The organism is Kitasatospora sp. NPDC001309 (assembly GCF_042896295.1).
GTDB lineage: Bacteria > Actinomycetota > Actinomycetes > Streptomycetales > Streptomycetaceae > Kitasatospora.
The window spans coordinates 165,394-267,445 of sequence record NZ_JBIAXC010000007.1 but is presented as its reverse complement, the minus strand read 5'-3'; the positions used below and the strand labels follow the sequence as shown (position 1 = coordinate 267,445).

General features: G+C 73.0%; 100 protein-coding genes, 1 pseudogene and 1 riboswitch (1 of these 102 cut by a window edge). Of the genes and pseudogenes, 52 read left to right on the top strand and 49 right to left on the bottom strand.

Annotation, left to right across the window (positions count from 1 at the left end; all coding sequences use genetic code 11):
* Nucleotides 1-196 precede the first annotated feature (196 nt).
* The 4 genes from ACFY2K_RS10520 to ACFY2K_RS10505 all read right to left on the bottom strand — a co-directional run bounded on the left by ACFY2K_RS10520 (nucleotide 197) and on the right by ACFY2K_RS10505 (nucleotide 2,789).
* A complete protein-coding gene (locus ACFY2K_RS10520) occupies nucleotides 197-604 on the bottom strand; it encodes a hypothetical protein (protein ID WP_387710686.1) in 408 nt (135 codons plus the stop codon).
* A 103-nt stretch (nucleotides 605-707) separates the two neighbouring features.
* Nucleotides 708-2,036: a hypothetical protein gene (locus ACFY2K_RS10515; RefSeq protein ID WP_387710684.1), complete on the bottom strand. Its 1,329-nt coding sequence runs from the start codon at nucleotides 2,034-2,036 to the stop codon at nucleotides 708-710.
* Nucleotides 2,036-2,353: a type VII secretion target gene (locus ACFY2K_RS10510; RefSeq protein ID WP_380521605.1), complete on the bottom strand. Its 318-nt coding sequence runs from the start codon at nucleotides 2,351-2,353 to the stop codon at nucleotides 2,036-2,038. Before ACFY2K_RS10510 ends, ACFY2K_RS10515 begins: the two co-directional genes overlap by 1 nt.
* Before the next feature lie 100 nt (nucleotides 2,354-2,453).
* Complete coding sequence (locus ACFY2K_RS10505; protein WP_387710682.1) at nucleotides 2,454-2,789, bottom strand: hypothetical protein; 336 nt, start codon at nucleotides 2,787-2,789, stop codon at nucleotides 2,454-2,456.
* A gap of 161 nt (nucleotides 2,790-2,950) precedes the next feature.
* Here ACFY2K_RS10505 and ACFY2K_RS10500 point away from each other — a divergent pair, with 161 nt between their 5' ends.
* From ACFY2K_RS10500 to ACFY2K_RS10485, 4 genes are all read left to right on the top strand, one after another.
* Entirely contained in the window at nucleotides 2,951-3,802 is an 852-nt protein-coding gene (locus tag ACFY2K_RS10500; RefSeq protein WP_380590131.1) for a helix-turn-helix domain-containing protein, read from the top strand.
* A 13-nt stretch (nucleotides 3,803-3,815) separates the two neighbouring features.
* Nucleotides 3,816-4,013 (top strand): DUF397 domain-containing protein, encoded by a 198-nt coding sequence (locus tag ACFY2K_RS10495; RefSeq protein ID WP_380590128.1) that lies wholly within the window; start codon nucleotides 3,816-3,818, stop codon nucleotides 4,011-4,013.
* A gap of 97 nt (nucleotides 4,014-4,110) precedes the next feature.
* Nucleotides 4,111-4,749 (top strand): ClpP family protease, encoded by a 639-nt coding sequence (locus ACFY2K_RS10490; RefSeq protein ID WP_387710679.1) that lies wholly within the window; start codon nucleotides 4,111-4,113, stop codon nucleotides 4,747-4,749.
* A gap of 1 nt (nucleotide 4,750) precedes the next feature.
* Nucleotides 4,751-5,341, top strand: coding sequence for a ClpP family protease (locus ACFY2K_RS10485; protein ID WP_375883634.1), 591 nt, complete (start codon nucleotides 4,751-4,753; stop codon nucleotides 5,339-5,341).
* Nucleotides 5,342-5,389: 48 nt separating this feature from the next.
* Here the strand turns inward: ACFY2K_RS10485 and ACFY2K_RS10480 are convergent, their stop codons facing one another.
* Together ACFY2K_RS10480 and ACFY2K_RS10475 are read right to left on the bottom strand one after the other, a co-directional pair.
* Nucleotides 5,390-5,767 carry a helix-turn-helix domain-containing protein gene (locus tag ACFY2K_RS10480; RefSeq protein WP_380406314.1) on the bottom strand — a complete coding sequence of 126 codons (378 nt, stop codon included), beginning with the start codon at nucleotides 5,765-5,767 and terminating at the stop codon, nucleotides 5,390-5,392.
* A gap of 66 nt (nucleotides 5,768-5,833) precedes the next feature.
* Entirely contained in the window at nucleotides 5,834-6,415 is a 582-nt protein-coding gene (locus tag ACFY2K_RS10475) for a TetR/AcrR family transcriptional regulator (RefSeq protein WP_387710677.1), read from the bottom strand.
* A gap of 57 nt (nucleotides 6,416-6,472) precedes the next feature.
* Here ACFY2K_RS10475 and ACFY2K_RS10470 point away from each other — a divergent pair, with 57 nt between their 5' ends.
* Complete coding sequence (locus ACFY2K_RS10470; protein WP_387710675.1) at nucleotides 6,473-7,375, top strand: alpha/beta fold hydrolase; 903 nt, start codon at nucleotides 6,473-6,475, stop codon at nucleotides 7,373-7,375.
* A gap of 18 nt (nucleotides 7,376-7,393) precedes the next feature.
* Here the strand turns inward: ACFY2K_RS10470 and ACFY2K_RS10465 are convergent, their stop codons facing one another.
* Both ACFY2K_RS10465 and ACFY2K_RS10460 read right to left on the bottom strand, forming a co-directional pair.
* Nucleotides 7,394-7,999: a hypothetical protein gene (locus tag ACFY2K_RS10465; protein WP_387710673.1), complete on the bottom strand. Its 606-nt coding sequence runs from the start codon at nucleotides 7,997-7,999 to the stop codon at nucleotides 7,394-7,396.
* On the bottom strand, nucleotides 7,977-9,335 hold the full coding sequence (locus ACFY2K_RS10460) for a hypothetical protein (RefSeq protein WP_387710671.1): 1,359 nt from the start codon (nucleotides 9,333-9,335) through the stop codon (nucleotides 7,977-7,979). Before ACFY2K_RS10460 ends, ACFY2K_RS10465 begins: the two co-directional genes overlap by 23 nt.
* 260 nt (nucleotides 9,336-9,595) lie before the next feature.
* On the opposite strand from ACFY2K_RS10460, the gene ACFY2K_RS10455 reads away from it, so the two are divergent.
* Nucleotides 9,596-11,683: a phosphocholine-specific phospholipase C gene (locus ACFY2K_RS10455; protein WP_387710669.1), complete on the top strand. Its 2,088-nt coding sequence runs from the start codon at nucleotides 9,596-9,598 to the stop codon at nucleotides 11,681-11,683.
* A gap of 55 nt (nucleotides 11,684-11,738) precedes the next feature.
* Here the strand turns inward: ACFY2K_RS10455 and ACFY2K_RS10450 are convergent, their stop codons facing one another.
* A complete protein-coding gene (locus ACFY2K_RS10450) occupies nucleotides 11,739-12,194 on the bottom strand; it encodes an SLATT domain-containing protein (RefSeq protein WP_380521582.1) in 456 nt (151 codons plus the stop codon).
* A gap of 367 nt (nucleotides 12,195-12,561) precedes the next feature.
* Between ACFY2K_RS10450 and ACFY2K_RS10445 the strand changes: the two are divergent.
* The 6 genes and pseudogenes from ACFY2K_RS10445 to ACFY2K_RS10420 all read left to right on the top strand — a co-directional run.
* Nucleotides 12,562-14,055 (top strand): annotated as a pseudogene (locus ACFY2K_RS10445) ((2Fe-2S)-binding protein); the annotation flags it as partial.
* The gene (locus tag ACFY2K_RS10440) at nucleotides 14,052-14,303 is read left to right on the top strand and encodes a nitrite reductase (NAD(P)H) small subunit (protein ID WP_380521580.1); all 252 of its coding nucleotides are present in this window, start codon (nucleotides 14,052-14,054) and stop codon (nucleotides 14,301-14,303) included. The pseudogene ACFY2K_RS10445 and the gene ACFY2K_RS10440, both read left to right, overlap by 4 nt.
* Nucleotides 14,300-15,634, top strand: coding sequence for a nitrate/nitrite transporter (locus ACFY2K_RS10435; RefSeq protein WP_380590107.1), 1,335 nt, complete (start codon nucleotides 14,300-14,302; stop codon nucleotides 15,632-15,634). Before ACFY2K_RS10440 ends, ACFY2K_RS10435 begins: the two co-directional genes overlap by 4 nt.
* A gap of 122 nt (nucleotides 15,635-15,756) precedes the next feature.
* Nucleotides 15,757-16,212, top strand: coding sequence for a hypothetical protein (locus tag ACFY2K_RS10430; RefSeq protein WP_387710666.1), 456 nt, complete (start codon nucleotides 15,757-15,759; stop codon nucleotides 16,210-16,212).
* 170 nt (nucleotides 16,213-16,382) lie between these two features.
* A complete protein-coding gene (locus ACFY2K_RS10425; RefSeq protein WP_375883673.1) occupies nucleotides 16,383-16,988 on the top strand; it encodes a hypothetical protein in 606 nt (201 codons plus the stop codon).
* 298 nt (nucleotides 16,989-17,286) lie between these two features.
* Nucleotides 17,287-19,284 carry an Ig domain-containing protein gene (locus ACFY2K_RS10420; RefSeq protein WP_387710664.1) on the top strand — a complete coding sequence of 666 codons (1,998 nt, stop codon included), beginning with the start codon at nucleotides 17,287-17,289 and terminating at the stop codon, nucleotides 19,282-19,284.
* Nucleotides 19,285-19,393: 109 nt separating this feature from the next.
* Here the strand turns inward: ACFY2K_RS10420 and ACFY2K_RS10415 are convergent, their stop codons facing one another.
* Entirely contained in the window at nucleotides 19,394-19,867 is a 474-nt protein-coding gene (locus ACFY2K_RS10415; RefSeq protein WP_380521572.1) for a hypothetical protein, read from the bottom strand.
* Nucleotides 19,868-20,426: 559 nt separating this feature from the next.
* On the opposite strand from ACFY2K_RS10415, the gene ACFY2K_RS10410 reads away from it, so the two are divergent.
* Together ACFY2K_RS10410 and ACFY2K_RS10405 are read left to right on the top strand one after the other, a co-directional pair.
* A complete protein-coding gene (locus tag ACFY2K_RS10410) occupies nucleotides 20,427-21,269 on the top strand; it encodes an FAD binding domain-containing protein (RefSeq protein ID WP_387710662.1) in 843 nt (280 codons plus the stop codon).
* Complete coding sequence (locus ACFY2K_RS10405) at nucleotides 21,266-24,055, top strand: molybdopterin-dependent oxidoreductase (protein ID WP_387710660.1); 2,790 nt, start codon at nucleotides 21,266-21,268, stop codon at nucleotides 24,053-24,055. Before ACFY2K_RS10410 ends, ACFY2K_RS10405 begins: the two co-directional genes overlap by 4 nt.
* A 57-nt stretch (nucleotides 24,056-24,112) precedes the next feature.
* On the opposite strand, the gene ACFY2K_RS10400 is transcribed toward ACFY2K_RS10405, so the two are convergent.
* Complete coding sequence (locus ACFY2K_RS10400; protein ID WP_375883684.1) at nucleotides 24,113-24,622, bottom strand: universal stress protein; 510 nt, start codon at nucleotides 24,620-24,622, stop codon at nucleotides 24,113-24,115.
* Between the two features lie 187 nt (nucleotides 24,623-24,809).
* Nucleotides 24,810-27,050: a potassium-transporting ATPase subunit KdpB gene (gene kdpB / locus ACFY2K_RS10395; protein WP_387710658.1), complete on the bottom strand. Its 2,241-nt coding sequence runs from the start codon at nucleotides 27,048-27,050 to the stop codon at nucleotides 24,810-24,812.
* Between the two features lie 351 nt (nucleotides 27,051-27,401).
* On the opposite strand from kdpB, the gene ACFY2K_RS10390 reads away from it, so the two are divergent.
* The 3 genes from ACFY2K_RS10390 (at nucleotide 27,402) to ACFY2K_RS10380 (ending at nucleotide 29,594) form a co-directional block, all read left to right on the top strand.
* On the top strand, nucleotides 27,402-27,578 hold the full coding sequence (locus ACFY2K_RS10390; protein ID WP_375883689.1) for a hypothetical protein: 177 nt from the start codon (nucleotides 27,402-27,404) through the stop codon (nucleotides 27,576-27,578).
* 39 nt (nucleotides 27,579-27,617) lie between these two features.
* On the top strand, nucleotides 27,618-28,964 hold the full coding sequence (lysA, locus tag ACFY2K_RS10385) for a diaminopimelate decarboxylase (protein ID WP_380406259.1): 1,347 nt from the start codon (nucleotides 27,618-27,620) through the stop codon (nucleotides 28,962-28,964).
* A gap of 90 nt (nucleotides 28,965-29,054) precedes the next feature.
* A complete protein-coding gene (locus ACFY2K_RS10380) occupies nucleotides 29,055-29,594 on the top strand; it encodes a hypothetical protein (protein WP_387710655.1) in 540 nt (179 codons plus the stop codon).
* Nucleotides 29,595-29,644: 50 nt separating this feature from the next.
* On the opposite strand, the gene ACFY2K_RS10375 is transcribed toward ACFY2K_RS10380, so the two are convergent.
* Nucleotides 29,645-30,601: an ArsR/SmtB family transcription factor gene (locus ACFY2K_RS10375; protein ID WP_387710653.1), complete on the bottom strand. Its 957-nt coding sequence runs from the start codon at nucleotides 30,599-30,601 to the stop codon at nucleotides 29,645-29,647.
* Nucleotides 30,602-30,740: 139 nt separating this feature from the next.
* Between ACFY2K_RS10375 and ACFY2K_RS10370 the strand changes: the two genes are divergently transcribed.
* Complete coding sequence (locus ACFY2K_RS10370; protein WP_380521561.1) at nucleotides 30,741-31,208, top strand: hypothetical protein; 468 nt, start codon at nucleotides 30,741-30,743, stop codon at nucleotides 31,206-31,208.
* 81 nt (nucleotides 31,209-31,289) lie between these two features.
* On the opposite strand, the gene ACFY2K_RS10365 is transcribed toward ACFY2K_RS10370, so the two are convergent.
* A complete protein-coding gene (locus ACFY2K_RS10365) occupies nucleotides 31,290-31,661 on the bottom strand; it encodes a winged helix-turn-helix transcriptional regulator (RefSeq protein WP_387710651.1) in 372 nt (123 codons plus the stop codon).
* Nucleotides 31,662-31,745: 84 nt separating this feature from the next.
* On the opposite strand from ACFY2K_RS10365, the gene ACFY2K_RS10360 reads away from it, so the two are divergent.
* Nucleotides 31,746-32,654 carry an NAD(P)-dependent oxidoreductase gene (locus ACFY2K_RS10360; RefSeq protein ID WP_380639159.1) on the top strand — a complete coding sequence of 303 codons (909 nt, stop codon included), beginning with the start codon at nucleotides 31,746-31,748 and terminating at the stop codon, nucleotides 32,652-32,654.
* A gap of 117 nt (nucleotides 32,655-32,771) precedes the next feature.
* Nucleotides 32,772-33,395, top strand: a complete 624-nt coding sequence (locus ACFY2K_RS10355; RefSeq protein WP_380639161.1) for a hypothetical protein — start codon at nucleotides 32,772-32,774, stop codon at nucleotides 33,393-33,395.
* Nucleotides 33,396-33,608: 213 nt separating this feature from the next.
* On the opposite strand, the gene ACFY2K_RS10350 is transcribed toward ACFY2K_RS10355, so the two are convergent.
* Nucleotides 33,609-35,111 carry a protease gene (locus tag ACFY2K_RS10350; RefSeq protein WP_380590085.1) on the bottom strand — a complete coding sequence of 501 codons (1,503 nt, stop codon included), beginning with the start codon at nucleotides 35,109-35,111 and terminating at the stop codon, nucleotides 33,609-33,611.
* 373 nt (nucleotides 35,112-35,484) lie between these two features.
* Here ACFY2K_RS10350 and ACFY2K_RS10345 point away from each other — a divergent pair, with 373 nt between their 5' ends.
* The 6 genes from ACFY2K_RS10345 to ACFY2K_RS10320 all read left to right on the top strand — a co-directional run bounded on the left by ACFY2K_RS10345 (nucleotide 35,485) and on the right by ACFY2K_RS10320 (nucleotide 42,231).
* The gene (locus ACFY2K_RS10345; protein ID WP_375883710.1) at nucleotides 35,485-36,078 is read left to right on the top strand and encodes an isochorismatase family protein; all 594 of its coding nucleotides are present in this window, start codon (nucleotides 35,485-35,487) and stop codon (nucleotides 36,076-36,078) included.
* A 214-nt stretch (nucleotides 36,079-36,292) separates the two neighbouring features.
* Nucleotides 36,293-37,636, top strand: a complete 1,344-nt coding sequence (locus ACFY2K_RS10340) for an ABC transporter substrate-binding protein (protein ID WP_387710648.1) — start codon at nucleotides 36,293-36,295, stop codon at nucleotides 37,634-37,636.
* Complete coding sequence (locus tag ACFY2K_RS10335) at nucleotides 37,633-38,580, top strand: carbohydrate ABC transporter permease (protein ID WP_387710646.1); 948 nt, start codon at nucleotides 37,633-37,635, stop codon at nucleotides 38,578-38,580. The genes ACFY2K_RS10340 and ACFY2K_RS10335 overlap by 4 nt, the downstream gene beginning before the upstream one ends.
* Nucleotides 38,577-39,404, top strand: a complete 828-nt coding sequence (locus ACFY2K_RS10330; protein WP_375883718.1) for a carbohydrate ABC transporter permease — start codon at nucleotides 38,577-38,579, stop codon at nucleotides 39,402-39,404. Before ACFY2K_RS10335 ends, ACFY2K_RS10330 begins: the two co-directional genes overlap by 4 nt.
* 5 nt (nucleotides 39,405-39,409) lie before the next feature.
* Complete coding sequence (locus ACFY2K_RS10325; protein ID WP_387710644.1) at nucleotides 39,410-41,176, top strand: glycoside hydrolase family 36 protein; 1,767 nt, start codon at nucleotides 39,410-39,412, stop codon at nucleotides 41,174-41,176.
* A gap of 20 nt (nucleotides 41,177-41,196) precedes the next feature.
* Nucleotides 41,197-42,231 (top strand): LacI family DNA-binding transcriptional regulator, encoded by a 1,035-nt coding sequence (locus ACFY2K_RS10320; RefSeq protein WP_375883722.1) that lies wholly within the window; start codon nucleotides 41,197-41,199, stop codon nucleotides 42,229-42,231.
* An 83-nt stretch (nucleotides 42,232-42,314) separates the two neighbouring features.
* Here the strand turns inward: ACFY2K_RS10320 and ACFY2K_RS10315 are convergent, their stop codons facing one another.
* Nucleotides 42,315-42,977, bottom strand: a complete 663-nt coding sequence (locus tag ACFY2K_RS10315; protein WP_380521543.1) for an NADPH-dependent F420 reductase — start codon at nucleotides 42,975-42,977, stop codon at nucleotides 42,315-42,317.
* Nucleotides 42,978-43,154: 177 nt separating this feature from the next.
* On the opposite strand from ACFY2K_RS10315, the gene ACFY2K_RS10310 reads away from it, so the two are divergent.
* From ACFY2K_RS10310 to ACFY2K_RS10300, 3 genes are read left to right on the top strand one after another with little or no spacing between them, the layout of a single operon-like run.
* Nucleotides 43,155-43,691, top strand: coding sequence for a hypothetical protein (locus ACFY2K_RS10310; RefSeq protein WP_380639173.1), 537 nt, complete (start codon nucleotides 43,155-43,157; stop codon nucleotides 43,689-43,691).
* Nucleotides 43,657-43,863: a hypothetical protein gene (locus ACFY2K_RS10305; protein ID WP_375883731.1), complete on the top strand. Its 207-nt coding sequence runs from the start codon at nucleotides 43,657-43,659 to the stop codon at nucleotides 43,861-43,863. The genes ACFY2K_RS10310 and ACFY2K_RS10305 overlap by 35 nt, the downstream gene beginning before the upstream one ends.
* Nucleotides 43,860-44,117, top strand: a complete 258-nt coding sequence (locus ACFY2K_RS10300; RefSeq protein WP_375883734.1) for a hypothetical protein — start codon at nucleotides 43,860-43,862, stop codon at nucleotides 44,115-44,117. The genes ACFY2K_RS10305 and ACFY2K_RS10300 overlap by 4 nt, the downstream gene beginning before the upstream one ends.
* A gap of 49 nt (nucleotides 44,118-44,166) precedes the next feature.
* Here the strand turns inward: ACFY2K_RS10300 and ACFY2K_RS10295 are convergent, their stop codons facing one another.
* Nucleotides 44,167-44,787 carry an L-threonylcarbamoyladenylate synthase gene (locus ACFY2K_RS10295; protein ID WP_375883736.1) on the bottom strand — a complete coding sequence of 207 codons (621 nt, stop codon included), beginning with the start codon at nucleotides 44,785-44,787 and terminating at the stop codon, nucleotides 44,167-44,169.
* A gap of 64 nt (nucleotides 44,788-44,851) precedes the next feature.
* On the opposite strand from ACFY2K_RS10295, the gene ACFY2K_RS10290 reads away from it, so the two are divergent.
* Nucleotides 44,852-46,162 carry a cytochrome P450 gene (locus tag ACFY2K_RS10290; RefSeq protein WP_387710640.1) on the top strand — a complete coding sequence of 437 codons (1,311 nt, stop codon included), beginning with the start codon at nucleotides 44,852-44,854 and terminating at the stop codon, nucleotides 46,160-46,162.
* A 25-nt stretch (nucleotides 46,163-46,187) separates the two neighbouring features.
* On the opposite strand, the gene ACFY2K_RS10285 is transcribed toward ACFY2K_RS10290, so the two are convergent.
* Entirely contained in the window at nucleotides 46,188-46,601 is a 414-nt protein-coding gene (locus ACFY2K_RS10285; RefSeq protein ID WP_360238584.1) for a Fur family transcriptional regulator, read from the bottom strand.
* A gap of 227 nt (nucleotides 46,602-46,828) precedes the next feature.
* On the opposite strand from ACFY2K_RS10285, the gene katG reads away from it, so the two are divergent.
* Complete coding sequence (gene katG / locus ACFY2K_RS10280) at nucleotides 46,829-49,045, top strand: catalase/peroxidase HPI (protein WP_387710638.1); 2,217 nt, start codon at nucleotides 46,829-46,831, stop codon at nucleotides 49,043-49,045.
* 125 nt (nucleotides 49,046-49,170) lie between these two features.
* Here the strand turns inward: katG and ACFY2K_RS10275 are convergent, their stop codons facing one another.
* The 3 genes from ACFY2K_RS10275 to ACFY2K_RS10265 form a co-directional block, all read right to left on the bottom strand.
* Complete coding sequence (locus ACFY2K_RS10275; protein WP_375883744.1) at nucleotides 49,171-49,872, bottom strand: response regulator; 702 nt, start codon at nucleotides 49,870-49,872, stop codon at nucleotides 49,171-49,173.
* Between the two features lie 3 nt (nucleotides 49,873-49,875).
* Nucleotides 49,876-51,126, bottom strand: a complete 1,251-nt coding sequence (locus ACFY2K_RS10270) for a sensor histidine kinase (RefSeq protein WP_380521531.1) — start codon at nucleotides 51,124-51,126, stop codon at nucleotides 49,876-49,878.
* Nucleotides 51,127-51,305: 179 nt separating this feature from the next.
* Complete coding sequence (locus tag ACFY2K_RS10265) at nucleotides 51,306-51,833, bottom strand: histidine kinase (RefSeq protein ID WP_380521530.1); 528 nt, start codon at nucleotides 51,831-51,833, stop codon at nucleotides 51,306-51,308.
* 415 nt (nucleotides 51,834-52,248) lie between these two features.
* Between ACFY2K_RS10265 and ACFY2K_RS10260 the strand changes: the two genes are divergently transcribed.
* Entirely contained in the window at nucleotides 52,249-54,231 is a 1,983-nt protein-coding gene (locus ACFY2K_RS10260) for an ATP-binding cassette domain-containing protein (protein WP_375883750.1), read from the top strand.
* A gap of 100 nt (nucleotides 54,232-54,331) precedes the next feature.
* A complete protein-coding gene (locus ACFY2K_RS10255; RefSeq protein ID WP_387710635.1) occupies nucleotides 54,332-54,838 on the top strand; it encodes a hypothetical protein in 507 nt (168 codons plus the stop codon).
* Nucleotides 54,839-54,918: 80 nt separating this feature from the next.
* On the opposite strand, the gene ACFY2K_RS10250 is transcribed toward ACFY2K_RS10255, so the two are convergent.
* From ACFY2K_RS10250 to tsaD, 5 genes are all read right to left on the bottom strand, one after another.
* The gene (locus ACFY2K_RS10250) at nucleotides 54,919-55,908 is read right to left on the bottom strand and encodes a JmjC domain-containing protein (RefSeq protein WP_380595090.1); all 990 of its coding nucleotides are present in this window, start codon (nucleotides 55,906-55,908) and stop codon (nucleotides 54,919-54,921) included.
* Between the two features lie 34 nt (nucleotides 55,909-55,942).
* Complete coding sequence (locus ACFY2K_RS10245; protein WP_387710633.1) at nucleotides 55,943-57,013, bottom strand: cytochrome P450; 1,071 nt, start codon at nucleotides 57,011-57,013, stop codon at nucleotides 55,943-55,945.
* Between the two features lie 94 nt (nucleotides 57,014-57,107).
* Nucleotides 57,108-57,287, bottom strand: coding sequence for a hypothetical protein (locus tag ACFY2K_RS10240; RefSeq protein WP_375883760.1), 180 nt, complete (start codon nucleotides 57,285-57,287; stop codon nucleotides 57,108-57,110).
* A gap of 147 nt (nucleotides 57,288-57,434) precedes the next feature.
* Complete coding sequence (locus ACFY2K_RS10235; RefSeq protein ID WP_380639187.1) at nucleotides 57,435-59,726, bottom strand: M9 family metallopeptidase; 2,292 nt, start codon at nucleotides 59,724-59,726, stop codon at nucleotides 57,435-57,437.
* A 179-nt stretch (nucleotides 59,727-59,905) separates the two neighbouring features.
* Nucleotides 59,906-60,979 carry a tRNA (adenosine(37)-N6)-threonylcarbamoyltransferase complex transferase subunit TsaD gene (gene tsaD, locus ACFY2K_RS10230; RefSeq protein ID WP_387710630.1) on the bottom strand — a complete coding sequence of 358 codons (1,074 nt, stop codon included), beginning with the start codon at nucleotides 60,977-60,979 and terminating at the stop codon, nucleotides 59,906-59,908.
* A gap of 157 nt (nucleotides 60,980-61,136) precedes the next feature.
* Between tsaD and ACFY2K_RS10225 the strand changes: the two genes are divergently transcribed.
* Both ACFY2K_RS10225 and ACFY2K_RS10220 read left to right on the top strand, forming a co-directional pair.
* Nucleotides 61,137-61,739 carry a superoxide dismutase gene (locus tag ACFY2K_RS10225; RefSeq protein ID WP_375883767.1) on the top strand — a complete coding sequence of 201 codons (603 nt, stop codon included), beginning with the start codon at nucleotides 61,137-61,139 and terminating at the stop codon, nucleotides 61,737-61,739.
* A gap of 269 nt (nucleotides 61,740-62,008) precedes the next feature.
* On the top strand, nucleotides 62,009-63,052 hold the full coding sequence (locus ACFY2K_RS10220; RefSeq protein WP_375883770.1) for a glycosyltransferase family 2 protein: 1,044 nt from the start codon (nucleotides 62,009-62,011) through the stop codon (nucleotides 63,050-63,052).
* Nucleotides 63,053-63,078: 26 nt separating this feature from the next.
* On the opposite strand, the gene ACFY2K_RS10215 is transcribed toward ACFY2K_RS10220, so the two are convergent.
* On the bottom strand, nucleotides 63,079-63,675 hold the full coding sequence (locus ACFY2K_RS10215; RefSeq protein WP_375883773.1) for a TetR family transcriptional regulator: 597 nt from the start codon (nucleotides 63,673-63,675) through the stop codon (nucleotides 63,079-63,081).
* 122 nt (nucleotides 63,676-63,797) lie between these two features.
* Between ACFY2K_RS10215 and ACFY2K_RS10210 the strand changes: the two genes are divergently transcribed.
* A complete protein-coding gene (locus tag ACFY2K_RS10210; protein ID WP_387710627.1) occupies nucleotides 63,798-64,100 on the top strand; it encodes a hypothetical protein in 303 nt (100 codons plus the stop codon).
* A gap of 137 nt (nucleotides 64,101-64,237) precedes the next feature.
* A complete protein-coding gene (locus tag ACFY2K_RS10205) occupies nucleotides 64,238-64,684 on the top strand; it encodes an RICIN domain-containing protein (protein WP_380521507.1) in 447 nt (148 codons plus the stop codon).
* Between the two features lie 90 nt (nucleotides 64,685-64,774).
* On the opposite strand, the gene ACFY2K_RS10200 is transcribed toward ACFY2K_RS10205, so the two are convergent.
* The 4 genes from ACFY2K_RS10200 to ACFY2K_RS10185 form a co-directional block, all read right to left on the bottom strand.
* Nucleotides 64,775-65,635, bottom strand: coding sequence for a biotin-dependent carboxyltransferase family protein (locus ACFY2K_RS10200; protein ID WP_387710625.1), 861 nt, complete (start codon nucleotides 65,633-65,635; stop codon nucleotides 64,775-64,777).
* Between the two features lie 65 nt (nucleotides 65,636-65,700).
* Nucleotides 65,701-66,324 carry an allophanate hydrolase subunit 1 gene (locus ACFY2K_RS10195; RefSeq protein ID WP_380639300.1) on the bottom strand — a complete coding sequence of 208 codons (624 nt, stop codon included), beginning with the start codon at nucleotides 66,322-66,324 and terminating at the stop codon, nucleotides 65,701-65,703.
* A gap of 5 nt (nucleotides 66,325-66,329) precedes the next feature.
* Nucleotides 66,330-67,223: a LamB/YcsF family protein gene (locus ACFY2K_RS10190; RefSeq protein WP_387710623.1), complete on the bottom strand. Its 894-nt coding sequence runs from the start codon at nucleotides 67,221-67,223 to the stop codon at nucleotides 66,330-66,332.
* Nucleotides 67,220-67,909, bottom strand: coding sequence for a GntR family transcriptional regulator (locus ACFY2K_RS10185; protein ID WP_380594294.1), 690 nt, complete (start codon nucleotides 67,907-67,909; stop codon nucleotides 67,220-67,222). Before ACFY2K_RS10185 ends, ACFY2K_RS10190 begins: the two co-directional genes overlap by 4 nt.
* A gap of 157 nt (nucleotides 67,910-68,066) precedes the next feature.
* On the opposite strand from ACFY2K_RS10185, the gene ACFY2K_RS10180 reads away from it, so the two are divergent.
* Genes ACFY2K_RS10180 through pcp form a run of 3 tightly spaced genes read left to right on the top strand, consistent with a single transcriptional unit; the run spans nucleotide 68,067 to nucleotide 70,482 of the window.
* Nucleotides 68,067-68,849: a DUF969 domain-containing protein gene (locus ACFY2K_RS10180; RefSeq protein WP_387710621.1), complete on the top strand. Its 783-nt coding sequence runs from the start codon at nucleotides 68,067-68,069 to the stop codon at nucleotides 68,847-68,849.
* Nucleotides 68,846-69,814, top strand: coding sequence for a DUF979 domain-containing protein (locus tag ACFY2K_RS10175; protein WP_387710619.1), 969 nt, complete (start codon nucleotides 68,846-68,848; stop codon nucleotides 69,812-69,814). The genes ACFY2K_RS10180 and ACFY2K_RS10175 overlap by 4 nt, the downstream gene beginning before the upstream one ends.
* Before the next feature lie 23 nt (nucleotides 69,815-69,837).
* Nucleotides 69,838-70,482: a pyroglutamyl-peptidase I gene (gene pcp, locus ACFY2K_RS10170; protein WP_375883792.1), complete on the top strand. Its 645-nt coding sequence runs from the start codon at nucleotides 69,838-69,840 to the stop codon at nucleotides 70,480-70,482.
* A gap of 70 nt (nucleotides 70,483-70,552) precedes the next feature.
* Here pcp and ACFY2K_RS10165 read toward each other — a convergent pair whose 3' ends face one another.
* The 4 genes from ACFY2K_RS10165 to ACFY2K_RS10150 form a co-directional block, all read right to left on the bottom strand.
* Nucleotides 70,553-71,050: a phosphoribosyltransferase gene (locus tag ACFY2K_RS10165; protein ID WP_360238628.1), complete on the bottom strand. Its 498-nt coding sequence runs from the start codon at nucleotides 71,048-71,050 to the stop codon at nucleotides 70,553-70,555.
* Nucleotides 71,051-71,147: 97 nt separating this feature from the next.
* Nucleotides 71,148-72,275 (bottom strand): hypothetical protein, encoded by a 1,128-nt coding sequence (locus ACFY2K_RS10160; RefSeq protein WP_387710617.1) that lies wholly within the window; start codon nucleotides 72,273-72,275, stop codon nucleotides 71,148-71,150.
* Between the two features lie 29 nt (nucleotides 72,276-72,304).
* A complete protein-coding gene (locus ACFY2K_RS10155) occupies nucleotides 72,305-73,495 on the bottom strand; it encodes a methyltransferase domain-containing protein (protein WP_387710615.1) in 1,191 nt (396 codons plus the stop codon).
* Nucleotides 73,492-73,665: a hypothetical protein gene (locus ACFY2K_RS10150; RefSeq protein WP_380639197.1), complete on the bottom strand. Its 174-nt coding sequence runs from the start codon at nucleotides 73,663-73,665 to the stop codon at nucleotides 73,492-73,494. Before ACFY2K_RS10150 ends, ACFY2K_RS10155 begins: the two co-directional genes overlap by 4 nt.
* Nucleotides 73,666-73,880: 215 nt before the next feature.
* Here ACFY2K_RS10150 and ACFY2K_RS10145 point away from each other — a divergent pair, with 215 nt between their 5' ends.
* Together ACFY2K_RS10145 and cyaB are read left to right on the top strand one after the other, a co-directional pair.
* Complete coding sequence (locus tag ACFY2K_RS10145; RefSeq protein WP_387710613.1) at nucleotides 73,881-74,729, top strand: helix-turn-helix domain-containing protein; 849 nt, start codon at nucleotides 73,881-73,883, stop codon at nucleotides 74,727-74,729.
* Between the two features lie 13 nt (nucleotides 74,730-74,742).
* On the top strand, nucleotides 74,743-75,312 hold the full coding sequence (gene cyaB, locus ACFY2K_RS10140; RefSeq protein ID WP_387710611.1) for a class IV adenylate cyclase: 570 nt from the start codon (nucleotides 74,743-74,745) through the stop codon (nucleotides 75,310-75,312).
* Between the two features lie 274 nt (nucleotides 75,313-75,586).
* Here cyaB and ACFY2K_RS10135 read toward each other — a convergent pair whose 3' ends face one another.
* The 4 genes from ACFY2K_RS10135 to ACFY2K_RS10120 all read right to left on the bottom strand — a co-directional run bounded on the left by ACFY2K_RS10135 (nucleotide 75,587) and on the right by ACFY2K_RS10120 (nucleotide 78,449).
* The gene (locus ACFY2K_RS10135) at nucleotides 75,587-76,459 is read right to left on the bottom strand and encodes a hypothetical protein (protein WP_387710609.1); all 873 of its coding nucleotides are present in this window, start codon (nucleotides 76,457-76,459) and stop codon (nucleotides 75,587-75,589) included.
* On the bottom strand, nucleotides 76,440-76,646 hold the full coding sequence (locus ACFY2K_RS10130) for a hypothetical protein (RefSeq protein WP_380521477.1): 207 nt from the start codon (nucleotides 76,644-76,646) through the stop codon (nucleotides 76,440-76,442). The genes ACFY2K_RS10135 and ACFY2K_RS10130 overlap by 20 nt, the downstream gene beginning before the upstream one ends.
* Nucleotides 76,647-76,887: 241 nt before the next feature.
* Complete coding sequence (locus tag ACFY2K_RS10125) at nucleotides 76,888-78,126, bottom strand: helix-turn-helix domain-containing protein (RefSeq protein ID WP_380639207.1); 1,239 nt, start codon at nucleotides 78,124-78,126, stop codon at nucleotides 76,888-76,890.
* Nucleotides 78,123-78,449 (bottom strand): putative quinol monooxygenase, encoded by a 327-nt coding sequence (locus ACFY2K_RS10120; protein WP_387710606.1) that lies wholly within the window; start codon nucleotides 78,447-78,449, stop codon nucleotides 78,123-78,125. Before ACFY2K_RS10120 ends, ACFY2K_RS10125 begins: the two co-directional genes overlap by 4 nt.
* Nucleotides 78,450-78,677: 228 nt before the next feature.
* On the opposite strand from ACFY2K_RS10120, the gene ACFY2K_RS10115 reads away from it, so the two are divergent.
* Together ACFY2K_RS10115 and ACFY2K_RS10110 are read left to right on the top strand one after the other, a co-directional pair.
* Nucleotides 78,678-79,169, top strand: a complete 492-nt coding sequence (locus tag ACFY2K_RS10115; RefSeq protein ID WP_387710604.1) for an ATP-binding protein — start codon at nucleotides 78,678-78,680, stop codon at nucleotides 79,167-79,169.
* A gap of 187 nt (nucleotides 79,170-79,356) precedes the next feature.
* Nucleotides 79,357-80,448 carry a methyltransferase domain-containing protein gene (locus tag ACFY2K_RS10110; protein WP_380639209.1) on the top strand — a complete coding sequence of 364 codons (1,092 nt, stop codon included), beginning with the start codon at nucleotides 79,357-79,359 and terminating at the stop codon, nucleotides 80,446-80,448.
* A 13-nt stretch (nucleotides 80,449-80,461) separates the two neighbouring features.
* On the opposite strand, the gene ACFY2K_RS10105 is transcribed toward ACFY2K_RS10110, so the two are convergent.
* Genes ACFY2K_RS10105 through ACFY2K_RS10090 form a run of 4 tightly spaced genes read right to left on the bottom strand, consistent with a single transcriptional unit; the run spans nucleotide 80,462 to nucleotide 85,980 of the window.
* Nucleotides 80,462-80,875, bottom strand: coding sequence for an SRPBCC family protein (locus ACFY2K_RS10105; protein ID WP_387710602.1), 414 nt, complete (start codon nucleotides 80,873-80,875; stop codon nucleotides 80,462-80,464).
* A gap of 5 nt (nucleotides 80,876-80,880) precedes the next feature.
* Complete coding sequence (meaB, locus tag ACFY2K_RS10100) at nucleotides 80,881-81,873, bottom strand: methylmalonyl Co-A mutase-associated GTPase MeaB (RefSeq protein ID WP_387710600.1); 993 nt, start codon at nucleotides 81,871-81,873, stop codon at nucleotides 80,881-80,883.
* A gap of 13 nt (nucleotides 81,874-81,886) precedes the next feature.
* Nucleotides 81,887-84,115, bottom strand: coding sequence for a methylmalonyl-CoA mutase (gene scpA, locus ACFY2K_RS10095; protein ID WP_380587958.1), 2,229 nt, complete (start codon nucleotides 84,113-84,115; stop codon nucleotides 81,887-81,889).
* Nucleotides 84,112-85,980 (bottom strand): methylmalonyl-CoA mutase family protein, encoded by a 1,869-nt coding sequence (locus ACFY2K_RS10090; RefSeq protein ID WP_387710597.1) that lies wholly within the window; start codon nucleotides 85,978-85,980, stop codon nucleotides 84,112-84,114. Before ACFY2K_RS10090 ends, scpA begins: the two co-directional genes overlap by 4 nt.
* A gap of 425 nt (nucleotides 85,981-86,405) precedes the next feature.
* On the opposite strand from ACFY2K_RS10090, the gene ACFY2K_RS10085 reads away from it, so the two are divergent.
* Nucleotides 86,406-87,485, top strand: coding sequence for an NlpC/P60 family protein (locus tag ACFY2K_RS10085; protein WP_380587952.1), 1,080 nt, complete (start codon nucleotides 86,406-86,408; stop codon nucleotides 87,483-87,485).
* A gap of 107 nt (nucleotides 87,486-87,592) precedes the next feature.
* Here ACFY2K_RS10085 and ACFY2K_RS10080 read toward each other — a convergent pair whose 3' ends face one another.
* Nucleotides 87,593-88,684, bottom strand: a complete 1,092-nt coding sequence (locus ACFY2K_RS10080; RefSeq protein ID WP_380587949.1) for a hypothetical protein — start codon at nucleotides 88,682-88,684, stop codon at nucleotides 87,593-87,595.
* A gap of 209 nt (nucleotides 88,685-88,893) precedes the next feature.
* On the opposite strand from ACFY2K_RS10080, the gene ACFY2K_RS10075 reads away from it, so the two are divergent.
* Nucleotides 88,894-89,916, top strand: coding sequence for an acetamidase/formamidase family protein (locus ACFY2K_RS10075; protein WP_387710595.1), 1,023 nt, complete (start codon nucleotides 88,894-88,896; stop codon nucleotides 89,914-89,916).
* A gap of 21 nt (nucleotides 89,917-89,937) precedes the next feature.
* Here ACFY2K_RS10075 and ACFY2K_RS10070 read toward each other — a convergent pair whose 3' ends face one another.
* The 4 genes from ACFY2K_RS10070 to ACFY2K_RS10055 all read right to left on the bottom strand — a co-directional run bounded on the left by ACFY2K_RS10070 (nucleotide 89,938) and on the right by ACFY2K_RS10055 (nucleotide 94,989).
* Nucleotides 89,938-90,843 (bottom strand): M56 family metallopeptidase, encoded by a 906-nt coding sequence (locus tag ACFY2K_RS10070; RefSeq protein ID WP_387710593.1) that lies wholly within the window; start codon nucleotides 90,841-90,843, stop codon nucleotides 89,938-89,940.
* Nucleotides 90,840-91,175, bottom strand: a complete 336-nt coding sequence (locus tag ACFY2K_RS10065) for a BlaI/MecI/CopY family transcriptional regulator (protein WP_375884025.1) — start codon at nucleotides 91,173-91,175, stop codon at nucleotides 90,840-90,842. Before ACFY2K_RS10065 ends, ACFY2K_RS10070 begins: the two co-directional genes overlap by 4 nt.
* A 281-nt stretch (nucleotides 91,176-91,456) precedes the next feature.
* Nucleotides 91,457-94,198, bottom strand: a complete 2,742-nt coding sequence (locus ACFY2K_RS10060; protein WP_387710591.1) for an FtsX-like permease family protein — start codon at nucleotides 94,196-94,198, stop codon at nucleotides 91,457-91,459.
* A complete protein-coding gene (locus ACFY2K_RS10055) occupies nucleotides 94,195-94,989 on the bottom strand; it encodes an ABC transporter ATP-binding protein (protein ID WP_387710589.1) in 795 nt (264 codons plus the stop codon). Before ACFY2K_RS10055 ends, ACFY2K_RS10060 begins: the two co-directional genes overlap by 4 nt.
* A gap of 168 nt (nucleotides 94,990-95,157) precedes the next feature.
* Nucleotides 95,158-95,334: riboswitch (M-box (ykoK) riboswitch) on the top strand.
* A gap of 365 nt (nucleotides 95,335-95,699) precedes the next feature.
* Between ACFY2K_RS10055 and ACFY2K_RS10050 the strand changes: the two genes are divergently transcribed.
* The 3 genes from ACFY2K_RS10050 to ACFY2K_RS10040 all read left to right on the top strand — a co-directional run bounded on the left by ACFY2K_RS10050 (nucleotide 95,700) and on the right by ACFY2K_RS10040 (nucleotide 99,054).
* On the top strand, nucleotides 95,700-97,385 hold the full coding sequence (locus tag ACFY2K_RS10050) for an NRAMP family divalent metal transporter (RefSeq protein WP_387710587.1): 1,686 nt from the start codon (nucleotides 95,700-95,702) through the stop codon (nucleotides 97,383-97,385).
* Between the two features lie 180 nt (nucleotides 97,386-97,565).
* A complete protein-coding gene (locus ACFY2K_RS10045; protein WP_375883840.1) occupies nucleotides 97,566-98,300 on the top strand; it encodes an MgtC/SapB family protein in 735 nt (244 codons plus the stop codon).
* A 76-nt stretch (nucleotides 98,301-98,376) separates the two neighbouring features.
* Nucleotides 98,377-99,054 (top strand): YoaK family protein, encoded by a 678-nt coding sequence (locus tag ACFY2K_RS10040; protein ID WP_380639227.1) that lies wholly within the window; start codon nucleotides 98,377-98,379, stop codon nucleotides 99,052-99,054.
* Between the two features lie 148 nt (nucleotides 99,055-99,202).
* Here ACFY2K_RS10040 and ACFY2K_RS10035 read toward each other — a convergent pair whose 3' ends face one another.
* Nucleotides 99,203-99,859, bottom strand: coding sequence for a hypothetical protein (locus tag ACFY2K_RS10035; RefSeq protein WP_387710585.1), 657 nt, complete (start codon nucleotides 99,857-99,859; stop codon nucleotides 99,203-99,205).
* A gap of 390 nt (nucleotides 99,860-100,249) precedes the next feature.
* On the opposite strand from ACFY2K_RS10035, the gene ACFY2K_RS10030 reads away from it, so the two are divergent.
* The 3 genes in view from ACFY2K_RS10030 to ACFY2K_RS10020 are tightly spaced (each overlapping or abutting the next) and all read left to right on the top strand, a layout consistent with a single transcriptional unit that may run on beyond the window.
* On the top strand, nucleotides 100,250-100,774 hold the full coding sequence (locus ACFY2K_RS10030) for a helix-turn-helix transcriptional regulator (RefSeq protein ID WP_375883847.1): 525 nt from the start codon (nucleotides 100,250-100,252) through the stop codon (nucleotides 100,772-100,774).
* The gene (locus tag ACFY2K_RS10025; RefSeq protein ID WP_387710582.1) at nucleotides 100,771-101,457 is read left to right on the top strand and encodes an ABC transporter ATP-binding protein; all 687 of its coding nucleotides are present in this window, start codon (nucleotides 100,771-100,773) and stop codon (nucleotides 101,455-101,457) included. Before ACFY2K_RS10030 ends, ACFY2K_RS10025 begins: the two co-directional genes overlap by 4 nt.
* A protein-coding gene (locus ACFY2K_RS10020; RefSeq protein ID WP_387710580.1) for an FtsX-like permease family protein crosses the window boundary here: on the top strand, nucleotides 101,454-102,052 show its start. It continues 1,636 nt past the right edge of the window; only the first 599 of its 2,235 coding nucleotides appear in the window; the start codon lies at nucleotides 101,454-101,456; its stop codon lies beyond the right edge, outside the window. The genes ACFY2K_RS10025 and ACFY2K_RS10020 overlap by 4 nt, the downstream gene beginning before the upstream one ends.

The following is a 102,052-nucleotide window of genomic DNA, read 5'->3' as shown; positions in this document are numbered from 1 at the left end:
GTCTTCTCTGTTAGTGTACCCGGGTGGGGGGCGCCCCCCCCCCGCGGGGGCGGGGGGGGGCGGGGGGGCGGGGGGGGGGGGGGCCGCCGGGGGGGGGGCCCCCCGCCCCCCCCCGCCCCCCCGGCACGGTTGCCATCGGCAGTTCCTGACTGACCGTCAACTACCTGAGTCTGCAGGTGAAGAGCCGGGTAGCCCTTCACGACCCGGCGGCCCGGATGTACACGTCGGCCGCACCGGGACGCCCGCCCGGCTGCTCCACCACGAACACCTGCCGCCCGGGCTGCCCTTCCGGCAGCAGCACCCCCTCGGCCGGCTCCTCGCCGGGCAGCGCCGCCTTGAGGTCCTCCGGCAGTGGAGCGGGGGAGCTGGGTCGTGGCAGGTTGTAGGTGCGGCAGAAGTCGTCCAGGCCGGCGTCGTCACCGCCCCGGAGCACGTAGTGCAGGTAGGCGACCGGCTTGCCGTCGGCGGTGCGGGACAACACGGCCTGCGCTGGGATGTAGTACCGCCCGATCCCGGGGTGCTGATCGTGGTGCAGACCCGCCAGCCGCTCCGCGCGGTCACTGTCGGTCTCCGGCGGATGGCCGAGGCGGAGTGCTGCGGCCACCCCCCACCAGACACATCCCACGGTGACCAGCGCGCACAGTACGAGGAAGGCGCCAAGAGGCCATCGCGTCCAAAGCCTGCGATCACGGCTACCGGTTGGCATGTCAGAGCTTCCTGGTCCTTGCCTTGCTTGTTCCTCCCATGTCGAACTCCTGGGCCAGGCCGGTCCGGTGGAGTCGCTGGATGTCGTCGTCCCTTACTTTCCCCACGACAGGAACGTCGGTGCTCTTCCCGTCGTCCCAGTTGTACCGGTCGCGGACGCTCGTCTGGTAGGTGACGGTCACCTCAGGGGGAGCGCCGGGTGAGGTCGGCTTTACCTCGATCTTCGCCTCGGTGTTGTAGTGGAAGGACCCGACCGCGTAGAACCAGTCCTTGCTGCTCGTCGGTGTGGCGGACATGGGTTGCCAACCAGTCTGCTGGACCAGGGCAACGGGCTGTCCCGTCCGGCGGTACTCCGCCAGGGCTTCGGCCTCCCATCCGTTGAGGTTGCCGTCCAGCGTCGTGTTCACGCTCTGCTGGAAATCAGGTATGTCTTTCAGCATGTCGTCGACGTTCAGGTTCAGCGGCTCGCCGGTGCCGGACAGGTAGTGCGCCATGTTGGCGCTGGCGTTGGTGTCCCCGGTGCCGAACGGCATGCCGGCGATCCCGGCCCCGAGGGTGGCGGCCAGCTTGCGGTCTTCGTCGGTGGGGCTCTCGGTGTTGTAGGCGCCTGACCCCCGGTCGTACGCATCCGGTGGCAGCAGGACTCCACCCCCGCCGCCGAAGACCTTTGAGAGGTCCCGCGCGCCCGCCAGGTCCTCGCCCACCACCCGCTTGGTCCAGTCGTCGAGGTGGCGGTACTTCGCTGCGTTGTTGATGCGGTCGAGCTCGTGCCCCGCCGTGTTGCTGACATCGGATGCGCACTTCGTGGCAGCCGTCAGCAGATTGCGGATGTCTCCGGCCACCGTGCCCAGGCGCCGGGACTCGCCCCCGCTCTCCGGGTCGTTGCTCCTGGTCAGCCAGGCCGGATAGCCGATGTCGCCGTCGTCCTTGATCGTGAGGTCGTTGGCACGGGCCAGATCGTCCGCTTCGGCGACCCATCGGCGGGCGAGGGCCAGGCCGGTCGCGGTGTTCGTCAGCGTGAGCTTCGCCGCCTCCATCTCCTGTTCGGCGATGGACATTTCGTCGACCAGGTCGGTGAGTGCCCGGCGTCCGAGGGTCGCGGCGTCGCCACTCCAGCCTTCCTGGAGAGTGGAGAGCACATCGACGGCGATGAACTTGGCAGAACTCATGGCCGACCCGACCTTGTCCCACTCCTCCGCGGCCCGGTGGAACGCTTCTGGGTCGCAGGAGCGGATCTGCTGGAGGGTGACGGGTTTCGCGAAACGGCGGTCATGAAGGGGTTCGGAGGCCTTGCGGCGGCCGTCGGGATCCTCGGCGTAGATGGACGGCATCAGCTCTTGTCCTCCAACAGATCGGCAGCACGCTGCAGTTGTTCCGCGACGGCGGCTTCCTGCCGGTAGTAGTTGGCGGCAGTGACGCGGAGTCCCTCGGCGATCTTCTTCACCGCATCGGTGACCTTGCCGGCTTCCGTGGACCAGTGGCCGGTGGCCGCGCCGAGGGACGAACCGACGGTCCACTCGTTGTGACGGGTCGCGGCAGCGGTCGACTCGCCGAAACCGGTGTTCGCCTGCGTGAGTTTGTCCGCTCCCTCGTCCAGCTTGGCCGCCGCCACCGGAAGCCGTTCCGGCTCCGAGATGTATCCACCCATCGGGTTCCCCCCCAACTGTGCTCTGTGGTTCTGGTCTTCACACTAACGAGCGGCTGGGGCGGGCGCAGGAAGTCGGCCAGGTCGACTTCCTGTGCGGGGGTCAGGCGGCTTTGGGCTGGTCCAGGGCGGCGGTGTTCGGGTGGGCGAGCCAGACGAGGCGGGCGGTGATTCCCGGGTGCCCGGCGAAGTGGCGGAGGGCTCGTTCGGGGGAGGCGAGGGTCAGGCGGGCCCGGCCGTCGAGGCTGATCACGTGGGTCGGCCCGTCGGGTTCGGCGAGGCCCCAGGCCGCCACCCAGCCGTCGGCGTCCGCGCTGCTGTCGCCGCACACCTGGACGACGGCGAAGAGCCGGGGTGCGGTGTCGAGCACGAGTTCGCACAGCTCCCGGTCGAACGTGATGTCGACGGGGCGGGGTTTTGGCGAGGGCGCAGCAGTCATGGAAGTCTCCTGTGAAACGGGAGTTGGATGCGGAGCTGCCACCATCAGAGGGAGTGGAGCCGTTCTGATACAACGTCAAAAATAGCCAGCCAGTAGGATGCAGTCCACCCTCTTTGAGGGATCCATGGCACATCCATCCCAAAGAGTGAAGGGAGAGGCGGATGCCGCCCAGCAAGTTTCCGCCGAGCGCCCGGCAGCGACGTCTTGGTACCGAGCTGCGTCGGTTGCGTGAGCGGGCGGGCCTGTCGGCCACGAGGGCCGGGGAACTGCACGGCGCGACGCAGTCCCGGATCAGCAGCATCGAAGCCGGCGGATACCCGGTGAGCGCAGACCGGGTGCGAACCCTTGCTCGCCTCTACGGCTGTGTGGATGAGATGTTGATCGATGCGCTAACCCGCATGACAGGAGGGCGGACGCGCGGTTGGTGGGAGGAGTACCGCGAGATCCTTCCCGCCGGTGCGCTCGATCTGGCGGAAGTCGAGCACCATGCGCGATCGATGCGGATTGTCTCAGTCGTTCACGTCCCCGGACTTCTCCAGACCCCTGAACATGCCCGCGCGCTCTTCCGGGATGTGGTCCCACCGCTGTCACCGCCCGAAGTGGAGCACCTTGTCTCTCATCGGATCAAGCGGCAGGCGGTGCTCTTCGGGGACCAGCCGACGCCTCTTTCGGCGGTTGTCCATGAGACTGCCTTGCGAATGGCCTTCGGGGGACCGGAGGTCGCGCGCGGCCAACTGGAGTACCTGCTGACGGCGAGCGAGCTTCCCCATGTCGACCTGCGAGTGATCCCGTTCGGCACCGGGAGCTATCCCAGTTCCGGTGCTGGGATCGTCTACTTCGCCGCCGAGGTGGCACAGTTGGACAGCGTCCAGGTCGATGGAGACCGATTCGAGTTCATTGACACCGAGCCGCAGTTGATCAAGTATCGAGCCGTGTTGGATCGGTTGGAGGCGACCGCACTCGGGCCCGAGGCGTCTCGTGACCTTATTCGCCGGAATGCCCTGAGCATTTGAGATGGGAACAATCATGGCCGTTCTGAGCTGGCAGAAGTCCTCATTCAGTGGTGACACCGCCAACTGCATCTACGTTGCAGCAGCTGTCAGTGACACCATCAAACTCCGTGAGAGCGACGAGCCTGAGGTCGTCATCACGACCACGGCCGACGGGCTGCTCGCCCTCCTCCGTGGTGTCAAGGCCGGGGAGTTCGACCACCTGGCCCCGTAGCGCTCTGCCCTTGGCGAATCTGCGGCGGGCAGAGGAACGGCATCCGGGGGGCAGCGCGGGGTGAGAGTGGAGTCAACGGCTCGACAAGGAGGAGCAGATGACTTCGCTCAGTACGCCGCTGCCCCGGGCGGGGCAGGGGGAGACGGTGCCCGGTGCCTTCGACGACCACCTCGCCGCCCAACTGCTGGCCCAGCGCATCGTGTTGCTCGGCACCCAGGTGGACGACGTGTCGGCGAACCGGGTGTGTGCGCAGCTGATGCTGCTCTCGGCGGAGGACCCGCGCAGTGACATCGGGCTGTACATCAACAGCCCCGGGGGTTCGGTGAGCGCCGGGCTGGCGATCTTCGACACCATGCGGCTGGTTCCCAACGACGTCTCCACCCTGGCGATGGGGTTCGCGGCCAGCATGGGGCAGTTCCTGCTCACCACGGGGACGCCCGGCAAGCGCTTCGCGTTGCCCAATGCGCGGATCATGATGCACCAGCCGTCGGCGGGCATCGGCGGGACGACCGCGGACATCGAGATCCAAGCCGAGAACCTGGAGTACACCAAGCGCACCATCGAGCGGATCACCGCCGAGCACACCGGGCAGAGCGAGGAGACGATCGCCCGGGACAGCGACCGGGACCGCTGGTTCACGGCGGAGCAGGCCAAGGAGTACGGGCTCGTGGACCGGGTGGTGGAGTCGGTCGACGACATCCGCCCGGCCTCCTCGCGGCGACGGATGGGGCTCTGACATGGGGTCGTACACGGTTCCGTACGTGATCGAGCGGACGGCGAAGGGCGAGCGGACGTACGACGTGTTCAGCCGGCTGCTGAACGAGCGGATCATCTTCCTCGGCACCGAGATCGACGACGGGGTCGCGAACGTGGTCATCGCGCAGCTCCTGCACCTGGAGTCGGAGAACCCGGAGCGGGAGATCTCGATCTACCTCAACTCGCCCGGAGGGTCGTTCACTTCGCTGATGGCGATCTACGACACGATGACCTTCGTGCAGGCGCCGATCTCGACGTTCTGCGTCGGACAGGCGGCGTCGACGGCGGCGGTGCTGCTGGCGGGTGGGGATGCGGGGCGGCGGTTCGTGCTGCGGCACGCGCGGGTGCTGCTCGGGCAGCCGGCCAGTGGTGGGCGGCAGGGGACGGTCTCGGACCTGAGCCTCGCGGCGAAGGAGATGGTCCGGATCCGGTCGCAGGTGGAGGAGGTCCTTGCCCGGCACACCCACCACGACGTGGCGACGCTGCGCGCGGACATGGATCGGGACAAGGTGCTCAGTGCCGAGGAGGCCGTCGCGTACGGGCTCGCGGACCAGGTGCTGAGCCGGCGGTGAGCGTCGGCGGTGGCCGGTACGACGGGGGTGTACCGGCCACCGCTGCGGTCAAGCCGCCATGCAGAGCCCGTCGTACTGCGCCCGGGGCCCGCTCGTCCGGTTCGGCCGGGTGTGCCGGACCAGCTCGTCCTGGGCGAGCGAGAGGAGGTCGCCGAGGCGGAGTCCGAGGGCCTTGGCGGCGGCCGCGAGCACCTCGGAGGAGGCCTCCTTGCGGCCGCGCTCCAGCTCGGACAGGTACGGGACCGAGATCCGGGCGGTCTCCGCGACGTCCTTCAACGTCCGCTCCTGGGCGAGCCGTTCGCGCCGCAGCACGTCGCCGACGAGGTCGCGCCAGAGCGGTTCCTTCGGCGCGGGAGGTGCGGGCGGCGTGGCCTGCGGGCGGCGCAGCGGGATGACGCGGGCTTCGTTCGGCGCATGAGTGCTCACCCCTCCAGCCTAGGGATCCGGGGCGCGGGGGGAAGGGCGCCGCGTTCTGCCCTGGGTGAAGCGGTGCTACGCAGGGAGGACCCGGCCGAGGTGGTAGCGGAGGACGGCCGTGGCGTCCTCCGCCGTCCGCTGGTCGAGCAGCACGCTGAGGCCCAGGCCCGCCGAGACCGCCAGCAGGACGACGGCCTCCTGGCGCGGGTCGGCGGCGCCGGCGGCGGCGAGCTGGGCGGCGAGGAAGGCCTCCATCTCGTCGGGTGCGGCGAGGAAGGGCTGTCCGCCGAGGGCCGGGTCGGTGACGGAGAGGACGGCGTACTCGGTGTAGATGAGGTGGAAGGCGCGGCTCTCCTCGTCGGTGGGGACGGCTTCGAGCAGCACCGCCTCGACGACGGCGCGCGGGTCGCTGCCCGCGCCGGTGGCGCGGACGCGGCGCTGGACGCGCTCGCCCATCCGGGTGGCGAGGCGGGTCATGGCGGCGAGGAGCAGTTGCTCCTTGGTGTCGAAGTAGTACTGGACGAGCCGCACGGAGACGCCGGCCTCGACCGCCACGGAGCGCATGGTGACGGAGTGGAGGCCGCTGCTCGCCGCCGAGCGGAGCAGGGCGTCGATGATGTGGGCCCGTCGCTCCTCGTGGTCCACCAGCTTGGGCATCGGGTTCCTTCCGGATGTTTTTGTGGTACAACCATACCACCAAAACCGGGAGGGATCATGACCAGGACCAGCGTCGGGCACTTCACCAGCGAGACGGCGAAGGCGAAGTTCCTTGAGGCGTACGACCGGGCGATGGAGCTGTGGCCCGGCCCGCGGCAGGAGTTCGACGTCGAGACCGGGTACGGGAGCGTGCACGTCCACCGCTACGGCACGGGGACCGGCGAGCCGATCGTGCTGCTGCACGGCCACGCCGGGCACCCGTCCAACTGGTACCCGCAGATCGCGGCCCTGGGCGCGCACCACCCGGTCTACGCCGTCGACACCCTGGACGACCCCGGCCGCAGTGAGCAGCGCGCCGTCGCGGCCGGATCGGCGGAGAACGCGGAGTGGCTGGGGGAGGTGCTGACGGGGCTCGGACTGGACCGGGTGCACCTGGTCGGGGTCTCGTACGGCGGCTGGCTGGCCCTCAACCAGGCGATCCACGCGCCCGAACGGCTCGCCTCCGTCACCTCGCTGGACCCGGGCGGCATCGAGAAGGTCCCCGCGCGGTTCTACGCCCACATGATCGGCGGACTGTTCGGCATGCTCGCGCCGCGGCCGCTGCGCCCCGCGCTCGGGCGGCTGCTGGCGAACCCGGCGCTCAGTGCGCCGCGCGAGATGATCGCCCCGCTGATGCTCGCCATGCGCAGCTACAAGCCGGGCGGCCGGCCACCGGCCCGGCCGTTCACGGACGGGGAGTTGGGGTCGATCGGGCTGCCCGTCCTGGTGCTGGTGGGCCGGCGCAGCGCGCTGCTGCGGCCGCGGCAGGTGGTGGAGCGGGTGACGGCGCTGGTTCCGGAGGTGCGGGCCGAGATCCTCGAACGGGCGGGCCACGGGCTGAACCTGGAGCAGCCCGAGGCGGTCAACGAGCGGCTGCTGGCCTTCGTCGCCTCGGCCGGACGGGGGAAGGAAGCGGCGTAGCGGGCAGCCCCCGGCCGATCAACCCGGCGGGGTCGGCGGAGGGGGCGGGGGAGGGGTCGGCGTGCAGTGCCGCAGCACCATGCCCCTGCGCCACTGGACGCCGCCGGGCAGGTCGAACTGTCCCCGTCGGCTCGCCACCGTGATCTGCTCGACGGCGACCGTCGCGGTGGCCGTGCAGTAGCCCGCCCGCACCGCCACCAGCGTGCCCCCGCGTACGACGGCCACGAGCCCGTCGATCTCGAAGACCACCTCGATGTCCACCACGAGGGTGCCGACCGACACCCCGTCGACCAGCACCTTCACCGAAGGGTGGTGGACCGACGTGACCCGATGGTCCACCAGGGCGACGACCTCCTCGCTGCCCGGGGCCGCGCACGTGCTCCGCGCGGCCTCCATGAGCCGCGCTTGGGTACGCCAGCCGCCGGCGACCAGATCGATCATGTCCAGCCCCAGGAAGCCGTGCACGACGCTCGCCACCTCCTGTTCGGCGGCCCGGGAGAGAGCCCGGTCCAGGCCGCCCAGGGCGGTGACCGCGTCGTGCCGGCGGAGGGCGTCAACGAGCGGTTCCAGGGACCCCAGGAACGTCGCCAGGCTGTACGGGTCATCCGTCGCGACCATCGTCATGGCGCACCTCCTCGAAGCTCGGCCGGCCCGGATCCATCCGCGGGTCCAGCCGGACGCTGTGCCCGGCCCCGGTGGGGCCGGCCCGGTCGGTCGGCTCGGTCAGCTCGGTCCGGGCGTCTCCCCACGCGCCCGCCTCGGCCGTCACCGTGCCCGCCCGGCCTGCCCGACCCGCCCGGCCCGCCGTGCCGCCCGGCCGCAGGACGCGGCGCAGCCCGAACGCCGCCAGGGCCACACCCGCGAGAGCGCCGAGGACGATCCAGAGCAGGTGGGGCTTCGGCGGGGGCGGCGGGACGTGCTGGGCGACGACGACCGGGACGATCTCGGTCACCGTGTGGGTGCCCGCGCACTCCACGGTGATCCGGTGGGGGCCGGTGGGCGCGGTGGCCGGGACGGTGGCGATCGACCGGAACCGGCCCGACTCGTCGGCCGTGACCGGGTGGGACCGGGGCCCGCCGTCCCAGGAGAGCACCACCTGGCGCGGGTCGGCGCCCCCGGTGCAGGCGTTCGTCCGGCCGGAGACGTGCAGGGGGGCGCCCGGCGACGCGGTCATCGTCCGGACGGGCGACGGCTGCGGAGGCGTGGGCGTAGTCGGCGAGGACGTGGTCGGACCCGGGGCCGGGACGAGGACGTGGACGTCCGCCGTGATCCGGGGCTCCGCCGCACAGGACGCCCGGACGTCGTGGTCACCGGCGGCCGCGTCCGCGGGCACGGTGACGCCGGTGCGGAAGCCCCCGTCGGCGTCGGGCTTTCCGGGGCCGGGAAGCGCGGTGGTGCCCCAGACCAGGGCGACGGTGTCGTCCGCGGGGCAGGCGAAGCCGGTGCCGACGAGGGTCGTGGTGGACCCGGGCGCCGAGCGGGCCGGATCCGCCGTCAGTGTCGGCGGCGCGACGGTGAAGTGCGCCGTCGCCACGGTCGGGGGGAAGCCCGGGCACGTCGCCGTGACCGTGTGCACGCCGTCGCCGGCGCCTTCGGGCACCGTGAACGTGCCGGAGGACGGCGGCTTCGTCCCGGTCCGGACGGTCGTGAGGCGGGTGGCCGGGGTGTCGTCCCAGGTCACCAGGGCATCGACCGGGTTGGGGCGCGTCGAGAGACCGCTCTCGCAGACCGGGAAGCCGGAGAGCGTCACCTGAACGGTCCCGAACCGGGGTCCGTGCGTCGGCGCCAGGGTGACGGCCGCTGCCGACGAGGTGGCCCCCGAGGTGGCCCCCGAGGTCGACGGCGAGGGCGAGGACGACGAGGTCGTGTCCGTCGGCGAGGGGCTCGCGCCCGTGGTCAGGACGGCGAGGCAGGCGAGGACCGCGACGAGCGCGGTGCGGCCACCCGGTAACGCCTTCACCAGCGACTCCGTCCACTGCCCGGCCCCGCCGCCCATCCTCACCGGCGGCCGGTTCGTGTGCATCCGGTGGCCGCGGGCTCCCGGCGGGTTCCCGGCGGGCCGAGGCGCGCGGCGGCAGGGCGGATCCCGTGACGGTGTGAGACCTTCCGTCAACTGTCGGCCAGGTGTAACTTCTCGGCCACCCGGCTACCGGTCGGTAGCCATCCGGCTGCCCGACAGTCGCCGACGTCGGAGTTGTCCAGACTTCTCGGAGGCCACCCGTGTCACTCGTCACCCGCCGTACCTTCCTCGGCTCGGCCGCCGCCCTCGGCGCCGCCATCGGGCTGGACACGGCCCTGCCCGGCGCGGCGCCGGGCGCGCAGGCCGCCACGACCGGCAGCACCGGCAGCACGGGGACGATCCGGGACGTCAAGCACGTCGTGGTGCTCATGCAGGAGAACCGCAGCTTCGACCACTACTTCGGCACCCTGAAGGGCGTGCGCGGTTTCGGCGACCGCACCGCCCTGCAGATCGCGGGCGGCACCAGCGTGTTCAACCAGCCGAACGGCAGTGGACGGCAGTACCCCTGGCAGCTCAGCAAGACGAACACCTGGTGGTGGGGCGTCAGCCCCGAGCAGCTCGCGCAGTGCGACGGCTCGCTCGACCACTCCTGGTCCACCCAGCACCAGGCCTGGAACAACGGGAGGATGGACTCCTGGATCGCCGCCAAGGGCTCGGACAGAACCATGGGCTTCATGGCCCGCGAGGACATACCGTTCCACTACGCGCTGGCCGACGCCTACACCGTCTGCGACGCCTACCACTGCTCCATCCTCTCGGCCACCGGCCCCAACCGCACCTACCTGTGGTCCGGCACGATCGACCCGGCCGCCACCGCGGGCGGACCGGCCTACGACGGCGGCTCCGAGTCGGGCCTGCGCTGGCAGACCTACGCCGAGGCCCTCCAGGACGCGGGCGTCAGCTGGAAGGTCTACCAGAACGCCAACGACAACTTCGGCGACAACGGCCTCGCCTACTTCAACCAGTTCACCGGCGCGCCGAGTTCGAGCCCGCTCGCCCAGCGCGGCATGGGCTCGGTGCCCGCCCGCACCGGCTCGACCCCGGACGACATCGCCGCCGCGATCAGGGCCGACGCGCTCGCCGGCACCCTGCCCCAGGTCTCCTGGGTGGTGGCCGACCAGCTGTTCTCCGAGCACCCGGACGGCCCGCCGGAGAACGGCGCGCACTTCGTCAACCTGGTGCTGCAGGCCCTGGCGGCCTCCCCGGAGGTCTTCGACTCCACCGCCCTGTTCCTCAACTACGACGAGAACGACGGCTTCTTCGACCACGTGCCCCCGCCCGCGGCCCCGGCCGGCACCGCCGGCGAGTTCTGCAAGGGTGCGGGCATCGGCCTCGGCTTCCGCGTCCCGATGATCGTGGTCTCGCCGTGGACCCGCGGCGGCTGGGTCGACTCCCGGGTCTACGACCACACCAGCGTCATCCGCTTCCTGGAGACCTGGACCGCCGCGCTGGGCACCCCCGCCGTCTGCCCCAACATCAGCACCTGGCGGCGCCAGGTCTGCGGCGACCTCACCGGTGCCTTCGACTTCGCCAACCCCGTCCACGGGGTGCCCGCGCTGCCCGACACCAGCGCCACCATCAGCCAGGCCACCGCGAACCTCCAGATCAACCCGAGCCCCGGCACCAACTCCATGCCCGTCCAGGAGCCCGGCACCAAGCCCGCCCGCGCGCTGCCCTACCAGCCCAACGCCTGGGTGGACCGGATCGAGTCCACGGCCGACGGCCGGACCCTGCTCTGGATCGACCTGGCCAACCAGGGCCCGCAGGCCACCGCCTGGGCGCACTACTCGATCCACACCAACGCCTACCGCACCGAAGGCCCCCGGCAGTACACCGTCGCCCCGTACGACGCCGGCAGCGGCACCGACGGCAGCGCCCGCGACTCCTTCGACATCGGCGCCGGCTCCGGCAACGGGCAGTACGACCTCACCGTGCTCGGCCCCAACCGCACCCTGCGCCGGTTCGCCGGAAACGCGACCACCGCGGGCCGCACCGCCGAGGCCACCACCTCGTACGCGCCGGCGCCGGACACCGGCCGGCCGGCGCTCTGGTTCGCCATGACCAACACCGGCACCAGTACGGTGACCTTCACCGTCACGGCCACCAACTACCGGACCGGCAGCTGGACCTACCAGGTCGCCCCGGGGGCCACGGTCAGGGACTACTTCAACGCCGTCACCATCGCGCAGGGCTGGTACGACTTCACCGTGACCGTCGGCAGCGACCCCGCCTGGAGCCGCCGCGCCACCGGCCACCTGGAGACCGGCGCCGCCAGCGTCACGGGCTGACCACCGGAGCCGGGCACCCGGCGGGGGTCGGCCGGACGGTCGGCCCGGTGATCGATCAGGCGGTCGACGGCGGCGCGGGTTCGCGCCGCCGTTCCAGCCAGGTGCGGCTCAGGTCGTCCCAGACCGCCTGGTACCTGCCGAAGACGCCGTCGAGCTGGTGCCGGGTCGGGCCGTCGGCCGTCGTCGACGCCAGCAGGTACTCCAGGTCGTCGGAGAGCCGCCGGAAGCGGTACTGCGCCTCCTCCATCAGCACCCACCGGGAGCGCCAGTTGAAGAACGGCTCGGCGGCCGCCAGCGCCGTCACCAGGGCCACCAGCGCGAACGCCAGGTCCGTCCACCGGTGCAGGCCCAGCAGGATGGTGGAGGCGGCGGACAGCGCCAGCGTCAGGAGCTTCACCGCGGAAGCGCGCCGACGGAACCGTTCCTTCCTCCGGCGGGCGTAGTCGTGCCCCCGGCGGATCTTGTCCAGCAGGAGTGCGGACGTCTCCGTCGGGGTGAGCCCCACACCCACGACCGGTCCACTGTTCGGATCCACCCTGCCCCCACCCGTGCCTCTCGCCCGCTCCCGCCCGCCCCCGCCTCCGCGGGGCTTCCGGTCGACGGTAGCGGAGGCCTGCTCCGGGCATCCGGCAGGGCGGTGCACCGCCGCTCCGAACGCCCGGAGCCGGGGCCCGCGGGGCCGGTCAGGCGGCCGTGGGCAGGGCGGTGGCCGCCAGGGCCTGGTCGTAGCGGTGCAGGACGAGGCGGGTGACGGCCGGGTGGGCGCCCAACGGGGCGGTGGTCCAGGTGGCCGCGGTGGTGGCCGCGCGGCGGGCGAAGAAGCCGGGGGAGAGGAGGTAGCCGGCCAGCGCGACGTCGGGGTGTCCGGCGGCGAGGAGGGCGGCGACGGCCTGCTGCGGGGTGGGGGCGGCGGCGTCCTGGTCGGCGACACCGAGGGCTACGGCGCGCTGCGCCCGCTCGCCGTCGCCGGGAAGCCGCTCACCGTCGCCCCCGAACAGCTGGTGCTGCCGGCCGGGTCCGCCCCCGCCGGACCGCTCGCCCTGCCCGACGACGCGGTGCTCTGCTCCTGCCACAACGTCACCCAGGGCGCCGTCCGGGCCGCCGTCCGCGACCAGGGCGCCGACGGCGTCGCCGCCGTCAAGAAGTGCACCCGGGCCGGGACCGGCTGCGGCAGCTGCCTCAAGCAGCTCGGCACCGTCGTCACCGAGGAACTGGCCGCCGCCGGGGTCGCCACCGTCCAGGGCCTGTGCGAGCACTTCGCCCACAGCCGTGCCGAGTTGTACGAGATCGTCCGGGTCACCGGACTGACCGGCTTCTCCGACCTGCTCGCCGGGTACGGCAGCGGCGGCGAGGGCTGCGACGTCTGCAAGCCGACCGTCGCCTCCATCCTGGCCAGCCTCGGCAACGGCCACATCCTGGACGGCGAACAGGGCGCCCTCCAGGACTCCAACGACCACTTCCTCGCCAACCTCCAGCGCAACGGCTCCTACTCGGTGGTCCCCCGGGTGCCCGGCGGCGAGATCACCCCCGAGGGCCTGATCGCGATCGGCGAGATCGCCCGCGACCACGGCCTCTACACCAAGATCACCGGCGGCCAGCGGATCGACATGTTCGGCGCCACCGTCGACGAACTCCCCGTCATCTGGCGCAAGCTGGTCGACGCGGGCTTCGAGTCCGGGCACGCCTACGGCAAGTCGCTGCGCACCGTGAAGTCCTGCGTCGGCGAGACCTGGTGCCGCTTCGGCGTCCAGGACTCCACCACCCTCGCCATCGAACTGGAGCTCCGCTACCGGGGGTTGCGCTCCCCGCACAAGCTCAAGGCCGCCGTCTCCGGCTGCGCCCGCGAGTGCGCGGAGGCGCAGAGCAAGGACTTCGGCGTCATCGCCACCTCGGCCGGCTGGAACCTCTACGTCGGCGGCAACGGCGGCACCACCCCCCGGCACGCCGACCTGCTCGCCGCCGACCTCGACCGCGAGACCCTCATCCGCACCATCGACCGCTTCCTGATGTTCTACATCCGCACCGCCGACCGCCTGGAACGCACCTCGGTCTGGCTGGAGCGCCTGGAGGGCGGACTCGACCACCTGCGGGCCGTCGTCCTGGACGACTCGCTCGGCATCGCCGCCGAGCTCGACGAACTGACGATGTGCCACATCAGCGGCTATCGGGACGAATGGGCCGAAACCCTGGCCGACCCCGAGCGGCTGCGGCGGTTCTCCTCCTTTGTCAATGCTCCCGGCACCCCCGACCCCGCCGTTACCTTCGTTCCCGAACGCGGCCAGATCCGCCCCGCCCGCCCCGGCGAGGCCGGCCGCACCCTCAACTCCCCGGTGCTCGTCGCCGGGGCCCGACTGGAGGTGCTCACCCCGTGACCGTACAGATCCACGACGGCAACCACTGGCAGACCGTCTGCGCCCTCGCCGACCTCCAACCCGGCCGCGGCTCCCGCGGCCTGCTCGGCAGCCGCGGCGACCGGCCCACCCTCACCTCGCCGATGTACAAGCAGGTGTACGACCTCACCGACGGCCGCTGCCTGGACGAGGACACCGCGCCCGACGGCGCACCCGCGGTGCTGCGCCGCTGGCCGGTCCGGGTGCTCCCCGTGGAGGCCGCGGCATGACCACCGTCGTGGAGTCCAGAACCCCCGCCCCGCTGGCCGGTTGGGACCCGGAGGACGAGGAGATGTGGGCCCGCGGCGGCGCCCGGATCGCCCGGCGCAACCTGGTCTTCTCCGTCCTCTCCGAGCACATCGGCTTCTCGGTGTGGAGCCTGTGGTCCGTGCTGGTGCTCTTCCTCGGGCCCGAGTACCACATCGACACCGCAGGCAAGTTCACCCTCACCGCGCTGCCCACCGCACTCGGCGCCCTGCTCCGGCTGCCGTACACCTTCGCCGTCGCCCGCTTCGGCGGCCGCACCTGGACGGTGGTCAGCGCCCTGCTGCTGCTGGTCCCGACGGCCCTCGCCGCCCTGGTGCTGGAACCCGGCGTCTCCTACGGCACCCTGCTCGCCGTCGCCTGCGTGGCCGGCGTCGGCGGCGGCAACTTCGCCTCCTCGATGGCCAACATCAACGCCTTCTACCCGCACCGGCTCAAGGGCTGGGCCCTCGGGATCAACGCGGGCGGCGGCAACCTCGGCGTCCCCGCCGTCCAGTTGCTCGGGCTGCTCGTGCTGGCCACCGCCGGCGCCGCCCACCCCCGGCTGCTGCCGCTGCTCTACCTGCCGCTGATCGTGCTCGCGGCGGCCGGGGCCCAGTGGCGGATGGACAACCTGCCGAAGGCGCCCAGGGGAGAAGGGCGGGCGCTGCGGGAGGTCGCTCGCGACCCCTACGGCTGGGCGGTCTCCACCCTCTACATCGGCACCTTCGGCTCCTTCATCGGCTTCGGCTTCGCCTTCGGGCAGGTGCTCCAGGTCCAGTTCCACGACCGCTTCGACACCCCGGTCAAGGCCGCCGCCCTCACCTTCCTCGGACCGCTGCTCGGCTCCCTGCTGCGGCCCGTCGGCGGACGCCTCGCCGACCGGTACGGCGGGGCCAGGGTCACGCTGGCGACCTTCGCCGCCATGGGCGCCGGCACGGCGGTCGTGCTGCTCGCCTCCCGGGCCGGCTCGCTGCCGCTGTTCCTCGGCGGGTTCATCGCGCTCTTCGTGCTCAGCGGGATCGGCAACGGGTCCACCTACAAGATGATCCCGGCGCACTACCAGGGCCTCGCCCGGACGGCGGTCGCGGCCGGCGCCGACCCGGCCGCCGCCGAGGCCGACTCCCGGCGGCGGACGGCGGCGCTGATCGGCCTGGCGGGCGCGGTGGGGGCCTTCGGCGGGGTGCTGGTGAACCTGGCCTTCCGGCAGTCCTTCCTGGCCAGCCACAACGGGGACGCCGCGTACCTCGGGTTCCTGGTGGCGTACCTGCTGTGCTCGGCGCTGACCTGGGCGGTGTGGCTGCGGCCGCGACGGTGACGCCGTGCTGCTGCCGGGTCGTCACGAGGTCGTTCGTACGACGATCGGACGACCCGGCGCGCGGGCGGGCGGAGCGGCGGTTAGCGTCGGCCGCACCACGCCCCACATCCTCGGAGGTTGCAGTGCAGCGGTGGATCGTCCTGACGGTACTGACCTCGGCCCTCACCGGCCTCGCCGCCCCGGCCCACGCCGCCGCCCCGACGGCGGCCCCGGCCGACGATGCGTCCGCCATCGCCGTCACCCTCGGTGACGTCGTGATCGACCCGAAGATCCCCAGCAAGGCCCGGGTGAACGTCAGCTACCTGTGCTCGGTCGCCGACGGGGCCCGCTCGCTCACCGTCTCGGTCGAACAGCAGGACCCGGAGGACTCCTCCTCCAAGGCCTTCGGCTCCAGCCGGACCCCGGACACCGACATCGTCTGCGACGGCACCGTCCAGCAGCGGCAGCTGCTCGTCCAGTCCAAGACCGTCAACTGGATCCCCGGCGCGGACGCCGTCGCCATCGCCACCGTCTCCAACATCGGCACCACCCCGTCCGCTGCCGCCGACTCCCGCCAGGTGAAGCTCGCCGTCGGCTGAGCACGGAATCACCGTTCGCGGTGGCCCCCGGGCCTGGCGCCGTGTCAGGGCGCCGGGCCCGGCGGCCGATGGCCGAGTCGTCGTAGCGGCCGAATCCGGCCCTGAACAGGACTGCTGCTGCGCGCCCCCGTGTTCTACAGTTCTGTAGAACTACGTGAGAGGGGCACGGCATGGACAGGCCGCTTCGGCTGCCGCAGCAGGATCGGGCCGACTTCGAGACGGAGTTGGGCAGGGCGTTGGCGGCGCCTCAGGTGCGGGCGGCGTTGCAGGGGGTGGGGGGTGAGGTGGACCGGTTGCGGCGGGTGGCGCGGGAGAACGCGGAGTACGTGCTGGCCGCCGCCGCGCCGGAGTACGAGCGGTACGCGGCGTTGCGGGCGGATGCCGACGCCGTGGCGCGGCTGCCGGTGGACGTGCCGGGGCGGGGGCGGGCTTCCGGGTGGTGGGGGGTGCTGGGGGTGATCGTGCCGATCATCGCCGTCGTCGCCGCCGGGGTGTTGCTGGTGCTCGGCTACGTGCTGGGGCTGTCGGACGACGCCGAGGCGTTGGGGCGGGCGCTGGTGGGGGCCGGCTGGGTGGCCGGGGGGATCGGGGCGGTGTGTCTGCTGGTGGGCGGTCTGGGGTTGTTGGGGGCGGCGTCGCGGTCGGCGGGGAGCGGGGAGGCCGTGGGCGGGGCCGGGGAGCTGGTGGTGGCGCGGGACGCGTGGCGGGCGGCGCTGACGGAGCGTGGGTTGGTGCCGTTCCTGGTGACCCAGGCGCACGCGGGGCGTCCGGTCTGAGGAATGCCAAGGCCCTGGTGGGGCCTGGTAAGGGGGAGTTAAAATCCGGGCCCGCCGGGGGAGTTGTCCGCGCCGCCGTGGCGGGGTGATCGGCCCTGGTGGGGTGCGGTGCGGGCGCGTCGGGCCCCGGGGGTGCCGCTGTCGGGCGCCGGGTGGGAGGCCTTGTGCGCGACCATCAGTGAAATATCATATGGCGCATTGCACAGCGCTCGGCCCGGAGTGAGGCCCCTTCCCCGTCCGCCCGGACCGCGTGTGCGTCCCGCCCTCCCCCCACGTCACGAGAGACGGAACCCGACCCGTGTTCAGATTCCGATCCCGCACGCCCAGTGGCGCCCGCCGCCCGGTGCGCGCCCCGCGGACCGCCCTGGTGGCACTCGCCGCCGCCCTGGCCGGTGCCGCGCTCAGCAGTCCGCTGTCCGCGATGGCCGACTCCCACGCGCCGCGGGCCGCCACCGTCGAGGCCCGGCCCGGCACCCCGAAGGCGGAGCAGGCCGCCGCCCCGAAGAAGTCCGGCCCGCGCCGGGTCGGGGCCGCGAAGGCCGGCCCGGTGGGCACCACGACCAAGGCGCCGCAGCTGGTGGACGGCGCCGACCCGGGCACCGGCGGCAAGGACGGCGACGGCAACGTCGCCAACGAGTACGACCTCCAGGTCACCTACAAGGGCGGCCAGGAGTCGACCGGTGTGGTGATCGGCGCGCCCAAGGTGTACCTGGTCCTGTGGGGTTCCCAGTGGGGCACCCCGTCGACGAACGCGGCCGGTGACACCGTGGCGACCGGCGACCCGGACCAGGCCGCGCCGTACCAGCAGGACTTCTTCAAGGGCCTGGGCAGCCAGGGCGACGGCTGGAGCGCCGTGCTGACCCAGTACTGCGAGGGCGTCGCCGCGGGCTCCGTGCAGTGCCCGGCCGGCTCCGCCCACATCCCGTACCCGCAGCAGGGCAGCGTGCTGGCGGGCGTCTGGGTGGACAACGCCGCGCCCGCGCCGCAGGCGGCGACCGAGCCGCAACTCGGGGCGGAGGCGCTGGCCGCGGCCAAGCACTTCGGCAACCTGACCGAGGCGCAGAACCGCAACGTGCAGTACGTCATCGACTCGCCGCAGGGCACCGACCCGGACAAGTGGAAGGAGCTGGGCTACTGCGCCTGGCACGACTTCCAGCGTTCCCCGTACGGCCAGCTCGCCTACACCAACATGCCGTACCTGACGGACGTGGCCGGCTGCGGCACCAACTGGTTCGGCGAGAACACCCCGCGGGGGCGGCTGGACGGCTACGGGATCATCGGCGGCCACGAGTACGCGGAGACGGTGAGCGACCCGAACACCCCGGGCGGCTGGACGGACGCCACCGGTCAGGAGATCGGTGACAAGTGCGCCTGGATCCCGAAGGGCGCCAACGGCGGGCTGTTCTTCGAGGACCTGGCGACGGGCAGCTTCCCGCTGCAGACGCTGTGGTCCAACGCCGACCACCTGTGCGCGGCCTCGGACCCGATCGTGGCCTCCCCGCCGGTCTCGGTGAGCACCATGTGCGACCGTACGGACCCGGCCGGCCGCCCGCTGTCCATCCCGGCGGTGGGCGTCTCCGGCACCGGCTCGGCCCTCACCTACAGCGCCACCGGGCTCCCCCAGGGGCTGGCCATTGACCCGCACAGCGGGGTGATCTCCGGCACCGCCGCCGCGACCAGCGGCTACCAGCGGATCAACGTGACGGCGACGGACGCGGCGGGCAAGGCGGCGTCCACCGGGTTCTGGGAGAACGTCAGCGCCGCCGGCGGGTCCGGCTGCGGATCGATCGAGCAGCTCACCGACGCTGGGTTCGAGAACGGCTCGGCGGACGTCGACCACACCGTGATGACGGACGCCTGGAGCCCGTCGGGGTACAACATCGTCACCCCGTCCAGCCTGCACGCGCCGCACTCCGGCTCCTGGTACGCCTGGCTGGGCCAGAACACCGGGACGGACGACTCGATCACCACCTACCTGAACACCTACCCGGGCTACGGGCAGGCGAGCTTCTCCTTCTGGCTGGACGTGGAGACGAGCAACACCTCCGCCACGGCGCCCGACACCCTGTCGCTGGTGGCGGTCGACCAGTACACCGGCCAGCCGCTCGGCACGGTGAAGACCTGGAGCAGCCGGAACCCGACCAACGGCTACCAGTACCAGTCGGTGGACCTCTCCTCGGTGATCGGCCAGGTCGGCTGGGGGACCACCATCGGCCTCAAGCTGGTCTCCCACGAGTCCGGGACGAGCCCGACCACCGCGTTCCTGATCGACGACGCCTCGGGCCGGGAGAGCTGATCCCGCGCCCGAACTGATCCCGCGCCCGAACGTCCGCCCCGGTACCGCGTGTTGCGGTGCCGGGGCTTCGTTCGCTGTTTCAGGCACCCGCCGCCGCTGCCGCCGGCCCTCACGCCCCCGGCAGCGGCGGCGAAGCGGTGTGGCTGCGGGCGGCGTCGACCAGCAACTGGACGGCCTCGACCGGCAGTCCCAGTCGGCGGGCGATCCAGGGGGCGGTGCGGCCGGCCCGGGCGAGCATCCAGGCGGAGTACAACTGGCCGAGCTGCGGGGCGTGTTCGGCGAGCAGCAGCGGGCGCACGGCCTCCATCGGGAAGCCTTCGAGCGCCCAGGCGCTGTACTCGCGCCCGTTCGGGCCGGGCGGGGGGAGCGGGAGCGGGCGGCGGGCTTCGAGCCAGCGGCTGAACAGGACCGCGCCGACGACCAGCAGGCCGGAACAGGAGGCGCCGATCAGGACGGCGCCGATGACGGGGCGGTCCTCCTCCTCGGCGAGGCCGAGGGCGATCTCCTCCAGGACGAGCAGCCCGAGGACGGCGGCCAGGACGGCCGCCTCGCGGGGGTGCGGGAGGAGCCTGGACGTCGTCATGGGGTACCTCTTCCTCGGCGGGGGGTGCGGAGGGCGGGGGCGGGCGCGGCGGATCACCTTCCGTACAACGGCGGCGGGCGGTCCGGGGTACGCCCGGACGGCGAGGTGGTGAAGGGCCGCGCACGGAGTTGACGGTGCGTCAGCGTCTCATCCTCGGAAGGGAGTTCTGCCGGGAGCGGACCCGCGGGTACGGGGCTGGGAGTGGGCCCGGGCGCGGGTGCCGCGCGGGTGGGGGCCCGTCGGGGTGCGGTCCGTGTGTCTCGCCTCCTTCCGGTCGGGCGCACCGGGGCGGTGCGGACGTCGACGGGTACAGGAGTCCACCTTCGGACCTGTCGACAGCATAGCCCGGCCATGCCAACTTCGACAGGCTTGTCGAAGTTGGCATGCGGAGCGGCCGACTCCCCTCCGGGCCCCGGCCGGACGGGCCGCGCCCGGCCTGGAGGATCGACCAGCGGCGGACCGGTCCGAATGGTGTCCGGGACCACTCGTGACGCCCGCCCGCCGACCGCTTCAATCGCCCTACCGAACGAACGGAACAGGCCGGGGACGGAGGGGCGACATGGATCTGAACACGGTGGCCGAACTGCGGGACGCCCGCCTCGGCGGCCCCTGGCGGTCCGGCGACGCCTGGCTCGGCGGCGGGACGTACCTGTTCTCCGAGCCGCAGCCGCACATCCGCCGCCTGATCGACCTCGGCCGGATGGGCTGGCGGCCGCTCACCCGGACCCCGGACGGCGGCCTGGAGATCGCCGCGACCTGCACCGTCGCCCAGCTCTCCCGGTACGGCCGCCAGGAGGCCGACTGGACGGCCGCACCGCTGGTCGAGCAGTGCTGCCGGGCCTTCCTGGCCTCCTGGAAGATCTGGAACATGGCCACCGTCGGCGGCAACCTCTGCAACGGCCTGCCCGCCGGCCCGATGATCTCGCTCACCGCCGCGCTGGACGGCGTCTGCCTGCTGCGCGCCCCCTCCGGCGAGTACCGGAAGGTCCCGGTGGCGGAGTTCGTCACCGGCGCCGGCCGCAAGGACCTGCGGCCCGGCGAACTGCTGCGCTCCATCACCCTGCCGGCCCGCGCGCTGGCGAGCCGCACGGCCTTCCGCCAGGCCTCGCTGTACGGGCTGGGCCGCTCCGCCGCGCTGCTGGTCGGCGCCCTGGACCCGGTGGACGGCTCGCTGACCCTCACCGTCACCGCCTCCACCGTCCGCCCGTTCCGCTTCTGGTTCCCGCCCGCCCCCAACGCGGCGGCCGTCGAGGAGGCGATCCGGGACGGCATCGGGCCGGAGGACTACTTCGACGACATCCACGGGCTGCCCGCCTGGCGCCGGCACCTGACCTTCCGCTTCGCCGAGCAGATCCGCCGGGAGCTGAGCCCTCACACCCCCACCGAGGAGGCAGCGCGATGAGCTTCGCGATGCACGTCAACGGCCGCCCCACCGGGGTCGAGCCGCGCCCCGGCCAGTGCCTGCGCACCTACCTGCGCGAGCGCGGCTGGTTCGGGGTGAAGAAGGGCTGCGACGCGGGCGACTGCGGCGCCTGCACCGTGCAGGTCGACGGCAACCCGGTGCACAGCTGCCTCTACCCGGCGGCCCGGGCCGCCGGCCGGTCCGTCACCACCGTGGAGGGCCTGGCCGGCCCGGACGGCGAGCTGCACCCGATGCAGCAGCGCTTCCTGGACGCCCAGGGCTTCCAGTGCGGCTTCTGCACGGCCGGCTTCCTGATGACCACCAGCGCCCTGGACGAGGAACAACTCACCGACCTGCCGCGCTCGTTGAAGGGCAACCTGTGCCGCTGCACGGGCTACCGGGCGATCGAGGACGCGATCAACGGCGTCCGCCACACCGAGGAGCCCGACCCCGGCCACGCCGTCGGCCGCAACCTCGGCGCCCCGGCCGGGCCGCAGGTGGTCACCGGCACCGCCCGCTACACCTTCGACGTCGACGTGCCCGGCCTGCTGCACATGAAGCTGCTGCGCTCGCCGCACCCGCACGCCCGGATCCTCTCCATCGACACGGCGGCCGCCCTGCGCGTCCCCGGCGTGCACCTCGTCCTCACCCACCACGACGCGCCCGAGCGGCTCTACTCCTCGGCCCGGCACGAGCACCCCACCGAGGACCCGGACGACACCCGGCTGCTGGACGACGTGGTGCGCTTCGTCGGTCAGCGGGTCGCCGCCGTGGTCGCGGACAGCGAGGCGGCCGCCGAGGAGGGCTGCCGCCGGATCGTCGTCGAGTACCGGCAACTCCCGTACGTGCTCGACCCGGAGGAGGCGATGGCGCCCGGCGCGCCGGTGCTGCACCCCAAGGGGCCGGAGTCCCGGATCGCCCGCCCGAAGGACAACGTCTGCGGCGAGGCGCACGGTGAACTCGGCAGTGTGGAGCAGGGGTTCGCCGAGGCGGACGCGGTGTACGAGGAGACCTTCCGGACCCAGCGGGTCCAGCACGCCAGCCTGGAGACCCACGGCTGCGTCGTGACCTTCGAGCCGGTCGGGGAGGCCGCGGAGGCAAGGGAGGCCGGGGAGGCCGGGGAGACGGGGGAGGAGCGGATCGTGGTCCGTTCCTCCACCCAGGTGCCCTTCCTCACCCGGCGCGCCCTGTGCGCCCTGTTCGACCTGCCGACGGAGAAGGTCCGGGTGGTGGCCGGCCGGGTCGGCGGGGGCTTCGGCGGCAAGCAGGAGATGCTCACCGAGGACATCGCGGTGCTCGCGGCGATGCGGCTGCACCGGCCGGTGAAGCTGGAGTTCACCCGCGCCGAGCAGTTCCACGGCGCCACCACCCGGCACCCCTTCCTGGTCACCGTCAAGCTCGGCGCCAAGCGGGACGGCACCCTGACGGCGATCCGCTTCCGGGTGGTGTCCAACACCGGCGCGTACGGCAACCACGGGCCGGCGGTGATGTTCCACAGCGTCGGTGAGTCGATGGGCGTCTACCGGGCGCCGAACAAGAAGGTGGAGGCGTACTCCGTCTACACCAACGGCGTGCCGGCCGGGGCCTTCCGCGGCTACGGCCTCGGGCAGGTCACCTTCGCCGTGGAGTCCGCGATGGACGAGCTCGCCCGGCAGCTCGGCGTCGACCCGCTCGTCCTGCGGGAGAAGAACATCATCGGCCCGGGCGAGCACATGGAGGGCCCGCTCGGCGAGGAGGAGGACCTCCACATCGCCAGCTACGGCCTCGACCAGTGCCTCGGCGTCGTCCGGGAGGCCCTCGCGAACGACACCAGCGCCGAACTCGCCCCCGAGGGCTGGCTGGTGGGCCAGGGCTTCGCGATGGCGGCCATCGCCTGCGGCCCGCCCGGCGGGCACATCGCCGACGCCACCGTGCGGCTGCTGGAGGACGGCGGGTACGACATCGCGGTGGGCACCGCCGAGTTCGGCAACGGCACCACCACCGTCCACCGGCAGATCGCCGCCGGGGCCCTGGGCACCACCGTGGACCGGATCACCGTGCGGCAGTCCGACACCGACGTCGTCCGGCACGACACCGGCGCCTTCGGCTCGGCCGGTACGGTCGTCGCGGGCAAGGCGGTGATGAAGGCCGCCAACGCGCTCGCCGAGCTCCTCCTGACCTTCACCGCCGAGTACGCCCGCACCCCGCGCAGCCTGCTGCGGCTCGGTGCCGACGCGGTCGAGTGCGACGGGCGGACGATCACCCTCAAGGAGGTCTTCGAGGCCGCCCGCGGCAAGGGCGTCGAGCTCGCCGCCGACGGCCACTTCGGCGGCTCGCCGCGCTCGATCGCCTTCAACTCGCAGTGGTTCCGGATCGCCGTCGACCCGGACACCGGGGAGATCCGGATCCTGCGCAGCGTGCACGGGGCCGACGCCGGGCGGGTGATGAACCCGATGCAGTGCCGCGGCCAGGTCGAGGGCGGGGTCGCCCAGGCGCTCGGCGCGACCCTGTTCGAACGGGTGCTGCTGGACGAGCACGGCGAGGTCACCACCGCGGCCTTCCGCCGCTACCGGCTCCCGGCGTACGCCGACGTGCCGCGCACCGAGGTGCACTTCAGCACCACCTCGGACGCGATCGGCCCGCTCGGCGCCAAGTCGATGAGCGAGAGCCCGTTCAACCCCGTGGCCCCGGCCTTCGCCAACGCGCTGCGCGACGCCACCGGCATCCGCTTCACCGACCCGCCGTTCCTGCGCGACCAGGTCTGGCAGGCCCTGGCCGAGCGGCGGGGGAGCCACGACGCCGAGTGACGGGGGCCCGGCCGGGGTCTTCGGCCCCGGCCGGGCCCGCTGCCGCTGCTGCTGCCGCTACCGTGCCAGCAGCGGCAGCGGTGCCCCGGTGCGGGCGGTCAGCTCCAGCCGGGTCAGCAGCGCCGACGGCGAGACCTCGATCACCCGGCAGCCCGCCCGGTGCCGGCAGTACCGGGCGACGGAGGTGCCGCGCAGCAGGTCGAAGCGGCGCCGGGTGGCGGCGCCGAGGACGAGCAGGTCGTCCGGTCCGGTGACGGCGGCGGCCAGGGCGGGCCCCGGTTCGGCGTTCACCACCACCGGGTGGATCACCAGGCCGGACGGGTAGCCGCCGTAGGCCTGTTCGAAGGCGACGTCCAGTCGGCGGCGGGCGGCGTGCTCCAGTTCGGACAGCGGTCGCAGCCCGTCCCGGTCGCCGACCGTCCAGGCGGCGACCGGCACCAGCACGGCCTCCTGCCGGGCCGCCTCGCCGACGGCGTGGTAGAGGGCGGCCAGACTGCTCAGCGACCCGCTCAGGCCGACGATCACTCGGGTGGTGCCGGTCGTGGTGTCGGTCGTGGTCCCGGTCATGGCCGTTCGTCTCCGTCTCTCCGGTCGCGCACTCCGGTCGGGTTCTGCCGGTGAGGTGCTCCTTGCTTCGGATACCTCCAGTGAACCCCGGAACCGTGCCCTCCGTACCGGCGCTGACACCGTCATGACGCCGGTCGCACGCATCTTGACGGCCTCCTGACAGGCGGCCTCCTGGCGGCCGCGGGGCTCAGCCCAGGCCCGGGACGAACTCGATCAGCAGGTCGATCGCCTTGATGCCGAGGAACGGCAGCACCAGCCCGCCCAGCCCGTACACCCGCAGGTTGCGCCGGAGCAGGTCGGTCGCGGAGGCGGGCTGGTAGCGCACGCCGCGCAGGGCGAGCGGGATCAGGGCGACGATGATCAGTGCGTTGAAGATGATCGCGGAGGCGATCGCGGACTGCGGGCTGTGCAGGCCCATGATGTTGAGGTGGTGCAGCCCGGGGTAGGCGTGGGCGAACATCGCGGGGATGATCGCGAAGAACTTGGCCACGTCGTTGGTGATCGAGAAGGTGGTCAACGCGCCCCGGGTGATGAGGAGTTGCTTGCCGACCCGGACGATGTCGATGAGCTTCGCCGGGTTGGAGTCGAGGTCGACCATGTTGCCGGCCTCCTTGGCGGCCGGGGTGCCGGAGTTCATCGCGACGCCGACGTCGGCCTGGGCGAGGGCGGGGGCGTCGTTGGTGCCGTCGCCGGTCATCGCGACCATGTTCCCGGCGGCCTGTTCGCGCCGGAGGTGGGCGAGCTTGTCCTCGGGGGTGGCCTCGGCGAGGAAGTCGTCCACCCCGGCCTCCTCGGCGATCGCCCGGGCGGTCAGCGGGTTGTCGCCGGTGACCATGACGGTGCGGATGCCCATCCGGCGCAGTTCGGCGAAGCGTTCGGCGATGCCCTCCTTGATCACGTCCTTGAGCTCGACCACACCGAGCGCCCGGGCGCCGTGCCGGTCGTGCACGGCGACCAGCAGCGGGGTGCCGCCGGCCGCGGCGATCCGGTCGACCAGGGGCTTCGCCTCCATCGGCATCCGTCCGCCGGAGTCCACCACCCAGCGGGCGACGGCCGCGGCCGCGCCCTTGCGGATCAGGCAGCCGGTGCCGTCCGGCCAGCTGAGGTCGACGCCGCTCATCCGGCTGTGCGCGGTGAACGGGACGGGTCGCTGCTCGCCCAGTTCACCGGGGGTCCGCGGCGGCACCCAGTACTGACGGTTCGTCAGTTCGACCAGGGAGCGGCCCTCCGGGGTCTCGTCCGCGACGGACGCCAACTGGGCCGCCTCGGCGAGCTGTTCGGTGGTCGCGCCGGGCAGCGGGTGCAGGGCGACGGCCCGGCGGTTGCCGTGGGTGATGGTGCCGGTCTTGTCGAGCAGCAGCACGTCCACGTCGCCCGCGGCCTCGACGGCCCGTCCGGACAGGGCGATCACGTTGCGCTGGACGAGCCGGTCCATCCCGGCGATGCCGATCGCGGACAGCAGGGCGCCGATGGTGGTCGGGATCAGCGCGACCATCAGCGCCACCAGGACGACGGTGGTCTGCGGGGCGTGGGCGTAGATGGCCATCGGCTGGAGCGAGACCACGGACAGCACGAAGACGATGGTGAGCGAGGCCAGCAGGATGTTGAGGGCGATCTCGTTCGGCGTCTTCTGCCGGTTCGCGCCCTCGACCAGGGCGATCATCCGGTCCACGAAGCTCTGCCCGGGGCGCGAGGTGACCCGGACCACCAGGTGGTCGGAGAGCACCTTCGTCCCGCCGGTGACGGCCGTGCGGTCGCCGCCGGACTCGCGGATGACGGGCGCGGACTCGCCGGTGATGGCGGACTCGTCCACCGTCGCGACGCCCTCGACCACCTCGCCGTCCTGCGGGATCACCTCCCCGGCCGGCACCAGCACGATGTCGTGCAGCGTCAACTCCTCGGCGGGGACGACCTCGTGTCGGTAGTCGCGGGTGCCGACCCGCCAGTGCAGCAGCCGCCGGGCGGTGGTGGCCGCCTGGGCGCGGCGCAGGTAGGCGGCCTGCGCCTTGCCCCGGCTCTCGGCCACGGCCTCGGCGAGGTTGGCGAACAGCACGGTCAGCCAGAGCCAGAAGGAGATCGCCCAGGCGAAGACGCTCGGGTGGACGACGGCGCTGATGGTGGTGAGCGCCGAGCCGGTCTCGACCACGAGCATCACCGGGTTGCGCAGCATCGTGCGCGGGTGGAGCTTGCGTACGGCGGCGGGCAGTGCCTCGGCCAGCTGGTGCCGGGTGATCAGCTGCCGTCGGCCCTTGGCGGTCGACGGGCGGTGGCTCGGGTGCGGGTGCGGGTGCGGGGGCTCCGGCGCGGCGGGCTCCGGGCGGCGGAACCAGTTCTGCGGGCCGGGGCCGGTGCCGGGGGTGGTGCCGGGCGTGGTGCCCGGGCCTGTGCCGGGGGTGGTGTCCGGTGGGGTGAGGGCCGAACGGCGCATCGTCTCGGGGGACCTTCCGGGGCGCCCCGAAGCTGCGGGGCGGCGTGCTCGGGGCGACGGGGACGGGCCACAGCCCACCATCGGAGTCCGCCGGGCCATGCCGGCCTTGACGCGGGCTTGGCGAGGAAACGGCCATCCTTGACGCTTCCCTGACATTGCCGGCGCCCGGCCCCTGACCTGCACGAACAGTCGTTCGGAACGCTGGAATCCCGGGCATGTCAGGAAGTCGTCAAGGTACGCCCCCGATGCGTAGGCCGTGCGTCAAGGCCGGGTGCGAACGGTGCCCGGAGGGTCTCCACTGGATGCGGGCCGCCGGACGACGGCCCCTGCCGCAGATCCCAGGAGCCCGCCGTGACCACCGCCACCGCCCTCATCGACGTCGACCGGCCGCTGGGGCGCACCATCCGCCTGGTGCCCGCCGCCGACCGCCAGGACCGGCCCGAGCCGCCCTCACCCGCGCCGAGCACCGTCGACCAGGCGCGCACCCGCCCGGCGCACTGCCGCTTCGCCATGCACTACGAGGACTGACCGAGCCGCCCTTCCCCACCACCCGTAGGAGTAGCCGCCATGACCCAGCTGATCGCCCCGCCCGTTCCGACCCCCGCCCCCGCCGACACCCTCGGCGGCCCGTGGCCCGCCTCCGCGCGGCCCGGCCCGGGCGGTGAGGTCCTGGTCGGCGGCGTCGGACTGGCGGAGGCGGCCGAACGGTTCGGCACCCCGCTGTACGTCCTGGACGAGGGCGAGGTGCGCAGCCGCGCCCGGGCCTACCGGCGGGCACTTCCGCACGCCGAGGTGCTGTACGCGGCCAAGGCCTTCCTGTGCAGCGCCATGGCCGACTGGGCCGCCGAGGAGGGCCTCGGCCTGGACGTCTGCTCCTCCGGCGAACTGTGGCTGGCCGTCTCGGCCGGCTTCCCGGCCCAGCGCATCCTGCTGCACGGCAACGCCAAGTCCCCGGAGGAACTGCGGCTGGCCCGGCGGCTGCGGGTCGGGCGGATCGTCATCGACGGCCCGGCGGAGATCGCCCGGCTGGCCGCGCTGGTCGCCGCCGACACCCCGCAGAAGGTGCTGGTCCGGGTCGTCCCCGGGATCGCGGCCGGCCACCACGCGGCCGTACGCACCGGCGTCGGCGGCCAGAAGTTCGGCTTCCCGATCGAGGGCGGCGACGCGGCCGACGCCATCGCCCGGGTGCTCGACCAGCCCGGACTCGAACTGGCCGGACTGCACTGCCACCTGGGCTCGCAGATCACCGAGCTCGAACCCTTCCTCCAGGCCGTCGACGCCCTGGTGCGGCTGCTCGCCGCGGTGCGGGACCGGCACGGCGTCGAACTGGCCGAACTGGACCTCGGCGGCGGCCACGGCATCAAGTACCTGCCGGGGGACGCCGAGTTCGACCTCGCCGAGTTCGCCGTCCGGGTCACCGACCGGCTCGCGGTCCGCTGCGCCGAGGCCCGGCTGGAGGTGCCCCGACTGATCGTCGAGCCGGGCCGCGCCATCGCCGGACCGGCGGCGGTGGCCGTCTACCGGGTGCTCTCCGTCAAGCACACGGCGGACGGCCGCACCTTCGTCGCCGTCGACGGCGGCATGAGCGACAACCCGCGCCCGGCCCTGTACGGATCCCCGTACAGCGTCCGGCTGGTGGGCCGCCGCTCCGACGCCGGCGCGGCCCGGGTGGACGTCGTCGGCCGCCACTGCGAGGCGGGGGACGTCCTGGTCCACGACGCCGTCCTGCCCGCCGACCTGCGCCCCGGCGACCTGCTCGCCGTCCCCGCGGCCGGCGCCTACCAGCTGTCGATGGCCTCCGGCTACAACCTGGTCGGCCGGCCCGCCGTGGCCGCCGTCAAGGACGGCCGCGCCCGGCTGCTCATCCGCCGTGAGACGGTCGAGGACTTCCGCCTGCGCGAGGTCGGCCGCTGACCCGGTGCCCGGTGCCGCTGACTGCGGACCGCAGCGAACCTGTTGGGCATCCGATGACGCATCGTCATCCGAGGGCGTTACCTTCTGACCATGATTCGAACGACTCGTGTGCATCCCGTGGTGGTCGCCGGCGTCTCCGCGCTCCTGCTCGCGGCCTGCGGGCCCGCGGACCCGGCGCCGTCCACGCAGCCGTCCGCGAAGGCCGCCGCGCCGGACGGCACCGCCCCGAGCACTACAGTCCCGAGCACCGCCGGCCCGGGGCCGACCAACACCGTCGTCATCAGCGGCAGCAGCGGTGGTACGTACGAGTTCACGGGGGGTGCCTGCCTCGGCAAGGAGTCCCCGTCCGGGAACCTCCTGCTGATGGCGACGGGCGGGCCCGACGGGAAGGCCATGCTGACGGCCGTCTTCGACGGCAAGGGGGAGATGATCCTGACGGTGGCCATGGACAAGGTCCTCGCCCCGTCCACGGTCACCTGGGGAGGAAAGGCCGAGGTCGGTGAGAAGGCAGGCCGGACCAGGGACGTTGTGACCTTCACCGACCTGCCGGTCTCCAGGACGCCGGACGCTGCCGAGGCGAAGGCCAGCGGCAGCCTCAAGTGCGACACCCTGGGCCCCGCGATGCTCTGAACGCCGTGCCGGCTCCGGCCGCCGCGAAGCCGTGCACCGACGGCCGGTACTCAGCCGAGGAGGAGGTCGCGGCCGAGGGCGGTGAGGCTGTGCCGGACTTCGCGGCCCCGGCGCTCGGTGGTGATCACCCCGGCGTCGCGCAGCACGGTGGCGTGGGCGGAGGCGGTCGGTGCGGACACGCCGAGGTCCTCGGCCAACTGGCCGGTGGTGCAGGCGCCCTGGGCGATCGCCCGGAGGGCCCGGGTGCGGGCGGTGCCGAGGAGGCGGGCCAGTCCGTCCGCGTGGCGGGCCGGGTGGTCGCGGCCGGGGTACAGCAGGGCCGGCGACCGGTGGGCGCCCAGGGGCGCGGTGAGGCCGGAGAGGAACAGGTTGGGCCGCAACTCCAGCCCGCGCCCGCCGAGGTCGTACGCGAGCCGCCACTCCGGACTGGCGTACCGGAGGGTGCCCTCGTCGTGCCAGGACAGGTCCGGGTGGAGCTGCGCCAGCATCGGGCCGAGCCCGGTCTCGGCGACGGCGCGTGAGCGCTGTTCGACGTCCGCCCGCAGGGCGCGCTGGATGTCGGGCCAGTCCGGGGCGAGGCAGGTGCGGAACAGCGCCCAGGCGGCGTCGGTGATCCGGCGCAGCCGGCGGGTGCCGCCGTCCCGCAACTCGGCGATGACGCGGGGGAGGTCCGGCCCGGTGCCGTAGTCCTGCATCTCCCGGTGGACCTCGGCCTCGGGGAGGGCGAGCAGGGCGTCGAGTTCGTCGCCGATGGTCGCCCGCGCGGCCGTGCTGTCGGGGGTCAGGAACATCGGCACGCCGAGCGGGCTCGCGTTGACCAGATCGATGAACGCCGCGGCCTGCTGCGGGACGTGGCCCTTCACCCGGCGCCACCACCGGTCCCGGTTCACCGAGTCGCGGGCGCAGTGGTGCTGCGGGCCGGCGACGCCGCCCAGCACGTGATCCAGCGGAGAGACCGCGAACCGGACGCGGGCCAGATCGGCCGGCCGGAAGCCGATTTCGAGCACAGCCGATGGTGCCACGCGGCCGGGCCGCCGTGGGTGAGTTCTCAACTATGAGGCCCAGCGGCGAAGAGCTGTCGCCGGAGGAGCCCCGACGGCGAAGGTGGCGGTGCACGGCCAATCCGACACCGGAGGAAAGAAACCCATGCGCAAGCTCGCCAGCCTCGCCCTCGCGGCGGCGGCCACCCTCGGCCTGGTCATCGGCTCCACCAGCAGCGCCTCGGCACAGCAGATCGGGGGCGGTGGCTGCCGCGGGGGCCTCGACATCAAACCGAACTCGGTGTACGTGGGCCACGGCGTCTCGCTGCTGCCGTGTGCGCGGCCCAACAACCTCCAGAGCAGCGTGGCCTCGTCGGTGACCGCCTACGGGACGCCGGACACCCAGGTGCGCATCTGGCAGGCGGTCGCCCGCGTCAACGCGGACGGCTCCATCAGCGACTTCAACCCGAGCGTCCTCTACACCGTCGACAGCGACCTGTCCAACAACGTCTCGCAGCAGTGGAACGGGCACGACCTCTACTGCGCACTCGGCGGGACCTTGGTGATCGACACCTGGATCACCAACAACGACGTCCGCCAGGGCTCGGTGCAGTCGCCGAGGTTCACCTGCTGACGCAGGATCCCGACGGCCCCGAGCCGTGACGCGCCCGCGCGGGCCGGGTGGGTCCCCCCCACGACCAACCCGGCCCGCGCCCTACCCGAGGGAGGCCTCGGCCACGGCGACGAGGTCGAGCCCCTCGCGCCGGACCCGGCCGGCTCCCCAGACGCCGAGCGGCCGGAGCGCCTCGTTGAGCGTGCGCCCGTCCTCGGTCAGGGAGTACTCCACCCGCGGCGGCACCTCGGCGAAGACCTCCCGGTGGACCAGGCCGTCCTGCTCCATCTCCCGCAGGTGCTGCGTCAGCATCTTCTCGCTCACGCCCGGCAGGGCGCGCCGGAGTTCGGCGAAGCGGCGCACGCCGTGGGTGGTGAGCTCCCACAGGATCAGCCCTTTCCACTTGCCGCTCACCACGTCGAGCGCGGCGTCGATCCCGCAGATGTAGGGCCCGTTCCTCGGTGCCTTGGCCATCACCGATCCCCCTTACGAAAAGGTAAGTACCGCAGAAAATAGTGGGTACTTCCGAGGATAGTTGCCCTCTCCGAGGATGGAGGGGTGAACGAACGACAGAACCACACCAACGGTCAGCACAGCGCCGTCACCGTGATCGGGCTCGGCCCGATGGGGCAGGCGATGACCCGCTCCCTCCTCGCCGCCGGCCACCCGGTCACCGTCTGGAACCGCACCGCCGCTCGGGCCGACGGCGTCGTCGCGGCCGGGGCGACGCTCGCGGCGACGCCCGGCGAGGCGGTCGGGGCGAGCGACCTCGTGATCCTCAGCCTCACCGACTACCGGGCCATGTACGACATCCTCGACGGTGCCACCACGGCGCTCGCCGGGCGGACCCTGGTCAACCTGAGCTCCGACACCCCCGACCGCACCCGCGAGGCGGCCGCCTGGGCGGCGGGCCACGGCGCCGAGTTCCTCACCGGGGGCGTCATGGTCCCCGCGCCGATGGTCGGTACGGCGGCGTCCCACGTCTACTACAGCGGTCCCGGGCAGGTGATGGAGCGCCACCGGGCCGCGCTGGCCCTGCTCGGCACGCCGAGGTACCTGGGCGAGGACGCGGGCCTCGCCCAGATGATGTACCAGGCCCAACTCGCCGTCTTCCTCACCACCCTGTCCGCCCTGATGCAGGCCACCGCGATGCTGGGCACCGCGGGGATGAAGGCCGCGGAGGCCCTGCCGGACCTGCTCTCCTCCGCCGACACGATCGGCGCCATCCTGCGGGCCGGCGAGGCCGCCCCCGGCACCGCGCTCGACGCGGGGGAGCACCCGGGCCACCTCAGCACGGTCACCATGATGGGCGCGACCGCCGACCACATCGTCGAGACCAGCACCTCGCTCGGCCTCGACCCCGCCCTCCCATTGGCTGTTCAGGCTCACTACCGCCGCGCGATCGAGGACGGCCACGGCGCGGACAACTGGACCCGCATCATCGACGGCATCCGGTCCCCCCGCTGACCAACTGCGGTGCGGGTGGGGCGCACGGGGGCCGCGCGGGGGAAGCCGGACCGCTCTGGTACGGATCCGTCGAGGATTCGCTGATGTTCTGTCACACAGGAGCTCTACGTTGTGCCCATGATGCGAATGACTCGTGTGGTCCCCGCCGTGGTCCTCGGCGCCTCCGTCCTCCTGCTCTCGGCCTGCGGTTCCTCGGGCTCGTCGTCCTCCTCGAACACCGCCGCGCCAAGTTCCGCCGCACCGACCGCCGCCGTGCCGACCGCCGTCACGTCGAGCGCCGCCACCTCCGCACCGGCCGACGCGCCGACCCCGGCCGTTCCCTCGAAGACGGCCGATGCGGCGGGCGGTTCGGCAGGTGGTGCGGCGGGCTCCGGGGGCGCGAACACCGTCACCATCACCGGCAGCGAGGGCGGCACGTTCACCTTCGACACGGCGGGCTGCGTCGGCAAGAAGTCCCCGTCCGGCCCGCTGACCCTGAGCGCGACGGGCAAGTCCACCAAGAAGGCCGCCCTGGTCATGGGCTTCGACGGCCAGGGCCAGATGAGCCTGTTGCTGACCGTCGGCGAGCCCGAGGACCCGAAGGTGGCGGCGTGGGCCGGAAAGGTCCCGGTCGGTGCGGGGGCCGGCCGCACCGAGGACGCCATCACGTTCTCCGGCATGGCGGTGCACCAGATGCCGGGCGGCATCGACGCCACGGCCAGCGGCACCCTCAAGTGCGGGTCCGCCGACGCGCTGTTCTGATCGCTTCGCACGGGAAGTCGGCCCGGCCGACTTCCCGTGCGGGAGTTTGAAGACGGGCCCTCCGACCGCGCTCAGGCGGGCTGCCAGAGCTCGATGCGGTTCCCCTCCGGATCCGTGACCCAGCCGAACTGGCCGAGCCGGCCGGGCCGGTGCCGCACACGGCTCCGCCCCGTCGAGCCGCACAGCTCGACGGGGCGGAGCGCCGGGCCGCGGTCAGCCCGCCCGGACGGCGCTGACCAGGTCCGGCAGCAGGTTCGCCGCGTCGGGCGTGCCGAGGCCGGTGACCGGGTCCCAGCCCGTACCGGCCGGGTAGCCCGGGACGGTCGGGTCGGTGGTGTTGTTCCCGAGCGTCACGTCGTTGAAGTCGGCCGCGTACTTCGCCGGGTCGGCGCCCAGCTTGTACAGGGCCGGGTTGATCTGGCCCAGGCCGCCGCCGTTGATCTGGTCCGCGATCGAGACCAGGCCGGCCCACTGGGGGCAGGACAGCGAGGTGCCGCCGATGTCGTACCAGCCCGTGCTGCACGGTGTGGCACCGCACTTGAGGCCGGAGGAGCCGTCCGGCGGCAGCGACAGGTAGACCAGCGCGCCGGTGCTGGAGGCGGCCTGGAGGGAGACGTCCGGCACGCCGCGCTTGGCGCCGATCGCGGTGGAGCCGGCCGGCAGCGCCGACTGGTAGTCGGGCCGGTCGAAGACCCGGCTGAACCCGCCGCCGGAGTTGGTCCAACCCACCTCGGCGGAGCCGGAGTTGCTCTGGCAGGCGGCCGGGTTGTCGGTGCTGTCCACGGTCCGGGCGCCGGTCGCGCCGGGGTCGGTGCACAGGTAGGTGCCGCCCACGCCGGTCACCAGCGGGTCCGAGGCGGGCCACTCCACGGACGGGTACGGCAGGGTCGAGCCGCCCGACTTCACCGGGGTCTTCTCCGAGCCGGCCGTGCCGCTGTCGCCGGAGGAGCCGAGCACCGTGACCCCGTTCAGGGCCGCGGACTTGAAGGCGTGCCGCAGCGGTTCGATGGACTGGGCGCTGCCGAAGGCGCCCTCGGCGGAGGCGAAGGACTGCGAGATGACGTTCGCCAGGTGGTGGTCGACCACGTACTGCTCGGCGTTCATCAGCGTCGGCAGGCCCTGGACGCCGAGCGTCTCCGCGGTCGGCGTGCTGACCAGCAGGATGTTCGCACCGGGCGCCATCGCGTGCGCGGTCTCCACGTCGAGCGCGACCTCCAGCGCCCACGCGGCCTTGCTCTCCTGGCCGGTGCCGTGGCTGGTGGGCGGCGGGGCGTTGGTGCCCGGATCGCCCTGGACGTGCAGCTCGCCGAAGGACGGCATCCCGGGCCGGCAGGTCACCGCCTCCTCGCCGCACATCGCGGTGACGCCGAAGGCCTGGTCGAAGACGTGCAGGTCGTGCGCCATGGTGTCGCTGCCGTACGAGTCGAGGATCGCGATCGTCTGGCCGCGGCCGTCGAAGCCGCCCGCGTACAGCGGGCCCAGGTGGTAGGCGGCCCTGATCGCCTGGGGGTCGAAGCAGCGGCGGCCCGCACTCGCGCACTGCGTCGGGGTGGGGGGAGTGGTGCCCGCCGACACCTGGGCGTAGTCGGCCACCGTGGGGTGCACCGTCGGGTAGCCGGCGGCCGCGGCGCCGCCGGGCACGGCGCTGCCGACCACCGGGGCGGCGAGCGCGCCGGAGGCCGCGAGGGCCAGGCTGCTCACCCCGGCCAGGAGCATGCGGCGTATCGTTCGAGCCTTCAAGTAGTCCTCCACGAGGGTGGGTTGGGGGACATCGGCGATCGACCCGGGGTGGATCGAGCACCCCGGGCACGGAGCGGAACACGGAGCGGAACACGGAGCGGAATCCGGGACGCGGGGTCACGGACGGCCGCGAGTGTAGGTGCGGCGCCGACCGGCTCTCAATGGCCTGTTCGACGCGGGTTCGACGCCCTTTCGACGGCGGCGGCCGCCCGCCGCGCCCCGCCGTATCCCTGCCGGGAACCGGTGGAACCCGTTCGAGTGAACGGCCGCCCGGTTGCTTCGTCCACGGCCGTCGACCCGCCAAGCTGGGCCGCGGATGCGTAAGAACCTGGTGAGGAAAGGCCGTTCGATGACGCGCGCGCTGATCGTGGTGGATGTGCAGAAGGACTTCTGCGAGGGCGGAAGCGTCCCGGTCGGCGGCGGCGCCGACCGGGCCCGGGCGATCGCCGCGCTGATCCAGGGCCCGGAGCGGGAGGGGTGGTCCCGGGTGGTTGCGACCCGGGACCACCACGTCGACCCGGGCGGCCACTTCTCCGAGCATCCCGACTACCGGGACTCCTTCCCGGTGCACTGCGTGGCCGGCACCGAGGGCGGCGAGTTCCACCCCGACTTCCTGCCCGCCGTCGAGGCCGGCGCGGTCGACGAGGTCTTCTACAAGGGCGCCCGCTCCGCCTCCAAGAGCGGCTTCGAGGGCTTCACCGCCGACGGCACCCCGCTCGCCGACTGGCTGCACGACTGCGGCGTGGACGCCGTCGACGTCGTCGGCATCGCCACCGACCACTGCGTCAAGGCCACCGCGCTGGACGCCCGCCGGGCCGGCTTCGACGCCCGCGTCCTGCTCGACTACACGGCCGGCGTCGCCCCCGACACCACCGATGCCGCGCTCACCGAACTCCGCGACGCCGGGGTCGACCTCACCGGCGCCCCGGTGGTCCGCTCCTGACCCGCCGGCGCTCATAACGGAACGGTTGCGGAGCCCGCCCTTCGCTGCGCCAGGGGTTGACGGCGCGGGGAGGGCGGGCGTTTGCTGTGTTCCGCTCGTGCGAATCTGTTGAGTTGTGGTCTGTTTTGTTGTTTTGAACGTTCAAACTTGGCCGCCGAGCTCCACCACCCCCATGCCCCGCCTCCGTCCAGAGCCACCCATCGGGAGGAATGCAATGTCACACCTTTCCCGCCGCGACCTGCTCCGCGCCTCCGGCGCCGGCCTGCTGGCCCTCACGGCCGGCGGAGCCCTCGCGGCCTGCGGCGACCCGGGCTCGGGGAGCGCCTCCGGCGGGGACGCCGACACCGGCAAGGTCACCGTCTGGTCGTGGGCCACCGCGGCCGTCGCGCTGCGCGCCGTCGTCCCGGCCTTCGAGAAGGACAACCCGGGCATCACGGTGGACGTCCAGGACATCGGCAACCCCGCCATCTGGGACAAGATCACCGTCGGCCTGGCGGCCGGCGGCCAGGGCCTCGGCGACGTCCTGCACATCGGCTGCGACTACCTGCCCGGCTACCTGGAGAAGTTCCCCGGCGGCCTCGCCGACCTCTCGGCCTTCGGCGCCGACGCGCACAAGGAGAAGTTCGCCAAGGGCCTGTGGCCGGTCGTCACCGGCAAGGACGGCCACGCCTACGCCCTGCCCTGGGAGGCCAACCCGCTCGGCTTCTTCTACCGCAAGGACTACTTCGACAGGGCCGGCCTCGACCCCGCCTCCTTCGCCACCTGGGACGACCTCACGGCGGTCGCCGACCGCTTCAAGGCCGCCAACCCCGGCATCTCGCTGATCGGCATCAACAAGGCCGCCAACCCCAGCCCCGACCTGGACTTCGTGCAGTCCCTGATGCAGCTCCAGGGCGCCTTCTACTTCGACCTCGGGGGCCGGATCACCCTCGGCTCCGAGCCGGACGTCCGCGCCCTGGCCACCCTCAAGCACCTGGACGACGCCGGGCTGGTCGCCGACGCCCCCGGCGACCAGGGCTGGGCCACCCTGATGAAGGCCGGCAAGCTCGCCGTCGCCCCGATGCCCGCCTGGGCCGCGCACTACCTGGAGGCCAAGTTCGGCGACCAGCACGGCAACTGGCGCCTCGCCAAGCCCCCGGCCGTCACCCCCGGCGGCAAGCGCACCGCCCTGGTGAACTCCACCCACCTCACCGTCGCCGCCTCCAGCCCGCGCCGCCGCGCCGCCTGGAAGTTCGTCGAGTACGCGCTCACCCGCCCCGCCTCGGTGAACGCCATGTTCGACGCCGGCGGGGTCTTCCCCGCACTCCTCGACGCCTACGGCGACCCGCTGTACGCCAGGCCCAGCGACTACTACGGCGGCCAGTCCCCGCTGCGGACCTTCGCCGACCTGGCCACCGACGGCGGCGACCCCACCAACTACTCCGGCGACTACGCCCGCGCCCTCAAGCTCGCGAGCGACGCCCAGACCAAGGTCCTCCTCAAGGGCGGCGACCCGGCCGGCGTCCTCCGGGCCGCCGCCCAGCAGCTCGCCCAGCAGACCGGACGCACCGTCGCATGACCGCCGCCACCGCACCCCCCGCCACCGGACGGACCCGCCCCGCCCGCCCCGCCGGCCCGGCCGCGCGCGCCCACCGCCGGGCCCGGCTGCGCCGCACCGCCCTGCCGTACCTGCTGCTCGCCCCCGCCCTGATCACCTTCGGCGTGTTCAAGGCCTACCCGATCGTCGACTCGCTGCTGCTCTCCTTCACCACCGGCTCCGGCCCCGCCGCCCGCCCCGCCGGCCTCGCCAACTACCGGCGCCTGATGGACGATCCGCTGTTCTGGACGGCCCTGCGCAACACCGGCGAGATCCTCGTCGTACAGGTCCCGCTGATGCTCGGGCTGGCCCTGCTGCTGGCCGTCGGCATCAACTCCACCCTGGTGCGCTGGCGGGCCGTCTGGCGGCTCGGCGTCTTCATGCCCGCCGTCACCGGCCTGGTCGCCACCGGCGTGATGTTCGCCTTCCTGCTCAAGCGCGACGACGGCGCGGTCAACTGGCTGCTGCACGCCGTCGGCCTGCCCGCCGTCGACTGGCTGGGGCAGCCGTTCTGGGCCCGGATGTCCGTCGTCCTGGTGCTGACCTGGCACTACACCGGCTACAACGCCGTCATCTACCTGGCCGGCCTGCAGTCCGTCCCGGAGGAGCTGTACGAGGCCGCGATGGTCGACGGCGCCGGTGCGGTCCGCCGCTTCACCGCGATCACCGTCCCGGCCCTGCGCCCGCTGCTGCTGTTCACCGTCGTGCTCTCCACCATCGGCACCCTCCAGCTCTTCGACGAGCCGTACGTGCTGACCGGCGGCGGCCCGGACAACGCGAGCCTGACCGTCTCCATGTACCTGTACCAGAACGGCTTCCGCTACTTCGACTTCGGCTACGCCTCCGCCATCGCCTACGCGCTCACCCTGCTGGTGGCCGTGCTGGGCGCGGTCCAGATGCGCCTGATGGGGGAGAGGGACGGATGAACCCCAGGAACCTCCGCGGCTGGCCGCTGACCTTCCTCCTGGCGGGCCTCACCGGCTTCTCGGTCGCCCCCTTCTACTGGCTGCTGGTCTCCGTCACCCGCAAGGACACCGAGATCTTCGACTGGCCGCCGCACCTGCTGCCCGGCGGGGGCCTCGGCGACAACCTCCACCGGCTGGACCAGCGGATCGGCCTGCTCCGGGTGCTCGGCAACTCCCTGCTGGTGGCCGGGATCCAGACCCTCGGCGCCCTGGTCGTCGCCCTGCTGGCCGGCTACGCCTTCGCCAAGTTCCGCTTCCGCGGCCGCACCCTGCTGTTCGCGCTCCTGCTCTCCACCCTGGTGGTGCCCGAACAGGTCATGCTGGTACCGCTGTTCACGATGATGACGGACTTCGGCCTGCTCGACTCCTACCAGGCGATCATCCTGCCCGGGCTGTGCGTGCCCTTCGCGGTCTTCCTGATGCGCCAGTCGCTGAGCAGCCTGCCGGACGAACTCCTGGACGCCGCCAGGGTCGACGGCGCGGGCGAGTTCCGGGTGCTGTGGAACGTCGTCGTCCCGGTGATGCGGCCGGTGCTCGCCGCGCTCTCGATCTTCCTCTTCCTGGGCTCCTGGAACCAGTTCGTCTGGCCGCTGATCGCCCTGCGCAGCCCCGGCATGCACACCCTGCCGGTCGCCCTGGCGACCCTGTACGGCAACCAGAGCACCACCGACTACGGCGCGATCCTCTCCGGGACCGCGCTCTCCACCCTGCCGATGATGGTCCTCTTCCTGGTCCTCCAACGGCAGTTCATCTCCGGCCTGCTGGCCGGCGCGACGAAGGGCTGAGCGGCATGACCGAGACCGACACCGCAGCGGGGACTACGGCCGGGAGCACGGCCGAGGTCTGGGAGCCGCACGCCCCCGCCCCCGGAGCGCTCCACCCGCTGCCCCACGCCCGGGGCCTGGACCTGCGGGCGAGCGGCACCGCCACCGTCCGGGAGGTCGCCGACGGCGTGGTCGAGGTGAGCGCCGAGGGCCCGGCCGAGGTCCGGATCGAGTGGCGGGTGCCCTGCGTGGACGTCACCTCCTTCTGGACCCCGGAACCGCGCGGCACCGGCTGGCTGCCCGCCGCCTGGAGCGCCCCGCGCCGCACCGGCCCCGCCGCCGGCGCCCCGATCGCCGCGCTGGTCGGCACCGGGGACACCGCGGTCTGCGCCTTCGCGGCCGAGCAGACCGAGGTGCTGGTCGGGGCCGGAGTGGTCGAGGAGACCGGTGACTTCCGCTGCTGGGCCCAGGCCGCCGGCCGGATCACCGTCCGGATCGACACCTCGGGCCGGCACTTCGCCCGCTGCCTGGCCGACCTGACCGCCTGGTGGGGCGAGGGCTGTTCCGTCGTCGTCCCGGAGGACGCCCGCCGCCCCGCCTACTCCACCTGGTACGCGATGCACCAGGACGTCTCGCCCGAGCGGATCGAGGCCCAGGCCGCGCTCGGCAAGGCCCTCGGGCTGGACGTGATCATCGTCGACGACGGCTGGATGACCGCCGACCGCACCCGCGGCTACGCCCACTGCGGCGACTGGGAGCCCGTCTCGCTGCCCGACACCGCCGAGCACGTCCGGCGCGTCCACGACCTCGGCGTCCGCTACCTGCTCTGGTACGCGCTGCCGTTCATCGGCAAGGACAGCGCCGCCTACCGGAAGATCGGCCGGCACGCCCTCGCCGACGTCCCCCACCTGGGCGCGGTGGTCGCCGACCCGCGCTACCCCGAGGTCCGCGAGTTCCTCACCGACCGGCTGGCCCGGGCCGTCGAGGAGTGGGGCATGGACGGGCTCAAGGTCGACTTCGTCGACTCCTTCGCCCGCGCCGCCGAGCGCCCCGACGCCCCCGGGCCCGGCCCCGAGGCGGACTGCGCCGAGGTGGCCGAGGGCGTGGAGCGACTGCTCGCCGCGATCCGGGCCCGGACCACCGCCGCCCACCCGGACGCGATGATCGAGCACCGGCAGCCGTACGTCAGCCCCGCCCTGTGGCCGTACGCCACCATGATCCGGGCCACCGACTGCCCGCTCAGCCCGCAGGAGAACCGGCAGCGCACCGTCGACGTGCGGCTGGCCGCCGGGCCGGTGCCGGTGCACGCTGACATGCTGATGTGGCACCCGGCCGAGCCGCCCGAGCAGATCGCCTGCCACCTGGTCAACGTGCTCTTCTCGGTGCCCCAGATCTCCGTCGACCTCGCCGCGCAGGACCCCGGGCAGCGCGAGGCGATCGCCTTCTGGCTGGGGGTGTTCCGCGAGCACCTCGACACCCTGCAGCGCGGCGAACTGCTCCCCAGCCGGCCCGACCTCGGATACCCGCTGGTCACCGCCCGCGGGGAGGGGACGGTCGTGGTCGCCCGGTACGCGGCCCTGCCGGTGGACGTCTCGGCGGACGACTGGCACACCCTGCTGGTGGCCAACGCCGACGCCGACCCGGACGTCCGGCTGGTGGGCGGCAGCGGCAGGGCCACCGCCACCGTCCAGGACGCCCGGGGGCGTATCGTCCGGCAGGACGAGATCGACCTCGACTGGACGGACACCCTCGCGGTGCCGCGCGGCGGGCTGCTGTCGCTGCGCCGCCCCTGACCCACCACCGGAGGACCCGCATGCCCGAGGGAGCGCACCGACCGCGCCGTGGCGCCACCACCATCGAGGAGGTCGCCCGCGCGGCCGGGGTCTCCCGGCAGACCGTCTCCAACGCGCTCAACGCCCCGCACCGGGTCCGCGCCGAGACGCTGACCAGGGTCAGCACGGCGATCCGCGAACTCGGCTACCAGCCCGACCAGTCGGCCCGGTCGCTGCGCAGCGGCGCCCGGCGCACCATCGGCTACCTCGCGCCGGTGGACGACCCGCTCGACCCCAACCCGCTGATGGCCGGCTTCCTGGAGGCCCTGGTCGACGCGGCCGGGGAACGCGGGCAGCGGGTGCTGCTGTTCCGGCCCGCCCCGCCCGCGGCGGACCCGGTGGCGGCCATCGACGAACTGGTGGCGGCCCGGCAAGTCGACGGGCTGGTGCTGGCGGACGTCCTGACCGAGGACCGGCGGATCGCCCACGTCGCCGGGCTGGGCGTGCCCTTCGTCAGCTTCGGCCGGACCGGACCGGGCGAGCCGCAGCACTGGGCGGACATCGCCAACGACGCGGCGATGGCCGCGGTGGTGCGGCACCTCGCGGCGCGGGGTCACCGCCGGATCGGCTACCTCGGCGCCGCCGAGGACCTGCCCTGGATGGCGGCTCGGCGGGCGGGCTTCCTCGCCGAGACGCGCCGACTGGGCCTGACGGCGGTCGCCCCGTCGGAGGCGGCGCCGACGGCCGGGCCGGTGGCGGCCGTGCGGGAGCTGCTGCGCGGGCCCGACCGGCCGACGGCCGTCGCCGCGGGCAGCGACCTGCTGGCGCTGGACGCGTACGAGGCGATCCGGGCCGAGGGGTCGGCGGTCGGGCCCGCCGGGGTGGCGGTCACCGGGTTCTACGACTCACCGCTCTGCCGCCACCTGCACCCGCCGCTGACCTCGGTCCGGCTGCCGCTGCGGGCCCTGGCGGCCGGGCTGGTCACCCGGCTGCTGGACCAGGTGCACGGCGGGGCCGCGCCGACGGGCGGCCTGGAGCTGCCCACCGAACTGGTGGTGCGGGCGAGTTCGGCCTGACCGGCGGAGCCCTGAGCGGCGGAGCCCTGACCGGCGGGGCCCTGCCGACGGAGCCCTGAGCGGCCGGGCCCCGCTGCGGTGCCTCAGGCCCGGTGCGCCTCCGGGCGCTCCGGGGACGCCTCCGCGAGCGCCCGGGTGACCGCCGCCACCCCGGCGCGCAGCCCGTACACCGGCGTGGCCGGCTGCTGGCGCCAGGACTCGTCGATGCCGCCGGCGTCCACGGTGTCGAAGCCCAACTCGTCGACCAGCGCCCGCACCACGGCCTTCGCCGCCTCGTCGTCCGAGGAGACCGGCACGGCGAGGCGCTCCGGGTCGCCCGCCGGGCGCGGGCGGTCCAGCAGGTCCTGCGCGTAGGTGCCGTTGAACACCTTCACCACCGGGTGGCCCAGGTGCTGCTCCGTCCAGCGGCTCTCCGTCAGCCCGCCGTCCTCGATCGCGTCGATCCGGCCGTCGCGCTCCTTCGGGTAGTAGTTGCCGGTGTCGATCACCGCGAGCCCCTCGGCGGCGCCGTCGAACAGCCCCGCGGGCAGGCCCGGTACGTTTTTCAACGGCACCGTCACCACCACGACCTGGGCGCCGTGCGCCGCCTCCGCGGCCGTCACCGCCTTCGCGCCCGTCTCCTCGACCAGCGCCCGCAACGACTCCGGCCCGCGCGAGTTCGCCACCGAGACCTCGTGCCCGAGAGCCGTCAGCCGCCGCGTGAGGTTACCGCCGATGTTGCCCGCGCCGATGATGCCGATCTTCATGGGTAAGCCCCTTCGCGAGTGCCGTCCTTGGCCGTCGCCCTGCCCCAACCACACGCCGATCGGATCTGTTCCCCCACACCCGGGGTGGCCCTGCGCAACCCCGGGCCGACGCGTGCCTGGTCCAGCCCGGCCGAAACGCACCCACGCCCGTCCCGGCGGACCTGTTGAATGGCGGCCATGACGGACGGCACCGCACTGCAGCACCTGGTCACCGGTCTCCCCGAGGCGTTCTCGACCGCCCCGCGGCCGAGCCGCATCGACGCCTGCCCCTGCTGCGCCTCCCGGGCCGGGCTGGACCGCCTCCTGCGCACGCCCCGCGCGCAGTTGACGCCCGAGGAACTGGGACCCTACGCCGCCTCCGTGCTGAACACCGTCGGCTCGCCCGCCGACCTGCGCTACTTCGCGCCGCGCATCCTCCAGCTCGTCCTGACCGGCGAACTCGCCTGGCCCGACGTGCCGTTGGTCTGCCGCAAGCTGGCGCAGGCCGGCTGGCAGGACTGGCCGGAGGCGCCGTACCTGCGCCGGCTCCTCGACGCCCTGTGGCCGGACGTCCTGCACGACGCCCGGCAGTGCGGGGACACCGAGGCCGTGCTCAGTGGCCTGGGGGCCGCCGATCCGGACGGGACCGGCGGCCGGAGAGGGCCTAACAGAATGGGCCCGGCTCGCGAGCCCCGTGGCCGTGGAGCGCCTGTACGAGTTCGCCCTCGGCGGTGAGCTCGAACCGCGGGACGCCCTTTGGGACGAACGGGGAGCCGCGTACCGGACCTTCGCGGCCTGGCTGCGCGGGCCCGAGCTCCAACTGGCCGTCGAGGCGGCCTTCCTGCGGATCGATGACCCCACCCAACTCGATCAACTCATCACCGTCCATGACATCCTGGCGGCATGACCCACGACATGGTGCCGCCACTGCTCGCAGTCGCACTGCTCCTGCTCGTCATCAAACTGGCCCGTGAGCGGCGAAACGGCAAGCCCTCGCCGCTGATTCCGCAGTCGACTGCGGGGCGGGCGACGGCGCTGGCGGTCGCCGCCCTGGTGGCGGCCTCCGGGCCGGCGGGTGGTCAGCCGTGGGACGCGTCGCTGATCCCGGCGATCGCCCTCGGTGGGCTGGTGGGCTCGTTCGTGGACCTCCGCCACCGCTGAGCCGGGGGCAGCCGGGCGGCCGGGCCCCCCGGCCCCGGCCGCCGGGCCCTCACTCGAAGCGCGCGGTGTCGCCGGCCCCCCGGCGGGTGATCTCGGCCTCGCCGCTGGAGAAGTCGATGACCGTGGTCGGCTCGGTGCCGCAGTCGCCGGAGTCCACCACGGCGTCCAGCACGTGGTCGAGGCGTTCCTTGATCTCCCAGCCCTGGGTCATCGGCTCGTCCTCGCCGGGGAGGATCAGGGTGCTGGAGAGGAGGGGCTCGCCCAGTTCGGCGAGCAGCGCCCGGGTGACGGCGTGGTCGGGGATCCGCACCCCCACGGTCTTCTTCTTGGGGTGCATCAGCCGGCGCGGCACCTCCTTGGTGGCGGGGAGGATGAAGGTGTAGCTGCCCGGCGTCGCGGCCTTGACGGCCCGGAAGACGTTGTTGTCGAGCTGGACGAACTGCCCCAGCTGAGCGAAGTCCTCGCACACCAGGGTGAAGTGGTGGCGGTCGTCGAGGCGCCGGATGGACCGGATCCGCTCCAGCCCGTCGCGGTTGTCCAGGCGGCAGCCGAGCGCGAAGCAGGAGTCGGTCGGGTACGCGATGAGGGCTCCGGAGCGGAGGCTGTCGGCCACGGTGCTGATGGTGCGCGGCTGGGGGGATTCGGGGTGCACGTCGAAGTACTTGGCCATTGGCCGACCTTACGGGATCCCACCGGTTGATCGCCGCAACCGCGACGCAGTACGGTCGGTCACCGTGGCACTGGACCAGGCGCGGGTGAACCGGATCTTCCTGCCCGGGACGTACGCCGAGGGCGTTCCGTACGGGCTGTTCCGCGAGCTGCGGGCCGAGGCCCCGGTCTGCTGGGTGGAGGAGCCGGCGGTGGGGGACTGGCCGGCCGGGCCGGGCTACTGGGCGGTGCTGCGGCACGCGGACGTGAAGCACGTGCTGCGCAGCCCGGAGCTGTTCTCCTCACACCTCGGGGCGACCCAGATCCGCGACCCGGACACCCCCGCCGACCTGGCCTTCGTCCGCACCATGATGCTCAACCAGGACCCGCCGGACCACGCCCGGCTGCGCCGGATCGTCACCGCCGCGTTCACCCCGCGGGCGCTGCACCGGCTGACCGCCGCCATCGAGGGGCGCGCGGCCGAACTGGTCGCCGCGATCCGCCCCCTGGGCGAAGCCGGCTTCGTGCCGCTCGCCGCCGATCTGCCCGTGTGGACGCTGGCCCTGGTCCTGGGCGTGCCCGAGCAGGACCGGCAGCTGCTGGTCGACTGGTCGAACCGGGTGATCGGCTACCAGGACCCGGAGTACGCCCGGTCCAGTACCGCCGACCCGTCCCGGCTCACCGCCGTGGGACGCGCCGCGCTCGACCACCGGCCGACCACTCCCACCGCCCCTGACGGCCGCCCGCTCAACCCGCGCTCCCGCGCGGCCCTCGCCGACATGTTCGCCTACGCCCACGCGCTCGCCCGACAGCCGCCGCCGGGCAGCATCGTCGCCCGCATGCGGGACGCCGGCCTGAGTGCCGCCGAGTTCGAGACGATGTTCTTCCTCTTCGCCGTCGCCGGGAACGAGACCGTGCGCAACGGCCTGCCGGGCGGCCTGCACACCCTGCTCAGCCATCCGGACCAGTACCGACTCCTGTGCGAGCGGCCGGAGTTGGTCCCGTCGGCGGTGGAGGAGATGCTGCGCTGCTGGCCGCCCGTGGTGCACTTCCGCCGCACCGCGACCCGGGACACCCGGATCGCCGGGCAGCCGGTCCGCCGGGGCGACAAGGTGGTGGTCCACCACGCCTCGGCGAACCGGGACGAGGCCGTGTTCCCGGAGCCGGACCGCTTCGACGTCTCCCGCACCCCGAACGACCACGTGAGCTTCGGGTACGGCCCGCACTTCTGCGTCGGCGCCCGGCTCGCCCGCCTGCAGCTGCGGTCGGCGCTGCGCCACCTGCTCGACCGCCTCCCGGGGCTGGAGCTCGACCCGGACCGGCCGCCGCGGCGCCTGGTGTCCAACTTCCAGAACGGCCTCAAGAGCCTGCCGGTGCGCTGGACGGTTCCGGGGTGACGGCGCGCTCCGCCGGTGGGCCGGCTCAGCCCGCGCAGGCCGGGCAGAGGCCCCGGTAGGTGACCTCGGCGCCCGAGACGGCGAAGCCGAACCGCTGCTCCGCCGGGAGGTCGGCGAGCGGGTCGCCCAGGGGGTGGACGTCCCGGATGGCGCCGCAGCCGGTGCAGACCAGGTGCTGGTGCGGGTGGTGGGCGTTGGGGTCGTAGCGCTTGGCGCGCCCGTCCGTGGACACCTCGATGACCTCACCGAGGGTGACCAGCTCGCCGAGGGTGTTGTACACCGTCGCGCGGGAGATCTCCGGGAGGCGCTCGGCCGCGCGGGCGTGCACCTCGTCGGCGGTCAGGTGCACGTGCTCGCCGTCCAGGACCTCGGCCACGACACGCCGCTGGGAGGTGAGGCGCCAGCCGCGCTCGCGCAGCCGCTCCAGCAGGTCACTCATCACGGTTCACCTATTCAGGTCATGGGGGAAGACCGGAGTTTACCAATGCCGGTCCTGAGGCCTCCGACCTCGGCCGGACGGGGGTTTGGTGTCTTTCTTGACTTGGACTACGTCCATCGTAGGATCGGCTCCGGCGCTAGCCTGGGTAACGGCAGTGCCGAATAGCAGCAGTAGGTGCCGTAGGTAGCAGATAGACACCGTGATCCGCCTTGTACGGAAGGATTCCCATGTCTGAGAACCACGATGCAACCGGTGTAGAGGCGAGCGCGGGCGGCTGCCCGGTCAACCACGGGCGCGCGCTCCACCCCACCCAGGGCGGCGGGAACCGCCAGTGGTGGCCGGAGCGGCTGAACCTCAAGATCCTCGCCAAGAACCCCGCCGTCGCCAACCCGCTCGGCGCGGACTTCGACTACGCCGCGGCGTTCAGCGCCCTGGACCTCGCCGCCGTCAAGCGGGACATCCAGGAGGTGCTCACCACCTCGCAGCCCTGGTGGCCGGCCGACTTCGGCCACTACGGTCCGTTCATGATCCGGATGGCCTGGCACAGCGCCGGCACCTACCGGATCAGCGACGGCCGCGGCGGCGCCGGCGGCGGCCAGCAGCGCTTCGCCCCGCTGAACAGCTGGCCGGACAACGCCAGCCTGGACAAGGCCCGCCGACTGCTGTGGCCGGTGAAGAAGAAGTACGGGCGCAGCCTGTCCTGGGCCGACCTGATCGTCCTGACCGGCAACGTCGCGCTGGAGGGCATGGGCTTCGAGACCTTCGGCTTCGGCGGCGGCCGGGTCGACGAGTGGGAGCCCGACGAGGACGTCTACTGGGGCCCCGAGACCACCTGGCTCGGCGACGAGCGCTACACCGGCGACCGCGAGCTGGAGAGCCCGCTGGCCGCCGTCCAGATGGGCCTGATCTACGTCAACCCCGAGGGCCCCAACGGCAACCCGGACCCGATCGCCGCCGCCCGCGACATCCGCGAGACCTTCTACCGGATGGCGATGAACGACGAGGAGACCGTCGCGCTGATCGCCGGCGGCCACACCTTCGGCAAGACCCACGGCGCCGGCCCGGCGGACAACGTCGGCCCGGACCCGGAGGCCGCGCCGATGGAGCAGCAGGGCCTCGGCTGGAAGAGCGGCTACGGCACCGGCGTCGGCGCCGACGCCATCACCAGCGGTCTCGAGGGCATCTGGACGGCCACCCCGATCACCTGGGACAACAGCTTCTTCGAGACCCTGTTCGGCTACGAGTGGGAGCTCACCGAGAGCCCGGCCGGCGCCCACCAGTGGAAGCCGAAGGACGGCGCCGGCGAGGGCACCGTGCCGGACGCCCACGACCCGGCCAAGCGGCACACCCCGATCATGCTCACCACCGACCTGTCGCTGCGCTTCGACCCGGTGTACGAGCCGATCTCGCGCCGCTTCCTGGAGAACCCGGCGGAGTTCGCCGACGCCTTCGCCCGCGCCTGGTACAAGCTGACCCACCGCGACATGGGCCCGGTCGTGCGCTACCTCGGCCCGGAGGTCCCGGCCGAGCACCTGCTCTGGCAGGACCCGCTGCCGGCCGTCTCGTACCAGCAGGTCGGTGCCGCGGACGTCGCCGACCTCAAGCGGCGGATCGCCGGGACCGGCCTGTCGGTCTCCGAGCTGGTCTCCGCGGCCTGGGCCGCGGCCTCCTCGTTCCGCGGCAGCGACAAGCGCGGCGGTGCCAACGGCGGCCGGATCCGGCTGCAGCCGCAGGCCGGCTGGGAGGTCAACGAGCCGGACCGGCTGGCCGGTGTCCTGCGGGCGCTGGAGGGCGTGCAGCGGGACTTCAACGCGCAGGCCGGCGACAAGCAGGTCTCGCTGGCCGACCTGGTGGTGCTGGGCGGCGGCGTCGGCGTCGAGCAGGCGGCCAAGGCGGCCGGGCTGGCCGTCGAGGTGCCGTTCGCGGCCGGCCGGGTGGACGCCCCGCAGGAGCTCACCGACATCGAGTCCTTCGCCGCGCTGGAGCCCAAGGCGGACGGCTTCCGCAACTGGGTCGGCAAGGGCAACCGGCTGCCGGCCGAGTTCCTGCTGCTGGACAAGGCGAACCTCCTGGGCCTGAGCGCGCCCGAACTGACCGTGCTGGTCGGCGGTCTGCGCGTGCTGGGCGCCAACCACCAGCAGTCCGCGCACGGTGTGCTGACCGAGACCCCGGGCGTGCTGACGAACGACTTCTTCGTCAACCTGCTGGACCTGGGCACCAGTTGGTCCTCCGCCTCGGGGGACGCCCACACCTTCGAGGGCCGGGACGCCTCCGGTGCGGTCAAGTGGACCGGTACCCGCGCCGACCTGGTGTTCGGCTCGAACTCCGAACTGCGCGCCGTCGCCGAGGTGTACGCGGCCGACGACGCCAAGGAGAAGTTCGTGGAGGACTTCGTCGCGGCCTGGGTCAAGGTCATGAACGCGGACCGCTTCGACCTGGTGTGACGCGGTAGCCGATGACGGCGGGAGCCCGGGGGTTGTCGACCAACTCCCGTGCTCCCGTGCGTCGTTGCGGCGTTCCCCTCCGCCCTTACGCCCCTCCGCCCCTACGCCCCTACGCCCTTCCGCCCTTACGGCGCGCCCGCGCTGACCAGCCCGGTCTCGTACGCCGCGACCACCACCTGGGCCCGGTCCCGCAGCCCCAACTTGCCCAGGATCCGGGCCACATGGGTCTTCACCGTCGCCTCGGAGAGCTGGAGCCGGCCGGCCAGCTCGGCGTTGCTGAGGCCGCGGGCCAGCAGCCCCATCACCTCCAGCTCGCGCGGGGTGAGGGTGGCCAGTTCACGGTGCGGGGCGGCCGCCTCGGGGGCGGCCGGGCGGGCGAAGCGCTCGACCAGCCGGCGGGTGATCGCCGGGGCGAGCAGGGCGTCCCCGGTGCGGACCAGCCGCACGGCGGCGGCCAGGTGCTCCGGGGTGACGTCCTTGAGCAGGAAGCCGCTGGCCCCGGCGGCCATCGCGGCGTAGACGTAGTGGTCCAGGTCGAAGGTGGTCAGCATGATGATCCGCGGCGCGTCGGCGGCGCGGTCCGCCGGCCGGCCGGCCAGGATCCGCCGGGTGGCCTCCAGGCCGTCCAGGCCGGGCATCCGGATGTCCATCAGCACCACGTCCGGCCGGGTGCGGCGGACGGCGGCGACGGCCTGCTCGCCGTCCTCGGCCTCGGCGGCCACCTCGATCCCCTCGGACTCCAGGATCAGCCGGAAGCCGATCCGGACCAGGGCCTGGTCGTCGGCGACCACCACGCGGATCGGGTGCTGCTCCACGGCGTCAGTCAACTCTCAACTCTCCAGCGGTATAGAGGCCTTGACGCGGTAGCCACCGCGCGGCCGGGGGCCGGTGTGCAGGGTGCCGCCGTAGACGGCGAGGCGTTCGCGCAGACCGAGCAGGCCGCGCCCGTTGCCGGTGGCGGCGGCGCCGGTGGGGCGGCCGCCGGTGTCGGTGACCTCCACCGTGAGGTGGTCGGCGGCGTAGTCGACGGTCACCGCGGCGGCGGCGCCGCCCGCGTGCTTGACGGTGTTGGTGAGCGCCTCCTGGACGACCCGGTAGGCGGCCAGTTCGACCCCGGGCGGGACGGTCCGGCGCTCCCCGCGCACCGTCAGCTCCACCGGCAGGCCGGCCCGGCGCACGCCCTCCACCAGGGAGTCGAGTCGGCCGAGGCCGGGCTGCGGGCTGAGGTCGGCGGTGGTCGCGGGATCGCCGCCGGTCTCCGAGTCGATGGTCAACAGCCCCATCACCTGGCGCAGTTCGGTCATCGCCGCGCGCCCGCCGGCCTCCACCGCGGCCATCGCCTCGCGGGCCCTGTCCGGAGCGGTGTCCAGGATCTTGCGGGCGGCCCCGGCCTGGATCGTCATCATGCTCACGTTGTGGGTGACCACGTCGTGCAACTCCCGGGCGATGCGGGCCCGTTCCAGGTCCACCGCGCGGTCCAGCGCGGTCAGCTGCTCGCGCTCCAGGGCGGTCAGCCGCTCCCGGCCCTCCTCTACCCGGCGCCGCCACATCCGCAGTTCGTAGGCGACCGCCAGCACCGGCACCAGCACCAGCACGGCGATCACCCAGTTCTGGAAGTGCGGCAGCAGGGCGTGGTCGAAGAGCACCACCAGGGCCGCGGTGGCGGCCGCCAGGCCGAGCAGCACGGCCTTCGGGCGGCGCCCGTAGGCGGCCGCGCCGTAAGCGGCGACGATCACCACCACGCCCGCCCAGAACGCGATGTCCTCGTGCTGCGACCGCACCAGCAGGGCGGCCGCCAGCACCGTCCACAGCACCGCCAGCGGGTGGCGCCGGCGCAGCACCAGCGGCAGCGGGACGACGGGGACCAGCAGCAGCATCCCGTGCCAGGGCGATCCGTGCCCGCCCGGACCGTACTGGCCGTGCGCGTGGGCCGCGACGACGGCGTAGCGGCCGCAGACGGAGGCCAGGAACAGGGCCAGGGCGAGGTCGAAGGCCTGGCCGCGCCGGGTGGGCCGGGGCGGGGGCGGCGCGTCGTCGGCGCCGCCGTCCAGCAGCCGCCGCACGGTGGGGTGGTTGATCACCGGGTCATTGTGGCGGTCGGCCGCCGTCGGGGACAGCCCCGCGAGCGGCGGCAGCCGCTGCACCTGACGACTACCCCGCAAGGATGACGCCGGAGCCCGTACGCCCGGCGCGGTACGGAAGTTGCGGCGGGCGGCGGACGCGCTGCGGGCGGAGTGAGCCCCCGGGCGGGCCGGGGGGCTCAGGACTCCTCGTCCGCCCGGCCCTCCTCGGCCTTCCGGCTCTCCTCGGCCTTCCGCTCCGCAGCCCGGACCTGCTCGGTGAAGGCGTGCTCGTCGATCCGCTCGACGCTCGCCCCGTGCTTCGCGGCCAGCTCGTCCGCCGGGCCGGGCGAGGCCTCCCGCACCTCCACGGCGACCAGCGCCCCGCCGTCCGGCACCCGGGGCGACAGCACGATCAGCGCGGCGCCGCCCTCCGAGGCCGCGCGCTCCTCGGCCGCGTTGCCGAGCGCCGCGCCCGCCGCGAAGCCGAGCAGCACGCCCACGGGCCCGCCGAGCAGCCCCACCAGGCCGCCCAGCACCCCCGACCCGACCGTGGCCACCCCGGCTCCCCGGGTGAAGGTGTCCTTGATCTCCAGCAGGCCGTCGGCACTGCGCTCCATCGCCGCCGCGTACCGCAGCCCCGGCAGGTGCTGCGCCTCGTCGAACGCGGGACGCCAGGCGTCGCCGTCGGGAAAGGTCAGCAGGACGACGTTGTGCTGCTCGCTCATCGCACTCCGATCGGGCTGGGGGCGGCTCGGGCCTCCATCGTGACCTTCGGCGCGCCACCCGGCCACAGGAAGCGTCCCGCCGACCCGGAGCGGGTGGGGTGGCCGTCCGATGAGCGGATGAGCCGCCGCCGGTCCGCCCGGGCCCGCCGCGAATCGAACATCGCGGAGCGTCCCGGTGATCGACATCCACCAACTCGCCGTCGCCGACACGGAATCGCCCGGATCGGGTGAGAGCGGGCGGGACACGCCGGACGGGCCCGTCGGCCGCTGCCAGGATCGGGGTCCGCACCGGCAGCCCGACCTCCGCAGCGTGCCCTCCGGCACCGCTGCCGACCCACCGCGCCCACCCCGCGGTGAGGGCTGCCCGCGTGCGGGACCGCTGCGGCCGTCGGCCGCCGTACCTGGGAGGAACACCGTGTCGAAACAGGTCGTGAAGCCCACGAAGCCCCTGGCCGAGAAGTCCCCGGCCGGGGCCGAGCACGACGAGGAGCTGCACCTGCGCTTCCCCGGCGACCGCCGCGCCGAGGCGGGCGCGTCGATGTCCACCGGCGCGATGCTGCGCCGCCTGCCCCACCTGGTCCGCCGGGCGCTGGCGCTGGCCTGGGCGGCGGACCGCACGTCCACCGTGCTGCTGCTGGTCTGCCAGGCGCTGGCCGGGGTGGCGGGGGCGCTCGCGCTGTACGCCACCACCGGCACCCTGGGCGCCCTGCTCGTGCCCGGGCCGGTGGCCGAGCACCTGCGCACCGCCACGCCCTCCCTGCTCCTGCTGACCGCCTCGGCCGGGCTGCGGGCCGTCCTGGGCATCGCGGTGGTGGGCCTGTCCGGCCGGGTGTCGCCCCGGATCACCCGGGAGGCGGAGCTGGCGCTGATCGCCGCCGGGTGCGCCGCCGAGCTGGAGGCGTACGACGAACCCGCCTACAACGAGCAGTGGGAGGCCGCCGACCGGGGCGCCTCGACCACGCCCGACCTGCTCTCCAACGCCCAGGACGTGATCGCCTCCACCGTCTCGCTGGCCGCCGCCGCGGGCGTGCTGGCGACGCTGCACCCCTGGCTGGTGCCGCTGCTGCTGCTCGGTTCGGTGCCGACCGCCGTCGCCGCCGTGCGCACCGCCCGGATCCACTACCTGGCCGCGGTGGTCACCAACGAGGACCGCGGCGCGCTGCGCGTCTACCGCTGGTTCCTGATCGACAAGACCCGCGCCGACCAGGTCCGTTCGGACCAGGTCACGCCCTTCCTGATGGCCAAGTACCGCCGCGCCGAGGCCAAGATCGTCGCCGCCACCGACCGGGCCACCCGGCAGGCGGCCAAGGTCTCGCTGCTGGCCGCGCTCGGCACCGGGGCCGGCAGCGCGCTGATCTGGGGCACCCTGCTCTACCTGGTGGCCTCCGGCCGGATCGACCTGGCCGCCGCCGGCACCGCCACCTTCGCGCTGCGCACCGCCTCCTCCGGGCTGCAGGGCCTGGTCGGCAACGGCGCCCGGCTGTACCGGATGGGCCTCTACCTGGACGACTACTTCACCTTCCTGGACGAGGCCGGCGGCCACCGCATCGACCGCGGCGAACTGGTGCCGGGAGCACCGCAGTTGGTCGAGGTGACCGGGCTGAGCCACGCCTACCCGGGCGAGCAGCAGGAGCCCGCCCTGCGCGGGGTCAGCCTGACCCTGCGGGCCGGCGAGGTGGTGGCCGTGATCGGGCAGAACGGCAGCGGCAAGTCGACCCTGCTCAAGCTGCTCTCCGGCCTCTACCTGCCGCAGTCCGGCCGGATCACCTGGGACGGCGTGCCGGTGGAGGAGTTGGACGCGGACGGCATGTGGTCCCGGGTCGCCCGGGTGCCGCAGGAGTTCGCCCGCTGGCCGCTCGGCGCCGCCGAGAACGTCCACCTGGGCCACCTCACCGAGCGGTGGATGGCGGACGTGGTGGAGGCCGCGGCCCGGACCGGCTTCGACGAGACGGTCGGCCGGCTGCGTTCGGGCTGGCGCACCCTGCTCGCCCAGGGGTGGTGGGGCGGCGCCGAGCTGTCCGGCGGCGGTTGGCAGCGCGCGGCCGTCGCCCGGGCCCTGTACCGCACGGTGCGCAGCCCCGGGCTGCTGATCCTGGACGAGCCCACCTCGGACCTCGACCCGCGCGCCGAGCACCGCATCCTGCACGCCCTGCGCGGCCTCGCCGAGGGCCGGATCACCCTGCTGGTGACCCACAACATCGCCAACGCGGCGGTCGCCGACCGGGTGATCGTGATGGACCAGGGCAGCATCGTCCAGACCGGCACCTGGGCCGAACTCGCCGCCCGCCCGGACGGCCTGTTCCGCGAGCTGCTGGACCTCCAGCGCGACCGCGCCGTCCCCGCCCAGCGGTCGGCGGCGGACCGGCCCCGGCCGGCCGGGGGCCGGGCCGGGGCGTGACCCCGGGACCGGGCCGGGGCCCGGCCCGGTGACCCCGTCGGGCGGGCGGCTGCCCACCGCCCGCCCGGCGGGCCGGAATTCGGGCGACGGACGGGCCCGGATGCACGACGATGACGGCATGCTGAACAACGGGGAACCCGAACCGGACGCGACGGACGAGGACGAGCTGCTGCAGCTCCTGGTCGGCGAAGTGTGGGTGAACGTCTACCGGTTCGGCGGCATGGGCGTCGTCGACTTCGGCGGGACGGTCTCCTGGCCGCGGGGCGACGGCGGGGAGGTGTCGACGGGCAGCCGGTACGCCGTGCACGCCCAGTGCCCGTTCCGGATCGTCCAGTGCGGGGAGGTGTACCTCGGCTCCGACGACCTGGTGCCGGCCGGGGGCGGCGACCGCCTCGCCTACGACGCCGGGGCCGACGCGCTGCGGGAGTTCCTGGAGCGGCGCGCGCCCCGGGTGCTGGCGGTGGAGCGGGCGCCGGAGGGCGACCTGCGGATCACCCTGGAGCACGAGCTCAGGATCGACGTCCTGCCGACGAGTGCGAAGGTCGAGGAGTGCTGGCGGTTCCTGGTCCGGGACGGGGAGCACCTCGTCTTCCCGCCCGTCGACTGACCTGCCGGGCCACCAAAACGGCCCGGCAGGTCGGCGCCGATCCCAGGCCGCGGGGCTGGCCCCGCAGGTCGGCCGACGGCTCAGCGCCCGTTGCGGGCCACGGCCCGCAGCCGCCGCCAGGTGCGCCCGGCCGGCCCGCCCGCGGGGGCCTCGTCCGCCCAGTCCCGGGCCGTCCCGGCGAAGCTGTCGGTGCCCGTCGCGGCCGGTGGCCGGGCCCGGCCCGTCCGGGCGGCGCGCAGCAGCTGCTCCGAGGTGATGCCGCCGAGCCGGGCCCGGGCGTGGTCCAGCAGGGTGGCGCCGGCGGCGGCGATCGCGGGCTCGCCCAGCGGGCGGGTCGGCAGCGCCAGCCCTTCGGCGAGCAGCTGGTCCAGGGCCGTGCGCAGGTCCGGGACGGAGAGGTCGCGAACGGTCAGCGACAGGTGGCCGGACAGTCCCTCGGCGCCCACCGCGCGGTGGGCGAAGGCGCGCGGGACGTAGAGCACGTCGCCGGGCCCGAGGACGGTGTGCAGGCGCTGCGCCGAGCGTTCGTCGTCGGGGAGTTCGCCCAGCGACCACTCGGCGGCGGCCGGCGCGTCGTGGACGTACCAGGTCTTGCGTCCGGCGACCTGGAGGACGAACACGTCGGCGTCGTCGCGGTGCACCGCGAGGCCCTGGCCGCCGACCGGGGTGAGGAAGAAGAACGCTTCCACCCGCCGGTCCAGTTCCTCGGAGAGCCGGGCCACCAGGTCCCCGGTCGGGCCGTGCCACTGGTCGACGCAGCGAAGCAGCAGCGTCGCCCCGGTGCGCAGCAGGGCGAGCACCTTGGCGCGGTCGGCGAAGCCGTGGTGGGTGGTGCCGTTGACGGTGCGGGAGGTGGTGAAGGCCTCGGCCGGGAGGACCACCTTGTCGGAGCGGACCATCTCCAGGTACGGGGTGCGCAGCAGCCCGCTGTCGAAGGCGGCGTCCAGCGCGTCGAGGTCGAACGGCGAGGCGGGCCGGGCGGGGGTGAAGACGGCGGGTTCGCGCTGCCACCGGTGGTCGGCGAAGCCTGCGAGGTCGCCGACCCAGTCGGCGAGCGTGGGCGATTCCATGGTGTGTCCAGTGCTGTCGGGAGGGCCGGCCGGTTCAGCTGCCGACGGAGGCCTCGAACCGTACGGAGAGCAGGGAGCGCAGCGGGACGGGCGCGTCCTGCCGGGGGCCGCGGATGGTGAGGCCGTGGTCGAGGGCGACGGTGAGCAGGCGTTCGGCCAGCGGGACGACCAGGTGCTTGGCCCAGCAGCGGGCGCCGTCGAAGCCGAACGGCATGAACCCGGGGGTCTTCTCCGGGTCGGCGACCGCCTCCCACCGCTGCGGCCGGAACTCCAGCGGGTCGGCCCAGTAGTCCGGGTGGCGGTGCATCAGCAGGGGGAGCAGCGCGACGTTGTCCTCGGGGCGGATCTCCGGGTGCAGTCCGGCGTAGGCGTCCCCGCCGTTGCGGTAGAGCATCCACGCGGGCGGGAGCAGGCGCAGGGTCTCCCACAGGACGGTGGTGAGGTCCTGGTGCGGTTCGGGTGCCGTCCGCATCAGCCACAGGGCGTTGCCGGCCAGGGCGGCCACGCCGTCGCAGAGGGTGGCGGAGGCGCGCCGGTACATGGCGACGGCCTGCTTGCGTTCCAGTGGGTCGTCGGCGCCGCGGATCAGTCCGGCCATGGCGGTGGGCGTTCCGGGACTGTTCCCGTTCCGGTCCCCGTTCCCGTTCCCGCCCGCGCCGCCCGGCCAGGTGGTGACGGCCCGGTCGACGAGCCGGGAGAGGGTGTCGGAGCGGGTGATGCCGCGCTTGGCCAGCAGGGAGACCGGCAGCGGGTCGGATCCGAACAGCCACCGGCGCAGGTAGGAGGTGGGCGCGTACGGCCAGGCGCCGTTCAGCCCGCGGGCCGGGGGCGGTGGCGTGCGGATGCCCGCCATGACGTCCTGCCCCAGGGCGCGGATCGTCCGGGTCGCGCTGTCGTGGGGGATGTCGGCGCCCGCGGCGGGCTTGTAGACGGAGCGCTCGGTCTGGAGCACCGGGCGGGCCGCCACGATCTCGGCCATCAGGCGGGCGTCGGAGACGCCGACGGTGCGGGCGTCGACGCGGAACACCTTCGCGTCCCGGGCCAATAGGTCCTGAATTCGCGGGGCGTAGACGACGGAATGTTCGCGGACCGTTTCCGGCGCCATTTCTTGCACGAGGATCCCGCCTCCGTGGGAATACCGATGAAATACGGCGCCGGTGGGGCGGCGGTACCGCCGCCGCCCCACCGGCCGTGGTGCGTCAGATGACGTGCAGCACCCACGCGTGGTTGGCGAGGTCCTCGTCACGCTTGAACTTCTTCACGATCGCCTTGATCATCTTCATGGTTTTCCCCTTTCCGGGAATACGGGTGCGACGAATAGGTGTGGCCGCACCGGTGATGAGGTCCGGCATTCCGGTCCGGAAGGCCGAACTGCTCAACTGACTCAGGACCTTAACCGAACGGCGGCGATCATGACACCCCTTCGACAACCGGAGTTCGATTTCTACGGGGTATTGACAGCCCATTCGAATGCCGAATCGTTATAACCTTTTCCGGTGGGGGCATTCGCTCCCGCATTAGGCCGGTCAGTTGTACGTGGTGGTGACGGTCACGCCGTCGAAGCCCTGCTGGGCGTACAGGCTGAAGTACACCCAGCCGGACGGCGGGTCGGCGACGGTCAGGGTCTCGCCGTTCCCGGCGGCGGTGGACTTCGCCCGGTACGACGAAGTGGTCGCCCAGGAAGGGCCGTTGTAGTACAGGTCGGCGTTGCCGGTGCCGCCGGCGGTGGTGATGGTCAGCTGCTTCACCCCGGCCGGCAGGTACAGGAAGCTGTAGCCGTAGTTGCCGGTGGTGGCGGCCACGCCGTCGCGGCGGCAGTTCCGGTCGTACTGCCGGGTGTCGGCGGCCGCGCACAGCGGGGCCCGGTCGGCGGGCAGGCTGCCGCAGTCGTCGGCGGCGCAGGCCTTGAGCCAGGTCGCGAAGTCGGCGTCGTAGCGGGTGCCGATGGTGGTCTTGAGCAGGGTGCGGGCGCCGTTCCAGTCACCGGTGCGGTACGCGGCGAGCAGGGCGTCGACGTCCTGGGGGTGCGACTGGAGCATGTAACGCACCGCCAGGTAGCCCCAGTTGTAGACCCGGGTGGAGTCGGCGTTGTCGTAGGTGGTGTCGAAGAGCGTGCTCAGCGGGTAGCTGCCCTTGCCGGCCTGGGTGACGGCGTCGTCGTAGTGGACGCCCCGGTAGCCGTACGAGACGTACTCGGCCAGGCCCTCGACCCACCAGACGGTCGGGGTGGTCATGCCCGCCTCGAAGTCGCCGTACATGTCGTAGCGGCCGTCGAGGTAGTGGGTGTACTCGTGGTTGAGGTTCCAGATCTGGAAGCTCGGGCGCAGCCAGTCGGCCTGGTGGGCGATGAAGCGGGCCTGGTTGCCGGGGGTGGCCGGGTTGCCCTCCTCGTACATGCCGCCGTTGTCGACGGCGATGTGGTACATCTCCCAGGCGTAGAGGCTGTAGTTGTAGTAGTCGTCGAAGACGACGACCTCCAGGCCGGTGTTGTGGTCGTCGGCGACCGGGCCGTTGTCCTTGGCCACCCGGTGGAAGTACGCGTCCTGGCCGACCAGGCTGGTGCAGGTGTCGGCGTTCTGCCGGTCGGTCATGCTCTGGGAGCGGATCCGCAGGTTCGGGTTGCAGGTGTGGTCGCTCCTGAGCACCAGCGGGACGAGCTTGGCGGGCACGTCGCAGGTGCCGTAGTAGGAGCAGTTGCCGGCGTCCTTCTGCTCCGCGAACCAGAGCAGGTTCATGGTGAGCGGGGCGGTGGCGCCGACCAGCGGGTAGCGGTTGACCAGGTCCTTGACGATCGGCCGGCCCTGCGCCCGGAGGCCGTCGACGGCGACCAGGTTGCCGATCTGGATGCCGATCCGGGTCACCGGGTCGGAGCCGGTGAGCTGGGCGCTGTTGCGGGTGACGAAGGAGGCCATGGTGGTGGCGAAGGACGGGTCGGCCTGGAGGGCGGCGGTGAACTCGGGGAGTTCGAAGCCGCGTTCGACGACGGTCCCGGTGTTGCCGACGGCGGCGGCCATCGAGCCGGTCCACCCGCCGGTGTAACCGTCGAGCAGGCGCTTGACCACGCCGGTGTAGCGGGCGTTCTCCCGGGCGCTGTCGATCAGCGTGACGGCCTCGGCCAGGGTGGCGCCGTTGGCCTCGGTGACGTCCTTGCTGTGCGGGGCGGCGAAGAAGGCGTCCAGCGCGCCGCGGATCGCGGTCCGCAGGCCGTCGCCGTACGGGCCGACGGCGTCGGGGTGGTACCACTGCACGTAGTAGCCGGCGCGCAGGAACAGCACCAACTGCCCGGCGGAGGTGGAGTTGTCGCCCGGGTAGCCGGCGGCGGCGGTGTCGCGCAGGGCGTCGGCGACGGTCACCATCTTGGCCTCGGCGAAGGCGCCCTTGGCGTCGTCGCCGGTGAGAGTGAACAGTGTGTTGACGCAGTCGAGGCCGGCCGCCTTGACCCGCTGGACCAGCGGGGCGCCGGACGTGCCGGTGAACGCCGCGGTGTCGCAGGCGGTCAGCTGCCGAGCCGTCCGGCCGGTGCCGACGGCACCGGCCGCGGTCGGGGCGGTGGGCCTGCCGTGGCTCTCGGCGGCGAGCGGGCGGGGGTCCTGGGGCGTGTCGGGCGACTTCGGCACCGGGATCGCGCGCGGGGCGACGGGTGCGGCGACGCGTGGGGCGGCCGGGTGGGCGGCCGGTGCGGCCGCCGGTGCGGTCGGCGTCGGGGTGCGGTCGGCCGCGTGCGCCTGCGGGGTGAACAGGCCGGCTGCGAGGAGGAAGGCGACGCCGAGCGCGGGCAGTCTGCGCGCGTTCGCCTTCGATATCCGGAAGGGACGCATGGGGTGGGGGCCTCCGGGACCGTGAGGGGGCCGTGCGGTGGGGGCGCACGGACGGGGTCTGATGTGTGACATGTAAAATGGCACACTCATTCAGGTAAAGGGAAGACCCGGGAGCCGGGGTTCCGGTCGACGAGACCGAACCGTGCCCTTCCGTGCGCCGCGCCTCGCCTGACGGTCCGTCAGACCAGCGACCGTGCCCGGGGGGTGAGCGCCGCGAACTCCAGCGGCGCCGACGGGTCCACCGACACGTCCGCCGGGGCCGGCTCGGCCCCGGCCCGGACGAGGAGGTCGCCGACGGCCGCGACCATCGCGCCGTTGTCCGTGCACAGCCGCAGCGGCGGCACCCGCAGGGCGATCCCGGCCTCGGTGCACCGCTGCTCGGCGAGCGCCCGCACCCGCGAGTTGGCGGCGACCCCGCCGACCACCACCAGGGTGTCGATCCCGTGGTCGGTGCAGGCCCGCACCGCCTTGCGGGTGAGCACGTCCGCGATCGCCTCCTGGAGGGCGGCCGCCGCGTCCGGGACGTGCGGCTTGCCGCCGGCCGTGCGCCGTGCCTCGACCCAGCGGGCGGCGGCGGTCTTGAGGCCGGAGAAGGAGAAGGCGTACGGGTCGTCCCGCGGCCCGGTCAGCGGGCGCGGCAGCCGTACCGCCGCCGGGTCCCCGTCGCGCGCGGCGCGGTCGACGGCCGGCCCGCCGGGGTAGGGCAGGCCCAGGATCCGGGCGACCTTGTCGAAGCACTCGCCGGCCGCGTCGTCCAGGGTGTCGCCGAGGTGGACGATCCGGCCCCGGGCGAGGTCGCGGACCAGCAGCAGCGAGGTGTGCCCGCCGGAGACGATCAGCACGACGCACGGGTCGGGCAGCGGCCCGCCGTCCAGGGTCGCGGCGGCGACGTGCCCGGCGAGGTGGTGCACCCCGTACAGCGGGACGCCGAGCGAGAAGGCGTACCCCTTGGCGGCGGCGACCCCGACCTGGAGGGCGCCGGACAGGCCGGGGCCGGTGGTGACGGCGACGGCCCCCACGTCCCGCAGCGTCAGCCCGGCGCGGTCCAGGGCCTCCTGCACCACCGGGGCCATCGCGTGGACGTGGGCCCGGGCGGCGATCTCCGGCACCACCCCGCCGTAGCGGGCGTGCTCGTCCATCGAGGAGGCCACCGCCTGCCCGAGCAGCACGCCGTCCCGGACCAGACCGGCACCGGTCTCGTCGCAGGAGGACTCGATGCCCAGCACGACCACCGGCGACCCTGTCACAGTCACTCACCCTCTTCACTCATTACACGTGCGGGTGACCATTGTGCCCGATGTGAACGGTGGAATAAGCAGGAGCCCATGCTTCGTTCCTGCAACTCATACGCAATAGTGTTGTCCCGGCACGATCGTCATCGCTCAACCCGCCGAAAGGGGCCGTGTCCTGATGGGCACCTACTCGCTTCCCGACCTGCCGTACGACTACTCCGCGCTCGAGCGGGCCATGTCCGCCGAGATCCTGGAGCTGCACCACTCCAAGCACCACGCCGCCTACGTGAAGGGGGCGAACGACACCCTGGAGCAGCTCGCCGAGGCGCGCGACAAGGAGCAGTTCGGCGGCCTGGTCGGCCTGCAGAAGACCTTCGCCTTCCACCTCTCCGGCCACGTGCTGCACTCGCTGTTCTGGCAGAACCTGTCCCCGGAGGGCGGCGACCGCCCCGAGGGCGAGCTGGCCGACGCCATCACCGAGCACTTCGGCAGCTTCGAGGCCTTCAAGAAGCAGCTCACCACCGCCACCACCGGCGTCCAGGGCTCCGGTTGGGGCATCCTGTCCTGGGAGCCGCTCGGGCAGCGCCTGATCGTCGAGCAGGTCTACGACCACCACGGCAACGTCGGGCAGAACACCACCCCGCTGCTGGCCTTCGACGCCTGGGAGCACGCCTACTACCTGCAGTACCGCAACGTCCGCCCCGACTACGTCACCCGTCTGTGGGACGTCGTCAACTGGCAGGACGTCTCCTCCCGCTTCGCCGCCGTCAAGGGCGCCTGAGCACCGAGCGAGCAGGAGGGCCCCGGACCGGTCGGGCGGTCCGGGGCCCTCCCCCTGTTCTCCCCCCGTGTTCCCCCTGTTCCCGCCGTGGTTCCCCGCCACGGCCGTCGACCCCCGTCACGTCAGCCACACCGAACCGAACGCCCTCCGCCACCCGTTGTTCGCCCGTGAACGGCGCGCGGTCGCTACGCTCGGGACACCGCCGGTCACCGGCGGTCGGCGGCCGACCGGCCGACCGGCCCGTCCGCTCCTGAGCGAAAGGCCGTCCGATGGCCCCTCGTCTGTCCGTCGTCGTCCCGATCTACAACGTCGAGCGCTACCTCGCGGAGTGCCTGGACTCGATCGCGGCCCAGACCTTCACGGACTTCGAGTGCGTGCTGGTCGACGACGGCTCGACCGACGACGGCCCGGTGATCGCCAAGGAGTACGCCGCCCGGGACCGGCGCTTCCGGCTGGTCCAGCAGGAGAACAAGGGCCTCGGCGCCGCCCGCAACACCGGCTGGCGCCACCTCGCCCCCGGCACCCAGTACCTGACCTTCGTCGACAGCGACGACACCCTGCCGCCGCACGCCTATCAGTTGATGATCAGCACGCTCGACCAGACCGGTTCCGACTTCGCCACCGGCAACGCGATGCGCCTGCGCACCACTGGCCTCACCCCCTCGCACGCCCACCGCCGCCCCTTCCGCGAGACCCGGCTGCGCACCCACGTCAGCGAACTGCCCGCCCTGGTCACCGACCGCACCGCCTGGAACAAGGTCTACCGGCGCACCTTCTTCGACGCCGCGGGCATCCGCTACCCCGAGGGCATCCTGTACGAGGACGCCCCGGTCAGCGTCCCCCACCACTTCCTCGCCGAACGGGTCGACGTGCTCTCCGAGCCGATCTACCACTGGCGGGTCCGCGAGGACGGCAACCTCTCCATCACCCAGAAGAAGACCGACCCGCGCGGACTGATCGACCGGGTCCGCTCGATGGAACTCGTCCGGGAATGGCTGCTCGCCCGCCCCGAAGCCCTCTTCGCCGAGCAGTACCTGCGCGCCTACGACCGGAACTGCCTGGCCGAGGAGATCCCGATGTTCTTCTGGTCCATCCCGGACGGCGACCGCAACTACTGGGAGGTCTACCAGCGGCACGTCAGCCGCCTGCTGCAGGCCATCGGCCCCGAGCGGATCGCCGGCCTCAACGGCCAGTTGCGGCTCAAGTACCGCCTCACCCAGGCCGACGCGATGAACCGCTTCATCGCCGTCCAGCGCGTCCACCGCACCGTCCGGCGCGCCCGCCAGGCCGCCCAGGCCGTGCGCCGGGGCTGACCGGGGGTCGGCGGCGGCGGGCGCCGTCAGCCGACCGCAGGTGCCGTCAGCCGGCGGACCAGGGTGACCAGGGCCGCCCGGTCCGTCGTCCGGTCCGCCGTACCGGCGAGCAGCAGGCGGACCATCTGCGGCAGCGTGAACCACGCGTTCACCAGGCCGATCACCGCGAACATCAGCCGTGCCGGATCCACCTCCCCGGCCACCCCGCCGCTGCGCTGCGCGGCGGCGACGGCGGCGACCTTCTCCGCGTAGTGCGCGGTGCGCTCCGGCCCGGCCGCCAACTCCTCGGCGTCCGAGCCGCGTTGCAGTCCCTCCCAGGCCAGCAGCCGGGAGAGGTGCGGGTGGGCCGAGTGGTAGTCGAAGACCCGGCCGGCGTAGTCGCCGAGGTCCAGTTCCGCCTCCGGGGCGAGCGGTACCGCCTCGGCGAGCTTGCCGAGCTCGGACGTCAGCACGGCGGAGAAGAGCTGCTCCTTGTTGCCGAAGTACTGGTAGATCCGCTCCTTGTTCACCCCGGCCCGGGTCGCCACCCGGGCGATCCGGGCCCCGTCCGGGCCGAACTCGGCGAACTCCTCGACCGCGGCGTCGAGGAGGAGCTGCTGCGTGCGTGCGGTGTCCCAGGCCATGGCCCAAGGGTATCCCAAATTTCCAACCCAATGGTTGGACTTCCGCGTCCGCGCGTGCCAAACTCCAACCGAAGGGTTGGAGATGAGGTCTCCGCCCGATCACCAAGGGGAGGACCCGCGCCATGACCACCGACACCATCACCCCAGCAGCCCCCGCCACCGTTCGGGCCACCGTCGCCCCGGCCACCCCCGCGGCCCCCTCGGTCCCGTCGGTCCACCGCCGCGCCGTGCTCACCTGGCTCGCCGTCTACCCGACCATCACCACCGCCTTCCTCCTCCTCGGCCCCCACCTCGGCAACCTGCCCGTGCCGCTGCGCACCCTGGTGATGACCGCCCTCGTCGTCCCCGTCGTCGTCTACGCCCTGATGCCGCTCCTCCTCAAGGCGGAGACCAGGCTCGCCCGCCGGGCCGACGGCCGGAAGTAGCGGGCGACCCGGCCCCGGCCCTCCGTCGGCCGGGCGGAACCTACCGTCGGATCGAACTCTTAACGTGGATAGGGCGGTTGGGATGATTCTCTTCAACCAGAGTCGCCGTCGCCGCAGCTGCCGTAGCGCTGGCCCTCGTGGGCGCGACGGCCTCCACGGGGCAGGCGGCGGCCAGTGGCCACCGGCAGCTGTCCCAGAACGTCCGGTTCTACAACGCGGCGGTGGACGGGAACCTGGACGGCAAAGCCAACGGGACGTATCCCCTCACCTACCCGTCCAACGGCAGCCCCGTTCAGACCTGGACCCTGACCCCGACCGCCCAGGGGGCGTTCCAGATCATGAACGTCTACAAGAACCTCTGCCTCCAGGCGCCTGCCACCACCGGGGACCCGATCCCCCTGATCCGGTGCAACATCAGCAACCCGGCCCAGTGGTGGGACCTCGACGAGAGCGACAACAAGGTCGTCATCACCGAGTACCTCGACGGGGACTACGCCATCCAGTCCAACGGGAACTACACCACCGTGCTGAGCGCGTTCTCCGACCACAACAAGCTCCAGGAATGGGACGTGTTGCCCGCGTAGGGGAGCAGGTCCGTCGAGCCCCTGCCGTCCCCAAGGGCCGCAGGGGCTCGACGGGTTCGGCGTCCTGCCGGTGCGGGCCCCGGCGCCGACTCACCGCCGCCGCATCGGGGTGAAGCGGACCGGGGTGCCCGGGGCGGCCTGGGCGGCGGCGGCCAGCGCGGCGGCGGGGACGACGCCGATGACAGGGTAGCCGCCGGTGGTGGGGTGGTCCGCGAGGAAGACCACCGGGCGTCCGTCCGGCGGGACCTGGACGGAGCCCAGGACCATGCCCTCGCTGGGGAGTTCGCCCTCGCGGGCGCGCTCCAGGGGCGGGCCGTCCAGGCGCAGGCCGATCCGGTTGCTGGTGGGGGAGACGCGGTAGCCGGAAGCGGTCAGGACGGCGAGCGAGCCGGCCGTGAACCAGTCGTCGCGCGGGCCGAACAGCACCGGCAGGAGCAGCGGATCGGGCGGCGCCGGCGTCGGCACCACGTCCGCCCGGGCGGACGGGCCGACCGGTTCGCCGAGTGGCAGGGCGTCACCCGGTGCCAGCGGAGCGGGGCCCAGCCCCGACAGCAGATCGGTCGAGCGGCTGCCGAGGACCGGGGCGGCGGCGACCCCGCCCGCGAAGGCCAGGTAGCTGCGCACGCCCCGCGTCGCGGGGCCCACGTCCAGCAGCGCCCCGGCGGGCAGCCGCACCGGGGCGCCCCAGGCGGCGGGCCGCCCGTCGACCCGTACGGCGCACGGTGCTCCGGTCACGGCGACCGTCACCGCGCGGTCCACGCGCAGCGCGCAGCCGAGCACGGTGGTCTCCAGGGTGGCCGCCGTCGGGGGGTTGCCGACCAGCCGGTTGGCCAGCCGGTGGGCGGGCTGGTCCAGCGCGCCGGACCGCGGCACGCCCAGGTGCGCGTGCCCGGGGCGGCCCAGGTCCTGGACGGTCGTCAGCAGGCCGGAGCGGGTGATGGTGACGGTCATGCTTCCTCCCTCCTGTTCCCTCGCTGATACGTCCCCGCTGAGGTTTCCCGGCTCATGCTTCCCGCTCATGCTTCCTCGATCACGAAGCGGACCCGGGCACCCGGGCTGAGCAGGGCCGCCGGTTCGCGGGACGGGTCCCACAGCACGGCGTCGGTGTGCCCGATCAGCTGCCAGCCGCCGGGGGAGGAGCGCGGGTAGGCGCCGGTGTAGCCGCCGGCGAGGGCGATCGCCCCGGGCGGGACGGCGGGACGCGGCGCGGCCCGCCGCGGCACCCGGTACCGCTCGGGCAGGCCGGTCAGGTAGCCGAAGCCGGGGGAGAAGCCGCTGAACGCGACCCGGAACTCGGTCGCGGAGTGGATCCGCGCGACCTCCCGCTCGGCGACGCCCCACAGCGCGGCGACCTCCGCCACGTCGGCGCCGTCGTAGCGCACCGGGACGGTCACGGTCGCGTCGGCGCTCGTCCGCAGCGGCGGGACGCGCCAGCCGGGCAGTTCGGCGGCCAGGGCGTCCGGATCGGCCACGCCGTCGAGCAGGACGGTGCGTTCGGCCGGCACGACCTCCGCGACGGACGGGAACCCGGACGCCGCGCGGCGGCGCTGGAGTTCGGCGTGGAAGGCGAACGTCTCGTCGGCGCCGTCGAGTTCGACCAGCAGCGCGTCCGGGCCGACCCGTAGGACTCGCAGGTTCATCCCGTTCATCTCGTAGCTCCGCCCGCCCGCTCCGGTACGGGCGTGAACGCCTCGACCCGGACCCCGGCCCGCCACAGCGCGGTCCGCACCCGCTGGGCCAGCTCGGCGGCCCCCGGGGTGTCGCCGTGCACGCACAGCGAGCGGGCCCGCAGCCGGATCCGTTCGCCGGTGCGGGCGGTGACCTCGCCGTCCCGGGCGATGGCGACCGAGCGGTCGACGACCGCGTCGGGATCGTGGACGACGGCGTCGGGTTCGCGGCGCGGCACGAGCGTGCCGTGCGCGGTGTAGGCGCGGTCGGCGAACGCCTCGGCGACCGCGGGCAGTCCGGCCCGCCGGGCCGCCTCGTGCAGCCGTGAACCGGGCAGCCCGAGCACGGGCAGGTCCTGCTCCCGGGTGGCGAGGTGGACGCCCCGGACCACCGCCTCGGCCTGCTCCTCGTCGTGCACCGTCCGGTTGTACAGCGCGCCGTGCGGTTTGACGTACGCCACGTCCGCTCCGGCCGCCCGGGCGAACACCTGCAACGCCCCGATCTGGTAGGCGACTTCGTGGGCCAGCTCGTCGGGCGGGACGTCCATCGCCCGGCGGCCGAACCCGGCGAGGTCCCGGTAGGAGACCTGGGCGCCGATCCGTACGCCCCGGGCCGCGGCCAGCTCGCAGACCCGCTGCATGGTGCTGGGGTCCCCGGCGTGGAAGCCGCAGGCGACGTTGGCGCTGGTGACCACGGACAGCAGGGCGTCGTCGTCGGTGAGCGTCCAGCGGCCGAAGCCCTCGCCGAGGTCGGCGTTGAGGTCGACGACCGTCGTGGGGGCGCCCTCGGTGCCTGCGGTGCCTGCGGTGCCTGCGGTGCCTTCGGTGGCTGCGGTGGCTTCGATGCCTTCGGTGCTTCCGGGCGGTGTCACGCCGCGCCGTCCGTCATCGCGCGGACGATCACCGCGCGCGCGTCGTTCAGGTACCTGGTCAGTTCCACCTCGGCGTCGTCGATCTCGCCCGCCTCCAGCAGCCCGGCGAGCGTCTGGTTGCGGCGCAGGAACGGCTCGTGGAGCCCGCTGGCCGAGGGGACGGCGGCGAAGGCCAGGCGCAGCTCGGCCATCAGCCGGGCCATGCACTCGTCGATCCGCCGGCTGCCGGCGAGCCCCGCGATGGCCTGGTGGAAGTGCAGGTCGGCGGTGCCGACGGTGACCCAGTCGCCGAACGCCTCGGCGTCCTCCGCGCGGGCCAGCGCGGTCCGCACCGCGGCCAGGCGCTCGGGCGTCGCGGCGCGCAGGGCCCGTACCCCGGCCGTCTCCAGCGCGAGGCGCAGGGTGTAGATGTCGGCGACGTCGGCCGGTTCGAGGATGCGGACGAACACGCCGCGGTTGAGCTCGTGCACGACCAGCCGCTGGTCGGCCAGCAGCCGGAACGCCTCGCGGAGCGTGTTGCGCGAGATGGTGAGCGCCTCGCCGAGCGCCTCCTCGGAGAGCCGGGTGCCCGGGGCGAGCCGGCCCTCGGTGATGTGCTCGCGCAGCACCTCGGCCACGCGTTGGGCGGCGCTGGCGCGTTCGATGCGACCCCGGTCGGCCGCGAGCGCGTCGAAAACTCCGGTCACGTTCCACCTCCTGAACTCTTGTCGGATTGTTCCACAATCCCCTAGCCTCTCGGCAACCCCCGAACGGTCGCGGTCCACCCAATCGCGACCGCCTCGGCCCCGGGGTGCCCAGGCGGCCACCCATAGGGCGGAGGTCCTCTGAAAGGCGGTCAGGAACATGATCGTTCTTGTCGGCATCCTCGTCGTGGTGGCCGGGTTCGCCACCCGGCGCAATCCACTCCTCGTCGTCGGCGCCGCCGGCATCCTCACCGGACTGCTGGGCGGGATGAGCCCGCTGAAGGTCCTGGAGGCCTTCGGCACCGGCTTCGCCTCCAGCCGCTCGGTGACCCTCTTCGCGATCACCCTGCCGGTGATCGGCCTGCTGGAGCGCCACGGCCTCCAGGAGCAGGCGCGCACCCTGATGAACAAGCTCGCCAAGGCCAGTGCCGGACGCGTCCTCGCCGTCTACCTGGTGGTACGCCAGCTCACCGCCGCCTTCGGCCTCACCGGACTCGGCGGACCGGCCCAGGCGGTGCGCCCGATGGTCGCGCCGATGGCCGAGGCCGCCGCCGAACGCCGCCACGGCACCCTGACCGACAAGGCCCGCGAACGCCTGCGCTCCTTCGCCGCCAGCGCCGACAACGTCGGCCTGTTCTTCGGCGAGGACTGCTTCCTCGCCGTCGGCTCGATCCTCCTGATCACCGGCTTCGTCGACGCGACGTACCACACCGACCTGGAGCCGGTGCAGCTCGCGCTCTGGGCCATCCCCACCGCGGTCTGCGCCACCCTCATCCACGGCGCGCGCCTGCTGCGCCTGGACCGCACCCTCGCCCGGGACCTGCCCGCCGGGCCCTCCGCCACCACCGCCACTGCGCCCGCCGCCACCACCGCCACCACGGCGCCCGCCGCTACCACCGCGCCCGCCACCACCGCCGACCGCACCGAGGAGACGACCAAGTGATCAAGGTCGAGTGGCTGTACTGGCTGGTCGGAGCCGTCTTCCTCGCGATGGCCGCGCAGATGGCCGCGGACCGCGGCAACCCCAAGCGCTACGGCAGCGCCGCCTTCTGGGGCCTGCTCGGCGCGAGCTTCGTCTACGGCTCCTGGGTCGCCGACAAGTCCGCCCCCGCCGCGCCGCTGGGCGTCGCCGTCCTGGCGATGATCTGCCTGGCCGGCTTCGGCTTCACCGGCCGCGGCACCCCCACGGCCGCCGCCCCCGAGCAGCGGGCCGCCTCCGCCGCACGCCTGGGCAACCGGCTGTTCATCCCGGCGCTGGCGCTCCCGCTGGTCGCGCTGGCCTGCGGCACGCTCCTCAAGGGCGTGTACCTGGGCGGCGGGGTGCTGCTGCAGACCGGCAGCGAGACGCTCCTCGGGCTCGGCATCGCCTCGCTCGTCGCCCTGGGACTCGCCCTGCTGCTCACCCGCGAACGCAACCCCGCCGTCGCCCTGCGCTCGGGCCGCGGTCTGCTGGAGGCCATGGGCTGGGCCCTGCTGCTGCCCCAACTCCTCGCCGTCCTGGGCTCGATCTTCCAGAGCGCCGGCGTCGGCACCCAGGTGGGCAGGATCACCACCCACTTCCTCCCGGACGGCAGCAAGTACGCGGCGGTGGCGGTCTACTGCCTGGGCATGGCGCTGTTCACGATCATCATGGGCAACGCCTTCGCCGCCTTCCCGGTGATGACCGCGGCGATCGGCTGGCCGGTCCTGATCACCCAACTGCACGGCAGCCCGGGCGTCGTCCTGGCCGTCGGCATGCTGGCCGGCTTCTGCGGCACCCTGGTCACCCCGATGGCGGCCAACTTCAACCTCGTCCCGGCGGCCCTGCTCGAACTCAAGGACCAGTACGGGCCGATCAAGGCCCAACTCCCCACCGCAGGAGCGCTGTTGGTCTGCAACATCGCCATCATGTCGCTCTTCGCGTTCTGACCCCTCCCGGAAAGGCAGCCCCGATGACCAGAGTCCTGCTCACCGGCTTCGAACCGTTCGACGGCGCCGACGTCAACCCCTCCTGGGAGGTCGCCCGCCTCGTCGCCGACAACCCGCCCGACGGGCTCCTGGTCACCGCCACCCGGCTGAGCTGCGTCTTCGGGCGGGCGGCCGAGGAACTGCGCACAGCGATCGCGGACTGCGCCCCCGACCTGGTCGTCTGCCTCGGCCAGGCGATCGGCCGACCGGACGTCACCGTCGAGCGCGTCGCCGTCAACGTGGACGACGCCCGCATCCCCGACAACGCCGGCCGACAGCCGGTCGACCGGCCCGTCGTCCCCGGCGGCCCCGCGGCCTACTTCGCCACCCTGCCCGTCAAGGCCTGCGTGGCCGCCGTCCGGGAGGCGGGCGCGCCGGCCTCCCTCTCCCACACCGCGGGGACCTTCGTCTGCAACCACGTCTTCTACGCCCTGATGCACACGCTCGCCACCGAACACCCCACCGCCAGCGGCGGGTTCGTGCACATCCCCGCCCTGCCCGAGCAGGTCCTCGACGGCTCGGCCCCCGCCCTGCCGGCCGACCTCGTCGCCCACGCCCTGCGCGCCCTGCTCACCACGGCCGCCACCCGTACGGTGGACCTCCGCGTCCCGGAGGGGGCGACCCACTGAGGCCGCCCGGACCCGCTGCGCCCCGCACTGCCCCGCCCCGGCGGACCGGCGGTGACGGCGGGCCGGCGACTCAGGCGTCGAGCACCTGACCGGGGCGCTTGACCACCGGGTCCTGCGCCGACCACGGGAACTCGATCCAGTCGTCGGTCCGCTTCCACACGTACTCGCACTTCACCAGGGAGTGCGACTTCTCGTAGATCACCGCGGACCGGACCTCGGCGACGTGGTCGAGGCAGAAGTCGTGCACCAGCTTCAAGGTCTTGCCGGTGTCGGCGACGTCGTCGGCGATCAGCACCTTCTTGTCGGTGAAGTCGATCGCGGCGGGGACGGGCGCGAGCATCACGGGCATGTCGAGGGTGGTGCCCACGCCCGTGTAGAACTCGACGTTCACCAGGTGGATGTTCTTGCAGTCCAGCGCATACGCCAGCCCACCCGCCACGAACACGCCACCCCGGGCGATGCTCAGGACGAGGTCGGGCTCGAACCCGTCGTCGGCGATCGTCTGCGCCAGCTCGCGCACCGCCCGGCCGAAGGTCTGGTAGTCCAGGATCTCTCGCACATCAGTCACGCTGTTCAGTTTCCTCGACACTCGGTCGGGCGGCGAATCCGGCCCCCTGGGCAGCCCGCCGCGCGCACGGCGCCCACGGCCGGCCCGTCACGCCCGCTCAGCGGCGCAGCAGCGCCTCCCGGTGCCCCCAGGCAAGCCGGAGCAGCGCCGCACCGGCGGGTTGCATCGGCTCGGTGGTGGTGAGGCGGTCCACCTGCTCGGCGGTGAACGGGATGCCGACCGAGCGGCCGGTCGCGTCGTCCAGGCCGACGCGGCGGCCCTCGTCGTTGGTGGAGACGATCCGCCGGAAGACCTCGTCGAACAGCTCGGCGTCGAAGACGGCCACCGTGAGCAGGTCGGTGACGAAGGTCAGCGGGTCCATCCCGAGGCCCAGCCAGAACATCCGCAGACTGCCGTCCTGCCGCGCTGCTCCGAGCGTCCGGTGCAGCGGCCAGGCCTCGTAGTCGATGGGTGCCTTGCTGCTCCCGTACTCCTCACTGCCGCCGAGGAGCTCCTCGCTCAGCTCCCGCAGGACAGCCCGCCAGAGGTCGAAGTCGTTGGCCTCGTTCCAGGGCGCGTCGTGGGAGGCCTGGAACATCCCCACCGGCATCACCTGGAAGAGCCCGCCGCCGCTGGCCACCTTCGCGGGGTCGCGCCAGTGCAGCAGGAACTCGGCGTCGCCGGTGCGGCGATCGTGCCGGACGGTCAGCGTGGTGACGGCCGCCATGACCGGGCGGCGGGCGAGGTCGGTCGGATCGCCGACGGCGTCCCGGAACGGCGTGCGCCCGTCCGGGCCCGCCAGGACGGAGGCGGCGTACTCGTGGGCCGCCGCCTCGCAGATGTTGATCACGTCGAAGTACCGCCCGCGCCCGAAGGTCAACGTCGGGCCGTCCGCCGCCACCTCCAACAGCCGGTAGCAGCTCCGGTCCTCGAACAACCGGGGCCTGGCGAGCTCGCCGACCGCATCGGAGTAGTACCGGAACGCGGTGCCGTCCTCCCGCCGCGCCCGGACGTGATCGAGCTCGGGCTCCCCGCCGTCCAGCGCGGCCGGGGGCGTGTCCGCCTGCCACCGCAACCGGACCCGCTCCAGCGGCACCGGCTGCCCCGGAATCCAGTGCGGACGGGCCAACAGGGGCAACCCCGGGACCAGCCGCCCGGATGCGCCTTCGGCCAGCAGCTGCCCGGTCAACGCGAAGCGATGGTCATTCAGGAACGTCCGGACCCGCCGCCACTGCTCATCTGCCACCGGCTCACCCTAACGCCGCGCCCTCCGGCTCATCCCGAGGACCACGAGTTCGAGGGATCGTCGAGCCAGGCCCACTGGCCCTCGGGCGTCACGGTGAGGCCGAGGCGGTCCGGCCCGGGCCGGCCGTTGTCCAGCCACCACCGGTGCGCGGCCTCGACCTCGGCCCAGAGCCGGCGGGGGCCGTGCTGCCACACGGTGTAGTGGTCGGCGCTGTCATTGCCGTCCCAGTCGACGGCGGCCCAGGAGCCGCCATCGGCCGTGGCCACCCAGAGGCGCGTGTCCACACCCTCGACGCCGGGGTCGTGGTCCCACGCGTACCAGAGGTCGCCGAGGCGGTGGCCCAGGGCGAACTGGGTCTCGATCGGGGAGTCGGCGACGGTCCACGGGTCGAGGGCGGTGGTGGACTCGGCCGGGACGTGGTCGTCCATGACCACGTCCCGGAAGAGCCGGAGACCGAGGCGCTGGGTTCGCATCAGCATGAACGCACTGTCGGCCGAGTAGCGGCCCGTGGCGGTTCCGTCGTCGTTCACCGTGAGGCGAAGCAGCCCGCAGTGGGTCCAGTCGTCGCACCAGGGAGTGAGGATGACGCCGCCGGGCCTCGACTGTTCGACCCAGGCGTAGGGCACCCGCCTCACCGCGCAGGTGGCCACCACCCGGTCGTACGGCGCCTGGGCGCCCCAGCCGAGGGCTCCGTCGCCGCAGACGACAGTGGGGGAGTAGCCCGTGGCCTTGAGGGCGTCGCGGGCGAGCTCGGCCACCGCGGGGTCGATCTCGATCGTGGTCACGTTGACGTCGCCCAGCCGGTGCGAGAGGAGTGCGGCGTTGTACCCGGTGCCCGCACCGATCTCCAGGACACGCATTCCCGGTGCGAGGTCCAGGAGTTCGAGCATCCGGAAGACGATGGAGGGCACGGAGGCGGAGGAGGACGGCAAGGCCTCGGAGAGGTCCGCCGGCTCCTGCCCGTCATTGACCTGAGTCACGACCGGTACGTCGCTGTAGGCCGCGGCGAACCACCGCTCGGGCTCACACTCGCGGTCACAGGCTGCCAGGACCTCGTCGTCACCGGAGAGCCAGACCCGGTCCGGAAGGAACCGGTGGCGCGGCGCCGCCTCGGCGGCCCCGCGCCACTCGGGGGCCACGTCATGGCCGAGGTACTGGGAGACGGTTTGGAGCAGACCGTCCACGGCGCTCTGCTCCAAGCCGGGCTGGTGAGTTGTCACTTGCTCTTGTCGCCGTCCTTGCCGTGCTTGCCGCTGGACTTTCCGGACTGGTGATCCTGGTTCTGCGGGGACTGGCCGAAGTCCTTCTTCCCCGCGTGCTTACCCTGTCCGCCGTCGTTGGATCCGCCGCTGCCGCCGGAGCTCCCGCCCTTGCCGGTACCCCATCCCATGGAGTTCTCCCACTTGATCGTGATGCTCGTCGTGGTGTCGGGGGCGCGCCGCTCACCGGGATCATCGGCCCGTCCCCGGCGGTTCCTTGGCCGGTTAGCGGGCGATCGAGCGGAATCGGGCGACGGCCACGTGTCCAGAATGAGGTGACTGACAGTCAATGCCGATATCCAGTCGGTAATCTCACTGTGGGATCGACCGACAAGGGGCGCGCCGCATGGGTACTGCACTCGAACCGATCAAACTGCCCGACCTTGCCTGGCAGAACGAGGAGGTCCGTCGTGCGTTGGGGGAGCGTGATGTCGCCGCTGTCTTCCGGTACGTGCAACACCACAGTGGGGCCAGCCAGGCTCGGATCGCTGTGCAGGTGGGAATGACTCAAGGCCGCGTCAACGAGATCGTCAACGGTCGTCGGCTCGTGACGAAGATCGACGTCTTCGAACGCATCGCGGACGGGCTCAACCTTCCCGATGGGGCCCGACGTCTTCTCGGGCTGGCCCCGAGGTCGGACTGTCGCATGTCTGGATCGGCCTTCGACCTGGCGGCGTTCCCCGAGATCGTGCGCGTATACAGCGACCAGGCATCGGCTGCTGCCGAGATCCAACGGGCAGCGAGGTCGGCCGCAGAGCTGGACATCCTTGCCGTACGCGGGCTTGGGCTCCTGGCTCTGCGTGACTCGCTGCTGCGCCAGCACATGGACCGGGACGGAGATACCGCCCCGCGTCTGCGCGTGTTGCTCCTCGACCCGAACTCGCCGGCTGCCGAGTGGCGGGCTGCTGAGATCGGAGAGTCGACGGAGTCGCTGGCGGGCGGCATTCGGCTTGCGGAGGCTCGGTTGCGAGAACTTGCCAAGCACCGGCAGGTGGAGGTCTACCGGTACAGCACGGTGCCGGTGTGGCGGATCATCAGGCTGGATCGGACCGTCTTTGTCGGGTCCTTCGACGTGGATTGGGAAGGACACGAGTCGGCAACCTATAAGGTTCTGGCCACCCCGCACGGTCCCCTGTACCGGGGCTGGCGTCGACAGTTCGATGTGATGGTGGAAGACGCTGAGCGCGTGATCTGACGGAGGGAACAGGATGGCGATCGAGGCTGAGCTCAAGGCGGTCGTGCGCGACCCGGAAGGCGTGCTCAAGCAGCTGGAGGCGCGGTGCGGCGCCGGCCGGGCCGAGGTCTACCGCGACACGTACTACGACGCGCCGGACGGCAGCCTGATGGGTGCCGACCGGGAGTTGCGGATCCGCACCGTGCACGGCCCGGATGGCACGCGGAGCGTTCTGACCTACAAGGGCGCGCGGGTGGACGAGGCCTCCGGCTCGAAGCCGGAGGCCGAGACCAGGGTCGAGGATGTCGCTGCCGCGCACGAGATCGTCCGGGGCTTGGGTTTCGTTCCGCGCATCGCGTTCGAGAAGCGATGCCGTAACTACGGGTTCGAGCGCGATGGCCGGCGGGTGCTGGTCACGCTCGTGCGCGTTCCCGAGCTGGACGACGCCACGTTCATCGAGGTCGAGACGATGGCGGCAACGGAGCACGAGCTAGGGTCGGCACTCGCTTTCGTCCGCGCCGTACTTGCGGAACTGGGGATCGGAGAGAGCGACTTGACCACGGACCTGTACACCGATGCGGTCGCGGCGGCGCGACCGGTGTGATCCGGACGGTTCAGCGGGCCCGCTGGCTCATCGCCGTGCTCCCTGTGGCCAGAGCACGACGACCGGCACGCTCCGGTGCCGTGCGTAGGCGACGACGTCGGCCGTGCCGCCGTAGCCGCGTGCCACTCGGCGACCGTGATCTCGCCCGCCTGGTAGGCATCGTCGATCGGCGCCAGATCTCGCCAGCCTCGCTCCTTCGCGCTTGCGATGTCCTCGGCGTCGTGACCGCCCGGAGGGCGCGCGATGGAGTCCATGTGCGCTCCTTCCCTGTTCGTCAACTCTGTTGCTGGTCCATGGTCCACCTGACGAGGTCGGGGTCCGTGACCTGCGGCGGGGTAACCCCAGTCAGCCCACATGCCCGGTCAGCGAGGAGAGGGGCAAGTTCTGGGTAGTACCCCCGATCAACAGCCTGGAGCATCTCTGCGAGAGCGATCAGCTGACCGACACGTCCGGCAGGAGTGTCGAGGATGTCGGCGAACTCCGTGCGGACGCGGTCCGCGACCTCGGGCACGAGGAGGCTGCTGACCCACAGGACTGCGGGGTCGTAGCCGATCGGCACCAGGCCCCAGCGTTCCCAGTCGAGGATCTTGAGCGGCCCGGTGGTCAGGTTGGCCCACTGGAGGTCACCGTGCCCGGTGGTCCGCTCGACTTCGGCCGGGGCCGGGATGCCGAGGTACTTCGGGAAGACCTGTTCGACCCACGTCCGGCGCAGAGTGATCTTCGCACTGGGTGCTTCCGCGATGCCGGCCAGCGCGTCCTTCAGTGCGCTCCACCAGCCGTCGTCCAGGCCAGGATCGTCGCGAAGATCCGGCGTGGAGGAGACCGCGGGACCTACCAGGTCGAAGACGTCGGCCTGGTAGAACCAGCCGGTCTCGGTCCAGTCCGCGGTGTTGTGGAGCCGGGGTCGCGGGACGGAGGCGGGGATGAGCTGTTTCGCGCCGAGGGCTCCCTGACCGGTCGGCCGGGGCGCCCGGTGACGGCTGTTTCTGGAGACCCGGAGCCAGACACTCTCGGCTCGCCGGCCGATGGTGGTTCCGGAGGTGCCGAAGACCGCCGGTCCGGTGCACACGAGGCCGAGGAAGGCCGCCGCCTTTTCGTGCGCTGCCATCAGGTTGCGCCGGGTGTCGTCATCCGGCTGAAAGGACATCGAGCACCGTCCTGAGTCGCTTGTCGGGGATCGGTTCGGCGAGCGCCGCTCTCGCATCGTCCCAGTGCCGGCGGGTGCTGGTCGAGGTGAGGACGACGTCCAGTGCCGGGCACGCTCCGATGACCTGGAACGCGGTGGCGTGCGGGGTCGATCCCGGCGCGAGGAGGTTCACCAGTTCGGGGGTCATCAGGCCCGGCAGTTCTGTTTCCGCGATTCGTGCCGTGTTGGCTGAACTCGGAATCGAGGAAGATGACTTGACCACCGAGCTGTACACCGACGCGGTTGCGGCAGTCCGCCCGGCATTGCCTCATCGGTGACATGCGGGAGACCAACTGCAGGAGGGACGGAGCCCGTTTGGTTACGCCAGTGCGCCGCCGCCCTCCACGAGAGGGCGGCGGCGACCCTATCCCCGAGCCCGGTAACCGAGGTCACCCTGTGGCATTTGCGCGCTTGGCGAGTTTCACCAGTTCCGCTGGTGCGCCACGGCCGGCGATGAGGATGAGTTCACGGATCGCCGTCCGGGCCGCTACGTGGGTTCGGACGCTCTCCGGCGCCACTTCCTCGGCGCGAAGGAGGCAATCGAGAGCTTCCCCGAGATTTCGTCGTTGAGCGTGAGCTCGTCCGAGGTCGATGAGGAGCCGGGACCTTCGCTCGGGCGAGAGCTGCGCGGCATCGATCCGTTGGCCCAGTTCCAGGGCCTCGCCCGCATCGCCGAGTTCGAGGGCGGTGGAGACCGCTTGAATCTCGACATTCGTCGGGCCGAACTCCAGATTGAAGTCGTTTCGGTCCGCTCCGAGCTGTGCGGCTATGTCTCGGGCGCAGCCGATTTCTTTCCGGGCCTGCTCGCGTTGACCGGCGCGAGCGGCGGTCAACGCGAGAACCAGGTGGAGCGATCCGAGGACTGACAGTGCTTCCGGCGACCGGTTGCTGGTCGAGGTGTGCACTCGCAGGGCGGAGACTGCACTCTGCGCCACGTGTTCTGCCTGGTCCAGCCGCTGTAGCCGGACGAACGCATGAGCCATCCGGAAGATGCCAGCGAACACGTGCAGTGGCTGGCCGGACTGCTCGGCGGCTCGAATGGAGCGATCGGCGGCAACCCAGGCCGCATCGGCTTCATCCTGCCGAACAAAGGCAGCTGCGAGTGCCTGGTAAGCCTGGCTGAGAAGCAGGTGGACCTTGCCGCGATCGTCCGTGTCAGCGGTCCGTGCAGCTCGCTCCAACCTTGGCAGAACGTCGGCGATGGCAGTACTCAGTTCGGCGAACTGATTGCTGTGGGTCAGTTGCCACAGCCGTTCGACGGCGTTGGCCAGTTCGGCAGGATCATCGGTGACCATTAGGTCCTGATCGGCGAGCAACCCATCGAGAGCTGGATGCCCCGAGAGCGACAGCCGGGCCAGGTCGAGGTCGTTGGGCTGATCCGAGGTTGCGGGTGTCGTGACAGCGGGAGACGGAGCATCAGGTCGCAGGGTTTGAACGGAAACGCCGAGGCCGTTCGCCAGCAGTTGGAGAACATCTAGGCGGACAACCGGCTGGACGCCCCGTTCGACCTGTGACACCCAGCTGGCGGTCCGGTTGATGGCCGCGGCAAGTTCATCCTGCCTCATACCGCGGCTCTTTCGGAGCTGAGCGACCCGAGCGCCGAAGGCCCGCCGTTCCTCTGGGCTCACTGGAGGGCCTGGGCGGCAGAGCCGCCCTTGCCGGAGATCTCATCCAGGAACGTGACCTCGAAGGAGTCGAGGTACTGGCCGCGTTCGGCTAGGAACCGGCGGACATGAGGCTGGCGCTCGTGCTCCTCGAAAGCTTCGCGGTCCGCGTACAGCTCGTAGAAGACCCGGACGCACGGTTCGTCCGCCACGGCGTGGTTGACGTAGACGAGAGTGCCGGGTTCCTTCACGCGGATGCCGTTGAGCGCATCCTCTGCCAGAACATCGAAGGCTTGAGCGGCAGTTGCGTCGTGGGCGACGAAGCGAACGACAAGACCGAATCCCATGGTTCTCCCCTTCCTGGTTGGTTGAGTCTTGCATGACTCGGTGAAGAACTGCGAGTGGCAGAGCTTCTTGACTCGCAGAAACTCTGCGACTACTTTCAGTGTTGCCAGCGTGGCGGAGAGCTACGCATGGATCCCCTTTCGCTGCCGTCTGACTGTGACGGTCACTGCTTGCGGGTTGAGCCGGGTGTCGACTTCGGCCATTCGTCCACTCGCAGGGATGGAGGAGCAATGGCGTCGGATCTGATCGTCAGCCCACTCAACACCGCCCGGTTCCCGGTGCCTCTGGAGTGGGGTGTGCCGCCGGGGGCCGAGGCCGTGCCGGCGGCTCGGCGGCTGGTGGGGGCGATCCTGCGTGAGTGGGCGGTGCTGTTGACCGAAGACGGGTTCCAGGAGGTGGAGTTGTGTGCGAGCGAGGTCATCGCGAATGCGCTTCTGCACACGGGGGAGCGGTGTGTCGTGTCCGTCTACCGGCGTAGTGGGCGGGTGCGGGTGGAGGTTGCCGATCGGGGTACGGAGCTTCCGTATCGGGAGCGGGATCCCGAAGCGACCACCGGGCGTGGGTTGTTGCTCGTCCAGGCTCTCGCCCACGCGTGGGGGTGGCGCCCGGCGGAGCGGGGCAAGGTGGTGTGGTTCGAGTACCAGGAGGATGCCGAAGCGCCGTGTCCCACGCACGGGTGGGGCACGGCGAACGACCTCCGCTCGCTCCGCGAGGTGGCGTGATGCCCGGGCGCTTCTGTCTGGTGCGTCTCGTGTGGTGGTCGCTCTTCTCCGCCGTCGTTGTGGCAGGGTTCGTGGCGGGCCGCCGCAAGCGGTGATCATCGATTCGGGGCGCCGTGCGGCGACAACCCTCGGGGCTCCTTCGATTGCCGGGGGAGTGGGCCGCCGACCTTCTTGCGGGAGGAACACCTTGACCGTCACGGACACCGACCGGGCCGCCGAGCTGCGGCGTCGGCTCGCTCGCCGACTCGCCGCCGCGGGGCACCTTCCGGATCCGCGCTGGCGTGAGGTCTTCGAACGTGTGCCCCGCCATGCGTTCGTTCCCGAGTTCTGGCAGGGTCCCGATCGTCGGGTCAGTCCCGCCGACCGGGACTGGCTCGACCTCGTCTACGCCGACGACGTCCTGGTCACTCAACTCACCGGCGGGGCAGCCACCTCCTCCTCCACCGCGCCCGCCCTGATGCTCGACATGCTGCACGCGCTGGATGTGCACGACGGCAACCGGGTGTTCGAGGTCGCGGCAGGAACGGGCTACAACCTCGCACTGCTCGCCGAGCGCCTCGGCCCCCGAAACGTCTCGGGGATCGAGGTGGACCGCTCCCTGGCCGGACTCGCCAGGGAGCGGTTGGAGGAGTGCGGCTACCCCGTCACCGTGTACGCGGGGGACGGCAGGGCCGGGCACCCCGGCGGGGAGATGTGTGACCGGTTGATCGCCACCTGTGGGTTCGCGTCCATCCCGGCGGCGTGGCTGCGACAGGTCCGGCCCGGCGGGGTCATCGTCGCGCCGATCGGGTGGGGAACCGTCCGCCTGGTCGTCGGCGAGGGAGGGGGCGCCTCGGGTCGGTTCCTGCCGTTCGCCTCGTACTTCATGACGGTTCGCGAGGAGGGGGCCAGCGGCACTCCCGCCTACCCCGGAACTCCGGCCGGCACCACCGGCCGGGCGGCCGACGTAGATCCGGGTGCCATCGGGAACGACTCGTTCCGGCACCTGCTGTCGATCGTTCTCCCGGGCTCGGGGCAGTCCACCGAGTGCGACAGCCAACAGCACATCACCGCATGCCAGTTGTGGGCCGACGACGGCTCCTGGGCCCGTGTCGAGGCGGGCACGGTCCGGCAGTGCGGCCCGCGACGGCTGTGGGACACGGTGGAAGAGGCCTACGCGGTCTGGGTCGAGCAGGACCGACCGGGTCGCGACCGGTACGGCATCACCGTGACGCCGGACAGCCAGCGGGTCTGGATCGGCGACCCGGGCGGGCCGAGCTGGCTCCTTCCTGCTGCGTAGCCAGGTGTGACCGTCAGCCGGCTTCCAAGGTCGCCTTCATGACCTGGGCGCCGCGGCTGACCCGCAGACGGACTTGTTCGGCCATCTCGTGAGGGAGCACGTCCGTCGTCCACAGCAGGCGGCAGCGGCCGTCGGCCACCGGGAGTACCTGGAAGGAGGCGTGGTGGTGGGTCAGCGGGAGCTTGAATCCCTCGACGGTGGAGTAGGCCAGCCTCCGCAGGCCGTCGTCCACGCTGACGATCAGCTCCCGGATCACCGCACCGCCGGGCATGGTCAGGTACCGGACGTCACCGTCCATCCGGGTGTCGAGGACGTAGCCCGGGATGAGGCGCTCGTGCACGGCGCCTACGTCCCGTACGGCGTCCCAGACGTGTTCGGCGTCGGCCTCGATCACGACGTCCTCGACGATGGTGGCGATGCCTCTCAACTCCCTCAAGCAGTACCGAAGAAGCTGTCCAGGATCCGTTGCGCGGCCAGCCCCGCCGGCAGCGTACCGGCCCGGACCTGGGCCTCCAGGTCCGGGGTGAGCCGCCGTACCTCCGGGTGTTCGTGCAGCCGCGCGTACAGCTGGTCGTGGACCATCGACCACGTCCACTCGACCTGCTGTTCCCGCCGCTTCGCCGCCAGCCCGCCCGTCGCGTCCAGGATCTTACGGTGCTGCTGCAACCGCTCCCACAGGACGTCCAGGCCCGCCCCGTCGAGCCCGCTGCAGGTCAGCACCGGCGGCGTCCACGCCGCGTCCGGTGCCTGCAACAGCCGTAGTGCGCCCGCGAGTTCGCGCGCAGCGGCGCGGGCGTCGCGCTCGTGCGGGCCGTCCGCCTTGTTGACGGCGATGACGTCCGCGAGCTCCAGCACGCCCTTCTTGATGCCCTGCAGCTGGTCGCCGGTCCGGGCCAGTGACAGCAGCAGGAAGGTGTCCACCATCCCGGCCACCGTCGTCTCCGACTGCCCGACCCCCACCGTCTCGATGAGGACGACGTCGTAGCCCGCCGCCTCCATCACGACCATCGACTCGCGGGTGGCCTTGGCGACGCCGCCCAGCGTCCCCGAGGTCGGCGACGGCCGCACGAAGGCGGCCGGGTCCACCGCGAGCCGCTCCATCCGGGTCTTGTCGCCCAGGATGGACCCGCCGGTGCGGCTCGACGTCGGGTCGACGGCGAGTACGGCGACCCGGTGGCCGAGTCTGGTGAGCATCGTCCCGAAGGAGTCGATGAAGGTCGATTTGCCGACACCGGGCACCCCGGTGATGCCGACCCGCACCGCCCCGCCCGCGTGCGGCAGCAGCCGCTGGAGCAGCTGCTGCGCGAGCGCGCGGTGGTCGGGGCGGGTGGATTCGACGAGGGTGACGGCGCGCGCGATCCAGGCGCGCGAGCCGTCCAGGACGCCCGTCACGTAGGCGTCGAGGTCGATCGTCCTCGGTGGCATCGGACTCAGCGGCTCACAGCTCGTGGCCGAGTTCGACGGCCAGGGCGGTCAGCAGGTCGAAGGCCGCGTCCGGGATCACCGTGCCCGGGCCGAAGACCGCCGCCGCGCCCGCCTCGTACAGGGCCTGGAAGTCCTGCGGCGGGATGACGCCGCCGACCACGATGGTGATGTCCTCCCGCCCGGCCGCGGCCAGTTCGGCGCGCAGCGCGGGGACCAGGGTGAGGTGCCCGGCGGCCAGCGAGGAGACGCCGACGATGTGGACGTCCGCCTCGACGGCCTGGCGGGCGACCTCGGCCGGGGTCTGGAACAGCGGGCCGACGTCGACGGTGAAGCCGAGGTCGGCGAAGGCGGTGGCGATCACCTTCTGGCCGCGGTCGTGGCCGTCCTGGCCCATCTTGGCGACCAGGATGCGCGGGCGACGGCCTTCGGCCTGCTCGAACCGCTCGACCAGGTCGCGGGTGCGCTGGAGGGGCGCCGACGGGCCCGCTTCGTCTCGGTACACACCGGAAATGGTACGGATCTGGCCGGAGTGGCGGCCGTACACCTTCTCCAGGGCGTCCGAGATCTCGCCGACCGTCGCCTTCGCCCGGGCCGCGTTGACGGCCAGGTGCAGCAGGTTGCCGTCCAGCGAGCCGCCGCGCTGCGGGCCGGCCTCGGCGGCCGCCGTCAGCGCGCGCAGGGCGTCCTGGCACTGCGCCTCGTCGCGCTCCTCGCGCAGCCGGCGCAGCTTCTCGATCTGCCGGGCCCGCACCGCCGAGTTGTCGACCTTGAGGACGTCGATCTGCTCGTCGTTCTCGACCCGGTACTTGTTGACGCCGATCACGGGCTGGCGGCCGGAGTCGATCCGGGCCTGGGTGCGGGCGGCGGCCTCCTCGACGCGCATCTTGGGGATGCCCGCGTCGATGGCCTTGGCCATGCCGCCGGCCGCCTCGACCTCCTGGATGTGCTGCCAGGCCCGGGCGGCGAGGTCCTGCGTCAGCTTCTCGACGTACGCGGAGCCGCCCCACGGGTCGATGACCCGGCAGGTGCCGGACTCCTGCTGGAGCAGCAGCTGGGTGTTGCGGGCGATCCGGGCGGAGAAGTCCGTCGGCAGGGCGAGCGCCTCGTCGAGGGCGTTGGTGTGCAGCGACTGGGTGTGGCCCTGGGTGGCGGCCATCGCCTCGACGCACGTGCGCGTCACGTTGTTGAACACGTCCTGGGCGGTCAGCGACCAGCCGGAGGTCTGCGAATGGGTGCGCAGCGAGAGGGACTTGGGGTTCTTCGGGTCGAACTGCTTGACCAGCTTGGCCCACAGCAGCCGGGCCGCGCGCAGCTTGGCGACCTCCATGAAGAAGTTCATGCCGATCGCCCAGAAGAACGACAGCCGCGGCGCGAAGGCGTCCACGTCCAGGCCCACGTCCAGGCCCGCGCGCAGGTACTCGACCCCGTCGGCCAGGGTGTAGGCGAGCTCCAGGTCGGCGGTGGCCCCGGCCTCCTGGATGTGGTAGCCGGAGATGGAGATCGAGTTGTACCGGGGCATCTTCTGCGAGGTGTACGCGAAGATGTCCGAGATGATCCGCATCGACGGCTGCGGCGGGTAGATGTAGGTGTTGCGGACCATGAACTCCTTGAGGATGTCGTTCTGGATGGTCCCGGCGAGCTTCTCCGGCGGCACCCCCTGCTCCTCGGCCGCGACGATGTACAGCGCGAGGACGGGCAGCACCGCGCCGTTCATGGTCATCGACACCGACATCTTGTCCAGCGGGATGCCGTCGAACAGCTGGCGCATGTCGTAGATCGAGTCGATGGCGACGCCCGCCATGCCGACGTCGCCGGTGACGCGCGGGTGGTCGCTGTCGTAGCCGCGGTGGGTCGGCAGGTCGAAGGCGACCGAGAGGCCCTTCTGGCCGGCCGCGAGGTTGCGGCGGTAGAAGGCGTTGGACTCCTCGGCGGTGGAGAAGCCCGCGTACTGGCGGACGGTCCACGGCTGGTTGACGTACATGGTCGGGTACGGCCCGCGCAGGTACGGGGCGATGCCGGGGTACGTCTCCAGGAAGTCCACGCCGTCGAGGTCGGCCGCGGTGTACAGCGGCTTGACGCCGATGCCCTCGGGGGTGTCCCAGACCAGCTCGTCGGGGGCCTTGCCGGTGGACCGCTGCCAGGCGGCCTGCCACTGGGCGTCGGTGACCTCTCCGGCAGCCGAGCCGGCAGAGGAACCGGCGGAGGAGTCGTCCAGCCCGATTCCGGTGAAGTCGGGGATCATCGCGCCACTCCAATGAGGTCCAGCAGGGAGGTGAGGACGGCGATCGCGTCCCCGCCCGCGTAGATGAACTCGTCCACTCCGGCGGGTACTTCGGCCGGGCGGCCGGCCAGCAGCACGCGCTGGGCGCCCGCCTCCTTCAAGGCTACGGCGACGGCCGCGGCGTGCTCGCCGTACAGGGCGTCGCTGGAGCACAGGCAGGCGACGGAGGCACCGGACTCGCGGAACGCCGCGGCGAACGCGGCCGGGTCGACGCCCTCGGTGGACGCCGTCGCGATGCCGCCGGCCTGGAACAGGTTGGCGGCGAAGGTGGTGCGCCCGGTGTGCGCGGAGGCGGTGCCGATCGAGGCCAGGAACAGCGCCGGACGGGCGCCGGTGGTCGCCAGGTGGGCGTCCGAGCGGTCCCGCAGCGCCTCGTACGCCTCGGCGCGGCGCACCCGCGGCAGGCCGGCGGTGTGCCCGGCCGGAGCCGGTTCGCGGACCAGCGGCTGCTCGTCCAGGTGCGGGAACTCGCTGACACCGGTGACGGGTTCGCGCCGCTTGGCGAGCTTCGCGGACCGCTCCGCCCAGGTCGCGGCGATCCGGTCGCCGACCAGCCCGGACGCCAGCGCGGCCTGCTGGCCGCCCGCCCGTTCGATCTCCTGGAACCAGGCCCAGGCGGCCTGCGCCAGCTCCTCGCCGAGCTGCTCGACGTACCAGGAGCCGCCGGCCGGGTCGATCACCCGGGACAGGTGGGACTCCTCCAGCAGGATCGACTGGGTGTTGCGGGCGATCCGGCGGGCGAAGGCGTCGGGCAGGCCGAGGGCGCTGTCGAAGGGCAGCACGGTGACGGCGTCGGCGCCGCCGACCCCGGCGGCCAGGCAGGCCACCGTGGTGCGCAGCATGTTCACCCACGGGTCGCGGGCGGTCATCATCACCCGGGAGGTGACGGCGTGCTGGCGCTGCGCCGAGGCCTCGGCGGAGCCGCCGGACACCTCGGCGACGCGGGCCCAGAGGCGGCGCGCGGCGCGGAACTTGGCGATGGTCAGGAACTGGTCGGCGTCGGCGGCGTAGCGGAACTCCAGCTGGCCGAGCGCGGCGTCGACGGAGAGGCCGGCCGCGGTCAGCGCGCGCAGGTAGGCGACGCCGGTGGCGAGCGCGCAGCCCAGCTCCTGGGCGGGGGAGGCGCCGGCCTCGTGGTACGGCAGGGCGTCCACGGTGAGGGCCCTGACGTTCGGGTAGCCCTCGGCGCAGCGGGCGGCGAGCGCGGCGGCCTCGGCGAGCAGGGCGTCGGTGCGGTCGGCGGAGCCGGTGCGGGCCTGGAGGCCGAGCGGGTCGGCGCCGAGGTTGCCGGCGGCGGAGGCGGGGGAGACCTCGCGCTCCTCGTACAGCCCGAACAGCCGCTCGGCGGCCTCGGTGAAGTCCGGTCCCGCGTCGAGGGCGACGGCGGCGAGGTCCAGGTACACCCCGTCGAGCGCCTCGGGCAGGGCGGCGACGGGCAGGCCCGCGTCGCCGAGCTCCAGCCAGAGCGAGCCGACGCCGTGCTCCAGGTCGGCCAGGACGGCCTCGTTGGCGCGCCGGCGGTCCGGGTCGGCGTGCCGCTGCCGTACGTCCCACCCGGCGACGGCGGAGCCCTGCGGCCGGCCGCCGCGGACGAACGGCGGGAAGCCCGGGTAGCCGGGCTCGACCGAGGTGTTCTCGGCGGTGTACAGCGGGCGGGCGCGCAGCCCGTCCTGGAGCGCGGTGGTGAGCGCCTGCTCGGCGGCGGCGCCGTCCTCGGGCCGGGCACCGGACTTGCGCAGCACGCCCTCGACGAGCTGCTGCCACTGCTCACGGTGCGCGGCCGGGAACTCGGCGGCGAGGGGGAGCCTTTCGGGCGGGACCTTCATGTCCGCAGGTTAGCGCCCGTTAGCGGAGCGGAAGGAGGGTCGTTAAGTGTGACCTTGTTCTCGATTTGGCGCGCTCTCGGCCCGTGGCCAGCACTCCGTCCGGCGGGGAGTGCCACGAGGCGGGGGTCGGGGCCCGGCGGAGGGTCGGCGGGCCGCCCGGAAGTGCCCTGGATCAGGGGGATTGCGGAACCCAGCCCCTCATCTATTAAGTTACTTCGAAGAAGGCGGGTGGGGACGGCATCCCCCGTACGGCCCCGCCCGTCCTTCGCCGTCCCCTGCGCGTCCCCCGGCGCGCCCTGCGGGTGTCCCGGCCGGTCGTCCCCCCGATCGGCCGAATGAACGTGCGAATGCCACTCGGACGTTCCTCCAGTGTCACCGCACGTCACCGCACCTCCCCGCCCGTCCCCCGAAGGAGTGCCACCTCGATGGGAAAGCGCCGTAAGCCCAGCCCCCCGAGCCGGGCCCGCATGGCGGTCCTCACCACGGCGATGGCCGGCGGTGCGGTGCTCGCCGCCGGCACCGCCCACGCCGAGCCGACCCCGAGCCTGGCCTCCGTCAAGGAGCAGGTGGACAAGCTCAACGAGGAGGCCGAGCAGTCCGTCGAGCAGTACAACGGCTTCCAGGAGAAGCAGCAGAAGCTCCAGGGCGAGGCCAACCGGATCCAGGAGAAGGTCGCCCGCGGCCAGGAGTCGATGAACGAGCTGCGCACCCGGCTCGGTGCCGTCGCCGCCGACCAGTACCGCAACGGCGGCATCGACCCCTCCGTCCAGCTGATGTTCGACTCCGACCCGGCCGGCTACCTGGAGCGCGCCTCGGCGCAGAACCAGGCCGCCGGCACCCAGACGGCCCTGCTCAAGCAGGCCCAGGACGAGCAGCGCAAGCTCGACCAGGACCGTGCCGAGGCCACCGCCACGCTCGCCCAGCTCGACTCGGTCGGCACCGAACTGGGCGCGCGGAAGCAGCAGATCCAGAGCAAGCTCGCCGCGGCCCAGGCCATGCTGAACAAGCTGAGCGCCGAGGACCGCGCCAAGGTCAACGCCCAGCAGGCCGCCGACAAGGCCAAGGCCGAGGCCCAGCAGGCGGCCAAGACCGCCGCCGCGGACCGCGCTTCCCGGTCCGCCGACCGCCCGGACATGAGCACCCCCGCCCCGCCGGCCAGCGGCCGTGCCGCCGCCATCATCGCGTTCGCCCAGGCCCAGCTGGGCAAGCCGTACGGCTGGAGCAAGAGCGGCCCGGACAGCTTCGACTGCTCCGGCCTGACCAGCCAGGCGTACAAGGCGGCGGGCGTGCGGATCTCCCGGATATCCCAGGACCAGTGGAACGACGGCCCGCGGATCGACCGGGCCAACCTCCAGCCCGGTGACCTGGTGTTCTTCTACAACGACATCCACCACGTCGGGATCTACATCGGCGACGGCAAGATGATCCACGCCCCGCGCACCGGCAAGAACGTCGAGGTCCTGCCGATCTCCGCGATGCCTTACATGGGTGCCGTCCGCCCGTAACGGCCTCCGCCCGTAACGGCCTCCGCGCGCCGCACGCCTCCGGACGGGTCGCCGACGACCCGTCCGGAGGCGTTCCGGTAGCTCGTCCGGAGGCGCCCGGCGGCCCGTCAGAGGCCGAGGACCTCCAGCTGGGCGTCGGTGTCGTTGGTGCCGCCGACGTACAGGGTGTGGCCGTCGGGGCCGACGGCGAGGCCGTCGAGCGCCGACTCCTGGGGGGCGAGGGAGTCGGCGGTGTCGACGGTGGCGGTCGCGGTGTCGACGGAGATGACCGCCGTGGTGCCGGAGGAGTCCTGCTGGAGCAGGTAGAACCGGCTGCCGTCGGCGCTCAGCCGCGGCGGGACGTCGCTGCGGACGGGGACGGTGCGGATGCTCCGGAGCAGGGTGTCCGTGGCGGGGTCGATCAGGTCGAGCGTGCCGCCCGAGTTGGGGCCGGTCGCGAAGAGCCGGCCGCCGTCCCGGGTGAAGGCGAGCCCGTTGTCGCCGTTGGTGGCCGTCCCGGGCACCGTCCGGACGAAGGTCAGCGTGCCGCCGGCCGCACTCACGTGGTACAGCCCGGCGCCGCCCCCGATGTACAGGTCCCGGCCGTTCGGGTGGAGCGCCGGGGCGCCGGTGTTCAGGGCGGGCAGCCCCACGGTGGGGCCGAACTGCCGCTGCGCGGTGCCGAAGGCGAGCACCCGGGCCTGCCCGCCCTGCCGCCAGGCCGACGGGCCTTGCTGGACGAGGTACACCTCGGAGCCGTCCGGGCCGACGACGAGGCCGCTGACCAGGCCCTGGGACCAGCCCGTCGGGCGCGGCTGGTCCGGCAGCGGGACGGTGGCGAGCACGGTCGGGCCGCCGGTGGCGACGACGCTGAGTTGCAGGCCGTTCACCACGTACAGGCGCGAGCCGTCCGGGCTGAGCGCAGACTGCGGGGAGCCCTGGGCGGCGCCGAGCGGGGCCGTGCCGGTCACCTGGCCGGACCGGGTGTCCACCGCCCGCACCACGAGGTTGCCGTCGGAGTCGGTCGTGACGACGTAGGCCGTGGCGCCGTCCGGGCTGACGGAGGGCAGCGCCTGGCCCGAGCCGACGGCGACGACGCCGGGGGTGCCGGACACCGGAGCGGACGCGGCCCGGGCGCTGCCGCCGGCGAGGACGAGGGCGGTGGTGGCGGCGAGCAGAGTGACCCGGCGGAGGGCCTTCGCGCGCTGACTGGCTGACATCAAGTCCCCTTGTTCGTCCGTGTGTTGAGATGGCGAGGGGCAGGCTAGCGGACTACGGTGGACGGGTGGTGGACAGTCAGGGGGCGAATCTTCCACCTGAGCTGTGGCGCCCCGCGCCCCGCGCCCGCCCCGCGCCCCGCGCCCCGCGCCCGCCCCGCGCCCCGCGCCCGCCCCGCGCCCGCTCCGGAAACCACTCCCGAGGAGACCAAGTGAGCCTGCCCGAGACCGTCGTCCGGCTGGACCCGAACCCCGAGGACTACGCCTACACCTTCGGCGGCCGAGCCCCGCTGGTGACCGTCCGGCCCGGCACCGTCGTCGAACTGACCACCGAGGACTGCTTCGGCGGCAAGGTGCGCGGCACCGGCGACCTGCCCAGCCAGGTCTGCGTCTTCCCGTACCTCAACCCCGTCACCGGCCCGATCGCGGTGGCCGGCGCCGAACCCGGCGACCTGCTCGCGGTGCACTTCGTCGAGATCACCCCGGCCCGGGCGCACGGCGTCTCCAGCACCTTCCCGCACTTCGGCGCGCTGACCGCCACCCACAGCACGGCGATGCTGCACGCCCCGCTGGAGGAGCGGGTCTGGGTCTACGACCTGGACGTCGCGGCCGGCCTCTGCCGCTTCCGGGCCCGCGCCGGCGAGTTCACGGTCGACCTGCCGCTGGACCCGATGCACGGCACGGTCGGCGTCGCCCCCGCGGCCGGCGAGGTGCTGGCCTCGATCACCCCTGGCGCCCACGGCGGCAACCTGGACACCCCCGAGATGCGGGCCGGCACCACCGCCTACTTCGGCGTCAACGTCGAGGGCGGCCTGCTCGCCATCGGGGACGGCCACGCCCGGCAGGGCGAGGGCGAGGTGTGCGGCACGGCCGTCGAGGCGGCGATGCGCACCACCGTGATCGTCGACCTGGTCAAGGGCGGCGGCCCGGCCTGGCCCCGGCTGGAGAACGACGACTTCCTGATCAGCACCGGCTCCGCCCGCCCGTTGGAGGACGCCTTCCGGATCAGCCAGCACGACCTGGTCGGCTGGACCGGCGGACTGCTCGGACTGGACCGGCTCGACGCCTACCAGCTGGTCAGCCAGGCCGGCCTGGCCCCGGCCGCGAACGTCTGCGACACCAACTACACGATGGTCGCCAAGCTGCCGAAGCGCGTCCTGGGCCGCGCCCGCGCCTACGACGGCCTGCACGACCGGCTCCGGGGGACGGCGGCGGCGTACCTGCGGTACCGGTGAGGCGGCCGCGCGCCGCACCCCTTACGGGTGCGGTGCGCAGGCCAGCAGGTACGGCAGGGCCGGCACCGCCGGAAGCGTCAACACCCCGAGTCGCCAAGACAGTTGGCGCCGCCGACCGCTGCCGGGCCGGGCCAGCCGGCGGACCCGGGCCAGCACGCCGGTGGAGGCGACTCCCCAGGTGCCACCGGGAGTTGTCCCCGAGACCGCCAACGCGCAGAGCGCCGAGGCCAGTTCGCTCCGGGACACCTCGGCCAGCGCCGCGTCGTCGGCTGCCATCTCCAGCAGCAGCGCCACCTCCGAGCGCCCCAGCCGGGCCAGCGGCAGGGGGCCCAGCAGCAGCGCGAAGGTGTCGACGGGCAGGCGGAAGAGGTGGTGGCGGCCGCGGATGTGCCCGTGCTCGTGGGCGACGGCCGCGGCCAACTGCCGCTCGTCCAGCAGCCGCAGCGCACCGCGGGACAGCACTACCCGGGAGCGTCGGCCGGGCAGGCAGTAGATCGTCGGGTGGGTGTGCTCCAGCACCAGCGCGCCCCAGCGCCGGTCCCGTACGGCGACCACGTCCAGCACCGCCCGGTGCCGCCGCCGGGCCCGTCCGGTCCGGGCGCCGACGGCGGCCAGCAGCCCGGTGAGCAGGGCCCCGGCAGTGGCGAGCAGCCACCAGTCGTGGGTGTGCGGCAGCACCGGACCGGTCGGTTCGAGGTGCGGGAACAGGCCGATCAGCCCGGCCGGCTCGTGCGCGGCGGGCTCGAAGGCGTGGTGCGCCGCGAGCACCAGGGCGACCGTGAAGGAGGCCATCAGCGCGAGCCACAGCGCGACCCCGAGCAGGGGGCGGGTCTGGAGCCGGGCCTGGACCCGGGCCGAGCCGGCCAGTCGGCGGGGGAGCAGCACGCCGGTCGCGGCCAGGTAGAGGCCGAGCAGGGCGAGCGTCACTCGGCGTCCCGGGCCTTCACCTGTTCGAGGGCGGCGAGCAGGGCGGACGCCTCGTCCCCGCTCATCCGGTCGACGAAGTGCAGCAGGGCGCCGGCCCGGTCCGTGGTGGTCTCCAGCGCCTGGTGCATCAGCTGGGCGGTGTACGCCTCCCGGGTGCAGGTCGGCTCGTACACCCACGCGCGGCCGACCTTGTCCCGGCGCAGCCAGCCCTTGGTGTGCAGGATGTCGGCGACGGTGGTCACGGTGGTGTACGCGACCGGGCGCTGCTGCTGGAGGTCGTCGACCACCTCGCGCACCGTGGCCGGGCGCTCCCAGTCCCACAGCCGGTCCATGATCTCGGCCTCGAGATCGCCGAAACCCCGTAGCACCACCCTCGTCTCCCTCGCCGCACCGACCGCCGGCGCCCTTCGCCCGCTGGAACGCGGCCCATGCTACGGAACGCACCGGGCGCCCGCCCCCTGGTGAGGGGGGCGGGCGCCCACGGATTCCGGGCGGTGCCCGGGGGGTGCTCAGGTCGTGCTCGGCCGGTGGTCGAAAGGTGTCCGGCGTGCCCGACGCGTGCCCGAACAGAGGAGCAGAGGAGCGGTAGGGACAGGCGAGCGAGCGGGACGGCTCAGGACAGCCGCCGCCCCAGCGGCACCTTGGAGCGGGTGAACAGCGCCGCGAGCAGCCCGGCCACCACCGGCAGCACCAGGACCACCAGCAGCAGCTCCCCCCAGGGCGCGGCGAGCAGCATCCCCTTCGAACCGAACCCGCTGGCCCGGGACTTCAACAGCCCCACCGCCGGGACGAAGCCGTTCACCGCCCCGAGCAGCGCCCCGAGCAGGGCGATCAGCGCGCACTGCAGTCCCGCCATGGTCCGGCGGATCCGCGGCGGTGCGCCGACCGCGGCCAGGGTGGCCTGGTCCTGCCGGGAGTCGGCGGCCGCGAGCCCGGTGGCGATCCCGGCCGCGCCGAGCACGACCAGCCCGGCGAAGCCGCTGAGCGCGAGGGTGAGCGCGTCGCCCTTGGGCTGGTAGCCGCGCTCGACGTCCAGCTCGGCGTAGTGGTCCAGTCGGGCCGCGGCGGCCGCGGCCCGCTGCTGCGCCTTGCGGTCGGGCGGGGTGGCCGGGCGCCAGACCGCGCCCTGGGGCGCCGAGGCGAGGCCGAGCTTGGCCAGCGCGGTGGCCGGCATCAGCCCCTGGGCGTAGCGGGCGGCGTCCGGGTTGTCGACCAGCACCGCGTCCACCGGGACTTCCTGGAGGTCGGGCTTGGGGACCTGCCCGGGCTGCAGCGGGGCGCCGCCGCCTCCGCGCAGCAGCAGCACGGCCTTGCCGTCGGCGCCGATCAGCGACCGGTCGAAGACCAGCAGCTTCCCGGCGGCCAGCGCCTGTTCGGCCGTGCGGTCCCGCACGTCGAAGAGGTTGTGCAGCAGGGTGGCGTCCCCGGTGGCGAGGTGCGGGATGGCCGCGAGGTGGCGCATCTCCACCGGGCCCTTGAGGGTGACGGTGCTGGAGCAGTTGTCGCAGAACTTGTAGACGGCCTGGCCGACGTCGGCGCGCGGGCCGAGCCCGGACAGCTGCTTCTCCACCTCGGCCGGCAGCTGGGCGGCCTGCGGGCCCTCCCGGTGGCTGATCAGCTGGACGGCGCCGTACGGGGCCTCCGGCCGGTAGTCGCGCCGGTTCTCGGCGTCGGTGCTGGTGCTGTACACCCCGATCGCGACGGCCCCGGCCACGGCGGCCATCACCGCGGCGACGGCCGGTGCGGTGCGGGAGCGGTTGCGGGCGGAGTCGCGCAGCGCCAGCCGGGGGCCGAGCGGCAGCCGCCCGGCGAACCGGCCGAACAGGGCGACCAGCAGGGGGGTGCAGGCGAGCAGTCCGAGTTCGGCGAAGACCGAGCCGAGCAGCACCGTGAGGGTGCGGGCGTCGTAGGTGCTGACCACGGGCGCGCCGTGCTGGACGGCGCCCGCGCCGTACATCGCGATCGCGCCGCCGCCGAGGAGCAGCGCCACGCCGAGCACGGTGACCAGGCGGTTGGGCGCCCGGACGGTGTCCCGGCCGGTGAGGCCGGCGGTGACGCTGCGCCGGGCGGCCTGCCAGGCCGGCAGCGCGGCCGCGAGCAGGGCGGTGATCACACCGATCCCGGCGATGGCGAGCAGGTCCACCGGGGGGAGGGCGAAGTGGCCGAAGCGGGCACCGCCGACCTCCTCGATCACCGACCGCAGCGCGGCGACCAGCCCGGTGCCGACGGTCACCCCGAGGACCGCCCCGGCCAGGCCGAGCACCAGGCCGCCGCCGAGCACCACCGCGCCGATGTGGGTGCGCCGGCCGCCCGCGGCGCCGAGCAGCGCGAGCTGGCGGCGGGAGCGGCGGGCGCCGACCGCGAAGGCGGGCCCGGCGAGCAGGGCGACCTCCAGCAGCCCCATGCCGGTGACGGTGGCGACCACGACCTTGGTGCTGTTGCCGCCGGCGGGGTCGCGGTAGACGGTGGAGTCCCGGTAGTAGGGGACGGCGCCGTACGGCGGCGGGTCGAGCGCGACGGCCCGCGCGGTGAGGGTGTAGCCGTGGGCGTTGAACGACTGGACCGTGGCCCAGTCGAGGGCGGCCCCGCCCGGGAGGTGCACCAGCCAGGAGCCGCGGTTGGTGCGGCCCTGCCCGGGGGCGGGCTGTCCGGGTTCCGCCGCGGCGGCCAGCTGGTCGAGCAACTCGCCCGGGCGGGCGATGAGTTCGACCCGCTTGAGGTCGTCCGGGTGCTCCACCAGGCCGGTGATGCGGAAGGTGGTCCGCTCCAGTCCCTGGACGGTGGTGTCGCTGCCGAGCCGGAGCCCGGAGTTGTCCAGGAAGGCCTGGGTGACGGCGACTTCGTGCGGCGCGCCGGGCGTGCGGCCCTCGACCAGGTCGGCCCGGCCGCGCCAGACCGGGTCGCCCAGGTCGGCCTCGGCGGTGAGGGTGCGGACCAGGCCCTCGGGCGAGCTCGCACCGGTCTCCGGTCCGGTCCGGACGGGGGTGAGCGCGCTGCCGGGCGGCAGCAGCGAGCCGACCAGGACGGTCGGGTCGGTGCTCGCGCCCTTGAGCTGCTCGGGCGTGGGCTGTTGGCCGGGCCGCGGCTGGACGGCGAACGCGCCGTCCTCGGCGACCGGGGCCTGTTCGACGGCCTGGCCCGGGCTGAGCGCGGTGACCAGCGCGTCCGCGCCGCCCACCACCCGCTCGACCCGTTCGGCGGGGGACAGCTGGTCGCTGCGGTGGACCACGTCGGCGCCGGTGACGCCGAGCACGGGCAGGGCGATCATGGCCACGATCAGGGCGCTTCGCCCCTTGGCCCGCAGGGCGTCGCGCCGGGCCATCCGCAGCGCGACCTTCCACGCTCCGAACCTCATCGGGCCACCTCGCCGAAGGAGTTGGCGGTGGAGCCGTCGAGGGGCTGGGAGCGGTGGACGGCGGCCCGGCTGTTGCCGGAGCGGCGTCCGACGCTCTCGGAGGCGACCGAGCCGTCCCGCAGGTGGACCACCCGGTCGGCCCAACTGGCGTGCGAGGCCTCGTGGGTGACCATCATGGCGGCCGCCCCGGCGTCGCAGCGGGCGCGCAGTACGGCGAGCACGGCGTCGCCGGTGGCGGAGTCGAGCGCCCCCGTGGGTTCGTCGGCGAGGACGAGCCGGCGCTCGCCGATCAGGGCGCGGGCGATGGCGACGCGCTGCTGCTGTCCGCCGGACATGTCGTCGGGGAAGCGGTCGGCGAGCTCGCCGATGCCCAGTTCCTCCAGGGCGGCGAGGGCCTCCCGGCGGGCGGTGCGTCCGGAGACGCCGTCGAGCTCGCGCGGCAGGGCGATGTTCTCGGCGGCGGTGAGCGCCGGGATCAGGTTGTAGTCCTGGAAGACGTAGCCGACGGAGCGCCGCCGCAGGTCGGCGAGCTTGCCCCGGCCGAGGCCGCCGAGGGTGACGCCCTCGACCAGCACCTCGCCGCCGCTGGGCAGGTCCAGCCCGCCGGCCAGGGTGAGCAGGGTCGACTTGCCCGAGCCGGAGGGCCCCATCACGGCGACGAACTCGCCGGCGTGGACGGTCAGGTCGACCTCGCGCAGGGCGTGCACCTCGGCGGCGCCGCGGCCGTGCACCCGGGAGACCCCGGCCAGCTGCAGGACGGGCGCGGGTCGGCTCGGATCGATGTGGGACATGGTTCCCCCTCGTGAGCTGTTCAGCTGCATATGTCGGTGAACTATATATGCCGGTGGAGGAAGAGCAAGTCGCGGCGGATTTGGTCAAGGTTCTACAAAGCTGTCGAAGATCGGCCGAAAAGGTGACTCGGGGTCGCCGCGCCGGGTCTATGCTTTGGGAGGTTTGAAAAGGCACCTCGTTCGGTGAGGCGTCTTCACGGACACAGGCCACTGACCCGACGACGTCGAGAGACGCCCAGGTTCAGGACAGGTCTTCCCGAGTTAAGGGTTGACCCCAAGTGGCTTCCGGCCGATCCGGCTGGACACGCCGTGGAGTGCCAAAGCTCTGACGAGTTGGGGTGTACCGGTCCTCGAAGACCGGTGTGCTCCTTGCCGTGTCGTGATGCGGCGCACAGACGGTGCGCCCCCGACCGGGAGGAGGCGAGAGACATGGACTGCGATAGTCCGGGCCACAGTAGCCCCTGCCCCCGCATGCTCTCGAACACCTCCGGCACGCGGTAACAACCTTCCCTGCGCGTTCACCCGAAGCTTCGTCCTGCGCTCAACCATGCCCGGACGCAAGCCGATTGACGCGTCGTCAGCATCATCGTGCCCGCACGGCCGCCGCCGCTCAGCGTCGCCGTACGGCGTGGATGCCGTGCGCCCGCAGGGAGGTCCGCCGCTGCGTGCCCCCTGACGCCCCCTCAAGGTAGGGGGAGGGAGGCCCCGCCATGACCAACGTGATGCTGGACCCGAAGATCCCCACGGTCCCCGCCGCTCCCGCCGCCCTCGCTGCGACCGCCGCCGCCAGGTCCGCCGTCCTGGACGACGCCCATGTCGGCGACATCAAGGGTGCGCTCGGCACCATCCGGCTCGACGACACCACCCCCCGCCACGGACTCTCCGCCCGGCTCAAGACCCTGCTGGCGATCGTCGGCCCCGGCCTGATCGTGATGGTCGGCGACAACGACGCCGGCGCCTTCTCCACCTACGGCCAGGCCGGCCAGAACTACGGCACCCAGCTGCTGTGGACGCTGCTCCTGCTCGTCCCGGTGCTGTACGTCAACCAGGAGATGGTGCTGCGCCTGGGCGCGGTCACCGGTGTCGGCCACGCCCGGCTGATCCTGGAGCGCTTCGGCAAGTTCTGGGGCGCGTTCAGCGTCATCGACCTCTTCCTGCTCAACGCCCTCACCCTGGTCACCGAGTTCATCGGCGTCACCATGGCGGCCGGGTACCTGGGCCTGCCCAAGGTCCTCTCCGTGGTGCTGGCGGCGGCGATCATCATCGCCTCGGCCTTCACCGGCTCCTTCCAGCGCTTCGAGCGGGTCGCCATCACGCTCTGCGTCGGCTCGCTGCTGCTGGTGCCGATCTACTTCATGGTCCACCCGAAGACCTCGCAGATGGCCCACGACTTCGTGACGCCGCAGATGCCCGGCGGCGCCGGCCAGCTCGCGGCCGTCATGATGGTCATCATCTCGATCGTCGGCACCACCGTCGCCCCCTGGCAGCTGTTCTTCCAGCAGTCGTACGTCATCGACAAGCGGATCACCCCGCGTTTCATGAAGTACGAGAAGGTCGACCTGTGGATCGGCATCGCGATCGTGATCATCGGCGCGGCCGCGCTGATCGGCCTCACGGCGGCGGCGTTCGCGGGCACCGACGGCTTCGGCCAGTTCTCCGACACGGCCGCCGTCGCCAAGGGCATCGAGGACAAGGCCGGCCACCTGGCGGGCGTGCTGTTCGCCATCGCCCTGCTGGACGCCTCGATCATCGGCGCCTTCGCCGTCTCGCTCTCCACCGCCTACGCCATCGGCGACGTCTTCGGCATCAAGCACTCGCTGCACCGCGGGGTCAAGGGCGCCAAGGGCTTCTACGCCGTGTACGCCGGACTGGTGGCCGTCGCCGCGACGATCACCCTGCTGTCCAACGGCTACACCCAGGGCCTGATCACCCAGTTCGTCCAGGTGCTGGCCGGGGTGCTGCTGCCCTCCGCCACCGTCTTCCTGCTGCTGCTCTGCAACGACAGGGCCGTGCTCGGCCCCTGGGCCAACGGGCCCCGGACCAACGCCTTCACCTCCACGGTGGTCGGCGTGCTGGTGATGCTCTCGCTGATCCTGACCGCCTCGGTGGTCTGGCCGGACATCAGCTCGGACGCGATCCTGTGGATCATGGGCGGCTGCGGCGTGATCGGGGTCCTGGTCGCGGGCTACTTCTTCACGGCCGGTCGCACCGGCACCAAGGAGGACCCGATCGACCGCACCGGCCGGGAGGACTGGCGGATGCCCCCGCTGGAGACCCTGGGCCGGCCGGTGATGTCCACCGCCCGCAAGGTCGGCATGGGCGCCCTGCGCGCCTACCTGCTGATCGCGATGGTCATGGTCATCATCAAGGTCGTCCAGACCGCGCTCAACCACTGAGCCGCCGAGCGGAGCCCGTACGGACGGGTGGCGGGCAGCGGCTCGCCACCCGTCCGTTCCTTTGCCCGCGATCCCCCGGCCCGCGTTGCCCGTGTTCCCCGTGTTCCCCGTGTGCTCCGTACGGCCCGTACTACCCGTGTTGCCCCGTTTCCCCGTGAATCCTCTGGAGGAGGTGCCGTCGTGCACACCCTGACCACCGTCGAGTTCCTGGTCCGGCTCGCCACCGGCGTCGCCTGCGGCGCGCTGATCGGCATCGAGCGCCAGTGGCGGGCCCGGATGGCCGGCCTGCGGACCAACGCCCTGGTCGCCGCCGGTGCCACCCTGTTCGTCCTGTACAGCGAGGCAGTCGGCGACACCGGCAGCCCCACCCGGGTCGCCTCCTACGTGGTCTCCGGTATCGGCTTCCTCGGCGGTGGCGTGATCCTGCGCGACGGGGCCGGCGTCCGCGGCCTCAACACCGCCGCCACGCTGTGGTGTTCGGCCGCGGTCGGGGTGCTGGCGGCCTCCGGCAAGCTGGAGCTGGCCGCGCTCGGCACCTTCGCGGTGCTCGCCGTCCACCTGGTGCTGCGCCCGGCCGGCCGACTGCTCGACCGGTCCCCGCAGTCCGGCAGCGACCCGGACTCCACCACCCGGGCCACCGTCCACGTGGAGTGCGACCGCAAGTCCGAGACCCACATCCGGGCCCTGCTGCTCCAGGCCCTGACCGCCTCCGGCCTGGCCCCGACCGGCCTGCGCGCCCGCCGCACCGAGCAGGGCGACGCCACCAGCCTGCGGGCCACCGTGGCGATCACGGGCCAGGTGGCCCCGGCGCTGGAGCAGGTCGTCAGCCGGCTCTCGCTGGAGCCGGGCGTCCGGGACCTGCACTGGCACCTGGACGACGAGTCGGACGAACCGGGCAGCCCCGCGCTCGCCTGAGCACGCCTGAGCACGCCGGGGGAGCCGAGGTAGTAGAACGGAGGGACCGTCACGCGTACCCTCCGGAGGCCGTCCGATGCTGAGAGCCGACCCCGAGCACGGGCCGTTGGTGCCGATGCTGCTGGTGCTGACCCTCGTGACCGGGGTGGTGGACGCGGTCAGCTACCTGGAGCTCGGACACGTCTTCGTCGCCAACATGACCGGCAACGTGGTGTTCCTCGGCTTCGCCCTGGCCGGCGCCCCCGGCCTGTCCGCCACCGCCTCGCTGGCCGCCCTGGCCGCCTTCGTGCTCGGCGCCCTGGCGGGCGGCCACCTGGCCCGCCGCCTGCCCGGCCACCGGGGGCACCTGCTGACCGCCGCCGTCGCCGGCCAGGCGGTGCTCGTCGCCACGAGCACCGTCCTGGCGGCCGTGCTCGGCCACGGCTCCGAGCCCGCCCGTTACACCCTGATCGGGCTGCTCGCCCTCGCCATGGGCGGCCAGAACGCGGTGGTCCGCTCGCTCAAGGTCCCCGACCTCACCACCACCGTGCTCACCATGACCATCACCGCCCTCGCCGCGGACCGCACCGGCCCGCGCCGGCTCGCCTCGACGGTGTGGATGTTCGCCGGCGCCCTCCTCGGCGCCGTCCTGGTCCTGCACGCCGCCGTCCCGGTCGCCCTGGGCCTGGCGCTCGCCCTGCTGGTCGCGGTCGCCGCCCTCACCCACCACGCCGCCGGGCCCGTCCCGGCCCCGGCCTGGACGGCGCGCCGCTGAGGCCGCGGCAGCTCCGCCGGTCTGCCTGCCGCCGGACCGGTCCGGCCGTTCCCGTCCGGCTCCTGCTGCCCACCTCCCCGGGCGGACGGACAGACGGACGGACAGACGGACAGACAGACGGACGGTCGCGTTCGAGGCCGGGCCCCTTTCACTCCTCCCGGCGGTGCCCGGCGCGGCCGCTCCAGAGCGGCTCCAGCCGGGCCCACTCGGCGGTCCAGCCGGTCTCGGCCCGGCGGTTGAGCGCGCTCAGGCGCAGCCGCAGCGCGAAGGCGATCAGGGCGGACAGGGCGAGCAGTGCACCGGCGCCGGTGCAGGCCGCGGAGACGGCGAGGGCGGTGCGGTCGAGCGGCGGATCGGTGGCGTTGCCGGCCGGATCGACCCAGACCTGGACGACGCCGCCGACGGTGGGTGGGCCGGAGGCCTCGACGGTGCCGGTGTGCGGGGTGGCCCCGGGGTAGGTCCAGGCGGCCTCGACCTCGATCCGGTTGCCGTAGCCGCCGGAGAACCGGCTGGTGGGAGCCGTGCCGTGGTTGGGTTCGGCGGTCACCACGGCGTCGATCCGGTGCAGCCGGGTCAGGTCGGTGTCGGCCTGCGGGGCGGTGGCGCGGAAGAGCAGCAGTGCGCCGCCGACGGAGAGGGCGGTGGCCAGCAGCCCGCCGACGACGGTGAGCAGCCAGGCGCGGGCGCGGGACCGGTCGAGCGGGCGGGCCAACGGTTCGTGCCGGGCACCGAAGGCCCGCCGCAGCTGACGGCCGGTTCGCTGCGGGAGCGACGCCGACCTGGCCGGGCGGGGTGTGCTGGACACGCGGGATCTCCTCAAGGACGCGGGCGCGTACGGGGTTTCGTTACCCAATCTCCACCCGACCGCCCCCCTCGCACAAGACCGGGGTTCGCTCCTGGTGCCGGCCGTCCCGGTTCGACCCGATTCGCCCTGGCCGGGCCCGGTCCACCCGGGACGTTCGGCCCTCGGCAGCGACCGCCGGGCCGGGCAGGCTGGAGTCCGGCCGCGCCCTCCGTGCCTGGGTGCGGCCCCGGTCCGGTGACCGTGGGGGTGCCGGGCCGTGGTGCGGCGCAGGGGGCGGTCGTGGGGCCGCCTCCTGCCCGCCCCTGTCGAGGAGTTGACGTTCCACCAGGTCAGCGGCTTGTTCTCGCCGGATATACACTCGGTGTATATCCGGGGTGTATGGTCCTCCGCATGAGTGTTCCTTTGACCCTCCTCGGCCTGCTGGAGCGGGAGCCGAGCCACGGCTACGACCTCAAGCGCGACTACGACTCCTTCTTCGGCCGGGGCAAGCCCCTCCCGTACGGCCAGGTCTACGCGACCCTCGGCCGACTGGCCCGCGACGGCAAGGTGATGGCCGGTGAGGCCGAGCCGGGCGACGGGCCCGAGCGCAAGCGCTACGTCATCACCGAGACCGGGGCGACCGAGTTCGAGACCTGGCTCCAGGAGCCGGTCGCCCCCGAACCCACCCTGCAGTCCGTGCTGTTCACCAAGGTGGTGCTGGCCCTGCTGCTCGGCCGCGACGCCGAGCTGTACCTGGACACCCAGCGCAGCGCCCACCTGCGCCGGATGCGCGAACTCACCGAACTGCGCCGCACCGGCGCCCTGGTGGACGCCCTGCTCGCCGACCACGGCCTGTTCCACCTGGAGGCCGACCTGCGCTGGATCGACCTCACCGCCGCCCGGCTGGACGCGCTCGCCGCGGAGGTGCGCGGATGACCGCGGTCATCGAGGCCCGCGACCTCGCCCTCGCCTTCGGTGAGACGCCCGCCCTGCGCGGGGCGAGCCTGTCCGTCGGGGCCGGCGAGGTGCTCGCCGTCATGGGCCCCAGCGGCTCGGGCAAGTCGACGTTACTCCACTGCCTGGCCGGCATCCTGGTGCCCGACGCCGGCGAGGTGCTGTTCGAGGGGCAGCGCCTGGACCGCATGAACGAGGCACAGCGCAGTGCCCTGCGCCGCGACACCTTCGGCTTCGTCTTCCAGTTCGGCCAGCTGGTACCGGAGTTGACGGCCGAGGAGAACGTGGCCCTGCCGCTGCTGCTGAACGGCGTCCGCCGGGGCGCGGCGCTGGCCCAGGCCCGCCCCTGGTTCGCCCGGCTCGGCCTGGACGGCCTGGAGCAGCGCCGCTCCGGTGAGCTCTCCGGCGGCCAGGCCCAACGCGCGGCGCTGGCCCGGGGGTTGGTGGCCCGACCGCGGGTGCTGTTCGCCGACGAGCCGACCGGCGCGCTGGACTCGCTGACCGGCGAGCAGGTGATGGAACTGATGGTCGGCGCGGCCCGCGAGCAGGGCACCACCGTCATCCTGGTCACCCACGAACCGCGGGTCGCCGCCTACGCCGACCGCGAGGCGATCGTCCGCGACGGCCAGGCCCGTACGCTCTCCGCCGGGCCGGTGGCCCCGTGATCCGCTTCGCGCTCCGACTGGCCGTCAGCGGCGGCCGGGAGGCCGTGGCCCGGCTGCTGATGATCGCGGCGGCGGTGGCGATCGGGGTCGGGCTGCTGCTGTCGGTGCTCTCCAGCATCAACGCGATCGACCGCACCAACGCCCGGCAGACCTGGATGAACACGGGTGCCAAGGGGGCGACCGCGGCGGCCCCGGCGGACCCGCTCTGGTGGCACGCGCGGATGGACTACTACCGGGGGGCGAGCGTCTTCCGGGCCGAACTCGCCCCGACCGGTCCCCACCCGCCGCTGGTGCCCGGACTGAGCCGGCTTCCCGCGCCGGGCGAGTACTACGCCTCCCCGGCGCTCGCGAAGCTGCTGCGCGAGACCCCGGCCGTCGAACTGGGCGACCGCTTCCCGGGCCGCCAGGTCGGCACCCTCGGCGAGGACGCGCTGCCCTCCCCGGACACCCTCGCGGTGGTCATCGGCCGCACCGCCGACGAGGTCCGGGCGATGCCCCGGGCCACCACCGTCACCAGCATCGCCACCACACTGCCCACCGACTGCGAGTACGACTGCTACGGCGCGGGCGTGCACGGCGACGCACTCGTCCTGGT

What these genes read in the sequence shown, in the direction of transcription:
- lysA (WP_380406259.1), top strand. Translation starts at nt 27,618, where the DNA reads ATGACCCAGCTGATCGCCCCGCCCGTTCCGACCCCCGCCCCCGCCGAC.
- scpA (WP_380587958.1), bottom strand. Translation starts at nt 84,115, where the DNA reads ATGATCCCCGACTTCACCGGAATCGGGCTGGACGACTCCTCCGCCGGT.
- ACFY2K_RS10080 (WP_380587949.1), bottom strand. Translation starts at nt 88,684, where the DNA reads ATGTCAGCCAGTCAGCGCGCGAAGGCCCTCCGCCGGGTCACTCTGCTC.
- ACFY2K_RS10370 (WP_380521561.1), top strand. Translation starts at nt 30,741, where the DNA reads ATGCGCAAGCTCGCCAGCCTCGCCCTCGCGGCGGCGGCCACCCTCGGC.
- ACFY2K_RS10475 (WP_387710677.1), bottom strand. Translation starts at nt 6,415, where the DNA reads ATGCCCAAGCTGGTGGACCACGAGGAGCGACGGGCCCACATCATCGAC.
- ACFY2K_RS10120 (WP_387710606.1), bottom strand. Translation starts at nt 78,449, where the DNA reads ATGGGATTCGGTCTTGTCGTTCGCTTCGTCGCCCACGACGCAACTGCC.
- ACFY2K_RS10505 (WP_387710682.1), bottom strand. Translation starts at nt 2,789, where the DNA reads ATGACTGCTGCGCCCTCGCCAAAACCCCGCCCCGTCGACATCACGTTC.
- ACFY2K_RS10380 (WP_387710655.1), top strand. Translation starts at nt 29,055, where the DNA reads ATGATTCGAACGACTCGTGTGCATCCCGTGGTGGTCGCCGGCGTCTCC.
- ACFY2K_RS10500 (WP_380590131.1), top strand. Translation starts at nt 2,951, where the DNA reads ATGCCGCCCAGCAAGTTTCCGCCGAGCGCCCGGCAGCGACGTCTTGGT.
- ACFY2K_RS10425 (WP_375883673.1), top strand. Translation starts at nt 16,383, where the DNA reads ATGGACAGGCCGCTTCGGCTGCCGCAGCAGGATCGGGCCGACTTCGAG.
- ACFY2K_RS10325 (WP_387710644.1), top strand. Translation starts at nt 39,410, where the DNA reads ATGACCGAGACCGACACCGCAGCGGGGACTACGGCCGGGAGCACGGCC.
- ACFY2K_RS10245 (WP_387710633.1), bottom strand. Translation starts at nt 57,013, where the DNA reads ATGGCGCCGGAAACGGTCCGCGAACATTCCGTCGTCTACGCCCCGCGA.
- ACFY2K_RS10145 (WP_387710613.1), top strand. Translation starts at nt 73,881, where the DNA reads ATGGGTACTGCACTCGAACCGATCAAACTGCCCGACCTTGCCTGGCAG.
- ACFY2K_RS10495 (WP_380590128.1), top strand. Translation starts at nt 3,816, where the DNA reads ATGGCCGTTCTGAGCTGGCAGAAGTCCTCATTCAGTGGTGACACCGCC.
- ACFY2K_RS10410 (WP_387710662.1), top strand. Translation starts at nt 20,427, where the DNA reads ATGGATCTGAACACGGTGGCCGAACTGCGGGACGCCCGCCTCGGCGGC.
- ACFY2K_RS10300 (WP_375883734.1), top strand. Translation starts at nt 43,860, where the DNA reads ATGACCCACGACATGGTGCCGCCACTGCTCGCAGTCGCACTGCTCCTG.
- ACFY2K_RS10470 (WP_387710675.1), top strand. Translation starts at nt 6,473, where the DNA reads ATGACCAGGACCAGCGTCGGGCACTTCACCAGCGAGACGGCGAAGGCG.
- ACFY2K_RS10150 (WP_380639197.1), bottom strand. Translation starts at nt 73,665, where the DNA reads ATGGGATGGGGTACCGGCAAGGGCGGGAGCTCCGGCGGCAGCGGCGGA.
- ACFY2K_RS10315 (WP_380521543.1), bottom strand. Translation starts at nt 42,977, where the DNA reads ATGAAGATCGGCATCATCGGCGCGGGCAACATCGGCGGTAACCTCACG.
- ACFY2K_RS10090 (WP_387710597.1), bottom strand. Translation starts at nt 85,980, where the DNA reads ATGAAGGTCCCGCCCGAAAGGCTCCCCCTCGCCGCCGAGTTCCCGGCC.
- ACFY2K_RS10255 (WP_387710635.1), top strand. Translation starts at nt 54,332, where the DNA reads ATGCACGACGATGACGGCATGCTGAACAACGGGGAACCCGAACCGGAC.
- ACFY2K_RS10065 (WP_375884025.1), bottom strand. Translation starts at nt 91,175, where the DNA reads ATGGACCGGCTGTGGGACTGGGAGCGCCCGGCCACGGTGCGCGAGGTG.
- kdpB (WP_387710658.1), bottom strand. Translation starts at nt 27,050, where the DNA reads ATGCGCCGTTCGGCCCTCACCCCACCGGACACCACCCCCGGCACAGGC.
- ACFY2K_RS10465 (WP_387710673.1), bottom strand. Translation starts at nt 7,999, where the DNA reads ATGACGATGGTCGCGACGGATGACCCGTACAGCCTGGCGACGTTCCTG.
- ACFY2K_RS10220 (WP_375883770.1), top strand. Translation starts at nt 62,009, where the DNA reads ATGGCCCCTCGTCTGTCCGTCGTCGTCCCGATCTACAACGTCGAGCGC.
- ACFY2K_RS10365 (WP_387710651.1), bottom strand. Translation starts at nt 31,661, where the DNA reads ATGGCCAAGGCACCGAGGAACGGGCCCTACATCTGCGGGATCGACGCC.
- ACFY2K_RS10225 (WP_375883767.1), top strand. Translation starts at nt 61,137, where the DNA reads ATGGGCACCTACTCGCTTCCCGACCTGCCGTACGACTACTCCGCGCTC.
- ACFY2K_RS10060 (WP_387710591.1), bottom strand. Translation starts at nt 94,198, where the DNA reads ATGAGGTTCGGAGCGTGGAAGGTCGCGCTGCGGATGGCCCGGCGCGAC.
- ACFY2K_RS10265 (WP_380521530.1), bottom strand. Translation starts at nt 51,833, where the DNA reads ATGAGCGAGCAGCACAACGTCGTCCTGCTGACCTTTCCCGACGGCGAC.
- ACFY2K_RS10485 (WP_375883634.1), top strand. Translation starts at nt 4,751, where the DNA reads ATGGGGTCGTACACGGTTCCGTACGTGATCGAGCGGACGGCGAAGGGC.
- ACFY2K_RS10295 (WP_375883736.1), bottom strand. Translation starts at nt 44,787, where the DNA reads ATGGCCAAGTACTTCGACGTGCACCCCGAATCCCCCCAGCCGCGCACC.
- ACFY2K_RS10250 (WP_380595090.1), bottom strand. Translation starts at nt 55,908, where the DNA reads ATGGAATCGCCCACGCTCGCCGACTGGGTCGGCGACCTCGCAGGCTTC.
- ACFY2K_RS10235 (WP_380639187.1), bottom strand. Translation starts at nt 59,726, where the DNA reads ATGCGTCCCTTCCGGATATCGAAGGCGAACGCGCGCAGACTGCCCGCG.
- ACFY2K_RS10130 (WP_380521477.1), bottom strand. Translation starts at nt 76,646, where the DNA reads ATGACCCCCGAACTGGTGAACCTCCTCGCGCCGGGATCGACCCCGCAC.
- ACFY2K_RS10135 (WP_387710609.1), bottom strand. Translation starts at nt 76,459, where the DNA reads ATGTCCTTTCAGCCGGATGACGACACCCGGCGCAACCTGATGGCAGCG.
- cyaB (WP_387710611.1), top strand. Translation starts at nt 74,743, where the DNA reads ATGGCGATCGAGGCTGAGCTCAAGGCGGTCGTGCGCGACCCGGAAGGC.
- ACFY2K_RS10195 (WP_380639300.1), bottom strand. Translation starts at nt 66,324, where the DNA reads ATGAACCTGCGAGTCCTACGGGTCGGCCCGGACGCGCTGCTGGTCGAA.
- ACFY2K_RS10510 (WP_380521605.1), bottom strand. Translation starts at nt 2,353, where the DNA reads ATGGGTGGATACATCTCGGAGCCGGAACGGCTTCCGGTGGCGGCGGCC.
- ACFY2K_RS10025 (WP_387710582.1), top strand. Translation starts at nt 100,771, where the DNA reads ATGACCGCGGTCATCGAGGCCCGCGACCTCGCCCTCGCCTTCGGTGAG.
- pcp (WP_375883792.1), top strand. Translation starts at nt 69,838, where the DNA reads ATGACCAGAGTCCTGCTCACCGGCTTCGAACCGTTCGACGGCGCCGAC.
- katG (WP_387710638.1), top strand. Translation starts at nt 46,829, where the DNA reads ATGTCTGAGAACCACGATGCAACCGGTGTAGAGGCGAGCGCGGGCGGC.
- meaB (WP_387710600.1), bottom strand. Translation starts at nt 81,873, where the DNA reads ATGCCACCGAGGACGATCGACCTCGACGCCTACGTGACGGGCGTCCTG.
- ACFY2K_RS10210 (WP_387710627.1), top strand. Translation starts at nt 63,798, where the DNA reads ATGACCACCGACACCATCACCCCAGCAGCCCCCGCCACCGTTCGGGCC.
- ACFY2K_RS10335 (WP_387710646.1), top strand. Translation starts at nt 37,633, where the DNA reads ATGACCGCCGCCACCGCACCCCCCGCCACCGGACGGACCCGCCCCGCC.
- ACFY2K_RS10040 (WP_380639227.1), top strand. Translation starts at nt 98,377, where the DNA reads ATGCTGAGAGCCGACCCCGAGCACGGGCCGTTGGTGCCGATGCTGCTG.
- ACFY2K_RS10200 (WP_387710625.1), bottom strand. Translation starts at nt 65,635, where the DNA reads ATGACCGTCACCATCACCCGCTCCGGCCTGCTGACGACCGTCCAGGAC.
- ACFY2K_RS10400 (WP_375883684.1), bottom strand. Translation starts at nt 24,622, where the DNA reads ATGACCGGGACCACGACCGACACCACGACCGGCACCACCCGAGTGATC.
- ACFY2K_RS10115 (WP_387710604.1), top strand. Translation starts at nt 78,678, where the DNA reads ATGGCGTCGGATCTGATCGTCAGCCCACTCAACACCGCCCGGTTCCCG.
- ACFY2K_RS10085 (WP_380587952.1), top strand. Translation starts at nt 86,406, where the DNA reads ATGGGAAAGCGCCGTAAGCCCAGCCCCCCGAGCCGGGCCCGCATGGCG.
- ACFY2K_RS10415 (WP_380521572.1), bottom strand. Translation starts at nt 19,867, where the DNA reads ATGACGACGTCCAGGCTCCTCCCGCACCCCCGCGAGGCGGCCGTCCTG.
- ACFY2K_RS10345 (WP_375883710.1), top strand. Translation starts at nt 35,485, where the DNA reads ATGACGCGCGCGCTGATCGTGGTGGATGTGCAGAAGGACTTCTGCGAG.
- ACFY2K_RS10055 (WP_387710589.1), bottom strand. Translation starts at nt 94,989, where the DNA reads ATGTCCCACATCGATCCGAGCCGACCCGCGCCCGTCCTGCAGCTGGCC.
- ACFY2K_RS10405 (WP_387710660.1), top strand. Translation starts at nt 21,266, where the DNA reads ATGAGCTTCGCGATGCACGTCAACGGCCGCCCCACCGGGGTCGAGCCG.
- ACFY2K_RS10340 (WP_387710648.1), top strand. Translation starts at nt 36,293, where the DNA reads ATGTCACACCTTTCCCGCCGCGACCTGCTCCGCGCCTCCGGCGCCGGC.
- ACFY2K_RS10215 (WP_375883773.1), bottom strand. Translation starts at nt 63,675, where the DNA reads ATGGCCTGGGACACCGCACGCACGCAGCAGCTCCTCCTCGACGCCGCG.
- ACFY2K_RS10180 (WP_387710621.1), top strand. Translation starts at nt 68,067, where the DNA reads ATGATCGTTCTTGTCGGCATCCTCGTCGTGGTGGCCGGGTTCGCCACC.
- ACFY2K_RS10330 (WP_375883718.1), top strand. Translation starts at nt 38,577, where the DNA reads ATGAACCCCAGGAACCTCCGCGGCTGGCCGCTGACCTTCCTCCTGGCG.
- ACFY2K_RS10310 (WP_380639173.1), top strand. Translation starts at nt 43,155, where the DNA reads ATGACGGACGGCACCGCACTGCAGCACCTGGTCACCGGTCTCCCCGAG.
- ACFY2K_RS10320 (WP_375883722.1), top strand. Translation starts at nt 41,197, where the DNA reads ATGCCCGAGGGAGCGCACCGACCGCGCCGTGGCGCCACCACCATCGAG.
- ACFY2K_RS10350 (WP_380590085.1), bottom strand. Translation starts at nt 35,111, where the DNA reads ATGCTCCTGGCCGGGGTGAGCAGCCTGGCCCTCGCGGCCTCCGGCGCG.
- ACFY2K_RS10030 (WP_375883847.1), top strand. Translation starts at nt 100,250, where the DNA reads ATGAGTGTTCCTTTGACCCTCCTCGGCCTGCTGGAGCGGGAGCCGAGC.
- ACFY2K_RS10515 (WP_387710684.1), bottom strand. Translation starts at nt 2,036, where the DNA reads ATGCCGTCCATCTACGCCGAGGATCCCGACGGCCGCCGCAAGGCCTCC.
- ACFY2K_RS10490 (WP_387710679.1), top strand. Translation starts at nt 4,111, where the DNA reads ATGACTTCGCTCAGTACGCCGCTGCCCCGGGCGGGGCAGGGGGAGACG.
- ACFY2K_RS10285 (WP_360238584.1), bottom strand. Translation starts at nt 46,601, where the DNA reads ATGAGTGACCTGCTGGAGCGGCTGCGCGAGCGCGGCTGGCGCCTCACC.
- ACFY2K_RS10355 (WP_380639161.1), top strand. Translation starts at nt 32,772, where the DNA reads ATGATGCGAATGACTCGTGTGGTCCCCGCCGTGGTCCTCGGCGCCTCC.
- ACFY2K_RS10435 (WP_380590107.1), top strand. Translation starts at nt 14,300, where the DNA reads ATGACCACCGTCGTGGAGTCCAGAACCCCCGCCCCGCTGGCCGGTTGG.
- ACFY2K_RS10050 (WP_387710587.1), top strand. Translation starts at nt 95,700, where the DNA reads ATGACCAACGTGATGCTGGACCCGAAGATCCCCACGGTCCCCGCCGCT.